Here is a 114,850-nt window from a genome sequence, read left to right on the forward strand (position 1 = left end):
ATCTGTCGGGATTGCCGTGGCGCCGCACGATGGGCTTAATCGCGAGGCAATTGTCAGGTCAGCTGATCTGGCGCTTTATGCGGCCAAGAATGGTGGGCGTGGTCAATATCGCTTCTACTCCGGTGACCTCGAGAACGAAGCTATTTTCCGCCGACGTCTCGAAGAAAGCCTGCAGGAGGCGATCCGGGACGAGCAGCTGTTCCTGACTTATCAACCGATGGTTTCCGCTGAGTCGCAGAGGGTAATTGCGTTAGAGGCGCAGACACGCTGGCAGCATCCGCAGAGAGGCGAAATTGACAATGATGAATTCCAGTCGATCGTCGAGAACTCGGCCCATGTAATCGAAGTAGGCAATTGGGCGATTCGGCAAGCTTGCCGGGAAGCAAGTCAGTGGCCTGACCCGCTGCGCGTGACAGTCAATGTACCTAGCAAGCAGTTTGCTTCGGAGGGCTTTGTCGAGAGTGTTGCTCAAGCCCTGAACGATACCGAACTCGCACCTGACCGGTTGGAACTGGAAGTCAAGGAATCGGTATTTGTTGGTGACAGCAATGTCGTCGACAAGGTTCTTGGCCAGTTATTCAAGCTAGGCGTGCGGTTGACCCTCGATGAATTTGGTACGGGGTATTCTTCGCTCGGATACCTGCGCCGCGCGCCATTTGACTCGATCAAGATTGGCGAGAGCTTTTGTCCTTCACATCTCGACAGCCACTCTCAGGAGCTGGGATTAGTAAAAGCGGTGGTGGCGCTGGCAAAGGCGCTGGACATGTCGACCATCGCCAGCGAGATCGAAACGATCTCCCAGCAACAGGCATTGGCAAGCGTGGGGGTCAGCTTGTTGCAAGGGGCAGTGTATGCTGACGCCGTTTCGGGCGAAGAGGTGCATGAACAGTTGGCGACCGGTGGCTGGATGATTGAGCCCTCAGCTGGCCGCGGGTCACGTGCAAAACGGCGCACGCTTCTGCGCAAGATCCACGTTATTCATGACGATCACTCTTACGAGGTCACACTCCGCAATCTCTCCAAAACAGGCGCATTGTTGCAGGGGCTGGAAAATGTGCCGCTGGATACGCAGTTTGTCGTTGATCTGGGCGGCGGACAGCTTGCGGTTGCGACAGTGATCCGTTCGAACCGCGACACACAAGGGGTCGAGTTTGAGACGCCGCTGATCGGCGACGGCGCGGGCGGACTGTGCACTCGTCACCGCGTTTCACCGTATGAATTGGCGTCCGCAGGTGCACCTTTGGCGGCATTGTCAAAAGGCAATTACAATTCGATGCAGGGAAGCATGCTGGGCGATGGCACCAGCGTGCCGAAGTTCGCATACGCCCCGGTCGGCTCTTCCGAAGCAGCCTGAATCGACAATAGAATTCGCCACGATGCAATCGGCGGGCTGACAGGCGCGGCGAGGGCGGCTAAAGGGCGTCGCAAAGCGCTATTTTGCGCAATCAATTAGCGACACCTGATGACTGACCTCTCCAAGATCCGCAATTTCTCCATTATCGCCCATATCGATCACGGCAAGTCCACGCTGGCTGACCGGCTGATCCAGTATTGCGGCGGCCTGACCGAGCGTGAAATGTCCGAGCAAGTGCTCGATAACATGGACATTGAGCGTGAACGCGGCATCACCATCAAGGCGCAGACCGTGCGGCTCAACTACACCGCCAAGGATGGCGAGACCTATGAGCTGAACCTGATGGACACGCCCGGCCACGTGGATTTCGCTTACGAGGTCAGCCGCTCACTCGCCGCATGCGAAGGCGCACTGCTGATTGTGGACGCCGCGCAGGGCGTAGAGGCGCAAACGCTCGCCAATGTCTACCAATCGATCGAGCATGACCACGAAATCGTGCCTGTCATCAACAAGATTGACCTGCCCGCGGCAGAGCCGGACAAGGTCCGCGCAGAGATCGAGGACATCATTGGCCTCGACGCATCCGAAGCCGTGCTGACCAGCGCTAAATCGGGCATCGGCATCGAAGATGTGCTGGAGGCGGTCGTCGCCAAAATCCCCGCACCATCAGGCGACCGCGACGCGCCGCTGAAGGCCTCGCTGGTTGACAGCTGGTACGACCCCTACCTCGGCGTTGTCATCCTCGTCCGCGTGATCGACGGCGTCATCACCAAGGGGCTGAACGTCAAATTCATGCAGGGCGGGACGCAGCACCTGATTGACCGCGTCGGCTGCTTCACCCCCAAACGCACGGACCTGCCTGAAATCGGCCCCGGCGAAATCGGCTTCATCACCGCGCAGATCAAAGAGGTTGAGCAAGCCCGCGTGGGTGACACGATCACCACGGTCAAGAACGGCGCGCCCGAACCGCTGAAGGGCTATAAGGAAGTGCAGCCGGTGGTTTTCTGCGGGCTTTTCCCGGTCGACGCGGCAGACTTCGAGAAACTGCGTGAGAGCATCGGCAAGCTGCGCCTCAATGACGCCAGCTTCAGCTACGAGATGGAGAGCTCCGCCGCGCTCGGTTTCGGCTTCCGCGCGGGCTTCCTTGGCCTGTTGCACCTTGAGATCATTCAAGAGCGGCTGAGCCGCGAATACGATCTCGATCTCATCACCACCGCGCCTTCGGTGGTGTACCGCGTGCACCTCAGCAAGTCGAAGAATGAAGACGCCAAGGTCATCGACATTCACAACCCCGCCGATTGGCCCGATGTGAACCGAATCGACGTGATCGAGGAGCCGTGGATCAAGGCGGTGATCTACACGCCGGACGAGTATCTGGGCGCGATCCTGAAACTGTGTCAGGACCGGCGCGGCATTCAGACCGATCTGACTTATGTCGGCGGTCGCGCGCAGGTCACTTACGAGTTGCCGCTGAATGAAGTGGTGTTCGATTTTTATGACCGGCTGAAGAGCATCTCCAGAGGCTATGCCAGCTTTGACTATGAACAGATTGGCCTGCGCGAAGGCGATCTGGTGAAAATGAACATTCTGGTGAATGCGGAGCCCGTCGATGCGCTATCGCTGATCGTGCACCGCTCCGTTGCGGAAGAGCGCGGGCGCGGCATGTGCGAACGGCTGAAAGACCTGATCCCGCGCCACCTGTTCAAGATCCCAATCCAGGCGGCGATTGGCGGCAAGATCATCGCGCGCGAGACGATCGCCGCGCTGCGCAAGGATGTGACCGCGAAATGCTATGGCGGCGACATTACCCGCAAGAAGAAACTGCTGGAGAAGCAGAAAAAGGGTAAGGCAAGGATGCGCGAATACGGGAATGTTAGTATTCCGCAGGAAGCCTTTATTGCGGCGCTCAGGATGGGAGAGGAGTAGGGGTGAAGCCCCGCGCCTAGCGCAGACGTTTGCGCCGCAAACGACAAGCTAGAAGCGAGTGGCTGCAACTCCGGCTAGCGGGTCTGCGAAGCAGAACCAGATTGACGTCACGCGGCGCATGAAGCGATTGCAACTGCAATCGTGGAACGGCGGGTTACGGACTTGCTCCATTTTTGGTCGCTTTGACTTGATGCGTGTTCCTGCTTTGTTTAATATGCCTATTCGTATGAAGCAGTGGATAGCTCTAGCGCTCGTCTGGGTTGAATGCCTTTCATCAACAAACTCGCATCAACTTCACTTGGCGTTCAGCAGACGGCTGGTTATAGGCCCAGACACGATGACAAGAGAGACGCGCGTGAATCTTAAGCCTGTACTTGCCGCCACTGTCGCTGGCGCCACTTTGCTGACCGCAGCCTGCGCCGGATCTGGTGGGTCGACCAACGAAGACGTCGCCTATGTCGCGCGCGATGTGGAAACGCTTTATTCCGAAGCGAAGTCGCGGCTCGACAGCGGGAACACCCGGCTCGCAGCGGCGCTGTTTGACGAGACTGAACGGCAGCACCCCTATTCCCCATGGGCACGCCGCGCGCAGTTGATGAGTGCGTTCAGCTATTACGTGGCGCAGGACTACAACGCGGCGATCTCGAGCGCGCAGCGATTCCTTTCGATCCACCCGGGCAACAAGGATGCGCCATACGCCTATTATCTCATCGCGCTGAGCTATTACGAGCAGATCAGTGACGTGTCGCGCGACCAGTCAATCACGGAACAGGCGCGGGTTGCGCTGCGCGAAGTGGACCGCCGTTTCCCGACCAGCGAGTACGCCGCCGATGCCCGGCTGAAGCTGGATCTGGTGAATGACCACCTTGCCGGCAAGGATATGGCGATTGGCCGCCATTACCAGCGCAACGGGCAATGGCTCGCAGCGACTCTTCGGTTTCAGAATGTGGTCGACGATTTCGAAACAACAAGCCACGTTCCTGAAGCGCTCTATCGTCTGACAGAGAGCAGTCTGGCGTTAGGCGTGCCGAGCGAAGCTGTGAAATATGCCGCGGTGCTGGGCGCGAACTATCCAGGTAACGAATGGTACGAAAAGGCCTACGACCTAGTGCAAAAGCATGCGCCGAGCGTCTCTGCCAGCTAAATTCCCAATCGAATTGCAAAATTCGACCAGAACCGGCTGATTTTCGGAAACCCTTTTCGCTGTCCTGCATTTATTGGATGCGGGCCGGGCCCCTCTGGCAAGATCACCCAATTGGTCTTGTGATGTCGGACCGCATCGGATTGCCGGTGCAGCGCGATTGGGCCCCTTTGACCCTCCCTTTCCGCCCAATGCCTGACCGGCAGTCCGATCCCCCTCGAACGAAATTTCGACAGAGCGAGATTAGACATGGTTTCCCAGATTGCGCCGATGTTGCGCGAATTCATGCAGAAGGAGAGCGCCGGCGGTATCACGCTGATTTTCGCCGCTTTCGCTGCGCTGATTGTTGCCAATAGCCCGCTGCTCGGCGCCTATCGAGCATGGCTGGACATTCCGATCGTGGCCGGATTTGGTGGATTCGTGATCGACAAGCCCCTGCTGCTGTGGGTCAATGACGGTTTGATGGCAGTGTTCTTCTTCCTCATCGGCTTGGAAGTGAAACGCGAAGTTCTGGACGGCCAGTTGTCCAGCTGGGATAAGGCTTCGCTGCCTTTGGTTGCGGCGATCGGGGGTATGGCGATCCCGGCTATTGTCTACCTTGCCATCAATTCCGGAACGCCGGAAAACACCGCCGGCTGGGCGATTCCGGCGGCCACCGACATTGCCTTTGCGCTAGGAATCCTGGCACTGCTAGGTCCGCGGGTGCCGGTGGCATTGAAAGCATTGCTGCTCGCGATTGCAGTGATCGACGATATCGGCGCGATCACCATCATCGCGCTGTTCTATACCGGAGAGATCGACACGACCTATCTGATGATGGGCGGTGTCGTGTTCCTGTTGATGCTGGCTATCGGCCGCATGCGCGTGGCATCAGCCATCCCATATGTGCTGCTCGCCATTTTGATGTGGGCGTTTATCCTGAAATCTGGCGTCCATGCGACACTGGCTGGCGTAGCGGCAGCGCTCACCGTGCCAATGGTTGCACGCAATGGTGAGCGTCCTCTAGAGCATATGGAGCATGCCCTGCATCCTTGGGCGGCATTTTTGGTAATCCCTATCTTCGGCTTTGCCAATGCCGGCGTCACTTTGCTCGCTCTTGACCCGATGGACGCGCTCGCACCACTTCCCTTAGGGATCGCACTGGGTCTGTTGATTGGCAAGCAAGTGGGTATTCTTGGCTTTGCGTGGCTAGCGGTGAAAACCAGGATCGCAAGCCTCCCGCAGGGCGTGAGCTGGCGCCAGATTCATGGTCTCTCGCTGTTCGCGGCGATTGGTTTTACCATGAGCCTGTTTATCGGGAACCTTGCCTTCGTAAGCGCTGAGCAAGTTGATGCGGTGAAACTGGGCGTGCTCTCCGGATCGACCATCGCAGCGATCACAGGATTTTTCCTATTGCGGTCAGCTCTGCCCACGGCTGAGGAGGCGCAGGCTATGACGGATCCGGAAGCGAAAGCCGTACCCGCCGAATAACTAGCATCTGCGGCTTGGAGAAAAATCCACAAGAGGGGCGCGTTGCAAGCGGTGACGTGCCCCTTTTGCTGCGCTAACACGTGCGGCGATGCTAACCCGCCTTTGGATCAGGAATATCGTTCTTATTGAAGCGCTCGATCTGGATTTCGGGCGCGGGCTCGGCGTGCTCACAGGCGAGACCGGCGCGGGTAAATCGATCCTGCTTGATGCGTTGGGCCTGGTACTGGGGGATCGCGCAGATAGCGGCCTGGTGCGCGCAGGTACAGACAAAGCCAGCGCCACGGCCAGCTTTGAATTCGCCAAATTGCCCGCAGCGATCTCAGAAACGCTCGACGATGCCGATATAGATATCGAGCCGGGCGAACCGCTGATTATTCGGAGACAATTGAAAGCCGACGGCGGCTCGAAGGCCTTTATCAATGATCAGCCTGTCGGTGTAGCGCTGTTGCGCGAGATCGCAGGGACACTGGTGGAGCTGCACGGGCAGCATGATGATCGCGGGCTGGTTAATCCTCGCGGGCATAGGGCCCTGCTTGATCGCTATGCCGGAGCCGACGTGGAAGGGCTTGCAAATGCCTGGCGCGAATGGCGCGCGGCGGAAGAGAGACTGGAGGCTGCGCGCAGCGAAGTCGAGCAGGCGAAGTTGGATCAGGATTTGCTGATCGCGCATCTGGCCGAGCTGACATCGCTCGAGCCACAAGCGGGCGAAGAAGTGCGGCTGGCGGAGGCGCGGGCGACGATGCAGAAAGGCGAAAAGCTCTCCGGTGAATTGGAAGAGCTACGGCATATCTGGGAAGGTTCGGAATCGCCATTGGCATCGTTGCGCGTGGCGGCACGCAAGCTCGACCGGATTGGCGGAGAACACCCCTTGCTGGCCGAAGCCTTGGCCGCGCTTGATCGGGCGGTCATCGAAGCGGGCGAGGCTGAAGACAAACTGGCTGCGGCAGCTGAGGCACTGGTTCACGATCCGGCGGCGCTCGACGAAGCTGAAACGCGGCTGTTTGATCTGCGTGCGCTTGCCCGCAAGCACCGCTGCGAGGTCGATGAATTGCCTGCCAAGATGCGCGAGATGCGCCGGGCGCTTGATGCCATAGAAGGAGGTGAGGCAGAGCTGGATGCGCTGGAAGATGCCGCGCATAAAGCAGGTGAGGCCTACGCGAAGAAAGCTGAGAGCGTGCACAAGGCGCGACTGGCGGCGGCGAAGAAGCTCGACAAGGCGGTGGCGGCGGAGCTCGCACCCCTGAAGCTCGACGCCGCTCGCTTCCTAACGGCGGTGGGCAAATTGCCGGAAGAGAAATGGGGTGCGGGCGGGATCGACAGCGTCGAATTCCTGATCGCGACCAATCCGGGGGCGGACTTCGCGCCGTTGAACAAGATCGCGTCCGGTGGTGAGCTATCTCGCTTCATCCTGGCTTTGAAAGTTGCGCTGGCAGAGCAGGGCGGGGCCGCGACGGTAATCTTCGACGAGATCGATCGCGGAGTTGGCGGTGCGGTGGCCAGTGCGATTGGGGAGCGGCTGGCGCGGTTGGCGGACGGTGGGCAACTGCTTGCGGTAACGCACAGCCCGCAAGTCGCGGCGCGTGGGGGCACGCATTACCTGATCGCGAAGTCTTCCAGCGGCACAGTCACCAAGACGAGCGTTGCGTTGCTTGATGAGGCTGGTCGACAGGAAGAAATCGCGCGGATGCTCAGCGGGGCGGAAGTTACGCCCGAAGCGCGCGCGCAGGCGGATCGCTTGCTTGAGGGGGTTTAGCCTTCCTTCTGCCCTAGGTATATCAGCACCATCATCGCCATTCCGCCGTAGACCCACGAACCATCAAACGGTCCTTGCCCTAGCGGCATCTGCCACAGTTGATATCCAGCTATGGCTACACCCTGAAACAGGCCCCACCAGACAACAACGGCGCTGCCCATAGCGATTTTTGCCCATTTTTTGCCGGCTTCGAACTCGACGGGTGTTGCGCCGCGCAGGCTCCACAGTTTCCAAGCGCCGAACAACCCGCCCAGGCCCGCCACGAATTCCAACGAGAAGACCAGTATCATGCCGACGATGATCAGGGCCGTCGGTGGCACCGGCAGCAACGTAACCGGATATGCTTCCTGATCGACGTGGCTGGTTGTGTAGACAAAGAATTCGAACGCTTGCGGATAGTTCGCGATGTTGTGCAGCACATACAGTAGCGCCATCAGTCCTACGCAAGCAGTCACAGCGGCTTTCAAATAGCGGTCGACCATCGGTTTCTCTCCCCCAAAAGAGATGTGCGACCCGATGTTGCGGGGCTTTCCCCCGCGAATATGGTGAGGCATAGCTTGCGGTATGGGAATCGATCAATCTCCGCCTGTGGACATCAGCGAGGCAGACGCTGCGAATGAGCTGATGCGACTGGCGAAAGCCATCGCGAAGCATGACCGGCTCTATCATGCTGAGGATGATCCGGAGATCAGCGATCAGGAATATGACGCGCTGGTTCGGCGCAATGCCGAGCTGGAGGCGCAATTCCCGCATCTGGTGCGCGACGATTCTCCGTCCAAGAAAGTCGGCCATGCGGTTGGGTCCTCTCCGCTGAGCAAGGTGACGCATGAGGTTCGGATGATGAGCCTCGACAATGGATTCTCCGCCGAAGAAATCCATGAATGGGTTGCGCGGGTGCGGCGCTTCTTGTCTCTGCCTGAAGATGAGCCGGTCGCGATCACGGCTGAAGACAAGATTGACGGGCTGTCGTGTTCGCTGCGTTACGAATCGGGCAAGCTCGTGAGGGCGGCAACGCGCGGAGACGGGCAGGTTGGGGAAGATGTGACCGCGAATGTCGCGCATATCGCCGATATTCCTCAAGACATCGATGGCGACCATGTGCCCGATGTTTTCGAAGTGCGCGGCGAAGTTTACATGTCGAAACAGGACTTTGCTGCGCTCAATGCTGCGCAAGAGCAGGCTGGCGGGAAACTGTTCGCGAACCCCCGCAATGCCGCCGCTGGCTCGCTGCGGCAAAAGGATGCGAGCGTAACAGCGAAGCGGCCCTTGCGCTTCTGGGCCTATGGCTGGGGCGCAGCGAGCGAGGTGCCCGCCAGCACACAGCACGATATGATGCGCCAGATCGAGGCGTGGGGCTTTCCCGTCTCTCCCTTTCTCAAGGTGACGAATACTATCGAGGAAATGTTGGCGCATTATGCAGAACTAGGTCGGCAGAGGCCGGACTTGCCCTACGAGATCGACGGTGTCGTCTACAAGGTTGACCGGCTCGATTGGCAGCAGCGGCTGGGCTTTGTCGCAAAGGCACCGCGTTGGGCGCTTGCGCACAAATTCCCTGCTGAACAGGCTGAGACGACGCTGGAGGCGATTGATATTCAGGTAGGACGTACAGGCAAACTGACCCCGGTCGGGCGGCTTGCGCCGGTGATGGTTGGCGGGGTGACTGTCACCAATGTGACGCTGCACAATCGCGACGAGATCGAACGGCTTGGCGTGCGGCCGGGGGACCGTGTGGTCGTGCAGCGGGCAGGCGATGTGATCCCGCAGGTTGTGCGAAATCTGACGCCTGAGGTTGAGCGAGAGCCTTATCTTTTCCCCGATACATGCCCCGAATGCGGCAGTGAGGCGGTAGCCGAAGAGGGCGAAGTCGATGTGCGGTGCACTGGTGGGCTCATTTGTCCGGCCCAGCGGACCGAGCGGCTGAAGCATTTTGTTAGCCGCAAAGCGCTCGACATCGATGGGTTGGGTGAAAAGACAATCGACCAATTCTTTGGGCTTGGCTGGCTTGAGAGTCCAGCTGATATATTCAGCCTAAGCGACAGAAAAGAAGCGATTTTGGCGCTGGAAGGGTGGCAGGACAAGTCTGTGGACAATCTGTTGGCATCTGTGGAAAGCAAGCGCGAGCCCGATGCTGCCAGATTGCTGTTCGGGCTGGGTATCCGTCATGTCGGCGAAGTCACTGCGCGCGATCTGCTGAAGAATTTTGAGACTTTGCCCGCGCTGCGCGAGGCAGCAGAGCAGGCGCGCTCCGGCGATGAGGACGCGCTCGCTGAAATCACTTCGATTGATGGTGTCGGCGGCGCGGTGGTCGAAGCACTGGGCGATTTCTTCCACGAGCCGCACAATGTCGAGGTGTGGGAAGATCTGCTGAGCCTGGTCAGACCGCCGCCCTATGTCGTCGAAACGCTCGACAGCCCGGTCGCGGGTAAGACTGTGGTGTTCACCGGCAAGCTGGAAACCATGAGCCGCGATGAAGCCAAGGCTCAGGCCGAACGTCTCGGTGCGAAAGCCGCGGGCAGCGTTAGCGCAAAGACTGATATACTGGTCGCAGGACCGGGCGCGGGCAGCAAACTCAAGAAGGCGCAGGAACTTGGCATCAAGGTTATCGATGAGGCTGGTTGGGCAGACATTGTGAAGGAAGCGGGATGAACAAGGGAATGGCATACGGCGTGGGGATCGCGCTTGGCGCGGCGCTGGGCGTGGCATTAGACAATATTGCGCTTGGCTTGGGTGTGGGCATCGCGATTGCTGCGGCAATGCACCTCGCCAACCAGAAAAAGGGTGACGACGAAAATTGAGCCTTCTCACCGAACTGCACCCGCAAGCGGCGCGAATTGCGGCACAACTGCGGGCGCGAGGGGAAAAGATTGCAATCGCTGATGGTGCAACCGGCGGCCTGATCGCGGCCAGCCTTCTCACAATACCGGGCGCGCTCGATTTCTTCGTCGGGGGCGGGGTGGTCTATTCGCTGCGGGCGCGTGAGATACTATTTGACCAGCCCCGTGACGCATACAAAGGCATGCGTGGCGCCAGCGAGGATTATGCGCTGTTACAGGCGCGCTCAATCCGAGATAATTTTCAGGCCGAATGGGGTATAGCGGAGAGCGGATCAGTTGGCGGCTCATCTCACCCCACTGGCGCGCCTGCCGGACAAAGCGTTGCAGCCATCGCGGGACCTGACGGCTTCCTGTTCTCCAAACTGACGCAAACGGGCAGCGATGATCGAATTGCCAATATGGAGGCATTCACGCGGGCGGCACTAAGTGCGCTTGAGGAGGCCCTTGGCAGCAAGTCCTAGCCAAGTCGCTCTAGTCATTGGGCATAAGATAGATTTCGCGCACTGCGCTTGTTTCTGGCTGATCAAGCGCAAACATAACCGCGCCGGCGATATCACTTGGCTGAAGCTTGGTAGGCTTGGGCTCATCGAAGAAGGGCGTGTCGACCATCCCGGGTGCGATTACCGTGCATCTGCCACCCCAATCGCGCATTTCCTCGGCAAGGTTTTCCGCAAAGCCGTGCACAAACCATTTACTGGCGCTGTATACAGAGCCCTTGAAATAGTCGCGCCCAGCCTTCGATCCGGTAACTATGAAGTGGCCTTTTGTCGATTTCAAATGAGGAATGCTTTCGTGAGCGGTGTAAAGGACCGACATCACATTCAGTTCGATCATTTCACGCCATTCGTCCGGATCGCCTTTCTCTACACCAGGCTTGTCGATGCCCCGTCCGGCGTTGGCGAATACCGCATTCATTTCGCCGAAATGTGAAACTCCTTCTTCGATCGCCGCACGTAAAGCAGCACGGTCTGTTACATCGCAAGGTAAGGCCAGAGCCGTATCGCCGATCTCCTGCGCCAGCGCGTCAAGCTTGTCCTTTGAGCGGGCAAGCAGAACAACTCTCCAACCTGCGACTGAAGCTGCGCGCGCGGTCGCTTCATCGATGCCGGTGGAAGCGCCGGTGATGAGAATGGTCTTGGTCATTGTCGGCTCCATTGCATTGTTTGCCGCTTAATAAAGCGCCGGTGACCGCAGTCCCAGTTCTAACATGCGTCGCCGTGTTGGTTAGGAGGTTCGCAAAACTGCGGGCTGAAGTGCTGCAGGCGGACGTTGCATCATGGCTGCCTTGCCGGCGGGTTAAATGGTGATCCATGTCTGCCGAGAATGAGGTTTGCCAGGCACTTTCCCATGAGTAAGTAGTTTGCTTAGCAGTAACTCGAAAATGTGAATCGGGAGAGTATCTTGGCGGGCAAATTTTTCGGAGCAATTGCAACAGGGGCAGCGATTTTTGCCGCATGGGCGCTCCCCGTTCATGCGCAGTCTTTTATCGAAACGCAGACCAATCCCGACATACCTACACTTACTGAAACGGTGGGACACGCGCCGGGTACCCGGATCACATCCCCGAGTGAAATGCTGGCCTATCTCAGCGCGTTGGCTCAAGCTGCTCCAGACCGCGCAAAGTTGGTGCAGTATGCGACGAGTTGGGAAGGGCGTCCGCTGCATTATCTGGTGCTTACTGCGCCGGAAAACATGGCGCGCATCGAAGCGATTAAGGCAGATCTGGCCAATGTCGCCGCGGGTCGGGCAAGTAACGGCGACGCCTTGCCTGTCACGTGGCTTGCCTTTGGTGTGCATGGCAACGAAGTTACTTCCACCGATGCCGCGCTGATGATGGCTTATCATTTGCTTGCGAGCGAAGGTGATGCGAGAGTGGACCAGATCATGCGCGATAGCGTGGTCATCATTGATCCTTCGCAAAACCCCGATGGCCGCGCGCGCTTCGTTCACAATTTTCGCGCGGCGCTGGGCCTTGTGCCGTTCGGCGATCGACAGGCTGCTGAGCATGACGAACCTTGGCCCAGTGGTCGCTTCAATCACTATCTGTTCGATCTTAACCGTGACTGGTTCACATTGAGCCAGCCCGAGACACGCGGGAAAGTCGCGGCGATCCGTGAATGGTCCCCTGTGGTCGTCAAAGACATCCACGAGATGGATGGTGACGACACCTATTTCTTCAGTCCTGCGGCAGATCCGGTGAACCCGAACCTGACGCCCGCGCAGATCCGTCTCTATGAATTGATTGGCCGCAATAACGCGGCCTGGTTTGACCGGATCGGCGAACCCTACTTCACCCGAGAGGTCTATGATCTGTTCTATCCCGGCTATGGCGATACCTGGAACGCACATCAGGGTGCGATTGGCAGTACTTATGAGCAAGGCTCACCGCGCGGCCTGGTCTGGGAGCGACGCGATGGTACCGAGCTGACATATGCAGCCGGTGTGCGAAATCACTTCGTTGCCAGCCTATCCACCGCCGAAGCGGTTGCGCAAAACGCTGATCGTTTCATGAGCGATTATGCGGCCTACCGATCGGAAAATGCGAATGGTGCGGCTGGACGTGGCAGCTATGTCATTGATCTTGGCAAACGGCGCTGGAATGCGGAGGCGCTGGGACGCCGTTTGGCCGCACAAGGCATCACTGTGCTTCGCCGCGACGGCGCTGCGACGGTGTGCGGGAAGAACTATCCCAATGGCTATCTGGCTGTTCCGCGGGCGCAACCTGCGGCTCGACTGGTGCGCAGCCTGCTTGACGCCCACACGCCGTTGCCGCGCGAGTTTGTGATCGAGCAAGAACGTCGCAGGAGCGAAGATCTTCCGCATGAACTCTACGACGTCACGGCATGGTCGGTGGGCATGATGTCGGGTACGGAAGTTGCGCTTTGTGGATCCGCGGTCGGCGGTGCACCGCTTTCTGCGATCTCTCCGATTAATCCTGTGGCGGAAGGTAGCGGCGATTTTGGCGTCGCGGTCCCCTGGACCGATAGTGGACAGGCCCGGCTGGTCGCGCTGGCTTTGCGCGAAGGAATTTCCGGTCGGGCCACCGATGAGGCTTTCAGCAAGGGCTCGCGGACGTTCCCCCGCGGCACCGTTGTTTTTAGTAATGCAGCCAATGGCGCCGACAAGATGGCGCGCCTCGCCGAATTGGCGAGCGAAATCGGAGCGCACACCGTGTCGCTTCAATCGAGCTGGGTCGACGACGGGCCCAACTTTGGCAGCAGTGCTTTTGTGACACTGGAGATCCCCAAAGTTGCGATGGCGTGGGATGATGGCGTTTCGCCGCTGAGTGCAGGCGCGCTGCGATATGTCCTGGAGCAACGCTTGGGCGTGCCGGTCACACCGATACGAACCGCGCGGTTGATCGGCGCTGACTTGTCAGAATACGATGTCTTGTTGATCCCGGATGGTGCGCCTGCCGGCGTGCTGGGCAGCAGCGGAGCGAGCAATGTCCGCGAGTTCGCGCGTGAGGGCGGTGTGGTTATCGCGATTGGCGACAGCCTTGATATGCTGGCGAGCGGAGACAACCCGATGCTGGCGGTCAAGCGTGAAGCCGCGTTGGGTCTTAAGCCTGGTGAGGATGAGGATGATGGCCCTCTGGCAGAAGCTCAGGAGATCACCTCCGAAGCTGAGTATCGCAAAGCGATCCAAGACGAAAACGCGCTTCCTGACATGCTTCCCGGCGCGCTCGTCAACACAGTTGCGGATCGGGAGAACTTCCTCTCAGCCGGTTATGATGATGGCGCGATTGTGAACGCCACTGGTTCGCGAATTTTCACCCCGCTAGATCGCGCAGACGGTATCAATGTGCTGCGCTTTGCTGCCGCCGATGATCTGGTGGCAAGCGGTTATGTGTGGGACGAAAACCGCCGGCAGATGGCGTTCAAGCCCTATCTGATGGCGCAACGCAAAGGCGACGGCTTGGTTATTGGATTCGCGCACGATCCCTCTACTCGTGCTTACCTCGACGGGCTGGACCTGTTGCTTGCCAATGCGGTGATCGTGGCGCCGGCGCGGGTTCGTTAGTCCGTTTCAACTTGCGGTATCCACTTCATCACACCCCCGGCCATCGGAGTCCACCAACCGGTTCTGATACCCGCTGCGGCCAGCGTGTCGCTGGTCCATTGATTGCAAGTCCTGCCCAGGTGATATGTGCCGGGCGCATTGTAGAACACGTCGTAGTCTGAATAGCCTCTATAGCTCTGGCGTTCGGCCTCTGGCAGCACTTCCTTTTCGATCAGCGCGATCAGCTTTGCGTATTCATCATGGCTGATTGTTAGTGGACGATGGTTGCGGGAGAGCGCCGGTCGCACATAGTGTGAGACGTGCAGCAGGCCTTCTCCACCGGTCGCAGCATTGATGGCGACTGGCAGCGAGAGGTCTGACCAGGTTGGCGTATTCAGGAAGACCTCGCGCTCCCCCCAACTCACCGAAACATGAGTGTAGGGGCGGTTAGGTGCGAGCACGTGATCGATCGGAAAGTCTTCGCGCCAGTTCTTTTGCGCTGTGACAGTGGGCACGACAATGGCGGTATGCACGCCGTTGGTTTCGATCATGATCTCGATCCCGGTGGCCGGCTCTTGCCAGCCCGCGTTACGCGGAATCGACGAACCGACCCAGGCGGTGAGTGCGAAGATGACGGCAAACGACGTCAGCGCCGCCAACGGCCACAGCAGCAACCTCTTGGCCCAGATCAGATACGTCGTTTGCGCAACCACAATATCGACCAGTCACCATTCACCATACGCTGAGCGAGTCGGAAACCCGCACGGGAATAAGCGCTGCGCACGCGGGCTTCCTGAGTTTCGAGCAGGCCCGCCAGCAGGACACTGCCACCTGGCGTTATCGATGCTGCAAAATCGGGCGCGAGCTCGACCAATGGGCCTGCCAGAATGTTCGCGATCAGCAGATCATAGGGTCCGCGTGCCTGCAGCAGTTCGTCTTCCATCCCGTCTGCAATCACCATGGTCAGCTCGCCGCGATCAGCGCCCATAGTGACCTTGTTGAGTGTCGCATTGTCCGCGACGACACCGGCGCAAACATCATCGATGTCCGATGCAGTGGCAAATGCGCCCTTCCACAGATGTATCGCGGCAAAGGCGAGCAGGCCGGTACCTGTGCCGATATCCGCGATATTGCGGGCGACCAGACCTGTTCGCTTCATGGTGTCGAGCATGGCCAAACATCCGGCGGTTGTCTCATGTTGGCCGGTGCCGAAGGCCTGACTCGCGGGAATGGCGAAATTGATCGCATCCTCAACGGGAGGATGGTTGGGAGTGTGAACGTAGAAGCGACCTGCACGGATCGGATCGACGCCTTGCTGGCTAAGCGTAAGCCAGTCCTCATCCGGGAGTTTCTCGACTTCGAAGATCGGCGCGACGTTGCCGAACAGGTTTGAGATCACGAGCTTTTGCGCGGCGTCGGGTTCTGATGGATACCAGGCTTCCAGCACCCATTCGTCCGGCCGGTCTTCCGAAATCTCACGCCCGGAAATGACGACCTCTGGGTCCCAATCGTCGATCTCTTCATGCACCAGTAGAGCCGCCTGAATCACTGGCTTTGACGCGTATGCCGACAGCTTCCAGCTTTCGCTCATTCAGTTGCGCTCGCTTCGCGTTCGAGGCGTGCATTGAGGCGGCGTTCGACCGCGTCAGCATAGGCGACGCATGAAACTTCGCCGATCAAACTGCCCGCGCCTGCACGTTTGATCATGTTGCTGGCTGACGGATGAGGGGTCAGCAGCATATCGCATTTGCTTCCGCTGAATTCACGCAGGCGAGCAATGCCTTTGCGGAATGTCGCCACATATTCGGGGTGATCAGTAAATCTGTAGTTGTCGGCGCTGACCGGGCTCAGGCTGTCGGCATAAACGATACTAAGGCAATCATCGGCTTCACAACTTTTCCATTGCCAGCTCATCGCGCCAAGCGTGTGACCCGGCGTGGCGATTGATGTGACCTTGGTATTGCCGACGTTCAGCACCCCACCGTCCGCGACAACGCGAATATCGCCGGTGACCGGCGTCATGGGATCGTGCAACCCGGCTTGTGGATCGCGCGGATTGTCGGCGCCTGTTCGCAAGAATGGCGCGGCCTCGGTGCTTGTATAGACAGTCGCTCGGCTCAGCTTCTGAAGACGGTTGAGACCGCCGACATGGTCGTAATGCTCGTGGCTAGTTAGGATCGCTTGAACGTCGTCGATCGAAAAACCAAGTGCGGCGATATTGTCTTCGACGACTTTCGATCCACCTTCCGTACCGCTGTCGATCAGCACGTGCCCATTTGGGCCCGCGATAAGGATGGCGGCAATCCCGCATGTTCCGACGTAGTACGTATCGCCGTGAATGCGGAACGGGGAGGCCGGCTTCTCCCATTCGTCCCACCTCTCGCACTCCGTCGCAAACCTCGCGTTTTCGCCTGAGATATCGGATGAGTTGGCGACCGCAGCATCAGGCTGCGCAAAGCTTTGCGCGCACGCAGCCATTATCATGCACGATGCGAGAATTGCTCTAACGAACATAACTTGCTCCATTGGCGTCGATAACCGCGCCGGTCATGCTTTCGGGCGCATCAAGCGCGCAAAATTCGATTATCCGTGCAATTTCTTCCGGCTCTGCGACCCGGCCCAGCGGAATATCGCGCAACAGGCCTTCGCCACCTCGGCTTTCCAGATAATCTCCCGCCATCGCCGTATCGGTGAAGCCCGGCGTAATCGCAAAGCTGACGATCCGCTCAGCCGCATAGCCTCGCGCTATGGTCTTGTGCATCGCGAGCATTCCGCCCTTGGCTGCCGCATAGTGCCAATGTGCAGGCGAATCGCCGCGATAGCCTGCGCGGCTCGCGACATGAACGATTCGTCCCGGAACGCCGCGTTCTTGCCAATGACGTAACGCGAAACGTGAAAGCTGGGCAGTCGCGGTCAAATTGATCCTCAGCGTCTCTTCCCACCCGTCGAGCCATTCGATGTCCGACGATTCGAGCGGTGTCGCGTTGAACAGCCCGGCATTGTTGACCAGCACATCCACTTCGCCGCCTGCGCGATTTAGAGCCTCTTCCCACAACATTTGCGGGGCGGACGGCTCTGTAAAGTCAGCCGCAACTGTGTCCGCATCGATTGCACGGGTAGCGTGGCCGATCACTTTAGCGCCGCGTTTTTCCAGCGCTTCGCGCGCAGCAGCTCCGATTCCACGGCTCGATCCAGTTAGGAGAATTGCACTCATTCGAACACCTATCCGAAACTTTGCGGGCCAAGTCGAGTGCTCACCGCTTGCACCACGCTGTCAGCACGCTAAGTGGGGGCGCAACAGGGATAACTGGAAAAGACTCCATGGCGAATAACAGACCGCTTTCACCGCACCTTCAGATATGGAAATGGGGCCCGCATATGCTCGTCTCGATCCTTCATCGCATCAGCGGAGACGGAATGGCGTTGGTCGGGTTGTTTGTGCTGGTATGGTGGCTGGGTGCGCTGGCTAGCGGCCCAGACTACTATGAAACTTTCGCCGGGCTGATGACGAGCGTTCCAGGCTATGTTGTTCTGGTAGGCCTTAGCTGGGCCTTTTTCACGCATCTGATGAGCGGTCTCAGGCACTTCGTGCTGGATATCGGCGCTGGCTACGAACTCAACGCCAACAAGTTTTGGTCGATCGCGTCTCCGCTAATCGCCATTCTCCTGACAGCGGGCTTCTGGGCCCTCATCCTCAACAAATAAGAGATCTGACGCATGGGTAACGGAACCTCACTCGGAAAGGTGCGCGGGCTTGGCTCAGCGCATGAGGGCGCGCATCATTGGCTGGTGCAGCGCTTCACTGCGATTGGCAATCTCGTGCTTAGTATCTGGTTGATTGCCAGCATCATCGGATTGCCCGATCTCAGCTATTCCACGGTCAGCAAATGGCTTGCGCAGCCAGTATCCGCGACGGCCATGATCCTGCTTGTGATCAGCACGTTCTGGCACGCCCGCCTTGGCCTGCAGGTTCTGATTGAAGATTACTTGCACAACTCAGGCACCAAGTTTGCTGCGCTCGCGGCGCTCAACCTTGCCGTGATCGGCGGCGGTGCCTTCGCCATTTTCTCTGTTGCCAGCCTTGCCTTTGGAGGGGCCGCCTGATGGCCGACACCTCGGACTATAAGATTATCGATCATACCTATGACGTTGTGGTTGTGGGGGCGGGCGGTTCTGGCCTGCGCGCAACCATGGGCGCAGCTGAAGCAGGCTTGAAGACCGCGAACATCACCAAGGTGTTCCCGACGCGCAGCCACACTGTGGCGGCGCAAGGCGGCATCGCTGCATCGCTGGGCAACAACACACCGGATCACTGGTCATGGCATATGTATGACACGGTGAAGGGCGCAGACTGGCTGGGTGACCAGGACGCGATTGAATATCTTGCGCGCGAAGCCCCGGCGGCGGTTTACGAGCTGGAGCACGCAGGCGTGCCTTTCAGCCGCAACGAAGATGGCACCATTTACCAGCGTCCGTTTGGCGGCCACATGCAGAATATGGGCGAAGGCCCACCGGTGCAGCGTACTTGTGCCGCGGCTGACCGTACTGGCCACGCCATGCTGCACGCGCTCTATCAGCAGAGCCTGAAGTATGACGCGGACTTCTTCATCGAATATTTCGCGCTCGACCTGATCATGGCGGGCGAGGGCGCTGACCGCAAATGCGTGGGCGTGACTGCGATGTGTCTGGATGATGGCACGATCCACCGCTTCCGCGCGCAATCAGTCGTGCTGGCAACCGGCGGTTATGGCCGCTGCTACTTCACCGCGACTTCTGCGCATACCTGCACCGGCGATGGCGGGGGCATGGTGCTGCGCGCTGGACTGCCGCTGCAGGACATGGAGTTTGTCCAGTTCCACCCGACCGGAATTTACGGCGCGGGCGTACTCATTACAGAGGGTGCACGCGGCGAGGGCGGTTATCTGACCAATAGTGAAGGCGAGCGCTTTATGGAGCGATACGCTCCGAGCGCTAAGGACCTTGCATCGCGCGACGTTGTGTCTCGATCGATGGCGCTGGAAATGCGCGAAGGGCGCGGTGTTGGCGACGACGGTGACCACATCTATCTGCATCTCGATCACATCGATCCGAAGGTGCTGGGCGAACGCCTGCCGGGCATCACGGAAAGCGGCAAGATCTTTGCTGGTGTTGACCTGACGCGTGAACCGCTGCCGGTGACGCCCACGGTGCACTACAACATGGGCGGCATCCCCTGTAACTATCACGGGCAGGTGGTGACACTCGGCCCCGACGGCGATCCCGATCATGTTGTGCCGGGTCTCTATGCCGTTGGCGAAGCGGCCTGTGTGTCGGTTCACGGCGCAAACCGCTTGGGCTCGAACTCGCTGATCGACTTGGTGGTATTTGGACGTGCGACGGGTCTGCACCTGAAGGAAAACACCAAAGCGAATGCGAAGCAGGACGAGCTGCCTGCCGACAGCATGGATATGACGCTGGCTCGCCTCGATCATTTCCGTCATGCTGATGGCGGAACGCCAACTGCTGAACTGCGCCGCGATATGCAGCAGACCATGCAAGCGCATGCCGCTGTGTTCCGCGACAGCAAGCTGATGGCTGAAGGTGTCGAGAAGCTGACTCAGATCAACAAGCGGATGGAGGACGTGAAAGTCCACGACCGCTCGCTTATCTGGAACAGCGATCTCATCGAAACGCTTGAGCTCGACAACTTGATGGCGCAGTCTGTGGTGACCATGGCGTCAGCTGAAAACCGCAAGGAAAGCCGCGGCGCGCACGCGCATGAGGACTTCCCCGATCGCGACGATGCGAACTGGATGAAGCACACCATCGCGTGGTTCGAAGGCTGGGGCGGCAACGGCGGCGGCGTGAAGATCGACTACCGTCCGGTGCACGAATACACGCTCACTGACGATGCCGAATACATCAAGCCGAAGAAGCGGGTGTATTGATGGCTTGACCATATGCGCGTTGCAAGGCAGCTTTCGAGTTGATGAAGCGGGGCGCATTTCTTCTTCTAGGTATGGCAGCAGCGGTGGCGTTTGCTGCGCCCGCCCTCGCGCAGAGCACTCCGCCGCAACCAGACAACACCGCCTCCACCCATAGCGCCGGATGGCCAGGGCTGGGATCAGGTTCCACTCCACAGGAAGTCCAGCAAAGCCTCGAGCAAGGGCCGGAGCTTAATCGCAACTTGTCGGCACGCGAGATGCTTGCACAAAGACGCAGGCTTGATGCCGCGCTCCGCGGCCTCGCGTCCGAGCGGGCAGGCCTAGCCGATGTCTACGTCATTTCGATCGCGCTCGACAGCGATCCGGTGTTCGCCCGCGAGGCACGCGAAGTCGGCAAGGTACTTGAGCGGCGCTACAACGCGCCAGACCGGACGCTGGTTCTCGCTGGGCCGGATGGTGAAGATGACGGTTTACCGCATGGTTCGATTAGCGCGCTTCTGATCGCGCTCGCCAGCGTGGCAGAGAAGATGGACACATCTGAAGATGTGTTGGTGCTCTATTCAACGAGTCACGGTCTGCCGCAGGGCTTGGCCTATCATTACAACGACGATGGCTATGGTATTCTCTCGCCCACGCTGATGAGAGATACGCTCGCTGAACTGGGTATCGAAAAGCGCCTGCTGCTGATTTCGGCTTGTTATTCGGGGATTTTCGTGCCCGCGTTGGCAAGCGACAACACGGCGATCATCACCGCGTCAGCTGAAAATCGCACTTCGTTTGGGTGTCAGCCGGACAATGACTGGACATTTTTTGGAGACGCGCTGATCAATCGTGCAATGCGTAAGCCGCACGCACTGCTGATGGCGCATCGCGAGGCGACACTCTCAATCGCCGATTGGGAATCGCGCATGCGGCTGCCAGCTTCACTTCCGCAAGCGCGGATCGGCAATGCGGCGATGAGCTGGCTGAGCGCAATCGAAGCGAACATCCCGCAAATGGCAACCGCGCCGGTTGGAAAGCCCGCAATGGGGGAATGAGCCCTAGTTTTCCGGGGTCGCTCTTCGCACATTCACGATCTCGATCGGCTTTGCGAGCATCTGACCTTTCAGAAAGCCTTCGCCCTTGTCAGGGTCGGTGTCGCGCGCGTGGATTGCATGCACCACATTCATCCCGTCGATGACGTAGCCAAACACAGCGAAGCCGGGGCGGCGGTCAGGGTCGTCTGAATCGGGAACAGCATCCAGTCCGCTTTGATCACGGATCATGATCGAGAAATCGCCGGTTGCTGTACCCGGCTCGAAGCGAGCCATAGATAGTGCGCCATTCGTATGGCTGAGGCCGGTCTCATTGGTCGGCTCATGCGCGATTCCATCCAAGATCCGGCGAGGATCGTTTTGCGTGCCGCACTGCAGAAAACCACTCGGTTCCTGCCCGAAGGTCACGCGCATTGCCCGATAGCACCTCGTGTTGTCGTACCGGTCCTCGTCCACATAGCGCAGGAAGTTGGCGGCCGTGATCGGCGCGCGTTCAGTCTCCAACGACACGGTGATGTCGCCCATTGTTGTTTCCAGCACTACCACCTCGGTTGCGTAAACCTTCGGCGGGACGCCCGGAGCGGTCGCGGCGCGCTCGCTCACTTCGAACTTCATCAGCAGCGTGCGTTGATCATCGGAAAAATTGTTGTCCGAGATGATATAGAGATACGTCTTGCCGCCTTCCTCGCGCACGGTAATCCCTTCGAAATTATCGATGGTTCGCGATGTGTCCCATTCGGCCAGTGTTTCGGTCAGCCCGTCCGGCCCCATCGCGACAATTGCGGTGGCATTGCCCAATTCGCGCGACCAGCTGCGGAACAGTACGAAGCACACCCCATTGCTGGCGCAATCGGCATCGGTCGGCACACCGCCGCGTTCGGCCAGCAGGGGAGGGGGCTCAAGCTCGAAACTCAAAACCCCTCTGCCGTTGTTAATAACGCAATTGGGTTTCGGTCCTTTCACCCACTCGCCGCAAGCGAGCCATCCATCACTGGTAGCAGCAAGTGTTTCCAAACCACTGTTTGATGGGGCATCCACAACCAAAAGGCCGGGGTCATCTGCGGGTGTGCTCGCCGCTTGATCGAAGGCGGCGTAGCGCCAAACGCGGTGGTCCTGTTCGAAAGCGACCAGCCATGCACCATCGCCTGTTCGGGTAAGCGCTTCGGCATCACCCTCACTTTTTCCGCGCAATCGCTTGCCGCGCTCATCCAGCAACTCGCCCTTGGAAATCTCGATCAGGTCGATCAGTTGATCACCGATCTCGTCGGTTTCGATTGTCAGCCAATGACCATCATCGCTTACCGCATAGAGCAGGCCGTCATGCCAATCGATGCCGGAAACTCCACCAATCTCCAGCTCGCCCGGCTCAATCTCCAACCCTCCACGATAAGACAACTCTCCGAGTGTAGTGTTCTCAGCGTCACTCTCATCTAGTGCGACCGGCAAGGTCTGAGGCATCACTGTTCCGGTGGCGGAAGAGGGCGCATGGATAGCAATCGCTGCCGCTGCAGCGCCAATTCCGAGTGCAAGGCCCAGTCTCCACGTCATTCGTCCATGGTGATCTGTCGCTCGCAGAGTTTCAACCCCTGTCTTGCCTTGTTAATACAGGCTTCATGTTTACATTCGTAGTCGATATGACTACAGGCGTAAACGTAACGCTACGATCGAGTTTTCTGGCACCTTAGGGAGGATGCAAATGGGACGGGGTGATACTGCCAGGCCTGAACGGATTAGCGAAGCGGAGCATGCGGTCATGGAAGTGCTATGGGACAAGAATCCGGCGACCGCGGCAGATGTTTCGAACGCGTTGGCTGACGAGCGCGGTTGGAGCCTGGCTACCGTCAAAACATTGTTGGGGCGCTTGGTTCATAAGAACGCGATATCCGCCAGCCCGGACGGACGGCGTTATCTCTACGCGCCACTGATCGCGCGGTCTGACTACATCGGAACCGAGAGTAAGCGGTTGGTTGACCGGCTGTTTGGAGGTCGCGCTGCCTCATTGGTGGCGCATCTGGCCGACCAGGAGGCGCTGACCGAGGACGATCTCACTGAAATCGAAGCCCTGCTGAAGGAGCTGAAGCGATGATGGACTGGCTGACCGATACATTCATTTGGACCGCCGCGCTGATCGCGCTTGTCCTGCTCATACGTCGCCCTGTCGCGCGGCATTTCGGCCCGCAAGCGGCCTATGCGCTATGGGCTCTTCCGCTGATCAGGTTGGTTCTCCCCCCACTGACCCTGCCGGCCTGGATGGCGCCTGCTGAACCTGTGACTGCTATCGCCAGTAAAGCTGAGCCGCTCGACGTGTTTGCTCTTGTGGCAAAGCGCAGCACTGTTCCAGTCCCGGCCACTGACGTCACATTGAGTGAACCGTTGTTGCCGTTCACCCTCACAGAATTCGTTCTTGCAGTTTGGATGGTGGGTGCCGTGGTATTCCTTTTCCTGCGTTTCCGGGCCTATCGGCGGATGCGACAGGAACTGCTGGCCGAAGGACGCGACGTCGGCCAGGCCGGCAAGGTGCGCCTGATCGAAACTCCTTCGACCAGCGCGCCCCTTGCCTTTGGCGTTATCGACAAGGTTGTAGCTCTGCCACAGGGATTTATGGCGACTTGGGACCGAGATGCGCGAGATTTGGCGCTGGCGCACGAGCTGGCGCACCATAAGGGCCAAGATTTGGCTATCAACATGGCGGTCCAACCGCTGTTCGCTTTGCATTGGTTCAACCCGCTGGGCCATCTGGGCTGGCTCGCTTTGCGGCGTGATCAGGAAGCGGCCTGTGATGCGCGTGTCGTCGCAGAACGGGCCAAGGAAGAGCGCGCCACCTACGCTCAAGTCATTGCAAGTTTTGCTGCCGGGCCCAACGTCGCGCTGGCCGCGCCGATGGCTTGCCCGGTGCTAGGGGATAAATCTATAATTCACCGTTTGAGGAGCCTTAAAATGAACAATCAATCAACCAAGCGGCGCATGGCCGGACGTGGCCTGATCGCGGCGGCGCTGGTGTCGTTGCCGCTGACAGCGACGGTTACATATGCTGACAGCAACACATTTGAAGAAGTATTTGCCGATGTGCCTGCGCCGCCAGCACCACCAGTTCCGCCTTCAGCAGCGGTCGCGCCCGCTGCGCCAACTGCTCCAGCGATGTTGGTTCAGGTGGCGCCTGAAGCACCTGAAGCGCCCGACGCTCCTAAAGTTGAAGAGAACGAATGGGTTGAACAGGGCGAAGACGGTGTCGAGCGCCGATATGTTATCCGCAGGGAAGTGCATGTCGATGGCGAGCACGGTGACCACGAAGCGCATCGCGAAGTGAAGAAGCATCGTATTGTACGCGTTGAACGCGACGGTGAAGGCCTGTCCGAAGAGGAAAAGCGCGAAATCCTGATCGAAGTTCGTGAAGGACTGGAGGAAGCGGATCTTGCTCTGAAAGAAGCCTTCGCAGAGCAGAGCATGGCGTTTGCAGAGCTAGAGAATGCCGAAGGCAATTTCACCGTTGTCGAAGTCAACTGTGACACTGGAGGCAAGGGCAAGAAACTGATGCAAGACGGTGAAGAAGTAACCGTGATCTGCAAAAGCGAGATCATGGCCAGTGCTCTCATGGGTTTGAAAGAGGCACGCAAGGCGATTGCTGAAAACCCTGAAATGCCGGACGACATGCTCTCCGAAGTGCTCAAAGCGCTGGACGAGAAGATTGCAGCTTGGGAAAGCCGCAAGGAGGGTTAAGCCAATTCACCTTTTCATGCTGTCGTAACCAGCGTGGTATCAAAGGGCGGGAGTGGTTCACCACGTCCCGCCTTTTTTATCGCTGCCCTGTTCAGTTGAATTGAAAGTAGCGGTCGCACACGCTGTCATCAGCGCTTTCCAGGCCTGCGCGCAAGGCCTCCATTCTCTGGGCGCTGGTACCATGCGTAAAGCCTTCCGGATTGATCCGCTGGCCTGCATTTCGCTGTAATGTGTCATCACCGATCGAGCTGGCTGCGCGCATGCCTTCTTCCAGATCACCGCGTTCTATGAGGTTGCGGTTCTTGCCTGCCCAAACGCCGGCATAACAATCTGCTTGCAGCTCCATACGGACTTGCAGTTCGTTTGATCGGCGCGGGTTCTGCTGCTGGGCGCTACGCACCTGCGCGGCTAGGCCAGTCAGATTCTGGATATGGTGACCATACTCGTGCGCGATCACGTACAGCCGCGCGAAGTCCCCGCCGGTGCCCGCCATTTGTGCGAGCTGATCGTAGAATCCGGTGTCGATATAGATACCCATGTCTGCAGGACAGTAGAATGGCCCCGCTGCGGACGAAGCACTGCCGCAGCCTTCTGTCGTCACACGACCTCCGGTAAACAGGTCGAGAACGGGTTGTTCAAAGCGGATTCCTGCGCTGCGAAATTCCGGCTCCCAGGTCTCGTTCAAGGACTGCAATGCATTGCAGGCCTCTGTCGCATAGGGGCCGCGCAAGCAAACTTGCTCCTCACTCACCTGTGATCGCTGCTGTGGGCCAGAGGAACCTTCCTGCACTTCCTGCACTGTTCCCAGCGTTTGCATGGGGTCTGCGCCGAACACGAAATAGGCGATGGCTACAATTATCAGTGTGCCGATACCAATACCGCCACCGCGACCGCCAGGAATTCTGCCGCGTCTGCCACTGCCGCTCGAACGCACCTTGATCTTGGACGTGTCAAACCTGCGCAGCTTCATAACAACCCCATTCGAATCACATGTGTGTCCCTTAATTGAGTGTAATAACGCTGGACAGAAGCGCGCGTCACGGCAAAAGCTGCTGCATAATTCTTGGATAGACAGCAGAGGTAAGTGATGGTGCTTGAAGGCAAGCGTGCTTTGGTGACGGGTTCAACTTCGGGAATTGGGCTTGCTGTGGCACGTGCATTGCGCAGCGAAGGAGCCGAGGTGATTCTCAACGGCTTCGGCAACGAGGATGAGATTGCCGAGCTGGTTGAAGAGCTGGGCGCGACGCATTCCAGCGCAAATCTGCTTGATGTCAATGAAATTGAAGCGATGATGGCCGAAGCCGGTGAAATTGACATTCTGGTCAACAATGCGGGCATGCAGCACGTCTCTCCGGTTGAGGAATTTCCGCTCGATAAATGGAATGCAATCATCGGACTCAATCTCAACGCCGTATTTCATACCACCCGGCTTGCGGTTCCGGGCATGAAGGCGCGCGGCTGGGGACGAATCATCAACACCGCGTCCGCTCATTCAAAGACTGCGTCCCCGTTCAAGAGCGCCTATAATGCTTCGAAACACGGGGTGGACGGCTTTACCAAAACAATCGCGCTGGAAATGGCACAGACGGGCGTAACCGCCAATTGCATTTCACCCGGATATGTCTGGACTCCGCTTATCGAAGGGCAAATCCCGGATACCATGAAGGCCCGCGGACTTAGCCGTGATGAAGTGATCAATGATGTTCTGCTCGCAAAGCAGCCAACCAAGAAATTCGTTCAGCCGCATGAAATTGGTGCTTTGGCGGTGTTCCTGTGCCGTGAAGAAGCAGGCAATGTTACCGGCGCGAACTGGAGCATCGATGGCGGTTGGACAGCAGAGTAGGACAAGACTTTGACACGCAGGCACATAACAACATGGTTTCGGAGCGCGTTTGCGCTGAGTTTGGGACTCACTCTGGCGGCGTGCGCCAGCACGGGAATCAATGTCTCGCCTTCCGAATTCGCGCAGATAGAAGGGCGGTTGAGCAGCCACATTGATGTTCTGGCGAGTGAGGAGTTCGCAGGTCGGCGACCGGGCACGATTGGTGAAACCAAGACGCTCGATTATATGCGCGGGCAGCTGGAGCCTGCTGGTTTTGTCTCGGGCACAAATGACCCGGCAAATCCATGGAATGCGCCTGTCCCGCTTGTCAGCATTGTGGGAGACAGCGGCCTCGCCCAGTTCAAGGTTGGCCAGCGCATTATCCCGATCAATTCCGAAGCGATCGCCACTGCAACGGATGCCCGCCGCGCATTAATGGAAGATGCGGAAACGGTCTTCGTTGGATATGCCGATACCGAAGTGGATGAAGAGATTGTGCGCGGGCGTGTTGCGATCATGCTTAGCGATCCGGGCTTAAGCCCGGCACGCCGCGCCGCACTTCATGAATTGGGTCCGGCAGCGGTCGTGACGGTTGTAGAATCCGCGCAGAGCACAGCGCAGATCCGTCAGTTCCAGATGCGTGAGCGTCTGGTTCTCGCTTCGCAAGCAAATGAAAACGTCTCGGTGTTCATGGCTAGGGAAGAGTTGGCCAAGGCAATTGGTGAAAACCGGTGGGGTGAATTGCTCGCCAATGCTGACGCAAGCAAGGGCACCGGTGAGTTCGATCCGGTTCTGCTCAATCTTAAACTGACACTTGATGCGCGTACAGATCGCCGCGACGTATCATCGCGTAATTTCATTGCACGCCTGCCGGGAGCGAAACCTGATGCTGGCGCGGTATTGTTGCTGGGTCATTGGGACCATTTCGGTGAATGTGGTCCGGAAGATGCAGAGGATCGATTGTGCAATGGTGCAGTCGATAATGCCAGCGGAATCGGTTTGATGATCGAGCTTGGCAAGCGATTGGCAAGCGGAAAACCGATGGACCGTGATCTATATATCCTTGGGACTACGGCAGAAGAATGGGGCTTGCTGGGCGCCGTGGCCTTTTCTGACGCGCCGCCGGTTCCGCTGGATGAATTTGTCGCCGCATTTAACTTTGACACGGTCGCCATCTCTCCCGAAGGAAGCCCGGTGGGCTTTATCGGCGAGGGCCGCACTCCGCTTGATGAGATCATCAAACAGACAATTGCGGACGTGGATCGCGAACTTGCACCGCGCGAACTTACCGAACCATTTTTGCAGCGGCAGGATGGTTGGGCGCTGCTTCAGCGTGACGTGCCCGCTGTGCTGTTGTCGAACGCATTCGGGTCTGAGGAAAGGCTGACGGCTTTTCTATCGGGCGACTATCATCAACCCTCGGATGAGCCTGGGGATATCGAACTGGGTGGCGCGGTCGATGATTTACTGCTGCACGAACTGCTGATCCGGCGCGTGGCCGATACCGAAGTTTATCCATAGGTTGATCGTCACCTCCAATGGTGCGGTGCAAAAAAGGCACGCGCTCCCACTAGCGATTTGCACAATGTGCGGTTACATGGGCCGCCACGAATCTGCAGATGATGAAAGTGGCGCATATGGATATCCCCCTCGGCCTGACCTTTGATGACGTGCTTTTGCGCCCGGCCGAAAGCGACATTCTGCCATCCATGGCGAGTACAGCTACAAAGCTGACGCGCGATATCTCGCTGAATATTCCGGTGCTTTCGTCAGCAATGGACACCGTGACAGAGGCAGATATGGCCATCGTTATGGCACAGCTGGGCGGCATTGGTGTTCTTCACCGCAATCTTGACATTGCAGAGCAGTGCGCTGCGGTTCGCGCCGTAAAGCGCTTCGAAAGCGGCATGGTGGTCAATCCGATCACTATCACGCCCGATGCGACGCTTGGCGATGCGCAATTACTGATGACGCAAAACAAGATCAGCGGCATTCCTGTGACTGATGCTGCAGGAAAGCTGGTAGGTATTCTAACCAACCGCGATGTTCGTTTTGCCGAAAACCCGTTGCAGCCGGTGCGCGAATTGATGACGACGGATAATCTTGCAACCGTACCATTGGGCACAGGGCAGGAAGAGGCCCGCCGGCTGCTGCATCAACGGCGGATCGAAAAGCTGCTTGTAGTCGACGATGACGGGCATTGTGTCGGTCTGATCACGGTCAAGGATATCGAGAAGGCCGTAACCTATCCCGATGCAACCAAGGATGAAGCGGGTCGTCTGCGTGTCGCCGCGGCCACCACGGTTGGCGACAAGGGATTTGAGCGAACCGAAGCGCTGATCGACGCTGAAGTGGACGTGGTGGTGATCGATACCGCGCATGGTCATAACAAGGACGTTGCGCGCGCAGTCGAACGTGCAAAGAAGCTATCCAACTCTGTTCAGGTGGTGGCAGGCAATGTTGCCACCGCAGAAGCTACACGCGCGCTGGTCGATGCAGGCGCTGACGCAGTCAAGGTTGGCATTGGACCTGGTTCCATCTGCACCACCCGGGTTGTCGCCGGCGTTGGCGTGCCGCAGCTGACCGCTGTGATGGAAAGCGCAGCTGAGGCAGTCAAATCAGGAGTGCCTGTTATCGCAGACGGCGGTCTGCGCACCTCGGGCGACGCGGCCAAAGCACTCGCAGCGGGTGCATCGACCGTGATGATCGGTTCGATGCTAGCGGGTACAGCTGAAAGCCCGGGCGAGACATTCCTTTATCAGGGGCGCAGCTATAAAGCGTATCGCGGCATGGGCAGTGTAGGCGCGATGGCGCGCGGTAGCGCAGACCGTTACTTCCAGGCTGACGTCTCAGCTCTTAAACTTGTGCCTGAAGGCATAGAAGGGCAGGTACCATTTAAGGGGCCCGCCGCCGATGTAATTCACCAGCTGGTTGGTGGTGTAAAGGCGGCTATGGGCTATACCGGTTCGGCCACGATTGAGGACTTGCAAAAACGTGCAAAGTTCGTGCGGATCACTAATGCTGGTCTGTCGGAAAGCCATGTCCACGATGTCGCGATTACACGCGAAGCGCCTAATTATCCGACGCGTTAAGGCCTTTAGATGACTCCTTCCGCCCGTGTTCAGGCGGCTATCGAGCTGCTCGACGAAATCATCGACGCAGCGAAGACCAAGGGTGCGCCCGCGGACCGATTGATCGCGAACTATTTCAAGCAACGTCGCTACGCCGGATCGAAGGACCGGCGCGCCGTGCGCGAACTGGTCTATTCGGCGATCAGGGCATGTGGACCGGTTCCCAGGAACGGACGCGCGGCAATGTTGCGGTTAGCTGAAATAGATCCGTCGATCTTGCTGCTGTTCAATGGTTCAAACCACGGGCCCGAGCCAGTCCGCGACAATGAGATGGCGGCAGCAGGCGGCATCGCTCCTGAGTGGTTGACCGATGCGTTAGCAGCCTCTGGCGTCTCGACTGAGGCAATGGAGGCGCTGTTGGACCGGGCATCGCTGGATGTTCGAGTGAATACGCTGAAGACGGATCGCGGCAGAATCGACCTACCCCAAGCCGGGGAAATACTGACTGCGCCTCATGCTTTGCGTTTTCCTACCGGCACTTTGGTTGAGCAGTGGCCGCAATACCGCGACGGGCAAATCGAGGTTCAGGATCACGGTAGTCAGCTGATCTGTGAAGCAATTCATGTCGCCCAAGGCGATACGGTGATCGATCTGTGTGCAGGGGCCGGCGGCAAAACGCTCGCACTGGCTGCTCGTCTGTCGAATGAAGGAACTCTCGTCGCGTGCGATACCGACAAGCGACGGCTTGGAAACCTTGCCCCGCGTGCGCAAAGGGCGGGGGCCTACATCGACCACACTGTCCTGCTTGATCCTAATCGGGAATTAGAGGCGCTTGCCCAATGGGTTGGACAAGCCAACGTCGTGTTGGTGGACGCTCCGTGCTCCGGAACGGGGACGTGGCGGCGCAATCCCGAGGCTCGCTGGAGGATAGACCAAGGTGAACTGGATCGGCTTACGAAGTTGCAGGACCAAGTGCTCGATATTGCTGCTCAGCTGGTTCATCCAACGGGTCATATTGTCTTTGTCACCTGTTCCTTACTTGATGCAGAGGGGGCTGACCGGATCGAAGCTTTTCTAACGCGCCACGGCGGCTGGGAAGCACCCCCAATCGGACTTCCAGCAGGATCGAAGCGCGGAAAGGGTATGCGCTTGGATCCTTACCACGCGGGTACTGACGGCTTTTTTGTCGCCATGTTGCGCCCCGGGTGTTAGCCTTTGTGGCATCATGACTGAAGCATCAGTCCTCCGCTCTGACACTGCTGCGCGCCGGGTTTTTCGATGGGTGCCCGCCGCTGCAGCGCTTGCTCTTGTGGTTTTCGTCACGGGAAGCGTCGGTACGATGATCTCGCCGGCTGACCCCCGTGCGGTTGCCATGGTGGAGCTTGGACGAGACGCTTTTAACCGAGGCGACAAAAATGCTGCGATCGACGCATTTGAGGCCGCGCTGGCGCTTGACCCGGGTTACAACGACGCGTTTATTGCGTTAGCCGATGCAACTCGGGCGCAAGGTTTGACGGCCAAATCAATCGACTACTATCGCAGTGTTCTTGATCGGGATCCAATCAACTTCGCGGCACTGGCAGGAGAAGGGCAAGCGCTAACCGAAAAGGGAGCGATCGAGAAAGCGCGACGCAATCTGGCTGTTCTTCGCAGCATGTGCGGCACGAACTGTCCGGAAACAATTGAGTTAGAGGCGGCGATTGTTGCCGACTCAACTGCATCATTGGCGGCGGACAATCCAGAGGCGGGCCCCGCCAGCAATTAGACGAAAGGTTTTGGCGATGTTGACACTTCACCATCTCGAATATTCGCAGAGTTTTCGCATTCTGTGGCTGCTGGAAGCCTTGCACGCCGATTACGAGCTGAAATTGTATAATCGCGACCCGGAAACCAATCTTGCGCCAGATGACTACAAGGCGCTGTCGCCACTTGGTACGGCGCCGGTTATAACTGACGGAGACGTGGTCCTGGCAGAGAGCAATGCGATCATTGACTACATCCTTGATTCCTATCCCAACAACGATCTGAACCCCAAGGCGGGCCATAAAGATCGCGCTAGACACCTTTTTTGGTACCATACTTCGCCCGGGTCATTGATGCCGCTGCAAAGCATCGCGATGGTGCTTGGCTTACTGGAAACCCGTTCGCCTTGGCCAATCAGTGCGCTCTTGAAGGCGGTCTTCGGTCAAGTTCGCAAGATGTTTCTAAACCCGCGTATGGAGACATTGCTTGGTGAGATGGAAAAGGACCTTGGGGCTCAGCCATTCTTTGGCGGAGACAATTTGACGGTCGCCGACATCACACTGGTCTATCCGATGTATGCTGCGCGCGACAAAGGCATTTTTGACAACGGCTTCCCAAATATCAATGCATGGTTTGACCGGATTGAGGATTTGGATTCGTTCAAATCTGCAAGGGCCAAGGACAATCGCGACCGGATAGCATTCCGCTTTCAAAACTAAATCAGCGCATAAAACTCGCGCACAACAGCGCGATATACGTCCCGTTTGAATGGTACGATCAGATCGGGCAACTGCTCGGGCTCGACCCATTGCCATGTTGCAAACTCTGGCGGATCGTGGGCTTCAAGATCGACATCGTCATCCGAGCCGGTGAAGCGGCCCAGGAACCAGTGCTGCTCCTGCCCGCGATATTTCCCGCCCCATAGTTTGCCGATCAGCTCTTCAGGCAGATCATAGCGCAGGGGTTCTCTCGTTTGCGCGATGATATCGACCAGATGCGCAGCGATGCCGGTTTCCTCATGCAATTCTCGCAGCGCAGCTTCGCGTGTGTCTTCGCCGGGATCAATCCCGCCCTGCGGCATTTGCCACGCGCCCAGATGTTGAGAGTCTATGCGTTGGCCGACGAAAACATGGCCGATACGGTTTGCCAGCATGAACCCGGCGCAGGGGCGATAGGCAAGCTCACTCATTGCGCGTGCTCCAACATCAACTTCATCGCGGTAAAGACACGTTCCAGATCTGTCTGATAGCTTGGAACCGCTTGACGCAGATTGGTGAAGCTGTGCGTTCCGCCGTTTACCTCAAGGTGGACGTGATCAATGCCCGCTTGGGAAAGCGCAGCGCCATAGTCGCGGCCCGAATCCCTGATTGGGTCCAGGCTGGCAGTGACCAGCACCGTCGGTGGTGCAGTTGAATGATCGCCGAGAATGGGCATCGCGCGTGGATCGTTTGGATCTGGAGCATAGGCTGCTCCAAAGAATTCAACAGCAGCCTTGGTTAGTACAAAACCATCAGCGAATTCTTCAAGGCTACGAGAGCCGGCGGAATCGCTAGCGAGTGGGAAAATCGGCACCTGCAAAACGATCGGCACATCGGCAGGGCTGGTCGCCAATTGCTGGCTCACTACGATCGTCGCGTTGCCGCCCGCGCTATCGCCGATCGGAATAAGCCCAATTGCTTTGCGCCCCAAGGCCTCTGGTGAACTTGCAATCCAGCGTGTTGCCGCGACGCAATCTTCGATCGGCGCAGGGAAGGGGTGTTCTGGTGCACGGCGATAATCGACTGCGACCACAGGAAGATCCATCTGATAGGCGATCTCCGTGCAAAGATTGTGATGCGTGTCGAGATCTCCGATCACAAATCCGCCGCCGTGATAAAATACGATGACCGGGCCGGGATCGCGAGTCTCGCGTGCATCGTAAAGTCTAAGCCCAATTTCGCCCTCGGGCCCCGGGAAACTAAGGTTCCTGATCACGGCCAACTCGCGCGCTGGAGCATCCGCCATACCGTGGAGCGCAATATAGCTTTGTCGCGCTTCTTCCAATGTCATTTCGGAAATCGGGACCCCGCCCATTGAGGCCAATGCATCCAGAAATACTTTCACATCCGGGCGGATAAAAGGTGGTTCGGCGGCCATTTCGGGCTCTCTCCTGCTGTGCTTTTTGTCAGGTTAGAGGGGACAAACGCGCTTTTCCACTCGACATTTGTCCCCATAGCAGAAAAACTTCATTGTGAGAGGCGGAGGCACATCATAGGTGGTCTCCATTGCAGGAGAAGCGCCGTATCATTCGGCGTACGACAAGGATAGCAGATGGCAACGAAAGCCGCTGAAAAGCCGACTTCACCCAACCAGCAACCCGATGCCGTGGTCGTCCGCTTCGCGGGCGACAGCGGCGACGGGATGCAGCTGACTGGCGGGCAGTTTACACTTTCAACCGCGCTGGCAGGCAATGACCTCGCCACATTCCCCGATTTCCCGGCAGAAATACGCGCGCCGCAAGGCACGCTGTTCGGCGTGTCAGCGTTCCAGATCAACTTTGGCGCGCGTGAGATCGACACGGCGGGCGACGAGCCCGATGTGCTGGTGGCGATGAACCCCGCGGCGCTGAAGGTGAACCTGCCTTCGCTTAAGCCCGGCGGTTTGGTGATCGTTGACGAGGGCGAGTTTACCAAACGCAATCTCGACAAAGCGAAATATGATGTCAGCCCTTTGGAGGATGACACCCTCGCCAAATACGACGTGCTCAAGCTCGATATCTCGGCGATGACCGTGGAGGCGGTGAAGCCGTTCGGGCTGGGCAACAAGGATGCCTTGCGCTGCAAGAACATGTGGACGCTGGGTCTGGCGCTGTGGATGTTCGACCGTCCGCGCGCACCACTGCACGAATGGCTCAATAGCAAGTTCGCCAAGAAGCCAGACATTGCGAAGGCTAACATCGCCGCACTGGACGCCGGGCATGCCTATGGCGAAACGGCGGAACTCGCCGGACCGCTCAAACAGGTGCATCTGGACCCTGTCCCGACGCAGCCGGGGCTTTATCGCACAGTCACCGGCGCGGAGGCGGTCTCGCTTGGCCTTGTGGCGGGCGCGCGCTTGCTGCGCCTGCCAATGTTCTTCGGCGGTTATCCGATCACCCCGGCGTCAGCGATTTTGCACCATCTGGCGCAGATGAAGGAATTCAACGTCACCACCTTCCAGGCGGAAGACGAAATTGCCGCGATCTGCGCGGCAATTGGCGCGAGCTATGCCGGTTCGCTGGGTGTGACCAGCTCGTCTGGCCCGGGTATCGCGCTCAAGACCGAGGCGATGGGCCTTGGCATCATGACCGAACTACCGCTGGTGATCGTCAATTCGCAGCGCGGCGGACCGTCAACAGGCCTGCCAACAAAGACCGAGCAGAGCGACCTCTATCAGGCGGTTTATGGCCGCAATGGCGATGCGCCGATCCCGGTTATCGCCGCGCGCAGCCCTGGCGATGCGTTTGAATGCGCGATCGAGGCATGCCGGATCGCGGTACAATATATGACGCCCACGATCCTGCTGACAGATGGCTATATCGCCAATGCGTCTGAGCCATGGAAAGTACCAAACCCTGACGCGTTTGAGCGCTTTCCGGCAGAATTCCTGACCAAGCCCAACGGTCCTGACGGGCAGCTGCTGCCGTACAAGCGTAACGAGCTTGGCGCGCGGCCTTGGATCAAGCCTGGCACACCGGGCCTGATGCACCGCATCGGCGGGATCGAGAAGGCGAAGGACACCGGCCATATCGATTATTCGCCCGCCAACCACCAGGCGATGACTGATGCACGCATGGGCAAGATCGCGGGTATCAAGGTGCGCGATCAACAGATCGAACTGGGTGAAGCAGGCGGCAAACTTGCGATTGTCGGCTGGGGCAGCACATATGGTCCGATCCATCAGGCGGTGCTGCGTGCTAGGCGCGAAGGGCTGGATGTCAGCCATATCCACGTTCGCCATATCTGGCCGATGCCTGCAAACCTTGGTGAGTTGTTGAAGAGCTATGATCAGGTGATCGTCCCAGAGATGAACACCGGCCAATTCAAGACACTGCTGCGCGATCAGTTCCTGATCGATGCCAAACCGTTGACCAAGACCAGCGGGCAGCCCTTTACGATTTCAGAGATCACGCGCGCGATCAAAGGAGCGCTGTCATGAACGAGATGACCAAGATCGAAACCACATTGAAGGATTGGGAAACCGATCAGGAAGTCCGCTGGTGCCCGGGTTGCGGGGACTATGCGATCCTGAAGGCGGTGCAGCGCACACTGCCGCAATTGGGCAGCGACCCGTCCAACACCTGCTTCATCAGCGGAATCGGCTGCTCGAGCCGTTTTCCCTATTACATCGAGAGCTATGGCTTCCACACCATCCACGGCCGCGCGCCGGCGGTGGCAACGGGCGTAAAGCTGGCCAATCCCGATCTCGATGTGTGGCTGGTGACCGGCGACGGCGATGGCCTTTCGATCGGCGGCAACCATCTGATGCATGCGCTGCGGCGCAATGTGAATATGCAGATCCTGTTGTTCAATAACGAGATTTATGGCCTGACCAAGGGGCAGGCATCGCCTACCAGCCGGGTCGGTACGCGCAGCCCGTCGACGCCGACCGGCTCGGTTGATGCACCGACCCGCGTTTCGGCTTTCGCGCTGGGCGTGGGCGCGCGATTTGTGGCGCGCGGGTTCGACGTGTCGAAGAAGCTGCCCGATGTGCTAAAGGCCGCGCATGCGCACCAGGGTGCGGCGATTGTAGAGATTTACCAGAACTGCATCGTTTACAATAAAGACGTGTTCGATGGCTTTGCCGCGCCAAAGGGGGCGGAGGACAGCCAGCTATGGCTTGAAGATGGCGAGCCGATGCTTTTCGCAAATGGCACCAAGGGTATCGCGCTCGATCACGACAAGCTGGCGTTGAAAGTGGTCGATGTGATTGATGGCGATTGGAAGTCAGCCGGTGTGATCGTGCACGACGTGAAGAACCGTTCGATTGCGCACATGCTGGTCGAACTGCCCTTCGGTCCGTTCCCGAAAGCGTTGGGTGTACTTTACGATGACCCCGCACCGACATTCGAAGTGCTGGTTGCTGAGGAGCGTCAGCGCGCAAGTGAAGGTAAGGAGCCGAACTTGGCTGCACTGCTTGCCAAGGGGCAGACTTGGACGGTTGAGGAGTAAGCTCCTCACCGGGTCGCACCGATGGACAATCTAACGCATTCACTGGTCGGTGCGCTGCTGGGGCAGGCCGGGCTCAAGAAGAAAACGGGCCTCGCGATGCCCGCGCTGGTGATCGGTGCGAACCTGCCCGATGTCGATGCGGCGTGCTTCTTCTGGCTTGAAGGGCAAGAGCATCTGGGTTTCCGCCGCGGGATTACACATGGCCCGCCCGCGATGGTGCTTTTGCCACTTTTATTGGCGGGGCTGCTGTGGGGCTATGACCGCTGGCAGACGAAGCGTGGCAAACGGCCTGAATGTCGGCTGCCGGTGCATTTTGGCTGGCTTTATGCACTGAGCCTGCTCGGATGCCTGACGCACCCCGCGCTCGACTGGCTCAATGTCTATGGTGTGCGCTTCCTAGAGCCGTTCTCGAGCCAGTGGTTCTACGGCGATACGCTGTTCATCATCGATGTGTGGCTGTGGGCGCTAATGGGGTTTGCGACATGGTTCTCGCTGCGGCGAGAGAACAAGGGCGGGGAGTGGATGAAGCCCGCGCGCGCAGCAATAGCTGTGAGCCTTGCGTATATCGGGCTGAATGGAGTGATTTCTGAGCAGGCTCTGGGCCAGACCGCTCAAGAATCGGCACCGTATGAAAGCAAGATGATCGCGAGCCCAGTGCCATTCAACTTTTGGGAACGCGAAATAATTCTCCAAAAGCCACTCATTGAGGAGAACGAGCTTAGAGTCGCATTCGCCTACGATGTTGGCAATTGGTCAATTGCTGATGACACGCCAAAGCTGCAGGCGATCTCGAAAGGCGCTTGTTTTTGGCCAACTAGAGAGGTTTGGCGAACAAATGATAGGGAGGTGCAGGCCTTCCTGTTCTGGACCCGTGCGCCCTTTGCCGAACGCGCCGAGGATGGCTCGGTCTTGCTGCGCGATGCGCGCTTCTATGATCCGCGTGCACGGGATCGCTTCACTGTCGCTTTGCCGGATGTGCGGTGTGAGCCATTGAGCCGGGAACCTCCCGGCGGGTAATTCGCTTGGGAGAAATGGCGAGTCCCCAAATCGTATGGCTGCGGCGCGATCTGCGTATGGTAGACAATCCCGCGCTCTATCACGCGGCGCAGGCTGGTCCAGTGATCGCGGTCTATGTGCTCGATGACGAACGCGCGGGTTCGCACAAATACGGCGGTGCTTCGCGCTGGTGGCTGCACCATTCGCTAACGAGCTTGCAAAACAGCTTCGCCCAGCGCCACGCGCGCATCATTCTGCGCAAGGGCGATGCGGTGGAGGAACTGTGCAAGATCGCGGAGGAAACCGGTTCAGAAACCGTCCACGCAAACCGCCATTACGAGCCGTGGTGGCGCAAGGCGCAGGGTGAGCTCAAGGACAAGCTCGACCTAGAGCTTTACGATGCAAATTTCCTGCTGCCTCCCGGCGCGGTAACGACGGGTTCGGGCACGCCGTACAAGATCTACACGCCGTTTGCGAAAGCGACGCTGGAGATGCTTCCGCCGCGTGACGAACTGCCAGAGCCGGAGACGCTCTCTTCTCCCGACACATGGCCCGCCAGCGATGCGCTGGATGACTGGCAATTGCTGCCCACGCGCCCTGATTGGGCAGGCGGCATGCGAGGCTTTTGGGAAGTGGGCGAGAAGGCCGCACACGAACGCCTCGACTGGTGGGAAGACCACACCGATGACTATGACGATGCGCGCAATCTGCCGTCGGTCGACAAAACCAGTCAGCTCTCGCCCTACCTCCATTTCGGCGAGGTCAGCCCGGTGCAGATCTGGCATGCGCTCAAGAACAAGCGCTCGCATGGCTGGAAGACCTATGAGAAAGAGCTGATCTGGCGCGATTATGCGCAAAACGCGATTTGCCAGTTCCCACGCTATGCGCTTGACAATTACCGCGAGGATTTTGACCAAATCGCATGGCGCGATCCGGAGAATGACGAAGCCGCTGCGCGCGATCTGAAAGCCTGGCAGCAGGGGCAAACCGGCTACCCCATTGTCGATGCCGGTATGCGGCAGCTTTGGCAGACCGGCTGGATGCACAACCGCGTGCGGATGATCGCGGCAAGCTTCCTGATCAAGCATCTGCTGATCGACTGGCGCGTCGGCGAACAGTGGTTCTGGGATACGCTGGTCGATGCCGATTACGCCAGCAATGCCACCAATTGGCAGTGGGTGGCGGGTACAGGTGTCGACAGCAATATGTTCGTGCGGATAATGGCGCCGCTATCGCAGTCAGAGAAGTTCGACGCTGCGGGCTATATCCGGGAGTACGTGCCCGAATTGGCCGATCTCAGCGAGCCTTACATCCACGATCCCGAAGAGCACGGAGTGAGACCGTCCGACTATCCGCGCAAGATCATCGCGCATCGGGAAGGGCGGGAGCGCGCATTATCAGCGTATCGCGATATGAAAGCACAAAGCTAAGCTTGCTCCCTCGCATCGCACTCCATAGGGTGCGCTCGTTTCTATTTAGGGAGATAATAATGCGGGTTTGGATCAGCAGCGCGGCACTCACGCTGGCACTGACAGGATGCGTAGCGAGCTATAGCGTCCCGATTGAAACTGCGCCGGTGCAAGAAAATCCGGTCACTTTCGTCACGCCGCCAGAGCGCGAGCCCGCTGATCTTCAGGTTCTGTTCTGGAGCGATGAACAGCGAGAACAGCGTTTCCGGGAGATGGAAAACTGGTTTGAGGGGCACGAGGTGAAGGGCGCGGTTGAGCCGCGCGCATTGCCGGATGGTGCACCGCTAAATGATACACTCGCGGCTGAAATCCGCAGCTTGATGGAATCGACCAATGCCGCCGGGGTGATGGTGCTGCAAGATGGCGAAAAACGGTTTGAATCCTATCGGCTTGGCTTTGGTCCGGAGCAGCGCTGGACAAGTTTCTCCGTAGCCAAGAGCTTCACCTCGACGTTGCTTGGTGCTGCGATCCAGGACGGTTTTATAGGCAGCCTGCAAGATCCGGTAACCCAATACATCCCTGAGCTCGCAGGCTCCGCTTATGAAGGGGTCACTGTAGAACAGTTGGCCACGATGACGTCAGGTGTTGCGTGGAACGAGGACTATACCGACCCCGAAAGCGATGTCGCCAAGATGGCCAGTTTCGTGCTGGAATATGGCGAAGATGCGATGGTGGCTCAGATGAAGGAACTCCCGCGTGAGGCGCCTCCGGGTGAGAAATGGGTCTACAAGACGGGTGAGACCAATCTGATCGGTTTGCTCGTTGAGAATGCGGTAGGGTTGCCACTGGCAGCGTATGCCAAGCAAAAGATCATCGACCCGGCTGGCTTTGAAGGCGACCTGTTCTGGATGAGCGATCCGCGCGGCGGCAGCATTGGTGGTTGTTGCCTATCGATCCGGCTGGCCGACTATGCCCGCATGGGTCAGTTTGCGCTCGAAGGCGGGAATGGCGTAGTGCCAGATGGCTGGTTTGCCGAAGCGGGTGATCGCAAGGTCGATTTCGCCAATGGCGGTTTCGGCTATGGCTACCAATGGTGGAGCTATCCGGGGATAAACTACGGTGCGCAGGGCATTTTCGGTCAGTCTATCACCATCATGCCAGAAGAGGGAATCGTGGTTGCGGTCGTTAGCAACTGGCCCACGGCCACCAGCGATGCTCGTGGGCAATGGTATAGGCTCGTACAAAAAATCGCCGCGGCTGAATAACTCAGCGGCGGCGATATTTTCTGCGGCTCACAAGCGGGTCAGATGCTGCGATTGGCAGTCATTTGTGCATAGCGCTGGATGATATTGTCGTGCACAATCGGGCTGAGTAGTTCTGTGAATGCGCAGCCAACAATGCAATTGTCCCACCACACAACTTGCGCCTGAAGCGATTCCAGACCCGGTAGTGTCAGCCAGCAGACCTGGCCTTCATGCATGCGGTTGATCGCAGCGGCAGAGAATCCAGAAATTGAAAGATCGTGCACCACGCTTTGGAAAGCGCGGCCACCAGATGCACGCAGCGAAGCCGGAATTGTCAGCTTAGTGCGCGGTGCGCAGCGATCTTCCTGCGCGGCGATTTCGTAACGGTCTTGCGTTCTGTGCATGCCCGAATTCCTTAAGTATCAGCGTATCTGGCTCTCAGCTACGCAAATCGCGGATCACGCGCACGAAGCCTTAAGCTTCACACACGTTGACTCGATGCGGTTTCCGGCATGTAACCTAAATTGGTTAGCGGTGATTTAACTAGGCGATTCTGCGTGAAGGCTAGCTGTCGACACGTTCACGATGTCCGGTAGTGAAGTCTTCTCCCAACAAGCCAACCAGTCGTTCTGCCACGACGTCTGGCTGTTTTACCGTTTCAGGGTCCTCACCCGGGTAAGCTTTTGCGCGCATGTCTGTGCGAGTGGCACCCGGATCAATGATCGCAACACGAATATTACCAATCTTTTCAACTTCCTGTGCGTAACAGCTCAGAATATTGTCGAAGGCCGCTTTGGATGACCCGTACGCGCTCCAATAGGCGCGTGGGCCAGCGCCAACGCTGCTGGTAAGCCCAATCACTCTTGCTGCATCTGACCGCTTCAGCATCGGATCGAACGCTGCAAGCAGCGCCTGCGTTGCTAATACATTGAGGTTCAAAGCCTGATTGAATTGCTTGGCGTCGATCTGCGTGACTGGAGTCAATGTCGGCAGATACGCCGCCGAAAGAACCAGAATATCTAGTACATCCCAGCGTCCGGATACCGCCTGTGCCAAACGTGCGATTGATTCGGGTTCGGTCAAATCAAGCGGGGCAATGGTTGCCGCACCGCCGGCTGCATGAATTTCATCCTCGACCAACTCCAAGGCTTTAACATCACGCGCGACTAGCACGACTTGTGCACCCCGTGCGGCAAGCGCCTTTGCAGTTGCTGCGCCGATGCCTTTGCTTGCCCCCGTGACAAGCGCAAGTTTGCCCTCAAGTGGTTTAATGCCGTCTGTCATGGCTCAAGCTGCCTTGTGATCTGCGAATGAAAGCTGTGCGTCGTCGCTGTCTTTGGCGTTCAGGTCAGTCAGCGAGGTAGGATAGTCGCCGGTGAAACATGCATCGCAGAATTGCGGACAGCTGTTGTCACGGTGGTCAGCGCCAACTGCGCGATAGAGTCCATCTATGGAGACGAATGCCAAACTGTCAGCCTTGATGTAGTCACGCATTGGCTCGACATCCATGCGCGCGGCGAGCAATTTTTCACGTTCGGGCGTATCTACACCATAGAAACAGCTATGCGCCGTTGGCGGACTGGCAACGCGGAAATGCACTTCTCTTGCGCCTGCTTCGCGCATCATCTCGACAATCTTCATAGAGGTGGTGCCACGAACGATGGAATCGTCGATCAATACGATCCGCTTGCCTTCAACCAAACCTCGATTGGCATTGTGCTTGCGCTTCACACCGGAGTGACGAGCGGTGTCTGATGGTTGGATGAAGGTTCGTCCGACGTAATGTGAACGGATTATACCGAGTTCAAACGGTACACCCGATTGCTGTGCATAGCCAATCGCAGCAGGTACGCCGCTGTCCGGTACTGGTACCACAAGATCGGCATCGACCGGGCTCTCGATCGCTAGTTGCTGGCCAATCGCTTTGCGGGCTTCGTAGACCGTATGGCCAGCAAACATCGAGTCAGGGCGACTGAAATAGACATGCTCAAAGATGCATGGTCGAGCGCTGTGATTGCCGAACGGCCGCAGCGTCTCAACCTTGCCGTCGAAATCCACTCGGATCAGCTCACCAGGTTCCACTTCACGAGTGAACTCGGCGCCGACCACATCGAATGCAACAGTTTCGCTGGCAAAGACAATCGCATCGCCCATCTTGCCCATGACCAGCGGGCGAATTCCCAGAGGATCACGACAGGCGATCATGCCTTCCGGCGTCATCACAACTAGAGCATAGGCGCCTTCGACCAGTCGAAGAGCATCGACCAGACGGTCAACCATCGTCGGGTAGCGGCTCGTCGCCACAAGATGGATGATCACTTCAGTGTCTGAAGTCGATTGGAAAATGGCACCGTGCTGAACCAGTTCGTTCCGCAACTTCTGTGCGTTCGAGATATTGCCATTGTGCGCAACTGCGAAACCGCCACTAGCAAGGTCGGCGTAAAGCGGCTGCACATTGCGCAAGCCAGCACCGCCGGTGGTGGAATAACGTACATGCCCTGCTGCCATATGTCCGGGCAGTTCAGCTATCGCTTCCTGAGAAGAAAAGTTTTCAGCGACGTGCCCAAGGCCACGGCGTGAGTAGAATTCTGTGCCGTCATAACTTGTGATGCCGGCCGCTTCTTGACCGCGATGCTGCAAAGCATGCAGCCCCAAAGCGGTCGCCGCAGAAGCGTCAGATGCATTGATCGCGCCAAACACGCCGCATTCCTCGCGCAGTTTGTCGCCAAATTCGTCGAGGAATGGATTAGTCCAGTTCATGCTGAGCCTGCCCGCTAGCGCCGCGTGTTACCGTCGCCGCGTCAATGGCGATGTTACAGCCGGATTACAAGGGCCATCACCGCGGTGTCACAAGCTTTTGATCGGGATAGGGCAAGGATGCGCCATTGCGCGACCCGAAAGCCTCGCCTAATCCTGCGTTCACATGAGGCTGGCCAAACCGGCCCGGTCATTTTCTTGAGGGCCTTTATATACCGTGATCCTCTCTCCGTTCGAATGGATGATCGCCAAGCGCTACCTTTTGCCAGGCAAAGGGGAGGCGTTCATCGCATTGGTCGCCAGTATTTCCATCGGCGTTGTGATGCTCAGCGTTGCCATGCTGGTGGTGGTGATGAGCGTGATGAACGGATTTCGGGCGGAACTGCTCGACAAGATCGTCGGGCTTAACGGCCATGCTGTGGTACAAGCCTACGGCGGGCGGCTCAACAGTTGGGAGGAAGTGCTGCGCGACGTGCAATCCACGCCAGAGGTGGTCGAGGCCAATCCGCTGATAGAGCAGCCCTTGTTAACGACTTTCAACGGGCGTGTGGAAGGTATTTTCGTGCGTGGCCAAACGCAAAACGATCTTGCCAGCATGGCTGACAAGGTCCTGCTCGGGAATGTTGGCGAACTGCAGCCAGATGCTGGCAAGGTCGCAATCGGGTCTCGACTTGCGCAGAACATCGGCGCGCGTGTGGGTGACACCATCACGATTATCAATCCGCAGGGGCGCTCGACCCCGTTTGGCACAACCATGCGACAGGTTGGTTATGAGATCTCAGCAATTTTCGAGGTCGGGATTTATGACTTCGACGAAAAGTTCGTAATGATGCCGATGGCAGACGCGCAAACCTTGCTTTTGATGGGTGATGCGGTGGGTCAGATCGAAATCAAGGTGACCGATCCGGACCGAGTTGGCGAAATCCTTGCACCCGTTCAGGAGCGGCTGGCTGGGCGGGCTGTAATTGCCGATTGGAAAACCATGAATTCGACACTGTTTGAAGCGCTACAGGTAGAGCGAGTTGCAATGTTTTTTGCATTGAGTTTCATGGTTTTGGTGGCAGCGTTTAATATTCTGTCGAGTCTCGTGATGTTGGTGCGTGCAAAGACCCGCGATATTGCGATCATGCGAACAATGGGCGCGACGCGTAGAAGCCTCACCAAGATCTTCGTGACCACGGGTTTCACTGTTGGTGCAATAGGGACGGTTGCGGGTCTAGGACTCGGGGCCATAGTGCTGTATTTCCGTGAAAGTATTGTTTCCTTCATAGCGTTGGTGACAGGCCAGGAAATCTGGGATCCCGAGGTGCGGTTTCTTTCGACGCTTCCGTCACGGGTAGACCCGGTTGAGGTAGCCGGAATTGTAGCGCTGGCCCTAATCCTAAGCTTCCTTGCAACCCTTTACCCCGCGTTGAAAGCGGCGAGTACCGATCCGGTCGAGGTGTTGCGCTATGAATGATGTTGTTGAGCCGGTCGTTAAACTGCGCGGATTAAAGCGCAGCTTCACTCAAGGTGACACCCTGATCGAGGTACTGCGCGGCGCGGATCTCGATATCATGCCGGGTGAAATCGTTGCCTTGCTCGGTCCATCTGGCACAGGCAAGTCGACCATGTTGCAAGCAGTCGGCCTTCTGGAAGGCGGGTTTGAGGGTTCGATCCAGATCGCAGGCAAGGAGGCTGCGACCATGGCCAGTGATGAGCGGACGAAGTTGCGCCGCGAACATCTGGGGTTCGTTTACCAGTTCCATCACCTGCTGCCTGATTTCAATGCGCGCGAAAATGTAGTGATGCCCCAGATGATTGCAGGGGTGGATGAACGCGATGCAGAGGATCGCGCCATTGAGTTGCTGACTGCACTTGGACTTGGTCACCGGATGGATCACCGGCCTAGCCAGCTGTCCGGCGGCGAACAGCAACGAGTGGCGGTTGCGCGGGCGCTCGCAAATCGGCCAATGCTCGTCCTCGCAGACGAACCCACAGGGAATCTTGACGAAAACACGTCGGAGCGTGTGCTTAGCGAGTTCCTTTCACTGGTACGCGGAGAGGGAAGCGCGGCGCTCGTTGCCACGCATAATGAGCGGCTGGCTAGCAAGATGGACCGCGTTGTCCGGCTGCACGATGGAATTCTGACCTGACATTGGCAGAGGTGCGTTCGCATCTGATGGATGCCGCTTTGACTTCGATCGCGGGCTGACTCACTCCTCTGCAAACTGAAGAGGGGAATACCATGTTCACGTCCTATGTCGCGCTTTTGCTGCTTCAAGCCGCGTCGGTTGCGGTGACTCCTGCACCACCGCCACAAGCTTGTGATAGCGATGGGCATGCAGGGTTCGACTTCTGGCTGGGCGAGTGGGATGTCTATCCCACCGGTGGCGATACCAAGGTCGCGGACAGCAGGATCGAGCGCAAGCACACTGGCTGCGCCGTGATCGAGAACTGGATGCCGCTGCGCGGTGGTGGCGGGACCAGCCTGAACCATTTCGATGTGGCAACAGGGCAATGGAACCAGAGATGGGTTGGATCATCGCCCGGCGCGGTCGAATTCACCGGCGGTGTTACAGGTGGCAAGATGGTGCTAACCGGCAATTGGCCATCACCAGGCGCCCCGCACACGCTGGTTCGGATGACCTATACGACAAATGAAGATGGATCGGTGCGCCAGTTCGGAGAATCCTCGACGGACCATGGTGTTTCGTGGCAAAGCGCTTTCGATTTCACTTACCGCTCGAAAGAGGACGTACCCAAATGACCACTATTGCCGATTTTACCGTCACTACCAACCGCGGCGAAGAACTCGACCTTGCAACCAAAAAGGGCAAAGTGCTGTTGGTTGTGAATACAGCCAGCAAGTGTGGTTTCACACCGCAGTATGACGGGTTGGAGAAGGTGTTTCAGCAGTACAAGGACCGCGGCTTCGAAGTACTAGGATTTCCCTGTAACCAATTCGGCGCGCAGGAGCCCGGCAACGCAAACGAGATCCAGGAGTTCTGCAAGGTGAACTTTGGCGTCACTTTTCCGCTGATGCAGAAAATTGACGTCAACGGTCCAGATGCTTCGCCGCTCTACGATTGGATGAAGTCAGAGGCGAAGGGCCTGATGGGCTCTACCGGCATCAAATGGAACTTCACCAAATTCCTGATCGACCGCGAAGGCAATGTGGTGCGCCGCTACGCGCCAACCGACAAGCCGGAGCGGATCGCGAAGGATATCGAAAAGCTGCTCTAATACGCCTGTCCACTTGTGGAGAATTTGCGCGCGTTTGCGCTTCCGAATCGCGCGGCAATTCCTAAAGTAGGCGGATGGCTTTCGCTCCGTTCGTCCCGCTGCGCGTGCAATCATCCTACTCGATGCTCGAAGGGGCGATCGAGCCCAAGGCGATTGCCAAGCTGGCGAAAGAGCGCGGCTTCCCCGCGATCGCGATTTGTGATCGCAATGGGCTGTATGGAACGGTTGCATTTGCGGGAGCGTGCCTGTCCGAAGGAATTCAGCCGATTATCGGCGCGATGGTGGGCATTGCGCGGGACGAGGAGGGGCGTCAGGTCGATTACCTGCCCCTCTTCGCGCAGGACCCGGCTGGCTATGATAATCTTTGCTATCTGGTGTCGAAGGCGCATCTGGATCGTCCCGTCGAATTCGATCCGCATGTTCAGCTTAGCGAGTTGAAAGGGCATACTGACGGTCTGATCGCGCTGACCGGTGCGGGCGAGGGCGCATTGACCCATTTGCTGGCAGAGGGTCAGAAAGATCACGCGGACGCGCTGATTGGGAAGCTGCAGGCGCTTTTCCCTGAGCGACTGTATATTGAAATCGCACGGCACGGCGACCCTGTTTGTGAGGCCGCGGAGGAAGCGCTGATCGACATGGCATACGCGCGCGATTTGCCGCTGGTTGCCAGCAATCCTGCGCAATATGCGGAGCCGCACTTCTACAAAGCGCATGACGCGATGCTTTGCATTGCCAATTCCTCGCACATCGACGCGGAGGATCGCCCGCACGCCAATCGCGAGGCATGGGTCAAATCCGCACCGATGATGGAAGATCTGTTCGCGGACCTGCCGGAAGCTATCGCGAACACGCTGGTGATTGCTCAGCGTTGCGCAACCATACCGCCCGACCGTAAGCCCATTCTGCCCAGCTTGGCTGGCGATCTGGAGGGCGAAGCCAAGATGCTCGCCGAGGATGCGCGCAAGGGCCTTGAGGCGCGGCTGGAGCCCTATGGCGAAATGTCAGCTGAAGAGCGCAAGGTCTATTTCGACCGGCTTGATTACGAGGTTGATATCATCGTCGGGATGGGTTTTCCCGGCTATTTCCTGATCGTTGCGGACTTCATCAAATGGGCCAAAGATAACGACATTCCGGTAGGGCCGGGGCGTGGTTCGGGCGCAGGCTCGCTGGTGGCTTGGGCGCTAACCATTACCGATCTCGATCCGATCAAGCTGGGTCTGCTGTTCGAGCGCTTCCTCAATCCCGAACGCGTTTCGATGCCGGACTTCGATATCGACTTCTGTGAAACGCGGCGCGGTGAAGTGATCCGCTATGTGCAGCAAAAGTATGGCCACGATCACGTCGCGCAAATCATTACCTTCGGCAAGATGAAAGCGCGTGCGGTGCTGCGCGATTGCGGGCGTATTCTGCAGATGCCGTATGGTCAGGTGGATCGCCTGTGCAAAATGGTGCCCAACCATCCGACAGATCCCTGGACATTGCCACGCGCACTCAATGGCGCAGCGGATTTCAAGCGCGAGTATGACAACGACAATGAGGTGAAAACGCTGGTCGATCTGGCGCTGGAGCTGGAAGGGTTGCCGCGCAACAGCTCAACCCACGCGGCGGGCGTAGTGATCGGCGACAGGCCGCTGGCACAATTGGTTCCGCTGTACCGCGATCCGCGTTCGGACATGCCGGTGACACAGCTCGACATGAAATTTGTCGAGAGCTCTGGCTTGGTGAAGTTCGACTTCCTTGGGCTCAAGACGCTGTCGGTATTGCGTAAGGCGGTCGATCTGCTGGAGAAACGCGGGGTTGAGATCGATCTCGGCGCCTTGAAGTGGGATGATCCGGCGGTCTACGACCTGCTTCAGTCAGGCAACACCGTGGGCGTGTTCCAGCTGGAATCGGAGGGAATGCGGCGCACGCTGGCGGCGGTGAAACCCACCAATTTCGGCGACATTATCGCGCTCGTATCGCTCTACCGTCCGGGCCCGATGGACAACATCCCGCTGTTCGGGAAGCGTAAGAATGGCGAAGCGGAGATCGAGTATCCGCACCCCAAGCTCGAAGGTATTCTTGCCGAAACCTACGGTATCTTCGTCTACCAGGAACAGGTGATGCAGGCGGCGCAGATTCTGGCGGGATACTCGCTAGGTGATGCAGACTTGCTGCGCCGTGCGATGGGCAAGAAGAAACAGTCCGAGATGGATGCGCAGCGCCAGCGTTTCATCGATGGCTGTAAGGAAGTCTCCGGAATTGAGAAGCAGCAGGCGAACGAGCTGTTCGACTTGATCGACAAGTTCGCTGGCTATGGCTTCAACAAATCGCACGCCGCCGCATACGCGCTGCTCGCCTATCAGACGGCGTGGTTGAAGGCGCATTATCCGGAAGAATTCTATGCCGCGTCCATGTGCTTCGACATGCACCATTCGGAAAAGCTGGCTGTTTTTGTCGATGATGCGCGCCGCTATCCGGGCAGCGATGGCGGGATTGAAGTATTGGCTCCGTGCATCAACCATTCGGAAGCGCGATTCACTGTCGAGCAGACCGACAATGGTTATGCAGTGCGCTATGCGCTGGCAGGGATCCGGAATGTCGGTGACAAGGCTATGGATGCGATCGTTGCGGAGAGAGAAGGATCAGGCCCGTTCACCAGCCTCAAGGATTTCTTCGAGCGGATACCCAAGGGGTCGATGAACTCGCGCCAATTGGAGGGGTTGGTCGCGGCAGGCGCGCTCGATTGCCTGGACGACAAACGCGGCAAGCTTTTTGCCAATATCGACATGCTGCTGGCTGTAGCCGACGCTGCGGAGCGAGAGCGCGCCAGCGGGCAGGGCGGTTTGTTTGGCGGCGAAGACGCTGCCGATGAAGATTTACGTCTTGTGGAGGCAGAGGCATGGTCGCGTACGGAGCAGATGGCGAAAGAGCGTGAAAACTTCGGTTTCTATTTCTCTGCCCATCCGGTGCAGCAATATTGGCATCTCGCCTCAGCCAATGGCGCGCGCAGTTACCAATCGATCATGGAGGCAGGCGCTCCCACCGGTGGCCGTGCCCCCGCTGTCATGGCGGCCATGGTTGAGGGATACAGCAAGGGCAGAACCAAGCGCGGTGCAGAGTTCATCCGAGGGGATTTCTCTGACGCGTCGGGACAGTTCAGCGCCGCATGTTTTGAAGAAAGTCTTGTGCCTCAGTTCGAGAAATGGGCTGCGGAGGGCACATGTCTGCTGCTGAACGTTGAGCTCGATTCGCCCAACCCCAGCGAGCCGCCGCGTGTCACAGTGCGCGGTGCACGTCCTTTGGACGAGGTTCGAGGTGGTACACGAATGCTCTTGATGCTGGATGTACTGAGCTTGGAGGCGCTGGCTGACTTGCGTCTTGAGCTCGTGCCGGCCGCTGAAGGCAGCAACACCTCCATGGGCGGAGAAGTGTTGGTACGTGTCGCACTGGACGCTGGGGAATACGCCACCATCCGTTTGGGCCGAGACTTTGCTCTCGATGGTGAACTGGCTGAGCGGCTCGGCGCGGTTGAAGGGCTTGCCAATGTCCAGCTGCAACCGCTTCGCGGGCGCGCCAATCTTCGATTGGTTGCTTGACGCGGCAGATTTGAATGATTGCCAAGCGCGACTGCACTCGGCATGACAATTAGCAAAACGTCATTCGGTTAGAGGAGAGAAACCCAATGCTGGGAGCCATGCAAGACTGGACTATGCGCATCACTCACGTGATCGACCACGCAGCACGCGAGGCAGGTGAGCGGGAGATTGTGACGCGTTGGGCCGATGGCAGCGAAACACGCACCAATTGGGCTGGAATTCGCAGCGATGCGTTGAAGATGGCACAAGCACTTAAGGCGTTGGGCCTAAAGAAGGGAGACAAGGTTGCCAGCCTGGCGATGAACCACTCGCGCCATTTGGTCAGCTGGTATGGCGTCGCAGGCATGGGCGGGGTTTTGCATACGGTGAACCCGCGCTTGTTTGATGATCAGTTGGAATACATCGTCAATCACGCCGAAGACAAAGTGCTATGCTACGATGCGGCGTTCCAACCCATTGTTGACCGGATGAAGTCCCGCTGGACCACGGTTGAGCACTACATCTGCTACGATAGCGGTGATCATGCACCAGCGTTTGAAGACTGGATCGGTGAGCAGGATGGTGACTTCGAATGGGTTACTGGTGCAGAGACCGACCCCTGCATGATCTGCTACACTTCTGGGACTACCGGCAATCCCAAAGGTGTTCAGTATGAGCATCGGTCTACCTTGATGCATGCGTTGGCCGGGCTTCAGCCAGCAGCATTCAATTTCAGCGCGTCTTCTGTGATGTTGCCGGTTGTGCCGATGTTCCACGCGGCGAGCTGGGGACTTCCTTATGCGGGGGCGATGGCAGGCATCAAATTCGTGTTCAGTGCGGTCAATGATCCTGCGGTTCTGCATGAGTTGATGATCCGCGAGAAGGTTACGGACAGTGCCGGCGTGCCGACGGTGTGGCTCGCGCATTTCCAATATTGCGACAAGGAAGGCATAGACCTGCCACCTTTGAAGGCCGCGACCATCGGCGGTTCGGCGTGCCCGCGTTTCATGATTGAGCGACTGATGAAAAACGGCACCCGCGTACAGCACGCCTGGGGCATGACCGAAACATCACCCATCGGAACTGTAGGCGGGCCGACTTGGGATTGGGATAATCTCAGCTTTGAAGAAAAGGTCGACAAAACCGCCATGCAGGGCCGACCAATCTTCGGAGTAGAACTGCGCACGGTTGATCTTGATGATATGATGACTGAGCTGCCGCGCGACGGAAAAACATCGGGCGCACTGCAAATTCGCGGTCCGTGGATTATCAAGCGCTACCTCAAGGCCGAACAGGATGCTGTTAACAATGAGGGTTGGTTCGACACCGGCGACGTAGGTATCATTCATCCTGATGGCACTCTTCAACTGACAGACCGCACAAAGGACGTGATCAAGTCTGGTGGCGAATGGATCAGCTCTGTCGAGTTGGAGAATGCCGCTGTGGGGCATCCAGCTGTGGCAGAGGCCGCCGCCGTGGGTATGTACCACCCCAAATGGGACGAGCGCCCGGTTCTTTTCGTGGTCAAGAAGGGGGGCGAAGAGGTCACGGGTGACGAAGTTATCGAGTTCTTGACCGACAAGGTCGCCAAATGGTGGTTGCCTGATGCTGTCGAATTCATTGACGAAATCCCGCATACTGCAACTGGCAAAATTTCGAAGAAGGACCTGCGCGACCAATTTGCCGATTACAAATTGGAGGGGTGAGCAGGATGAGCGAAGTCTATATCGATCCGTCACCCGCCAATTTTCAGGCGTTCAAAGACCTGCCTCGCGACGAGCCGATCCATATGCTCAACCTGCTTCGCTATCGCGATCTGGCCGAATATCCTGAGGGGCACGAGCACCATGGTAACGGCTGGTCAGGCAGGCGCGCCTATCAGGAATATGGCAAAACCAGCGGGCCGATCTTCAGCCGCGTAGGCGGCTCGATCGTGTGGCGCGGCGCATTCCAGACCATGGTGACGGGTCCGGAAGACAAGAGCTGGGATGATGGCTTTGTCGCACAATATCCGAACAGCGGAGCCTTCTTCGAGATGATCAAGGATCCGAATTATCAGCTAGCCGTTGTAAATCGCACGGCTGCGCTCACAGACAGCCGTTTGATACGCTTCAAACCGAGCGAGTCCGGTGAGGGATTTGGATAATCGCGGTTTACCCCCGGTCGAAGGGTATCTTAGTCGTTAGACAGCACAAGCAGGGTGAAACCCACTGCTTTGACCGAGGTCGACTGAATTTGCTTGAGTCGCTTTTGAAGCGCTGTCATGCGCTGAAAATGGCGCACTGGACTGAAAATAAAATCCATTTCTGTTATGCTCCCCGCTGCGCCTGCATTTTTCTGCAGGTCACATTGTTGCGTTAAGCATAACCGTAAAGATTTGTCGAATCCATACAATTTTCTAGATATCTGTGATCGAGACCCCACCGCGTTTCTGAGGTGCGTAGCCTCCACATTCTGGCAGGGAGCATTTCTCGATTGATCAACTCTCCCGGGGCGCAAAGTGTCATTACGGAGCCAGAGGACCGATCGAGCTTCAGAGCATTCAGAATAGACGCAATTGCCCACCTGTTTCAGGTCGCCGGAATTTTGAGCAATCGAGCTCTATTCCGGCAGGACCAATACCGGCGCGCTTGCGGGCCAAGCGAAAGCGCGTGCGAAACAGGTCGGCCCAAACACCCATGGGGTTCATGCGGCTGAAGAATTCAGGATCGTTGTCGCGACCATTCCTGATTGAACGAACAATGCTCATCACCTTCCCAGCGCGATCCGGGAAATAGACATCCAGCCATTCGCGGAAAAGCGGTGCAACTTCGTGTGGCAAGCGCAGGGGTATCCATCCTGCCGATCGAACACCCAGCTCACCCGCTTGTGCTACTATTTTTTCCATGAATTCGTCAGTGATTGCGGGGATCACCGGGGAAACCGAGCAATGGGTGGGCACACCGGCGGCGGCAAGCTTTCCGAGCGCAGCCAGCCGCTTTGCCGGCGAGGCTGCACGCGGTTCAAGCTTGCGAGAGAGTCTTGCGTCAAGGCTGGTCACCGAAACCGCCACTGCTACGAGATTGCGTTCGGCCATTTTCGCCAGGAGATCGAGATCATCGTTAACGCGGTCAGACTTAGTTGTGATCGTCACTGGATGGCGCGCTTCGAGGCATACTTCCAGAATGCTCCGCGTGATGCGATATCGCCGCTCAATCGGCTGATAGGGGTCTGTGTTGGTACCCAAGGCAATGGGGGCAGGGCGGTATCTGGGTTTGGCCAGCGATTCCCGTAGGATCTCTGCTGCATTGGGTTTAGCCCACAACTGCGTCTCGAAATCGAGCCCTGGTGACAAATCGTGATAGGCATGAGTCGGCCGTGCATAACAATAGACGCAGCCATGCTCGCATCCGCGATAAGCATTGATCGAACGATCGAAAGGGATGTCGGGCGACGTGTTGAAGCTCAGAATTGTACGGGGAGTCTCTTCCCTAACGCAGGTGCGTAGTTTTGGCGGCGAGCCATCCAGCCGTTCTACATGATCACGCCAGTCGCCATCCGTTTCGCGCAATGCCAAACCGAAGCGTGTTGGGACTTCCGCGGATTGGGCTCCGCGGCCGATTGCTTTCGAATGAGCAGGCGATGTTCCCATGATGAGAACATATAAAGAACAAAATCAGCTCGCGAAAGCCTATTTCTCTTTGAGTCGAGGCATAAGCTCAACGAAATTGCAGGGGCGGTTTCGGCTGTCGAGTTGTTCGGCCAGAATGCCGTCCCAGCCATCTTTTACCGCACCGTTTGAGCCAGGCAGGGCGAAGATATAGGTGCCGCGCGCCACAACTGCACAAGCACGGGATTGCACGGTGCTGGTGCCGATTGTTTTGTAGCTGAGCCAACGAAATAGCTCGCCAAAGCCGGGAATATCACGCGCACCGTCCAGCTGGCCGAGCGCTTCGGGGGTTACGTCTCGACCAGTCAACCCCGTTCCTCCGGTCGTCACAATTGCATCGATATTGGGGTCATCAATCCAGTCATTGAATTTGCTTGCCAGTAGGCGTGCGTCATCCTTCACAATCGTGCGCGCCGCCAAGTGGTGACCCGCAACCTTCACCCGCGAAGCCAGAATGTCACCCGAGGTATCGTCTGCCGCCGTTCGGGTGTCGGATACAGTCAGAACAGCAATATTGATCGGTTTGAATTCTCTTTCCAGATCAATCGCCATTTATGTCCTCTCTAGTTGCGCCCGCTCAACCGAACCGCGCTTGGGCCGCGGCTTTCAGGGAACTTTGGCCAGAGCCCTTGTGCCAGAGCCTTGCGGCTTTCCGATGGTGCACCCGATTGTCGCTCATACATCCAGTAATTGCGCATAACGACATTCACGTATCCGCGCGTTTCCCAGTATGGGATACTCTCCATATAGAGCAACGGATCCCCGAGATCGCGAACTTCGCCATTCCAGCGAGTTATAGGCGAAAGGCCTGCGTTATAGGCGGCCATGATTTTGGGCAGCAGGCCCTGTGTAGCACTACTGTCTCGCAGCATCTCCAGATTGCGTTGACCGAATGCCAGATTCGTTTCGGGGTCGTTCAGATTCACATAGTTGGCGCTCATGTTCATGCGCGAGGCGTGCTGCCTTACTGTGATCGGCGTGATCTGCATCAGTCCGCGCGCGTTCGCAGGGCTTACAGCATCAGCGCGAAAAACCGATTCTTGCAGCGCCAGTGCGAAGGCGAGCGCCGGATCGACTTGCCATCCGGTGGTCGGTTTCCAGCGAGCAGTGGGATAGCGCAGTGCGGGAACAGGGTCAGTTCCACGCGGCGTATTGTGCGCCATCCAGAGCTGTGCTTGCGGCAGACCCAACTCGCGGGCAAGGCGCGAAAGAGCGGCGAAGTCCGACGGTTTCCCGATTCGTGCCTGATGTCGAATAACCTCATCAGCCAGATCGCTTCGACCGACCTCGATCAGCGCCACGGCAATCCGAACATTCTGGTTATCACGCAGCCGCTGCCAGTCAGCCGGAGCGAAATCCGCGCCAGCATATTGCGTCGGGATATTCTGGCCAAGTTGCTCGAGCGCGAGCATGCCATACAGGGTTTCGTCAAAACGGGCGGCTGCGCGAAGATGTTCCGTCGCTTCGGCTGGTGCGCGGCAGCGAGTCATCGCGCGTGCTGCCCAGAAATGGCCGGCGGTCCTGAGCTCGACATTGCCGGCGAGTTCGGCGGCGCGAGCAAATCCGCGTCCGGCTGTGTCGCAATCGCCCATGCGCCATGCGGCAAGACCCGTAACCCATTCACCTTCAGCCAACCAGGCCCCCGAACCTTCAGTGACGGTTTGCGCCATCGCAAGGGCCATCGGGTCGTTATTCTCGATGTAGTAGCTCCAAGCGACGCGTTGACGCCACTCGGCCCGTGCCTCGGAGCTAAGCTGATCATCTATTTCATCAAGCAAAAGCCGAGCATTATCGGGATCATCATTCTTGACATGCTCAAGAATCTGGCTGCGGATGTCGGTCGGCATGGTACCGTCGTCGATTGTGCGCGGGCGAAGGCGTTTGGACGCATAAGACTGCCGACTAAAGCTATTTGCCTGCGGCAATGTGGGTATGTAGTCCAGCCCGCGCTTCTCTCCCAATCGGCCAAGTTGCTCTGCCTGAGGAAGTGCGGTGCCCATTTTGAACCAATTCGCAATCTGCTCAGCCGAGACAGTAGGGCTGTTGGCGTGAGTGTAGTATTCGGCGAGTGCGACCTGGCGCAGAAGGCCGGGCTCTTCTTTCTCAAGTAGTTCCTCAACACGCTGCCAATCTTCCAATGCGATCGCAGTAAATATGTCGCGATAGCGCTCTTTCTCCGCTTCGCCCAGCAACTGCGGAACGTTGCTTGTTTCGGCACGCTCACGGAAATATTTGGCTGCGCTGGTGGCTGCTAGAGCAGGGGTTGAGGCAAGCGCGGCAATGCTCCCCAATAGGCCGATTGCCAATGCTTTTACGCTGGATCTTGTCATCGCTTATTACGTGCCTGTCCATTCAAGCCATCGACGCCAGAACCGGGCTTTGAGCTGTGGCATTGCCATCATGCTCTCGAGCCCTTCTGCCGCCATGGCAGCTACGCTGAACCCTTCATGGTTAATATTTTCCAAAGAAGCAGGCTCTTGCGCCGCATTGTGCGCTAAAAGCGGCAAAATGTTTGATCCGAACGCGAGCACGCGCTGGGGAGAGACCAATTTAATATGATGCTGTAATACTTCGCGGAATCCCGCCTGAAGCAACGCCGCGCCATCGGACAGAGGCGTGTGCCGGGGTAGCGCAGAAGCGAAATAGACCTCTTGTTCCGAAATCTGCATTGCTTCGAGCATACGTTGCACAAGCCGCCCCTGAGGTCCGGACAGCAACTGATCGCGATCTTCGGTTTCCGGATCGGGCACTATTAACATCAGTTTCGCATTCGCTGGCCCTCGCGGAGCGATCCTGCCGCGAGGCCCAATGCTGTCAAGCATGGGCTCACTGAGCCACCATTCACGAAATTCACCAAGGCTGGCTGGTGGATTGGGGCCAAGAAGATCGTTTTTCTTTACAGTGGGTTCTTCAACTTGAGCGCCAGCGGCTTGCGTCTTGGTTGCTGGCTTGGGTGCCTCTTCGGGCAGCTCAGGCTCGGCTAGCCAATCCGTAGCGTCATCGGCAAAGTCGTAATCCACACCCGCATCGCGCCACCACTCGAAAGCGGCGATCAATTCGCGCGAATTAAATGCATCGGGATGGGCCATACTCACAAATGCAGGTCTTGACCTTGGAAGGCGCAGCAATCAAGGCTTTGCGCAAGGTTGAACACTGGAAATTTAAGGACACGAAACCTCATGAGCGCTGAGACTATCGAACGCGAATCCATGCCTTGCGATGTTGTGATCGTCGGCGGCGGGCCAGCTGGCCTGTCAGCAGCAATCAAGCTGAAGCAGATCAATGAGGAACTGGAAGTCGTTGTCCTGGAAAAAGGGTCCGAGATTGGCGCCCACATTCTGTCAGGTGCAGTGGTTGACCCCAAGGCTCTTGACGACTTGTTCCCTGATTGGCGTGATATGGATTGTCCGATGGCACAGACTCCCGTCACGGATAACTGGCATTGGGCACTGACCAAAAATGGGAAGTGGGACATGCCGCATCTGATGATGCCGCCGCTCATGAGCAATCACGGATGCTACACTGGTTCGCTAGGCAATCTGACCCGTTGGCTAGGCGAACAGGCAGAAGCTTTGGGCGTGATGGTGTTTCCGGGATTTCCTGCGGCAGAGGTTATGTTCAATGATGCTGGCGCGGTCACTGGTGTGATCACTCAGGATATGGGCGTTGCCGAAGATGGCAGCCACAAGGGTGATTTCCAACCAGGTATGGAAATCGAAGCGAAGTACACCCTGTTTGCTGAAGGCGCGCGTGGCCATCTGACCAAGCAACTGAAAGCGAAGTACGATCTTGAAGCCAACTGCCAGCCACAGGTTTATGGCCTGGGCATCAAGGAATTGTGGGACATTGACCCTGATAAGCATGAACCGGGACGTGTGATCCACACGCAGGGCTGGCCCCTGAGTGAAAGCGATAGCTGGGGCGGGGGCTTCCTCTACCACCAGGCAAATGGTCAAGTTGCCTTGGGCTTTGTGACGGCTCTGGATTACGCAAACCCTTGGGTTTCGCCTTATCAAGAGTTCCAGCGTTGGAAGCAGCACCCGGCAATCCGCGAGTATCTGGAGGGCGGTACACGCGTCGCCTACGGCGCCCGCGCCATCAATGAAGGCGGGTGGCAATCGGTTCCAAAGCTCGCATTTCCGGGAGGTGCGCTGATTGGCTGTGCGGCTGGCTTCGTTAACGTGCCGCGTATTAAAGGCAGCCATACGGCCATGAAGAGCGGCATGTTGGCCGCCGAAAGCCTTGCGGCAGCGATCGCCGCCGGCAGTGAGCATGACGAGCGCATGGATTATGACGCCGCGGTTCGTTCAAGCTGGATCGCGACCGAACTGAAGCTGGTTCAGAATGCGCAGCCTGCGGTCGCCAAGTTTGGCGGCGATATCGGCACGGTGCTCGCGGGCGCGGACATGTGGATGCGTACGCTCAAGATCGGCCTTCCGATTTCGATGAAGCACACCCCTGATCACACGCATACAGGCCGCGCGGACCTCTACCCCAAGATCGACTATCCCAAGCCAGACGGGAAGATCAGCTTTGATCGCCTGACCAATGTCGCGTTCAGCTTCACGAACCATGCGGAGGACCAACCGGTTCACTTGCAGCTGCAGGACCGTGATCTGCAGAAGGCCAGCGAGTACGATGTCTTTGGTGGCCCGTCAGCGCGCTATTGCCCGGCAGGTGTCTACGAGTGGATCGAAGAAGAGGGGCAAGAGCCGCGCTTCCAGATCAATTCGCAAAACTGCGTCCACTGTAAAACCTGCGACATCAAGGATCCAAACCAGAACATCAATTGGGTAACACCAGAGGGCGGCGGCGGACCGAACTATCCCAATATGTGATGGGGTTTCTTGTGCGGCTTAACGGGCTTGGTAGGCCAGTTGGACCTGCCGTGCAGATTCGGAAAAAATCGAGAATGTATCGCGCGCACTGATGATGGCTTCCTCCCGCGCAGACCGACAATGCACCTCGGTGTTGCACCACCTTAGAAACGCTCGCCAACATTCGATCCCTTTGTGCTCTGACATAAAGCCAAGCGCTAAACTGGGAACTTGTGCCCGCAACTTTGACGCAAATTGCTTGTGCAGGTGCGCAATGCCTAGGCGAGATCCAAGGATGACGTAAGTCACCCCAGCCTGTTCATATCGTGTGGCTGTTCTCGGCACAGGTTTGAATTCGACTTCGATCTCATTGCCACCTGCGTCATTCAAATCGGCCCGCAAGATCGCAGGATAATCGGGCAAAGAGCAACCAAGAATATCCGCGCAGAAGCCGGACACCAGATCTTGATACTGCAGTGCCGACAGCAGATGCGCTTGTAGAAAGAGGCGGTAACCCGTCAAAAGGGTAAGATCGAACTCCTCAAACTGGCGATCAAGCTTGTTATGCAGTTCAACTGTTGCCGTCTGCAATGTGCGCCGCAGTTCGATACTGCGGTCGAGAATTTCAATCTGAGACTTTAACGCATCCACTTGCGTAAACTTCCGAAGACATTGCTTTTTGTCAACTCAACTATACAAAGCTTCATTGCGTATGTGGTAATGCAGGGCAATCCGGTAGCGATACGTGGTCACACCGCTTTTGGGAGAGGAGGAAGCCAAGGTGAACAAACACGTGCCGCTAGATAAACTTAGCGTTGAAAATTGTGACCGCGAGCCGATCCATATTCCCGGCTGTATTCAACCCTTTGGTACCCTTATAGCTGGCCCAGCCTCGCTGACCAGCATCGACTATGCAGCGGCAAATCTGTCTGAGCTGTTGGGGGTTAGTTCGCAAGATGCGTTGGGCCGCAAGTTCTCCGAATTGCTTCCAGGCGAAGTTTTGCATGATGTGCGCAACATCTTGGCCTACTCGACTTCACGCAGCCAGCGCGAGCGGGTTGGCGCTTATGCAATAAATGATCGAGACCTTGAAGTTTTTGCGCACCTGACTGATGGTGACAAAGCAATCGTTGAAATCGAGGATCGCGGCATACCCGTCGACACCCATGAACGCGCTCCGGTTGAGAAGGCGCGCCTGTATCTGGCACAGGCCTCCTCCCAACCAACATTCGAGAAGTTCCTGCGTATTGCAGTCATGGGGCTGCGCGAGCTGACCGGTTTCGACCGCGTAAAGGCCTATCGGTATGCGCCCGATGGTAGTGGGGAGGTTGTGGCTGAGTCTCGCAGCCGGGAAGTCCCGAGCTACTTGGGGTTGAGATATCCGGCTTGGGACGTTCCGACTCAGGCGCGTGCGTTGCAGGTGCGCAACCCCGTACGCATGATCTCGGATACGCAACAGAAACCGATCGCAGTTGAGGCTCGGAATACACAAATGCCTGAGCTTGATATGTCACTAGCTCATTTGCGCGGCATTTCCCCGATCCATGTCGAGTATCTGCAGAACATGGGGGTTCGCGCAACGTTGACGATTGGATTGATCGTTGAAGGCAAACTATGGGGTATGTTTTCCTGCCATCATATGACGCCTCGTATCGTCTCATCAGATTCGCGGATCGCGGCCGAATTGTTTGGACAAATGGTATCGTTGCTGATTGCTGAAAGGCTGGCAAACGAGGAGGCTCATGCACGCAGCGAAGCTGCGAATGCGCGGCAACAGATTCTGGCTGAAACTGACGCTGCCGTTGACTTGCTCCACGCTTTTCCGGCCGTCAGCGATATCTTGCGCGGTCTGGTAGATTGCGATGGTATTGCCGTACTGCGTGACGACAAGCTTCAGACCGATGGGTCTGTACCCAGTCCGGAAGTTATTCGCGCCATCGGCAGGCGGTCTGAGGGTGATGAAAATCTGATCGAAGGTACAGATAGTCTTGTTGAATCAGAATGGCATCACACGATTGCGGGGCCAGTCGGTGATCTCAATGAGACGGCCGGTTGCATGATCGTCCGCTCAACTGCCGCCTATCCTTTGCAGCTGATGTTCTTCCGCGATCAAATACTAAAATCGGTAACCTGGGCTGGAAAGCCGGAGAAGGAAATTGGTCAGGGTGAGTTCGGACCTCGGATCACACCAAGAGCCTCCTTCGAAGCTTATGTCGAAGAACAGAAGGATAAAGCAGAAATCTGGAGCAAGTTTGATTTTGCATGTGCCCGCGAAATCCAGATCATGCTGACTCAGATTACCGCCAAGAGCGAGCGCGAACAGCTGTCACGCCACAAGGAACTTGTTAGCCACCAGCGCCAACAAGATTTGTTGATTGCCGAGCTAAATCATCGCGTAAAGAACATACTCGCTCTGATTAGATCGCTGTCACGCCAGGCCAAGGATTCCTCGGCATCGCTTGAGAGCTATGCCTTGGCACTGGAGCAAAGGATTGCGGCGCTGGCAGCAGCCCACGATCTTGCGGTTTCGGATTCAATGCGGGGTGTCTCCTTGCGCGGCATTCTCGAAACAGAACTTGGGCCGTATATTAGGGAGGATGAAGCACAGGCGATCCTGTCCGGACCGGTTGTGGGACTGCGCGCGGATGTGGCGCCCATGATCGCACTGGTCATCCACGAGATCGTCAGCAACGCAGCGAAATATGGTGCGCTTTCGACGCCAGAAGGCATCGTGCAGGCACGATGGGAGCAGTTTGATCAAGGCCTTTCATTCCATTGGCGAGAATTGGGCGGCCCCCCTGTGAAAGAGCCGACGCGGCATGGTTTCGGTCGTTCCCTGATCGAGAAAGCTATTCCTTACGAATTCGAAGGCTCCGCAAAGCTTAGCTACGATCCTGATGGATTGAAGTTCGCGTTTTCGATCCCCGCTGAAACTTTGGTTGATATTGAGTCCGAAAGCGAACCGAAGCTCACCTCCAAGGTGAGCGAGATTAGGCGCGCGGCCACCGGAAAGACTGTCCTGTTGCTGGAAGATAATGTCATTCTGGCGATGGATATGGTTGAGAGCCTGACGCGGTTGGGCGCTGAGAAAATCGAGACTGCGTCTTCAATCAAAGGTGGCTTGCATGAGCTGCGCCAAAAGAATCCTGACTTTGCGGTTCTTGACATGAATCTACGCGGAGAGGTCGCGTTTGATTTGGCGCTTGAAATGCTTCGTTGCAAAGTGCCATTCATCTTTGTCACGGGATATGGTTCCAAGATTGATATCCCGATTGAACTGCGACACGTTCCCATACTGACAAAGCCAGTCGATGACGCAACATTGTCCCGTGGGGTCGAGAATATTCTGCGCTGAAAATCTCCTGTTAGATTGCAGACAGAAGCGATTTTTCTGTCTAGTGCTCTGCCCGTGAAAATCACTGAAATTGCATATGCGAAGATCAATCTAGCTCTGCACGTCCGCGAACGGCGTGAGGATGGCTATCACGAGATCGAAACGCTGTTCGCCTTTGTTGATAACGGCGATAGGCTGACGGCTCGATCTGCCGAAACTGATCGCTTCGAAGTTGTCGGCGAATTTGCCGACGTGTTGGATAATCCATTCGGCAATCTTGTGTCGCGTGCGCTGTCGGCGCTGCCGCGACCGCAAGGGCTGCACGTGACTCTGGAAAAGAATTTACCTGTCGCCGCAGGGCTGGGGGGCGGTTCGGCTGACGCTGGCGCGCTGTTTCGCATGGTCGAGAATGTTCATGGTCTGCCTGAAGGCTGGGAGGATGCCGCCATCCGCCTTGGGGCCGATGTGCCAGCTTGCGTGCGAAGCGAAATGGCAATTGGGCGTGGCACCGGCACGGAGCTTGAGCCTGTCGAGAATGATATGGCGGGCATGGCGGTATTACTAGTGAATCCGCGCATTCCTCTCCCAACAGGGCCCGTTTTCAAGGCTTGGGACGGCAAGGATCTTGGCGCTCTGCCCAGTGGTTCAGCTAGAGAGGTTGCCCGCAATGGTCGCAATGCCCTACGCCTGCCGGCGGTCGAATTGTGCCCGCCAATCGCGGATGTGCTCGACAGCCTGAACCAGACCGACCCCTGGATATGCGAAATGTCTGGCTCAGGCGCGACATGCTTCGCGCTATATGAAAGCGCTGAACATCGTGATCGTGCTTCACGCGTACTCGCGGAATTGGAACCTCATTGGTGGCAAATGGTAGGTTTATTGAGATGATGATAGACGATTTGCCCTTTCGCCAGGTGGGCGAACCTAAAACTGGCGGGATTGTATGTGTGGTGGACCACGCGTCCAATTTCGTGCCGGAGGATATCGAACTCGGTATTCCAGCAGATCTGCTAGAACAGCATATTGCTCTCGATATTGGTGTCGAGGGTATCGCCGGCCGTATGGCACGGCGTCATGGCATTCCCGCGCACCTGGCAACTGTGAGCAGGCTGGTCTGCGATATGCATCGCGAAGAAGACCACAAGAATGTCGTGCCGATTGAAAGCGACGGACACTTGATCCCGGGAAATATTGGAGCCGACGTCGAAGCGCGGTTAAACCGCTTTCACAGGCCCTATCACAAGGCGCTTGGCGAATGGCTTGACGCTGCCCAACCTGAGTTGATAATCTCGCTCCATTCCTTCACGCCTTCGCTCGAAACGAGCGATGAGGAGCGTCCGTGGGAAGTTGCACTGCTCTACAACGAGGATGACCGCGCCGCTCGACACGCGATCCGCCTGTTTGGCGAGCAGGGCCTGAATGTAGGCGACAACCAGCCTTACTCGGGAAGAGAGCTGAACGCGACGATGAATCGCCATGCTGAGGCATACGGGCGCCCGTATCTTGCGCTGGAAGTGCGGCAGGACCTGATCGCGACCCGCGCAGAGCAATCGCGCTGGGCGGTAATGATCACTGATGTAGCAAACAGGGTTGCGCTGGCGCTGGAGTAAAGGCACTGCCCGTTTCGCAATCCAAGTGAATCGGGAAAGAAAATGTCTGATAAGCGCTTCGACAAATCGAAACTGCCTAGCCGCCATGTTTCGGTTGGCCCTGAACGGGCGCCGCACCGTTCCTACTACTATGCGATGGGGCTGACAGAAGAAGAGATTGCGCGTCCGTTTGTGGCTGTCGCCTCCGCAGGAAATGATTCCGCGCCTTGCAACACGACCCTCGATGCTCAAGCGGACATTTGCCGCACAGGGGTAGAGCAGGGCGGCGGCATGCCGCGCCGATTCAACACGATTACGGTGACTGATGGCATCGCTATGGGCCACCAGGGCATGAAAAGCTCGCTCGTCAGCCGCGAAGTGATTGCAGATTCGGTTGAATTGTCCGTGCGTGGGCACTGCTACGACGCGTTGGTCGGTTTTGCGGGATGCGACAAGAGCCTGCCTGGCATGATGATGGCGATGCTGCGGCTCAATGTCCCTTCGATCTTCGTCTATGGCGGTTCAATCTTGCCGGGTGTTTTTCATGGCAAGGATGTGACCGTGAAGGACGTGTTCGAAGCCGTAGGGCAGCACGCTGCGGGCAACTGCCCCTTGCAAGAGCTGATCGCGCTAGAAAAAGTCGCATGTCCAGGTCACGGAGCTTGCGGAGGCCAGTTCACCGCGAACACTATGGCCTGTGTGGGTGAGGCGATCGGATTGTCCCTTCCAAACAGTAACATGGCGCCAGCACCTTATAAATCGCGCGAGGAAGTGGCGATTGCCGCAGGCGAGCAAGTGATGGAGCTGCTCGCGCGCAATTTGCGCCCGCGCGACATCTGCACCCGTGCTGCTTTCGAGAATGCTGCGCGCGTTGTCGCAGCAACTGGCGGTTCGACCAATGCCGCGTTGCATTTGCCAGCGATGGCGAGCGAGGCAGGGATCGAGTTTGACCTGTTCGACGTTGCGCAGATCTTCAAATCGACCCCTTATATCGCAGACCTGCAACCCGGCGGGCAGTATGTTGCAAAGGACATGCATGAAGCGGGCGGTGTTTACATGGTGATGAAGACACTCATGGATGGCGGCTTCATCGATCCCGAACCGATGACGGTTTCCGGCAAGACGATTGGCGAGAATATTGAAGAGATCGCCTGGAATCCCGATCAGAAGGTGATTTACCCAGTTTCCAATCCGATTACTCCGACCGGAGGAGTGGTCGGCCTGAAAGGATCGCTCGCCCCTGAAGGCGCAATTGTGAAGGTAGCGGGCATGAGCAAGCTGCAATTTTCCGGCCCTGCTCAGTGCTTTGACTGCGAGGAGGATGCCTTTGCGGCCGTCGAAAACCGTGAAATTCGCGAAGGAAGCGTGATCGTGATCCGCTACGAAGGACCAAAGGGAGGCCCCGGGATGCGCGAAATGCTTGCGACCACGGCTGCTCTATATGGGCAGGGGATGGGCGAAAGCGTTGCACTGATCACAGATGGGCGTTTCTCTGGCGCGACGCGGGGCTTCTGTATCGGTCACGTGGGTCCAGAAGCAGCGGAATGCGGCCCTATCGCGCTGGTTGAGGATGGCGATGTCATCAGTATCGACGCAGTCGCGGGAACAATCGATCTGGAGGTTGATGCAGCTGTTCTCGAAGACCGGCGCAAGGAATGGCAACCGCGCACCAATGACTACCAGTCAGGAGCGCTGTGGCGATATGCGCAGAATGTCGGCCCGGCGGTAAGAGGCGCGCTGACACACCCGGGAGCTAAATCCGAACGCCACGTTTTCGCAGATATCTGATAAGGATGCGCGGATGAGCGCAAATCAGGTCCTTACAGTCGCGCAAATGCAAGCCGCCGAACAGACGCTGATTGATGCTGGCACCAGCGTCGACGAGCTGATGCAAATTGCGGGCAAGGGCGTGGCTGAATGGGTCTGGCGCGTTGCCGGTGAACGCTCTGTTACTGTATTGTGCGGTCCGGGCAATAATGGCGGCGACGGCTATGTTATCGCCGAAACTCTTCGCCAGCGCGGGCTAGAGGTGTGCGTAGTTGCACCAATTGCTCCGAAGACCGATGCAGCGAAGAATGCGCGGCGTGAATACAAGGGTGTGTGCCTGAGTTCCGGCAAGGATGCCAAGGGATCGGTGCTGGTAGATTGCTTGTTTGGCTCCGGCCTTGCCAGGGCTTTGAGCGCCGAACACTTGCTGCTGCTCCGCGATCTGGCAGAGCGGCATCCGATCCGGATTGCAGTGGACCTGCCCTCTGGCGTCGAGAGCGACAGCGGGGCTTTGCTCAATGAGCGTTTGCCGGATTATCGCCTGACCGTTGCGCTGGGGGCCTGGAAATTCGCTCACCACCGTTTGCCTGCGCGGGAGAAGATGGGTGATCTGCGGCTTGTCCCTATTGGCGTGGATGCGGTGAAAGGCGCCGCGCACCTCATCGGTAAGCCAAATATCGCTGCGCCTGCGAGCGACGCACACAAATATACGCGCGGACTTTGCGCAGTGGTGGGCGGAGCAATGCCAGGAGCGAGCCTGTTGGCAAGCCACTCCGCCATGCGAGCTGGAGCAGGTTACGTGAAGTTGTTTGCGCATCATGCGCCGAACTCAGCCCCGGCAGGCTTGGTCGTTGACGAGTCCTCGCTTGAGGAAGCTCTCGCAGACGAACGAATCGCGGCTTTGTTGGTTGGTCCGGGCTTGAGGCGCGATCGGGAGGCAGATGAGCGCTTGCGAGCCGTTCTGGCGACCAAGAAGCCGGCCGTGCTCGATGCAGATGCCCTGGTTCTGCTGAAGCGTGACATGCTGCAAGAGGGAGCGGCCTATCTCGCAACACCGCATGACGGTGAGCTCGAGGCGCTGTGCAGGACCTTTGCGGTGGTCGCGCCTGACAGGCAGTCGCGTGCGCTCGCAATAGCCAAGGCCAGCGGCATGGTGGTCTTGGCCAAGGGCCCCAATACGCTGGTGGCAACGCCAACCGGTCGATTTGCCGTAGCGCCACCTGCGCCCAGCTGGTTGTCAGTTGCTGGTACGGGTGACGTTCTTGCTGGCATTGCGGTAAGCCGGATGGCAACAGGCCGCGATCCGTTCGATGCCGCCTGCGAAGCGGTGTGGCTGCACGGTGAAGCCGCGCGTCAGTGCGGCGCCGCTTTTTCAGCGGATGAGCTTGCACTGGCGGTTTCCGGCGCTATCGCCGCCGCTCAATGAGCCAAGCTTCTCAAATCATCCGCATCGCTGCGCGCGGCGATGGCGTCACTGCCGATGGTCAGCACGTCGCAAGAGGCGTGCCGGGCGATGTCTTGCTTGCTGACGGTTCGCTCGAGCATGGCCCACACCACATAGCGCCGCCTTGCCCGCATTTTGGCAAATGCGGTGGATGCCAGCTGCAGCACGCTGATGAAGAGGCTCTGCGGCAATTCGTCACGGAGCGCGTCACGTTTCAGGCTGAAAAGCATGGCATTGCGATAGGGGAGCTGCTGCCGACGCATCTATCGCCACCCAAGTCGCGTCGGCGCACAACTTTGCATGCTCTGAGTACAGCCAAGGGAGCGGTCCTTGGTTTTCGCGAAGGCAATTCGCACCTGATCGTCGATTTGAAGGAATGCCATATCCTGCGTCCTGAGCTGATGGAGCTGCTCCAACCGCTCAAGCAGTTTGTCGCTCGATACGGAAGCAAACGCCCGGTTGATGTCGAATTGACGCTGGCCGATCAGGGTGTCGATTGCAGCATCAAGCATTTGGAGTTGGAAGGTCTGGAGGCGACAGAGGCCGCCTTGGAATTCGCGCAATCAAACGGTCTGGCGCGCCTTACACTCGATCAGGGTTATGGCCCTGAGACACAATGGGAGCCGCAGCCGGTCACCATCACGCTTTCGGGCAGACCTGTGGGGATGCCTCCGGGTAGCTTTCTGCAGGCAACGCAAGACGGCGAGGATGCCTTGGTTGCAGATGCGAAGGCTTGGATTGGCGATGCCGCGAGCCTAGCAGACCTGTTTTCGGGGTTAGGCACCTTTGCATTTGCATTGGCAAACCCTGCAAAGGTTCTTGCCGCCGAAGCATCGCGCGACGCGCATCTGGCGTGCAAAGCGGCGGGGGCGGGGCTGCCCATGGCGGCAATGCATCGCGACCTATTCCGCAATCCATTGCAGCCAGAAGAACTGAACCGATTTGAGGCCGTGCTGCTCGATCCGCCGCGCGCGGGCGCGAAGGAGCAAATTGGACAGATTGGGGCCAGCAGCTTCAACCGCGTGGTCTATATCAGTTGTAATCCTGTTAGTTGGGCGCGAGATTGCACCAAACTTGTCGAGGCCGGATTTAGGTTGGAAAAGCTGCGACCGGTGGGCCAATTCCGCTGGTCAACCCATGTGGAACTGGCGAGCTACTGGACGCGTGGGTGATCGAGATCGATTAACCTTCGATCAGCTTCATTTCGACAAATGCCAACAACCCGCCATAGGTTTCGAGCATCTCTGCATCGACGTCATCATCCTCGATCAGCATGTCGAAGCGGTCTTCGATCTCGGTAAAGAGGCCCGCGACAGCCATGGAATCGAGTTCGGGTAGATGGCCAAACAGTCCCGTTTCGCTGTCGAATTGGTCAACATCTTCAGCCTCAAGGCCAAGCACATCAACCAGAATGGCCTTAAGCTCGTTATCAATCGCCGAGCGGCTCGGCGGCAGGCCGGGCTTCTTTGCTTGCTCGTCAGTTGTTTCGACCGTCACTGGCGACTATCCCCCATTAGGAAAAGGCCGCTCGCCTTAGCGGTGCGTTGCGTCCTGTGCAAGCTGGCGAATAAGCAAGATAATCCGATTGACCAAGCGGACTTCTGCAGGTTTGGTATCTGGCAATGAATACAGCGCTCGACCCAGTACCGCGTCCATTAGACCATCTCGCCGAGCACGGCGCAGATGAGGATCCGGCGCTGATCCTGAAGTCAGAGAAGCTAAGCTTTGCTGATTTGCGTGAACGTGTGGCGCGATTGGCTGCGTGGCTGGCGCAAGAATTGCCAGAGAAGGGCGCCCGGGTTGCGACATGGGCTGCAAAGGGAGAGCTGACCTGCCTCATGCCATTGGCTGCTGCGCGCGCGGGGTTGGTGCACGTCCCCATCAATCCGCTGCTAAAACATGCGCAGGCCGCGCATATCCTCAGCGACAGCGGCGCGGCGATGCTGATCGGAACGCAAGCACGATTGAAGTCGTTGGAAGAAGGCGATGTCCCGCCGGCTTGTCGCCTGATTAACGAACAAGACGCGCTCGATGCAGCTACCACTCTGGGCGGGCAGTTGCCGCCTTCAGATTCCGATCCCGATGATCTGACGGCGATCCTGTATACCAGCGGCTCAACAGGCAGACCCAAGGGCGTGATGCTGAGCCACGCAAACCTGTGGCTCGGTGCGGTTAGCGTGGCCGACTATCTTGGCATGGGCCCGGACGACGTGACACTCGCTGTGCTGCCGCTGTCGTTCGACTATGGTCAGAACCAGTTACTCAGCACTTGGTGCGCGGGCGGAGCGGTCGCGCCGCTCGACTACCTATTCCCGAAAGACGTAATGAAAGCCTGTGCCAAGCATCAGGTGACGACGCTGGCTGCGGTTCCACCTTTGTGGGTGCAGCTAGCTGAGCTTGAATGGGGGGAAGACGCGGTCACCCCCATGCGTCGGCTGACGAATAGCGGTGGTGCATTGACAACAGATCTTGTCCGTGAGCTGCGCGAGACCTTTCCCGATGCCCGGTTATTCCCGATGTACGGTCTGACAGAGGCATTCCGCTCCACTTTTCTTTATCCTGACCTCGTCGATACGCATCCAACCTCGATGGGCAAAGCAATTCCCTTTGCGGAGATTTTGGTGATCAACGATGCGGGCGAGTTGGCAAAGCCTGGCGAGGAAGGCGAGCTTGTCCATTGCGGGCCACTGGTGGCGCAAGGATATTGGCAGGACGCCGCGCGCACGGCCGAGCGTTTCAAGCCAGCGCCCGACATGTCGAGCTATGGCGGCACCGCGGTATGGTCAGGAGATCGCGTTAAGCGCGATGCGGAAGGCTTGCTCTACTTTGTCGGCCGCCGGGATGCGATGATCAAGAGCCAAGGAAACCGCATCAGCCCGCAGGAAGTCGAAGAGGCGGCGCTTGCGACAGGACTGGTTGCAGAAGCGGTCGCTTTGGGAATTGCTGATGAACGGCTAGGGCAGGCAGTGCATTTGGTCGCTCGCGCTGAGCCGCGGGCGGTCGATGCCGAAGAACAATTGCCGAAGTTGCTCGCCAAGGAGTTACCCAATTTCATGCAGCCGCAAGTCATCCATTGGCGCGACGCGATGCCTCTCAATCCCAATGGCAAGATTGATCGTACCGCGCTGAAGCAGGAGCTTTCCTCATGAAGCCGATGGGGCCGCTTCCTGCTGGCTATGAAACACGTGACGGAGAGCTCGTGATCGGGGGCAAAACTGCGAGTGAACTGGCCGATAAAGCCGGACGCACCCCCTGTTTTGTTTACTCCAAGGCGCAACTCGATCAGCGGGTCTCTGATCTGCGCGCCGCCATGCCTGCGCGGTTGGGCATCAATTACGCGGTCAAGGCCAACCCATTCGCACCCGTCATTGAACACATGGATGGGCTGGTCGACGGCTTTGACATCGCGTCTGCTGGCGAACTTGAGATGGTCAAGGCTGCCGGTATCGATCCTGCGCGGGTCAGTTTCGCAGGACCGGGCAAGCGCGACGAGGAACTGGAAGCCGCCGTTTCTGCTGGCGTGACCCTCAATTGCGAAAGCGAAGGTGAAGTTCGGCGTGCATTGGTCATAGGCGAACGGATCGGTGTTCCGCCGCGCATCGCCATTCGCGTGAATCCCGATTTCGAGCTCAAGGGCTCAGGAATGAAGATGGGGGGAGGGGCGAAGCCCTTTGGTGTCGATGCCGAACGAGTGCCCGCATTGGCGCGCGAAGTTATCGCAGCTGGCGCAGAATGGCGCGGACTACACATCTTTACCGGCAGCCAGGCCCTGAATGCAGAGGCGATCATCGAAGCGCAGGCCAATGTTCTGGAATGTGCGGACCGCCTTGCTGGTGAAATTGGGGCTCCATTGCCGAAACTCAACATGGGCGGCGGCTTTGGTATCCCGTACTTCTCTGGCGACGAGCAGCTCGACATTGGCGCGATTGGCGCGGCCTTGGACGAACGCTTTGCAAGTCTACCGGATAACCTAATTGATACTGACCTGTGCATCGAGCTTGGCCGCTATCTCGTCGGGGAAGCGGGCGTCTATCTAGCGCGCATCGTTGATCGCAAGGATAGCCATGGCGTCACTTACCTTATCACGGACGGCGGTTTGCACCACCAGCTTGCAGCCTCAGGCAACTTCGGTACCGTCGTACGTCGCAACTATCCCGTGGCAATCGCCACGCGCTTTGGCGTTGAGCCTGAAGAGGAGGCCAATGTTGTAGGTTGCCTGTGCACGCCGTTAGACCGTCTCGCGGATGCTGCACATTTGCCTCGGGCAGATGTGGGTGATTTGGTCGCAGTATTTTGCGCCGGCGCCTATGGCGCGAGCGCGTCACCAGTCAATTTTCTGGGGCATGGTCCGGCAGCGGAAATGCTGATCTGAGTCTAATAGAACATTTACCAAATTCGCCTATCCCTGTGATTGAACAGGGAGTTTTGACATGTCCGAAGAGCAAAAGGCTGAACAGGTCGAGACAGCGCTCGCAGACATCAAGCGGCAACTCAGCGCGCGCGATGATCGCATTGCCGAGCTAGAGAAACGTTTGGAGAATCAGGAATATTCTGTTCGCAGCGTGCTCGATATGTTGATCGACTGGCTAGAAACAGACACTCAAGCCAGCCCCACTTCCTCTCGCGATGCGGCTTGAATGAGCTTCTGCAAAGATGCTGCCTACGCCTGAAAAATACTTTGAGGGTGTGGCCAATTTGACTCAGGTGCGTTTGCCACACTCCGCGAGACGGCAGATTTCCGCGGTTTTCGATGGGCCGCGATTGTGCTCACGTGTCTTTCCACTGCCCCGATTTGGGACCTGCCAATCAATCAGATGGTAAATTTACGTTTGCCAAGCGACTCCTTGCTTGATTAGTTTGTCATCGGGTCGAAGAATTACAGGAACTTTTACAAAGAGTTTCCGGTAATACTTGCGTCTTCGGCGGAATAGGGCGCGCAGTTATGGATGGTGGAGTTTCGCAGGCAATACCTTTGGTCGATGAGCAGGAATTGCTTGTCGAGAGCAAACGTAATTTGTCGATATCTGACGATCTCTTCAATCTCTCGGAGCTGGATTTACTCTATGAGGATCGCAGCGCGACCTTATGGACCTTCATGAAGCCTGAAGGGCGTCCAAGTTTCACTCCGCCAATGCTGCAGGATTTTGAACGATGGCAGCAGTTGATCCCGCAAAGTTTTGGCGCAGGCAAGGTTCCGCTACGCTATCTGGTGCTTGGCAGTCGTTCGCCCGATGTGTTCTGTTTTGGTGGCGATCTGGCTCTATTTGAGCAGTTGATCCGCAATCGCGATCGCGAAGGCTTGGTGAGCTACGGCCATCGTTGCTGTGCCATTCTCGACCGCAACATTCGCGCGCTTGATTTGCCGATGCTAACGATCGGATTGGTGCAAGGGGCTGCGCTGGGCGGAGGATTTGAAGCGCTACTTTCTTTTGATTTCATTGTTGCCGAGCGTACAGCCACTTTCGGTTTGCCAGAGATTATGTTTGGTTTGTTTCCAGGTATGGGGGCACATGCACTCCTATACCGCAAACTGGGCAGCGCAAAAGCCGAACAGATCATTCTCTCAAATGAGACATATACAGCCGAGCAAATGTACGAGCTGGGCATAGTTCATGAATTGGCCGAGCCGGGCGATGGTATCAACGCATGCAAGCAGTTCATCAAGAAGTCTGAACGTCGCCATGCTGGCTTGGTTGGCGCACGTAAGGCAATGAAGCATGCTTGGAATTTGAAACTAGGCGAGCTCAACAAGATTACGGAAATGTGGGCAGACACCGCTCTCGAATTGCGTGAGCAGGACTTGAAGGTAATGAATCGCCTTGTCGTTGCTCAAGCTCGTTTGGCGGAGCGAATAGCCGTCGCTTAATCGTTGGCGGCGTCTTGAGCGCCATGGCCCAAAGCCATATATTCATCACTGCGCATTTCCATCAACCGGCTCGCAGTGCGCTCGAACTCGAAGGCCCCGTCCCCAGAGACGTAGAGATCTTTGGGCTCCGCAGCAGCAGTCGCGAAGAATTTCACACGATGTTCGTATAGCGCGTCGATCAACGTCACAAAGCGCGCGGCCTCATTCCGCATATCTTTGCCCATCTGCGGAATTCCGACAAGAATAACAGTGTGATAGGCGCGCGCGATGGCAAGATAGTCCGGCGCGCCTCTCGCTTCGCCACATAGCTTCTTGAAGCTGAATACGCCCACGCCCTTAAGGCTTTTGGGAACGTGCAGCATTCGTCCACCGCCAACGTCCAGTTCTGCCGAGGGAACATGTTCGGCGTCTTCCGGCTTATAGTCAGTCAGACGGAAAAATACCTCGCGCACTTGCGCCGTCGCTTCGTCTCCCAACGGAGTGTGCCAACTCTCCATTCCTCCTAATCGATCCAGGCGATAGTCGATGGGACCATTGAGCGAGATTACATCTAATCGCTCATCGATGAGATCTATGAATGGTAGGAAGTGTTCGCGATTGAGTCCGTCTTTATACAGATCGTGCGGCGGACGATTGCTGGTGGTCACTACGGTCACGTTCTCATCGACAATCAGCGCACGGAAAAGCCGGCTCATAATCATCGCGTCAGCGGAATTGTTCACGACCATTTCATCAAAGGCGAGACAGCGGACGTTCTCGGCAATTCTAGCTGCGACGGGTGGAATGGGATCACCGCTCTTCCCTTTGCGAGCTTCGCGCAGCAGCGCATGAACCTGCTGCATGAATGCATGAAAATGCACCCGGCGTTTGCGGTCGATTCCCAGGGTTTCGATGAAAAGATCCATCAGCATGGACTTGCCTCGGCCCACGCCGCCCCACATGTAAACGCCCTCTATGGCTTCCGGCTTGCGGCTGAGAGCGCGCCACAGCACGGATCCGCGTTTGGGAATCGCTTCCAAATCTTCTTGAAGTTTTGCCAGTTGTTTAGCTGCTGCGCGTTGGTCAGGATCGGCTTTGAGTTCGCCAGCCTGGATCAACGCATCATAGCGGGCCAGGATGCCACTCACGGCATTAACTACGCGGCGCAAATTTGCGCACGATTCCGCTATAAGCAGCGACGCAATCGTCCTCTTGGACGACTTCGCCGCGTACGAACACAAGCTTGCCAGTCTCGCGCATGATCTCTGTCACTGCGTCAAGGGGGCGAGCAGGATCACCGCCACCGATGAATTGAGTCGAAAGCTCAAGCGTAACAGACGGTCCTGCATTGCCGCTGCCGACGACATGCATCGTGGTGAACATCGAAATGTCGATCAGGCCAAGTGTAACAGCGCCATGGATGATCCCTTGCAGGTTTTCGTGCTTGCGTTCCGGGAACATGCGAAGGCGGCATTTGTCGCCTTCCTTGCGGGTAATGAGCTTCCCCATTACCGCGCCGTTGAACAGCGTATCGTCTTTCAGATTCCAGTGATGCCAGCCCGGATTTTCCGGGTCGGGCCCATGTTCGAATACATCCTTGCTTGGCATGGCCAAATCAGATCGCGCGCTCTGCCATCATCTTCTTGGTTTCAGCGATAGCTTTCGCGGGCGAAAGCCCCTTGGGGCATACGTTCGCACAGTTCATGATCGTGTGGCAGCGATAAAGGCGGAACGGATCTTCAAGTTGGTCGAGCCGCTCGCCAGTCATCTCGTCACGGCTGTCTGCCAGCCAACGATAAGCTTGGAGTAGTATCGCCGGTCCCAAGAACTTGTCCGAATTCCACCAATAACTAGGGCAACTGGTCGAACAGCAGGCGCAAAGAATGCACTCGTAAAGGCCATCCAGCTTCTCGCGCTGCTCGGGAGACTGCAGGCGCTCCTTACCGCTTGGTGTAGGCGATACGGTTTGCAACCACGGACGGATGCTGGCGTATTGCGCGTAGAAGTGGGTGAAGTCCGGCACCAGATCCTTGATCACTTCCATGTGAGGCAGCGGTGTGATGCGGATTTCGCCCGGAAGGTCTTCGATTGCGGTTGTGCAGGCAAGGCCGTTCTTGCCGTTCATGTTCATAGCGCAAGAGCCGCAAATCCCTTCGCGGCAACTACGGCGGAAGGTCAGCGTGGGATCGGTTTCGTTCTTGATCTTGAACAGGGCATCAAGAACCATCGGACCGCATTCGCCCAGATCAATTTCGAACTTGTCATAGCGCGGGTTCTCACCGCTGTCGGGATTGTAGCGATAAATCTTGAAGCTTTTCACCCGCTTGCCGCCATCAGCTTTGTGGGTCTTGCCCTTACCAGTGATCTTGGAGTTCTTTGGGAGGGTGAAAGTTGCCATGTCTGTCGTGAATCCTGTTGATTTGCGAACCCTATCTAGCGGCTCGTGCGACAAGGGCAAGGGATGTGCTGTTGAGACTTTTGATGAGGGAGTTGAGGCCTATCGAACACCGGCGATCTCGGAACCGAACTCCACTCCCTTTCGTCTGATATGGCATGGACAGTACAGAAATTGAACGATGGCCTGCAACGGCTGCGGTATTCGGCGCATCAGGCGGGATTGGCGCGGCTTTGGTGCGTAGATTGGCCGAAAGTGGCACTCGCAAAATCTTTGCCGGGTCACGAAGTGGCAAGGTGCCAAACGTGGATGGCGCAATTCCCTTCAAGTTTGATCTGACTGACGAAGAGAGCATCGCTAGCGCGGCCTCGATAATGCGCGCTGAGCCGCCGCAGTTGGTGATCGTAGCGACCGGCGTACTGACATTGGCTGATGGTACCGGGCCGGAACGCACTTACAAGCGTCTGGATGCGCGGGCGATGGGCGAAGTGCTTGCGCTCAACACCATCGGCCCCGCGCTGATTGCCAAGCATATGTTGCCTTTGCTTCAGCGTGATCACCGAGCCGTGTTTTCTTCGCTATCGGCAAGGGTCGGGTCGATTGCGGACAACGGGCTGGGCGGGTGGCATAGCTACCGTGCCAGTAAGGCTGCTCTCAACATGTTGTTGAAGAACTTCGCCATAGAGCTAGGGCGGACTCATGATCAGGCCGTGGTGGTAGGCCTGCATCCAGGCACTGTTGATACCGCGCTCTCCGAACCGTTCCAGTCGGATTTGCCCAATGGGCAGCTTACCGGACCCACCGATGCAGCGGCGAACTTGCTCCGTGTGATCGAAGGGTTGAAACCTAGCCAATCGGGTAAGGTATTTGATTGGAAAGGTGAGGAAATTCCGGCCTAGAGAGCAATGTCCGTTAAAGTCCGAACTCTTGGCCAATCCGAAGGGCCACGGCTTTGTGGACTTCGGGCCTAGAAGATGCTCCCGTGCGCAACCAATCTTCCGATTGCGGCCACCGTTAAGATCGAGATTAGATCAAAAAACAGGAGCAGTCGGATAGAGGGTTTCGGCTCTAGACGACCAGCTTTTGCAGCGTTCCTGATGATTGGTTTGGAAAGAACAACTGCCAGGGATGCTGCGGTATACAATCCGACCTTTATCCAATAGCTCGGATCTGAGGTGTAGACTTCGGTTGGTTTTGCGGCCCACAAGGTCAGTATCAGACCAGAAATCAGAATGACCAGCGCTGATGCACCTGACATCCGATCTAGAGCGAGTAGACGAGTGAGTGCCGTTCCCTCAATCACCGTTGATCGCAGCTGGTTGTTCTTCAAGAAGCTCGCGAAGAGGCACCCCAGAAAACCCAGATAATGAAACGTCTTTGTGACCAGCTCACCTTCCAAGAGCGCCTCTCAACTAGAATTTAGTGGTGATTGACCTACTAGCAGATACTGCCTTGTCCGCAGTTGGGTTGGAAGCGGAAGGTGAGCTTTCTTCAACCATTCAGTCTACAGCTGAACTAACTTAGCCCTCAACCCATCAATCCGTGCCTGCGCAGGCTTTCAGCCAGAATAGATTCAATCAGTTGTTCTTGGGTCCATCCGGCCAGCCGGGCTGAACGACCGAAGACCTTCTGGGACCACAAATTGCAGTTCAGATTGAGCTCCAGGAAGGTCACTTCGCCGGTGTCTTCGTTGACACGGAATTCCCAGCGACCGTAATCGAAGGGGCGGTACTCCTGCATCGCTTTCTTCGTCAAATCAGTGATCTGCGCAATCATGTCTTTGTTCTCGAAAGGGTCGAGCGAATACTTCTGACTGCGGTCCACCAGATCGCGCTTTTCCTGATAGGTGCGCAGGTGTGAAGGATCCGCCTGACGGAAGATCATCATCGGCATGATCACAGGTTCGCCGTTGATCGTGACCACTGGTACTTCGACATCGCTGCCATCGATGAATGGCTCAACCAGCGCATCATGGCCTAGGTCATGCACGCTATCTATTGCCGCCCTCACAGTCGGCCAGTCAGTGGCGTCATTTACGCCCCAGCTTGCCGAGGAATTATTGGGCTTGACGACGAAACGGGCGCCTTCCGGGCACCGCGCCGGATCGATTGGAGCGCCGCGACGATAGAGCGCCCATGGGGCAGTGGGCACGCCTGCATTCTCGACAGAACGCTTGGCGAGGTGCTTGTCATCGGACAGTCCGCGCAGAATCGGGCTTGCGCCCAAATAGGGAATGCCAGCCCGCTCGCAAAGCAATGGACACAACATCTCCGAATTGAAAAATCCGGCGCGGTTCAAAAGCGGGAAAACAAAGTCCACGTCGGGCTTTTCGAAGAGCACTTCGAAGCGGTTCTCGACCCGCAAGTTCAAACCAAGCCGCGTCAGAATCTTACGCATTTCAACGTGATAGCTAGCGTGATTGCCATCTTCAGCGCTGCCGGAGCCATCCCACAGCGCATTCTTGGCAATGAACATGATGCGGCAATCGCGCTTGGTTGCCTCATCGATTGTCAGGGGTGCATGGTGGAATGACATGCAAGCGGGCCTTTCTTTTGTGCGCCGCGCCCAATAAGGCGGGTTTGGGTTATAGCCAAGCTGAATCGGGACAGAAATGGGTCATAACGGGATCAAAACCCCCGACATCCTGCATGATATTGCGGATGATGAGCTGACAAGTGAATTGATTTCGTTGTTGTCTTCTGGCGGTGACGCCCGGATCACCCTGAATCCCGAGACAGGCCTCAACAAATACTATTCCGCGCCTTACCCACGTCAGACACTGGCCTATGCCTCCTCGACTGCCAACGACTTGTCACCAGAGGCGTTTGGTCATCTTAGAGACTTATTGACCGCAGGCCTCCCTGACTATGCGGTGCATCTCGATCGGTTGCGGACCCGTATCCGCGCAACCTATCAACTGGGCGAAGATGTGGATATAATCTTTGCTCCTTCAGGCACTGATCTGGAGTACGTCGCTTTGGCTGCAATGATCGGTAAGGCAAGCGGCGGCATTCACAATATCTTGCTGGGTGCCGATGAAGTGGGCAGCGGTTGTATCTATTCAGCACATGGCTGCTTCTTTGCCGAAGAGACGGCGCTGGGAATTGCGACAGAAAAGGGTAGGCCGGTCGCTGGTTTCGGCGATGTTAGCATGGCCGACGTGCTTGTGCGCTGTACAGCAGGAGAGGCGCGGTGCAGCGAAACGATTTCGCAGGCGATTGAGCAGGAGATCGTACTCGCTCAGGCTTCAGACAAACACGCGCTAGTGCATGTTGTGCACGGCTCCAAGACAGGATTGATCCTGCCCGAACTGTCCGAAATCGATGCGCTGAAGGCAAAGTTTGGCGATGACGTTTCTTTTGTGGTCGATGCTTGTCAGGCACGGATCACCATCCCGGCTTTGCATGAGTATCTTGTGCGCGGAGCAATGGTATTTCTGACCGGATCCAAATTCATGGGAGGCGCGCCGTTCAATGGCTGGGCAATCGCACCCAGGGATATCGTCGAAGGGGCAGCCACCTTGCCTTCGGGTCTGAACAAAGTTTTTCGCCGTGCAGAGTTTTCTAAAGGCTGGGCAGGACAAAATACCCTCTCGAAAGGGGAGAATCCCGGGCTTGCCTTGCGCTACGAAGCCAGCATCTTTGAGCTTGAGCGCTTCCAGAATCTGGAGGTCGAGCGGATCGCACAAGTGCTCGACTCATTCGAGACCGCGGTCATTGGCAAGCTGGTGGAACCCATGGGCATCAAGCTTGTTCGACCATACGCCCAAGGACAAGAAAATGAACTGCGCGAGCACCCGATAGAGATGCGCACGCTAGAAACGCTTGACGTCAGTTCGCTGGAGATCGCGCGGACTTTTGACGATGCCCAAGCGGTGCACAGGAAGCTGGCGTTGTCAGGAGTCAGGTTGGGCCAGCCCGTGAAATGTGTACGCCGCAACGACGCTTGGGGCGGAACGCTAAGGATCGGACTTTCCATGCCGCAGCTTACGCGGTTGTGCGCGTTGCCCGTTCGCGAGGTGGAAGAGGCCCTGCAACAGGACATGCAGTTGATCGCGGAGTCAATTGCAAAGGTCGCGGATGAGGAAAACCACCCCACACAACACATTGCTTGCTAAACGGTGAGTGGCGGAATAGCCTGACACCAATTGTTTCGTCGGTCTTTTGGAGGGATGCCGATGGGATTGCAGCAATGGTATGACGCTCATCTGATGCCCAAGCTGGTAACCTTTGCTTGTGGGCAGGGGCAAGTGATGAAGCGCCGCTCACAGCTTGTACCTTTGGCGACAGGCGATGTCTTTGAATTGGGCTGCGGCGGCGGCCTCAATCAAGAGTTCTATCAGACCAGCCTCGTATCCAGCTTCTCTGGCATCGACCCGCATGCGGGGCTGTTGGAAAACGCTAGAGCCCGTGCCACCGCGCGAGGATGGGATCACAACATCCGCGAAGGAGTTGGCGAGCAGATCCCGTTTCGCGATTCCTCATTCGATACTGTGGTTTGCACCTTCACTTTATGTTCAGTCGATGATCCAGGCCAGGTGATGTCCGAGATGCGGCGGATATTACGACCGGGTGGAAGGCTTCTGTTCCTTGAGCATGGACGAGCACCAGATTCGGATGTTGCGCGTTGGCAAGATCGGATCGAACCAGTCTGGAAAAGAATTGCCGGGGGGTGCCACCTGACGAGGCCGATCGGCGCGGCATTGCGCGGAGCAGGCTTTGAAGTCGAGCCCATGGGGCAAGGCTATTTACCCAAAGCGCCGCGTTTTGCCGCTTGGAATGAATGGGGTATCGCGCGCAAAGCAGGTGTGTGACTCTGCTGGAGAGATAACGGGTGTGATTATCACCACACCCGCCGGTTCACTTATTCTTCGCCAAAGGTCCGCTGCCACCAACCCCGTTTAGGTTTGGCGTCCTCGTCAGAGGAGTCAGAGGACTTTGCCGGCTTGCTTGCCTCCGCGCTCTTGGTCTCGGCTGCATCTGATGCTGCCTTAGCCTTGCGAGGTGCGCGTTTCTTCTTGGGCTTTTCCTCCGGCTCGGGAGTTGCACCCTCGGCACCAACCTTTTCCTCGGTATCAGCCTTCTTCTTGCGAGGTGCCCGTTTCTTCTTGGGCTTTTCCTCTGGCTCGGGTGTCGCATCCTCCGCGTCAGCCTTTGCATCGGTATCAGGCTTCTTCTTTCGAGGCGAACGCTTCTTCTTGGGCTTTTCTGCAGCCGGTTCCGGCGCATCTTCTGGAGTGCCAACAACCGTTACATCTTCAGAAAGCTGATCGGATACGTCCGACAGCTTTTCAGCATCAGCCTCAGCGACGGAAGCCTCGTCGGCCTTTCCTTTGCCGCGGCGACCGCGACCTCCCCGACGACGGCGCTTCTTGGGCTTCTCTTCGCCATCCTCGTCGGCAATCGCCTCCGGATTATCGTCGTCCGAGTCGTTTTCTGCGGTGTCAGCCTGTTCTTCGCGACGTTTCTTGTTTCGACCACGGCCACCTCTGCGACGGCGGCGCTTCTTTTTCTTCGGCGCGTCGTCATCTTCATCGCCGAAATCCTCTTCCGGGAGATCATCCTCGTCATCGTCCTCGTCGATAATCGGCTCAAACTTAGGCGCTTCGGTAGGGCGCGGACCTGCGCTCGAAACAGTCATTTTCGCGCCTTCTTCCTCACCTTCCGGAGTGACTTCGACGCGAACGCCATAGCGTTGTTCGATCTCGACAAGATCATCACGCTTTGAGTTCAAGAGGTAGACCGCCGCCTCGGTGCTTGCGGCCAGGCGAATTACGGTCCCTTTGCCCTTGGCTGCTTCGTCTTCGATAAGGCGAAGTGCCGAAAGGCCAGCGCTGGAGGCCGTACGGACCAGTCCGGTGCCGTCGCAATGCGGGCAATCACGAGTTGTCGCCTCCAGAACACCTGTGCGTAGACGCTGACGGCTCATTTCCATCAAGCCAAAGCCTGAAATGCGGCCAACCTGGATCCGTGCCCTATCGTTCTTGAGCGCTTCCTTCATCGCCTTCTCGACCTTACGGACATTGGAATTGTATTCCATGTCAATGAAGTCGATCACGACGAGGCCAGCCATGTCTCTTAGTCGTAGCTGACGAGCGATCTCGCGCGCGGCTTCAACGTTGGTTGCAACTGCGGTTTGCTCGATTCCGTGTTCTTTGGTCGATCGGCCCGAGTTGATATCAATGGAAACCAAGGCCTCTGTCGGGTTGATAACCAAATAGCCACCTGACTTGAGCTGCACGACCGGGTCATACATCGCCCGCAGCTGATCTTCTGCACCATAGCGCTGGAACAGCGGAACGGGGTCCGAGTACGCCTTCACTCTCCGTGCATGGCTCGGCATAAGCAGTTTCATGAATGCCTTGGCCGATTTGTAGCCGTCTTCGCCCTCTACCACGACTTCTTCGATCTCACGATTGTAGATGTCGCGAATAGCGCGCTTGATAAGGTCCGAATCTGAGTGGATCAGTGACGGCGCCGTCGAGGACAAGGTTTTTTGACGGATTTCATCCCAAAGCCGAGCAAGATAGTCAAAGTCACGTTTGATCTCGGTCTTTGTGCGCGACAACCCGGCTGTGCGTACGATAAGGCCCATTGTCTTGGGTAGTTTGAGATCAGCGACAACTTGCTTCAGTCGCTTGCGGTCATTGGCTGAATTGATCTTGCGACTGATGCCGCCACCATGACTGCTGTTGGGCATCAAGACTGTGTATCGGCCAGCGAGGCTGAGATAAGTGGTTAGTGCCGCACCCTTGTTTCCGCGCTCTTCCTTGACGACCTGGACCAGCAAGACCTGGCGCCGTTGGATAACGTCTTGGATCTTGTAGCGGCGACGCAATGCCTGCCGGCGCGCGCGCACTTCATCGACTTCTTTGGCTCGGGTCTTGCCTTTGCCCTTACCCTGACGGCGGCGTCCACGACCGCCACGACCGCGGCGTGATCTTTTCTTGTCGCTGCCATCATCGTCAGAGGAATCGCCGCCTTCGTTTTCGTCGGAATCATCATCATCTTCGTCGTCACCGTCACCGTCGACATGACCTTCTTCGATGGTCGCGACCTTGTCTTTCTCCGACGTGTCTATCTCTTCTACACCATCTTCGGCGAGATCTTCGGCGAGCGCTTCGCCAGACTCCTCATCCTCAGCATCGTACTCGTCGCCGGGCAATTCGCCGCGTTCTTCCTCTTCAGCGCGCAGGCGAGCTTCTTCTTCAGCTGCCTCGGCCTCTTCTGCCAGCAGCTTTTCGCGATCCTCTTGCGGGATCTGGTAATAATCAGGATGAATTTCGCTGAAGGCGAGGAAACCGTGACGGTTGCCGCCGAAGTCGACGAAAGCTGCCTGCAACGATGGTTCGACCCGGGTTACCTTGGCGAGGTAAATGTTGCCTTTGATCTGCTTGTGTTCAGCAGATTCGAAATCAAATTCTTCGATCCGGTTGCTTTTGACTACCGCCACCCGAGTCTCCTCGTGGTGGCGCGCGTCGATGAGCATGCGCGTTGCCATTAGTAATTCTCCAGGCGCGGGGGCTGCGGGCTATTGCTCCGGCCGCTGCGCGCCTTTGATTGTATGATGTTTGGAATTTGCCAGCAGCGCCTGATGGGCGAGTGGCGATAGGGTTTTGACCCGCTGCATGTACACGCAGGGGTGAAAATTCTGTCGTCTCAATTGCGAGCGCAAGATTGCCGCTTTGTGCGGCTGCGCGGCCAACATCATCCATCGCGCGTGAAGCACGCGACTGCGGGAAATGCTGGAAGGGCTGTCTTGTCACTGCATCAACCTGTTGTGGAGCCTTGCAAAATGCTTTGCCAGGCAGCGGTGTTTCCATTTCGGGTCGGGGCGGAGATGCCGCAGCCGGAATGTAAACCGCTTGTGCGCTTGCTAGCACCGTGGGTTTCAACCCGCAACCATATTGCGTTGAACCGGCGCAACAACGTAACACGCATGGTTAATGAGCTTGCGCGTCCATCTTGCCCTTATTGTTCTGCTGCCAATCGCGCTTATCGGCGGGATGATGGCTGCGGATATCAAACTGCCTGTGCCGCAGTGGGGGCGCGAATATGTGCTCAAGTTCTTTTTGCCCGAGGCAAGCGCGCAAGTTGATCTGCCAACCACATATGGATCGGATAACCCATCGGACCCGCTTGTTGTGATCGATGCCGGGCACGGAGGTCGGGATCTGGGCGCGGTAGGCGCAGGCGTACGTGAGAAGGATGTAACACTCGCATTGGCGCTGGCTCTCCGCGATCAATTGGTCGAGCAAGGCGACATTCGCGTTGCGCTCACCCGCGAAGAGGACCGTTTGCTGGCTTTGGAGGAGCGACCCGATATTGCCCGGCGCATGGAAGCCGATCTCTTCCTGTCGATCCATGCCGACTCTGCAGGCGACAATGAGGCAGTGAGTGGCGCCAGTATTTATACGTTGTCGAATCGTGCTTCGAGCGCGGCAGCGGCGCGCTTTGCGCGGCGCGAGAATGATGCTGATCGGATCAATGGTGTATCGATAGGTGGAGAAAGCGACGAAGTGAGCACTATACTTGTCGAACTCTCCCAACGCAGATCACAAATGGCATCGGTCGAATTCGCGGGCCTTGTTACCCGCGAAGGCGAAGGGGAACTGGCATTCCACTCGCAGGCTCAGCGCTCGGCCGATCTGGTGGTCTTGCGCACGCCCGATATGGCGTCCGCACTTTTCGAGTCCGGCTTTGTTACAAATCAAGATGATGCTGCGCGCCTCATGTCGCCAGAGGGGCAAGCAAAATTTGCCGAAGTCATGGCGCGGGCGATTCGCGTGTTCTTTATTCGGCAAGGAGCTCTCTGATTTGCGTGCTGATAGCCCATTTCTCCAAGATTCATCTTTTAGAATGTAGCCTAGCGTGAATTCCGCGTGCTAAGCGGCGAACAAATGGTGGCAACTGGCTGACAATGAGCGAATCTCTGACATTTGACATCGGATATATCCGGGATCGTTTAAAGGGCGACAGCGTTGCGGCCTGGGCGTGGTTTGTGGCCGGTTGGCGCGGCCACAAGCTCTTTCGATGGGCTGCAGCATTGGCTGGTCTGGCCGTCATCGTTTTGATCGCGATCTGGTTGTTTCTTGCGCGAGGATTGCCAGAGGCCGAAAGCCTGGTGGACTATGAAACCCCGCTGCCTACAGTGGTTCGAGGAATTGACGGAGAAATCGTCCATTCCTACGCGCGCGATCGCCGAATTCAGTTGCAGTATGCGGACTTTCCGCAGAAGCTGATCGAGGCGTATCTCGCCGCAGAAGACAAGACCTTCTTCAGCCACGGCGGTGTTGATGTCACCGGTACATTAGGCGCGGTGATCGACTATGCGCGAAAGTACGGCTCTGACGAAAGGGCGGTTGGGGGTTCCACCATTACACAGCAGGTCGCGAAGAACCTGCTGTTGGGGGACGAGTACTCAGTTACCCGCAAGCTGAAGGAAATGATCCTTGCGACACGCATCGAGAGCGTGCTCACCAAGCAAGAAATTCTGGAGCTCTACCTCAATGAAATACCGCTTGGTCGTCGCAGCTTTGGTGTTCAAGCCGCTGCGCAAGCCTACTTTGACAAGGATGTTGATCAGCTTGATTTGCACCAAATGGCATTTCTGGCGATCTTGCCTAAAGCGCCAGAGCGTTATGGCCGCGCTCGGAATGCCGACTTGGCAATGGAAAGGCGCAACTTTGTTCTCAGCCAAATGGAGGACAACGGGTTTATCACCGATGAAGAAATGCGCGCTGCGCAAGCCATGCCGCTGGGGCTTGTCACCCAACGAAGCCGACGTTCGGTTGATGCTGGTTACTTTCTTGAGGAAGTACGTCGTCAACTGCTAGCTGAATTTGGCGAGACGGCTGAAGACGGTGCCAATAGTGTTTATGCTGGCGGTTTGTGGGTGCGAACCTCGCTTGACCCTCAGTTGCAGTCGGCTGCGCGAGATGCGCTGCGTGCGGGGCTGATGCGTTACCATGGCAGCCGCGGATGGGCTGGTTCCATCGCAACGATTGACGTGAGTGAGGGCGACTGGGCGCGCCAATTACAAAGTTCTTTCCTTGGCATCAATTACGAGGACTGGCGGATCGGAGTCATTACTGCGCGCGGCGGCAGCTCAGCGACGGTCGGCTTTTCAGATGGAAGCGAAGAGCCCCTGCTTGGGCCGCCCTCTAACCTAAAGTTGGGCGATGTTCTTGCTGTTCAGCCATCGGGAGCCGGCTATCGGATAGCGGTCGTTCCCGAAGTGTCTGGAGGTTTTCTGGCGCAATCGGTTCAAACCGGTCGCGTGCTCGCCATGCAGGGCGGCTTTGATTTCCGTCTTAGCGACTTTAATCGCGCAACACAGGCACAGCGTCAGCCTGGTTCTACCATCAAGCCGTTCGTCTATGCGACGGGGCTGGAAAACGGGATGACTCCTGCCAGCGAAGTGCCCGACCAGACATTCTGTTATTATCAAGGCGCTAATCTGGGAGAGAAATGCTTTCGCAACTTTGGGGGTGAAGAAGGTGGCCTGCACACCATGCGCTGGGGGCTTGAGCAGTCTCGAAACCTGATGACTGTCCACATCGCGATGGAATCCGGGATGGAGCAGGTCAATAATACTTTCGAGCGGATGGGTATCGGTTCATATGAACCATATCCCGCGTTTGCTTTGGGTGCCGGCGACACGACTGTAATGAAGCTTGTCAACGCCTATGCGGCGATTGCCAATCATGGCAGACTCAACACTCCCACAGTGATCGATTATGTCCAGGATCGCCACGGTAAAGTTATCTGGCGCGCAGACAACCGGCGCTGCGATCGTTGCAATATGGCCGATTGGGACGGCCAGGCTATGCCGCGCTTCGGTCTTAAGGGCGAGCAGGCAATGGATGCACGCACTGCTTTTCAGATGGTACACATGTTGGAAGGCGTCGTGACGCGCGGCACAGCAACTCGCCTTCGCGATCTGGGCTTGCCCATGTTTGGTAAAACCGGGACGACTTCTGGTCCCACCAATGCATGGTTTGTTGGCGGAACGCCAGAAATCGTGGCAGGGGTTTATGTCGGCCATGACCAGCCGCGCAATCTGGGTGGCTGGGTCCAGGGCGGGAATACCGCTGCACCGATATTCAAGCAGTTCGTTCAGGAAACACGTGACCGTTGGAGTGAGCAGCCAGCTGTTGCGCCCGCAGGAATCCGCATGGTTCGCATCGATCGCAAGACCGGCAAGCGCGTATTCGAAGGAGAGCCCACCGACGATCCACAAGCTGCCGTCATCTGGGAAGCGTTCAAGCCGGATACTGAGCCGCCGCGCGTGACCCGGCAAGACAGGATCGCCGATCTGCGAGAGGAGCTGCTCTCGCTTATCCGGCGCGGAACTGACGGCAGCTTGTCGTCGAACGATGGGCAGCCCAGCGATTTTGTCGAGGAACAAGGCGGCATCTACTGAGTTTGATAAGTCGTAAACCTTGCGGGATCGCAAGCGCGTTAGATACGCTGCGGTTTCAACAAACGGATTAGGAATTCATCATGCGCAAATTGGCTTTCGCTGCGGCTTTGACTCTCGGACTGAGCGTTCCAGCTTCAGCAGACCTTCCCGAAGGTGCGAAGGCACCGCTGTTCTCAACACAGGCCGCACTGGCTGGAAAAGAGTACGGATTTAACTTGCGCAGCGCACTCGCAAAGGGACCGGTGGTGCTGTATTTCTATCCCAAGGCATTTACTAAGGGGTGCACGCTCGAAGCGAACGCCTTTGCCGAGGCCATGCCTGAATTCAAAGCATTGGGAGCGAGCGTGGTGGGCATGTCAAACGATGATATCGAGACCTTGAAGCGCTTCTCAGTTGAAGAATGTCGGGACGCATTTGCTGTTGGCGTTGCAAGCCGCAAGATCATCGATGCATATGATGTTGCGCTGGTACGTGATGGGAAGGACACCGGCGTAACTTCGCGCACGAGTTATGTCATTTCCCAAAGCGGTGAGATCGTGATGGTGCACTCCGACATGGATTACCGCGATCATGTTCGCATGACATTGCAAGCTGTGCGCAACCTCACCAACTAAGTATCGCGACTGATGGCGGGAAAACTCCCGTGTTCATCGCGGCGCAACCGCTTTACAATCACACTCTGATCGCTAAGCGCGTGCATTCATTTGTGCGAAGGGATTGCTATGCGTGCCGAAGGGCAGGCCTTTGTTGACCGAATAGAAGCTGCGCTGGCGCTGGTGCGTCAGTCGCTGGATTGGGACGTTGCGCTTCGTCGGCTCGACGAACTCAACGCTCGCGTTCAAGATCCCACCCTCTGGGACAATCCCAAGGAAGCGCAGGCCGTTAGCCGCGAACAGAAGCTGCTCGAGAACGCGGTCAATACCGTTAACGAAATCTCATCAGAGATGGCAGATGCGATCGAGTTCATCGAAATGGGTGAGGCCGAGGGCGAGGAAGAAGTCATCAGTGATGGCTTAAGTAGTCTAGAGCGGCTCGCTGATCGTGCGGATGCGGACAAGGTTCAGGCGCTGTTATCCGGCGAGGCCGACGGCAATGACACCTATCTCGAAATCCATGCAGGCGCTGGCGGCACCGAAAGCCAAGACTGGGCGGAGATGCTGTTCCGCATGTATAGCCGCTGGGCCGAACGGCGCGGGTTCAAGGTCGAGACGGTTGAATATCAGGCGGGTGACCAGGCAGGTATCAAGTCCGCGACTCTATTGCTGAAAGGAGAAAACGCTTTCGGCTACGCGAAGACTGAAAGCGGCGTACACCGTCTAGTGCGCATTAGCCCCTATGACAGCAGCGCGCGCCGCCATACGTCGTTCAGTTCAGTGTGGGTCTATCCCGTGATCGATGACGACATCGATATCGAGATCAATGAGAGCGACCTGAAGATCGATACATACCGCGCTTCAGGCGCGGGCGGCCAACACGTTAACACGACCGACTCTGCGGTGCGGATCACGCACCAACCGACCGGTATTGTGGTGGCTAGCCAGAACGACCGCAGCCAGCACAAGAACCGTGCAACCGCGATGAATATGCTCAAGGCGCGCTTGTTCGAACGCGAAATGGCTGAGCGTGAAGCAGCGGCAAGCGGTGAATATCAGGAAAAGAGCGAGATTGGCTGGGGCCATCAAATTCGATCATACGTCCTGCAGCCGTACCAAATGGTCAAGGATTTGCGCACCGGCGTAACATCGACTTCGCCCGACAATGTTCTTGATGGAGATCTTGATCAGTTCATTTCCGCTGCGCTTGCGCAGCGGGTAACGGGCGAAACAGTTGACGTGGAAGACGTGGAATAATGCGCTCTGCGCTCCTTTCTCTGGTATTGACCGGACTTGCGTTGTCCGGATGCGAGCAGCTTGCGAGCGATCGACCAGATAGCGCGCGTGAATTTCCGACAGCAGACAGGCCGGTATCCGGGCTTGGTTCGACTGAGTTTTCAACTGAGGATGCGCGCGACGAGCGCGGTGAAGCGCAAAAAGTGATGGATCTGGCCGAAGTCACTTCGGGCATGACAGTGGCCGATATCGGAGCAGGTGAGGGCTACTACACGGTCCGCTTGGCAGAACGCGTGGGCGAGGACGGCCGGGTTCTGGCTCAGGATATTGACCGCGACGCTCTTGATCGTCTGGGTGAACGGGTTGAGCGTGATCGGTTTGATAATGTCTCGATCAAGCTCGGGCGCGAAGACGATCCGCAGTTGCCTCCAGACAGTTTTGACCGCGTGTTCCTGGTTCATATGTATCACGAGGTCAGCGAACCCTACGCGTTTCTCTGGCGGCTTTGGCCTGCATTGGCAGACGGCGGTCAGGTTATTGTAGTTGATACGGACCGGCCAACGGATCAGCACGGTATTCCACCACTGCTCCTAACCTGTGAATTCGAAGCTGTCGGGTATGAGCTCGTTGAATTTATCGAGAAGCCAGACATTAGAGGCTATTTTGCTCGGTTCGAGCGTGCTGCAAAGCGCCCTCTATTGGACGAGATTTCAGGTTGCGCGCTCAAGTGATGAGCGATCAATCACCAATCAGAAAGCCAAGCTCCCTTTTCGTAGTCGATGTGGGCTGCTAGGCGCGGCCTGAATACAACATATAAGCGGTGAGGAGTTGCTCCGGGGATGACTGATTTCCCAAACAGTTTTAACAAAGACGATCTTTTGAAGTGCGCACGCGGCGAATTGTTCGGCCCGGGAAATGCCCAATTGCCTGCTCCGCCGATGCTCATGATGGATCGGATCACCGATATTTCGAGTGATGGTGGCGAACACGGCAAAGGCCATGTGGTGGCGGAATATGACATCTCACCAGACCTTTGGTTCTTTGATTGTCATTTTCCGGGCAACCCGATCATGCCTGGCTGTCTTGGCCTTGATGGGTTGTGGCAGTTGACCGGTTTCAACCTTGGTTGGCGCGGCTGGCAAGGACGCGGCTATGCTTTGGGTGTGGGTGAGGTCAAACTGACTGGAATGGTGCGGCCTGATCGCAAGATGCTCACTTATTACGTCGACTTCACCAAGGCGGTACAAACCCGCCGATTGACGATGGGTGTAGCTGACGGCCGGGTCGAAGCCGATGGCGAAACCATTTACCAGGTCAAAGATATGAAAGTGGCACTCTCTGAAGCCTGATCGGCCAGAGGTGTATTCGAAGAGTTTTTAAAGAGGGACAGCATGCGTCGCGTCGTCATAACCGGACTGGGGATCTTATCCTCGATTGGGAACAATGCATCTGAGGTGCTTGCCTCTCTCAAGGCGGGCAAATCAGGCATTTCCTTCAATGAGGATATGGCTGAACACGGGTTTCGCTCGCAAATTGCGGGTGCCGTCGATCTCGATGTCAAAGAGCATGTCGACAAGCGCACCTTGCGGTTTATGGGCCCTGGTGCTGCCTATGCCTACATTGCAATGGAACAGGCCATTGCAGACGCTGGGCTAGAGGAAAAAGACGTCATCAATCCAATGACAGGAGTGATCGCCGGATCGGGTGGTCCCTCAACATCGGCCATGCTTGCGGCGCATCAGACTGTGCTGAAGACTGGCGCGACCAAGCGGATCGGGCCGCTTGCGGTTCCCAAATGCATGTCCTCCACTGTAAGCGCAAATCTGGCGACCGCGTACCAGATCAAAGGCATGAATTTTTCGATCACTTCGGCTTGTTCCACCTCGCTGCACTGTATCGGGATGGCGGCGCAACAGATCGCGCTAGGCAATCAGGATGTGATGTTCGGTGGTGGAGGTGAAGAGCTCGATTGGACGCTCTCGTGCCTGTTCGACGCCATGGGCGCGATGTCGAGCAAGTATAACGACACTCCAGAGCGGGCGAGCCGGGCATTTGATGCCGACCGCGACGGCTTTGTCATCGGCGGCGGCGGCGCGATGGTAGTGCTGGAAAGCCTCGAGCACGCGCAAGCTCGCGGAGCCAAGATCTATGCTGAAGTAACCGGCTTTGGCGCCACATCCGATGGTGTCGACATGGTTGCGCCATCAGGTGAAGGTGGCGAACGCGCCATGCGCGGTGGGCTGCGTACATTGAGCGAAGATCGCAAAGTCAGCTATATCAACGCTCATGGCACATCGACTCCGGTAGGTGATGTTGGCGAAATCGAAGCCGTGCGCCGTGTCTTTGGCGAAGGGTCAACACCTCCGGTCAGCTCCACCAAATCGATGACCGGTCACAGTCAGGGTGCGACTGGTGCGCAGGAGGCGGTTTATTGCCTGCTGGCGCTGGAGCATGACTTCATAATTCCATCGATCAATGTCGAGAATCTCGATCCTGCGTTGAAGCCGGAAGAGATTGCTACAGAGATCGTCGAGAATGCCGGGCTTGATACCGTGATGACCAATTCATTTGGATTTGGCGGAACAAATGGTTCAATGCTGCTGTCCAAGTTTCATGGATGAGATTGCGGCACGAGGTTGATTGCCGATAGGGCGGGGAGTTGAATATGGGCGTCCTTGCTGGAAAACGTGGCTTGATCATGGGCGTGGCCAATGATCGCTCGATCGCTTGGGGTATCGCCAAGTCATGTGCTGACGCAGGAGCAGAGCTGGCGTTTACATATCAAGGTGAAGCATTCGGCCAGCGCTTGGAGCCGCTGGCGCAAAGCGTCGGTTCAAACCTCATGATTGACGTTGATGTGACCGACGACGCTTCGCTAGACGCCGCATTTGATGTTTTGAAACAAAATTGGGGTACGCTGGATTTCGTGATCCATGCGATTGCTTACTCAGATAAAGCAGAATTGACCGGTCGTTTCCTCGACACATCGCGGGCCAATTTCAAGAATTGCCTGGATATTTCTGCGTACAGCCTGATCGAAGTGGCGCGCCGCGCACATCCGATGATGGTTGAAGGCGGTGGAACGATTCTGACGCTGAGTTATCTCGGTTCCATGCGTGTTACCCCCAATTATAACGTGATGGGGGTCGCCAAGGCAGCATTGGAAGCATCGGTGCGGTATCTTGCGAATGATCTCGGGCCAGAGGGTATTCGCGTAAACGCTGTAAGTCCGGGGCCGATGAAAACGCTGGCGGCCAGCGCGATTGGCGGAGTGCGCCGTACCTATAGACATACAGAGAGTAATGCTCCGCTGCGGAGCAATGCCACGCTGGAAGCAGTCGGCGGTACAGCGGTTTATCTGTGTTCGGATGCAGGGTCATGCATCACTGGCGAAGTGATCCATGTCGACGGGGGTTTTCACGTTTTGGGAATGCCGCAACTCGAAAACTTATAGCCTGTCTGCGCCGATTACTCTGAGCTTGGCAGTTAACGCCAAAGCTGCATTTCCTTGATTAGGCCGGGGAAAGCGGCGTTTGTATCCGGCCGTGACATGTTGCGTTCAACGAGCTTCCACTTGTGGCGTATTCGGCCACGCTGCCAAAGATCCGTGATCCATACGTCGCCTTCAAGCTGTTCAGTTCCGATGCGTGCTTCGATGGACATGCGGGCGGCAAATACTGCCATTTTCTTGTGTTGGCGGACGTAGAGATCCTTGAACCGATAAGCGGACAATTGGAACCGCGTGGTGGAGGCCTCAAGCCAGCTCGGGCGATCGAGCATGGCCGATGTTTGCGCACCAAGCAGGAACACAAAATCACTAGCAGCAAGTGATTTCATGGCGTTGCGGTCACGGTTCATCCAGCTGCGCATGAACTGGTGCTCAAGGGCTTCTATCTTCGCGGTAAATTCGTCCATGGGGCGTGCCTTAATACGCTAACACGCTAGTGCAAGCGGGAAACGTGTTACGGGTCGCTAAAGGCCGATCAACACCTGATCAGGGGGACGGTGACCATCCATCCAGAAACGAATGTTGGCGATTACTTTCTCTCCTGAGGCTTCGCGACCTTCTGCAGTAGCACTACCGATATGCGGCAATGTCATAACATTGGGGATCTTCAGCAGTCGCCGGTCCACGTTCGGCTCGTCAGGGTAAACGTCCAGGCCAGCACCCGCCAGGTGACCACTTTCGAGGGCTTCGATTAGTGCCTCCTGGTCGATCAACTCGCCCCGCGCGGTGTTAATGATCGCAGAGCCGGGCTTCATTAGGGCAATCCGCCGGGCATCAATCATCCCGCGGGTCTCGTCGGTCATCGGGCAATGCAAGGTCAAGACATCCGCCTCGCCAACTAGAGAGTCCAGATCAGCTACAAATCTCACGGCCAGCATCCGTTCAACCGCTTCGGGCAGACGCTTTCGGTTGAAATAAGCGATTTCCATACCGAACGCACGAGCGCGATGGGCCACAGCCTGACCGATGCGGCCCATACCGACGATGCCAAGTACCTTGCCGCCCAACTTGCGCCCAAGCATTCCAGACGGAGCCCAACCTGTCCATTTGCCGCTACGGACCAGCCCCACGCCTTCACGGATGCGGCGGGGTACACCGATAATTCCTGCCATCGCAATATCTGCCGTGTCATCGGTGAAAACGCCAGGCGTATTCGTGACGATGATCTTGGCGTCGCGCGCGGCCGCCAGATCGATGTGATCAGTACCGGAGCCGAAACTTGCAATCAGCTTGAGTTGATTACCCGCTTGGCCGATCATCTCCGCATCGATGGTATCGGTCACCGTTGGCACCAATACATCGGCGCTTTGCATCGCTCTGATCAAATCACCGCGTGAAAACGGCGCATCGCTCGGGTTGAGTTCGACATCGAACAATTCTTCCATTCGCGCCTCTACCGATGGCATGAGCTGGCGCGTCACAATCACGCGAGGCTTGTGGTCAATTGGCTTCGAGATTTCGCTGGCGTTGATGGACATGGAGAACGCGCTAATGCGGGCGGGGGCAAACGGTCAAGCGATCATGCGCAGCATCTTGATGCCGGACCAAAAAAAGCTGTATGCGTTTCGCATGCGCATTCCAACATTACTTATCGCTCTAGCACTAGGAATGAATGGTCTTGCGCCGGCCCTCGCTCAGGACCGCGAAGTGCCATATTGGGCCTCTATTTCTTCACCTGAGGTGCGCATGCGGGTTGGGCCGAGCCGCGATTTTCCCATTGAATGGGTCTATAAGCGGGATGGACTTCCCGTGAAGATTGTGCGTGTGCAAGAAAGTTGGCGCTTGGTTCAGGATCCCGAGGGCGCACAGGGTTGGATGGCAGCCAGCCTGCTGAGCCTTGAACGAACGGCGATTGTTGTCGGTGAGGGCGTCACACCCATCCGGACCTCACCATCGGACACTTCCGACCTCAAATGGAATGTCGAGCCGGGCGTGGTTGGAAAGCTTGGGAAGTGTACGGCTGGATGGTGCGAGTTCGACGCCTCTGGCCGCGCGGGTTGGGTGCTTAAAGAAAGACTATGGGGCGCTGGTGAGCCCTGAACTGGTCATTCAGCTGCCAGATCGTCCTCGGATTTCTCTTCTTCGGCAATAGGCGTCACAAGATAGCTTTGCGAGCCATCTACCCGTGTTGTGACGAAGCTGCCGTCTTCTCCAGCCGGTTCGTTGGTCCAGCAACGTTCCTGTTCCTCTTCACCGTCCCCCTCAGGGTCAAAGCAAAGTTCATCATCGGCAGTGCGCCAGGTACCGCCGCCGACCACTTCCTCATTCTCGCCGTAGTCAACATAGGTCCCGTCTTCGTTGAGACGAGTAGTGCCGTAGACAGTGGTTTCGTCACCAACCGAGTAAAGTCCGGGCTGCATCACTGCCGGCGCGGCTTCTTCTATCGCGGCAGATTCTGGGGCGGGCGGTTCAGCCTGTTCACAAGCGGCAAGCGCCGCGACAGCAATGATAGAGACTGCAATCCTCATCGTGACTTCCCCTGATCACATATTGTGAGCGAGGGGATATCACAGATATCGGCTGGAGCAAATTTGGCCGGTTATGCGAGTTCGACTGCGATTGCCGTGGCTTCTCCGCCGCCGATGCAAAGAGAGGCCACGCCCCGCTTCTTACCCTGCTTCTTTAGCGCATTGAGCAACGTGACGATGATGCGTGTTCCCGATGCACCGATTGGGTGACCAAGCGCAGTTGCGCCGCCGTTCACATTGATTTTCTCATGCGGGATGCCGATGTCACGCATTGCGAACATGGCCACGCAAGCGAACGCTTCGTTGACTTCCCACAGATCAACTTCGTCGGTTGACCAGCCAGCGCGCTCAAGCACCTTGGTGATCGCGCCAACTGGAGCGACGGTGAAGTCCTTCGGCTCTTGCGCGTGGGCGGCAAGCGCAACAATCTTTGCCACCGGCTCCTGCCCGTTTTCTTTGGCTACGCTTTCACGAGTAAGGACAACCGCCGCCGCGCCATCTGAAATGGAGCTAGACGTTGCCGCTGTGATTGTCCCATCCTTCGCGAATGCTGGGCGCAGCTGAGGAATCTTGTCCGGCATGCCCCGACCCGGCTGCTCGTCAGTGTCCACCGTGACTTCACCTTTGCGAGTGGCAAAGGTAACGGGCACGACTTCGTCAGCAAATGCGCCGCTGGAAATAGCCTCGTTAGCGCGTCGGAGCGACTCAATTGAGTAGCCGTCCATGTCTTCGCGGGTAAGCTGGTATTCGTCTGCAGTATCCTGAGCAAAGGTGCCCATTGCGCGGCCCGCGTCATAGGCATCTTCCAGGCCATCCAGGAACATGTGATCATAAGCAGTGTCATGGCCGATGCGCGCGCCAGAACGGTGCTTTTGCAGCAAGTATGGCGCGTTGGTCATGCTCTCCATGCCGCCTGCGATGACATAGTCGATTGTACCACTGGCCAGCGCCTCTGCGCCCATGATCACGGTTTGCATGCCGCTGCCGCAAACCTTGTTTACAGTGGTTGCTTGCACGGACTTAGGAAGGCCAGCTTTCAATGTCGCTTGGCGGGCAGGGGCCTGGCCTAGGCCAGCTGGCAAGACGCAGCCCATGTAGGAACGGTCAAACTTGTCCGGCGCAACGCCGGAACGCTCGACTGCCGCCTTCACAGCTGTCGCGCCAAGATCGGTCGCCGAAACATCGGCCAAGGCGCCTTGCATGCCGCCCATCGGCGTGCGGGCATAGCTCAAGATGACGACGGGATCGGCGGCGGAAAACTGTGACATGTCTTTGTTCCTCGTTCGAGAGAGGGGAAGAATCGCTTCGCGATCTAATGCTGCAATGCGGCAAAGGCAAACCGTTCGCTATCGGAAATACGTATTAGCTTGCCTTGGCGCGCAGCCTAGGCGAGAAAGATAGCAATTCAAAACGCATTGGCCCAGATGGGTCATGAGAATAGCCGGGAGAGAACAATGGCTGACGATCTTCGCCAGGAACAGGAACGCATCCTCAAGCTGCAGCGATCTGCATTCACTCAGTCGCGCCCAGAGCCGATGAGCATGCGTAAGGATCGGATCAAGCGTGCGATGGCTCTGATCAAGGAAAATGGCGAAGACTTGGCCAAAACCATGAGCGCTGATTTCGGTAGCCGCAGCATGCAGCAGTCGATGATCACGGACATCGCTGCGACAGTTGGCGCGGGCAAGCATGCGCTAAAGAGCATGGACAAGTGGGCGCGGTCAGAGAAACGCCCGGTGCAGTTTCCATTGGGCTTGCTCGGCGCGAAAGCTGAAGTTCGCTATGAGCCCAAAGGTGTAATCGGCATTCTCAGCCCGTGGAATTTCCCCGTCAATCTGGCTTTCGCTCCGCTGATGCAGATCTTCGCAGCCGGCAACCGGGCAATGATCAAGCCGAGCGAGTTTACCGAACGCACCTCGCTGCTGATGAAGGAATTGGTGAAAGAGTATTTTACCGAGGATGAGCTGGCAGTGATTACAGGCGGGCCGGAAGTGGCCGCCGCTTTCTCCTCGCTACCATTTGATCATCTGGTCTTTACCGGTTCGACGCCAACTGGGCGCCGGGTGATGGAGGCCGCTTCCGCAAACCTTGTGCCAGTCACGCTAGAGCTAGGTGGCAAATCACCTGTATTCATGGGACGCAGCGCAGACTACGCCAAGGCTGGCGAGCGCATTGCTCTGGGCAAGATGATGAACGCAGGGCAGATCTGCCTCTCGCCAGACTATATGTATGTGCCGCAGGACAAGGAAGACGAGGCCATCGCAGGCGTCAGCCAAGGCGTGCACAACATGTACCCAACGCTGCTGGAGAATGACGACTACGCCTCGATCGTCAGCGACCGCCATTTTGAGCGACTGCAAGGACTTGTCGAAGATGCCCGAGGCAAGGGTGCGGAAGTGATTGAAGTCAATCCGGGCGGGGAGGATTTCTCCAACGCCAACCAGCGCAAGATGCCGCTTAACATCATCCGCAATGTCACCGACGAAATGGCGGTGATGCAGGAAGAGATTTTCGGTCCGCTATTGCCGGTGAAGACCTACAGCCAGATCGACGAAGCGGTCGATTATGTGAACGAGCATGATCGCCCGCTGGGCCTCTACTACTTTGGTGAGGACAAGGCCGAGCAGGAACGCGTGCTGACCAAAACGATCTCTGGCGGCGTGACGACCAACGATGTGATCTTCCATGTCTCGATGGAAGACCTGCCATTTGGCGGGGTAGGGCCGTCAGGAATGGGCAGCTACCACGCGATTGAAGGCTTCCGCGAGTTCAGCCACGCGCGCGCGGTATATCATCAACCAAAGATCGACATCGCAAAACTGGGCGGGTTCAAGCCGCCGTATGGCAAGGCAACCGATAAGGCTATCGCTCAGATGATGAAGTGATGCTGCGAGCTTTCGCAGCAGGCTTCGCGCTCGTTCTAGCCTCGCCCGCATGGGCGGAGGAAGTTCCGGTATGGCGCGCGGTTGACGCTTCGACTGGCCAAATCCGCGATGTCGGGGGATTGGAACAGCTCGCGCTAGACTTTCCCGATAGTGGGACCGTGCGCCTGCGCATGCTTCAGCCCTTGCTGGAGGCCGACGAGGTCGAAAAGGTCATGCAGACGCTCGAGTGGCTGTATGACCGCGGTTACGTGTTCAGCGATGTCGCGAAGGAGCAAATCCCGCGATTGCTCGAAGGGGTTGATCCCGGGCGCATCGCGGAACGCCTACGCGCGGACGCCGAGGTGATTGAGGTGAGCGAGGTTGTGGCGACCGTTCCGGCCGAGGCGGGTTTGGCGGAAGATGTCATGCCCCTTGCAAATGGCGAGGGTGTAGTGGTGACTTCGGTAAGTGAGAATGCTCTTTTTGGCCCTGGACCGGGGGGAAATTGGATCGCCCTGACCTTGCCAGAGGCAAACGATTTGTCGGGTTTTGCAACAGGGACTGGCCAGAATGTTGGCTGGGTCGCCTCGGGAAACATCGATGGTTCGTCAGACGATAAAGAACTGTTCTCTGGCCTTATCGGGCTAACAGGGGACCTCGACACCACAATTTATATTCGAGCTCCGAATGGCGCCACCGTGTCAGATATCCATGTGGCCAATGGCGGGAGACTGTTCGCGAGTGATCCGATATCCGGCGGTGTTTATACCGCGAATGCCGACGATGATGTGCTCGCGCCGTTATTGGCACCCGGCACCTTCCGTTCTCCGCAAGGGCTCGCGACCAATGCGGACGATACGAAGCTCTACGTCAGCGACTATCGCTATGCCATCGCTGTTATCGATCTTGAAACGCGGGAAGTGTCCCGCCTTGCCAGCGACATTCCGGTAATCCTCGACGGTGTCGACGGGCTTTGGCGCAATGGGAATGAATTGATCGCCGTCCAGAACGGAACGTCGCCCATGCGCATTTCCGCATTCAAGCTTTCCAAAGATGGCATGCGCGTGATCGGCCATCGCATCTTGGAACAAGCGCATTCGGAGTGGACCGAGCCCCTGTCAGGCAGCATCGACGGTGACGCGCTGATTTATATCGGCAATGGTCAGTGGGATCGCTATTTCGAAGGCGAGCTTAAGCCCGGAATGGAAGCACTTCCGACCGAGATTCGCCGACTGCCGATTGCCCGATCTGCCGGGTAATCCCCGCAGATTTACCTATGCGCAACGCAAGTGCTATGAATTACACGATTCCCGCCCTTGCACCTTCGCTTGGAGGGGCTTAGAGGCGGGCGCGACTTTGCAGCGACGGGAATCATTGTGGTCGATCTTTCACAGTATCTACCGATACTGATATTCATATTTATCGCGCTCGGGCTCTCCGTGGCGTTTGTGTTCCTGCCTATGGGTGTTTCGCGCCTGACGGGTGCTCACAATCCCGATGCGGAAAAGCTCAGCGAGTACGAGTGCGGCTTTCCGGCATTTGATGACGCACGCAGCCAGTTTGACGTTCGCTTTTACCTCGTCGCGATCAGCTTCATCATCTTCGATCTCGAGGCAGCCTTCCTGTTCCCATGGGCGGTGAGCCTAGGTGAGACTGGCTGGGTCGGCTGGATCGGTATGATGGTGTTCCTTGGCATCCTTGCCATTGGGCTTGCTTATGAATGGAAGAAGGGAGCTCTGGACTGGGAATGAGCACTTCTAACAACAATAGCACAATTATCACTCCGCCGACCGCGCCGATCAGCGCGGCTGAAGCTGCTGCTATGATGCCAACGGCCAAAGGCGGCGAAGTTCGCACGCCTGACGCAGACTACTTTGAGGCGCTGCAGACAGAGGTCAATGATAAGGGCTTTCTGGTCACCTCGACCGAGGATGTTTTCCAATGGGCGCGCACAGGCTCGCTGTGGTGGATGACCTTTGGCCTCGCATGCTGCGCGGTTGAAATGATCCACGCCAACATGCCGCGCTATGACATGGAGCGGTTTGGCGCTGCGCCGCGTGCATCCCCGCGCCAGTCAGACTTGATGATCGTTGCTGGTACGCTGTGCAACAAGATGGCCCCGGCGCTACGCAAGGTTTACGATCAGATGTCTGACCCGAAGTACGTGATCAGCATGGGCAGCTGCGCCAATGGCGGCGGTTATTACCACTATTCCTACAGCGTCGTTCGCGGCTGCGATCGGATCGTGCCGGTCGATATCTATGTACCAGGTTGCCCACCAACCGCAGAAGCGCTGCTCTACGGCGTGATGCAGTTGCAGCGGAAGATCCGCCGCGCTGGGACGATTGAGCGCTAAGATGGCTGTTCTTCACTCCGCTCCGAAGATTTCGTCCAATGAAGGTGTGCGCGACGCACTTGTCGCAGCGCTTGGTGATATGGTGGTGTCTTCGAAAGAAGAGCACGGCGAGATCGTTATCACCGTCAAGCGTGACGAAATCGAGAATGCTCTGAAGCTGCTGCGTGACGATCACGAATATCAGCAGATGATGGAAATTGCAGGCGTTGACTATCCCGAGCGGGCGGAGCGGTTCGAAGTCGTCTACATGCTGCAGTCGCTGACGAATAACCATCGTGTGATGGTAAAGGTCAGCACGGACGAAGCAACGCCTGTTCCTACGATCACAACGTTGTGGCCCAATGCGGGCTGGCTGGAACGCGAGGTGTTCGATCTGTACGGCGTGACATTCGCGGGCAATCCTGACCTGCGCCGTATCCTCACCGATTACGGCTTCGAAGGGCATCCCTTCCGCAAGGATTTCCCGCTGACAGGCTATCACGAGCTGCGCTATTCCGAAGAGGAAAAGCGCGTGGTGTACGAACCGGTCGAGCTGGCACAGGACCTGCGCCAGTTTGATTTCCTCTCACCTTGGGAAGGCTCTGACTACGTGCTTCCGGGTGACGAGAAAGCGCAAGAGGGGGACAAGAAATGAGCAATATTCAGCTCGAACAGTCCCCCACCACCGGTGATGAAGTCATCACCAATTACACGATCAATTTCGGGCCTCAGCACCCCGCGGCGCACGGCGTGCTGCGCATGGTGATGGAGCTGGACGGCGAAGTGATCGAGCGGATCGATCCGCATGTCGGCCTGCTTCACCGAGGCACCGAGAAGCTGATCGAGCACAAGACTTACTTGCAGGCGTTGCCCTATTTCGACCGGCTCGATTACTGCTCTCCGCTGGCGCAGGAATACAGCTACGTTCTCGCGATCGAGAAGTTGCTCAATCTCGAAGTGCCAGAGCGTGCGCAATATCTGCGCGTGCTGTTCGCCGAGCTGACCCGCATCTGCAATCACATGCTCAATATGGGCGCGCATATCCTCGACGTGGGTGCATTCACACCGAACCTGTGGATCATGGACCTGCGCGAAGATTGCATGAACTTCTTCGAGCGTGCCTCTGGCGCGCGCATGCACAGCGCCTGGTTCCGCCCCGGCGGCGTGCATCAGGATGTGCCGGAAAAGCTGCTGGTCGATATCGGCGAATGGCTAGACGGGCGTTTCTTCCCACTGTTCGAAGACGCGATGAGCCTGGTAATGGACAACCGCATCTTCAAACAGCGCAATGTCGATATCGCCGTGGTCAACCGCGATGATGCGATTGCATGGGGCTTCAGTGGTCCGATGATCCGCGCAGCGGGCATTCCGTGGGATCTGCGCAAGGCCCAGCCTTACGATGTCTATGACCGGATGGAGTTCGACATTCCTGTCGGCACCAATTCGGACTGCTATGACCGCTTCATGGTACGCGTGAAGGAAATTTACGAGAGCGCCAAGATTATGCGTCAGTGCCTGCGTGATATGCCCGACGGGCCGGTCGCGAGCACCGACGGCAAGGTTTCACCGCCGAAGCGCGGCGAGATGAAGCAATCGATGGAAGCGCTGATCCACCACTTCAAGCTCTACACAGAGGGCTTCCATGTGCCTGCAGGCGAAGTCTACGTTGCTACTGAGAGCCCCAAGGGCGAGTTCGGCGTCTATCTGGTCAGCGACGGCACGAACAAGCCATATCGCTGCAAGATCCGCCCGACCGCGTTTAGCCACCTTCAAGCGATGGATATGATGAGCAAAGGACACATGCTGCCCGACGCGACCGCTATTCTGGGCGCGATCGACGTCGTATTCGGGGAGTGCGACCGGTGAATCGCTCAACGGCTCTGGTCGGGATCGCTTTGTGCGCGATTCTCCTTTTTTTGGACTCAAGCGGCATCGTTGATCTTGGTTATTTCGCATACGGCTTGATGTTCATCATCTTGGGATTGGGGACTTCGGTTCTTGTTTCAGTTAGATCCGTGAAGGACGACGCAAATGGCTGACCGTACGCCCGCACCCGACACGCCTGAACTGCGCGAGCGCTGGGGCTCTTTCGAATGGACGAAAGAGAACCGCAAGAAGGCTGATTATCATATCGCCAAGTACCCTGAGGGCCGTCAGAAATCGGCGGTGATGCCGCTGCTCGATCTGGCTCAGCGTCAGGTTGGCGCCGAGACCGATACACAGGGTTGGCTGCCTCTTCCGGTGATCGAATATGTCGCGGACTATCTCGACATGCCGGTGATCCGCGTGCTCGAGGTTGCAACCTTCTATTTCATGTACAACATGAAGCCGGTCGGGAAGTATCACGTGCAGGTATGCGGCACGACGCCGTGCATGCTGCGCGGATCGGATGGTCTGTTCGAAACCTGCAAGAAGCGAGGCATGAAGAAAGGCGAAGTGTCCCAGGATGGCCTTTGGACGCTGACCGAAGTCGAATGCATGGGCAATTGTGCGACTGCGCCGATGGTCCAGATCAATGATGACAATTACGAAGACCTGACGCCAGAGCGCTTGGACGCTGTGCTTGATGCGCTGGCCAAGGGCGAGCAGCCCAAGACCGGCACGCAAGAGCCGGGACGCCATACGTCAGAACCTGCGAACGCCCTGAGCAATCTGAAAGAGATGGTCACCGAGAACCACGACTACCGGGGAGATTGGTGATGACCGGCGGCGTTCTCGCATTGATGATTGCCGGGCTCATCGGTTTCGGCGCTGGCGCCTATCTCGCCGCGACGGGTGAACGTCCGATAGGGATCATGTTCATGGGATTTGGTCTCATGTTCCAGGTGCTGACACTACGTCAACTTCGCGCGGCAAAGAAGGATGGCAACGATGCTGGCTGATAAGGATCGCATCTTTACCAATGTCTACGGGTTCCAGCCGTGGAACCTCCCCGCTGCGCAGGCGCGCGGCGATTGGGACAACACCAAGAAGCTGCTCGAGCGCGGGCAGGAAGCGATCATCGAAGAGATCAAGGACTCCGGCCTTCGCGGGCGGGGCGGGGCAGGCTTCCCGACCGGCCTGAAGTGGTCGTTCATGCCGAAAGAAAGCAAGGATGGTCGTCCGAGCTTCCTCGTCATCAATGCCGACGAATCCGAGCCGGGTTCGTGCAAGGACCGCGAGATTATCCGCCACGATCCGCACAAGCTGATCGAAGGCGCGCTCTGCGCCGGTTTCGCGATGCGCGCGCGTGCCGCCTATATCTACATTCGCGGCGAATATATCCGCGAGGCGGAAACTCTTCAGTCGGCTATCGACGAAGCGTACGATGTGGGGCTGATTGGCAAAAACGCCAGCGGTTCCGGCTATGACTTCGATGTCTTCATGCACCGCGGTGCTGGCGCTTATATCTGCGGCGAAGAAACCGCGATGATCGAGAGCCTGGAGGGCAAGAAAGGCCAACCGCGCCTCAAGCCACCATTCCCGGCGGGTGCGGGCCTTTATGGCTGCCCGACCACGGTCAACAATGTCGAGTCTATCGCGGTTGTGCCTACGATCCTGCGGCGTGGCGCATCATGGTTCAACAGCTTCGGGCGTGAGAATAACCACGGGACCAAGCTGTTCCAGATCAGCGGGCATGTTGAAAAGCCCTGCGTGGTCGAGGAAGCGATGAGCATCCCGTTCCGCGAGCTGATTGAAAAGCATTGCGGCGGTATCACCGGCGGGTGGGATAATCTGCTGGCGGTTATTCCGGGTGGTTCTTCGGTTCCATTGGTTCCTGCGAAGGAAATCATGGACGCACCGATGGATTTTGACGGGCTGCGCGAACTTGGCTCTGGCCTCGGTACGGCCGCCGTCATCGTGATGGACAAATCCACCGATATCATCCGGGCAATTTCGCGCCTTTCGTATTTCTACAAGCACGAAAGCTGCGGCCAGTGCACGCCGTGCCGTGAAGGCACAGGCTGGATGTGGCGCATGATGGAGCGACTGCGCACCGGCGATGCGGCAATCGAGGAGATCGACATGCTGCAGCAGGTTACCAAGCAGGTCGAAGGTCACACGATCTGCGCACTCGGCGATGCGGCGGCTTGGCCGATCCAGGGCCTGATCCGCCATTTCCGCCCCGAGCTGGAGCGCCGGATTGAAGAGCACAATGCGAAGTTCCAGGAGGCCGCTGAGTAATGCCTAAGGTCACCGTAGACGGACAGGAAATCGAAGTCCCTGAAGGCGCGACAGTCCTTCAGGCGGCGGAGCTTGCGGGCAAGGAAATCCCGCGTTTCTGTTACCACGAGCGCTTAAGTATCGCCGGTAACTGCCGGATGTGTCTGGTAGAAGTGAAGCCGGGGCCGCCGAAGCCGCAGGCCAGCTGCGCCCTGCCGACCAGCGAAGGTCAGGAAATCCGCACTGACACCGAAATGGTGAAGAAAGCACGCGAAGGCGTGATGGAATTCCTCCTGATCAACCACCCGCTCGATTGCCCGATTTGCGACCAGGGCGGCGAATGCGATTTGCAGGACCAGGCGGTTGCTTATGGCCGTGGCGGTTCGCGCTATGAAGAGAACAAACGCGCCGTAACCGAGAAATACATGGGCCCGCTGATCAAGACGATCATGACCCGCTGCATTCATTGCACCCGCTGTGTTCGTTTCAGCGAGGAAATCGCGGGCGTGGACGAGATCGGCGCGCTCTATCGCGGCGAAGATATGCAGATCACCACCTATCTGGAACAGGCGGCGGCGCATGAAATGAGCGCCAATGTGATCGACCTGTGCCCGGTTGGTGCTTTAACCTCACGCCCCTATGCGTTCGAAGCGCGTCCATGGGAGCTGAAGAAGACGCTCAGCATTGATGTTTCGGACGCGGTTGGCGCGAATATCCGGCTCGACAGCCGTGGCCGCGAAGTCATGCGCGCGCTTCCGCGCATCAATGATGACGTCAATGAAGAATGGATCTCTGATAAGGCGCGGTATCAGGTTGACGGCCTGACCAAGCGGCGCCTGGACAAGGTGTTCATGCGCAAGCGTGGCGGATTGAAGCCCGCGACGTGGGAAGAAGCGTTCAAGGCAATCGCCAAGCAGCTGAAATCTGACAAGTCGTCGGTCGCGGCAGTTGCCGGCGACATGGTCGATTGCGAGACCATGTTTGCCGCCAAATCGCTGCTCAAGGCTTGCGGATCGACTCTGATCGAGGGCCGCCAGACCGGCATGGATTACGACGTTTCGAGCTTGGCCGCGGTGAATTTCAATTCAACGCTGGCAGGTATCGAAACGGCCGATGCCATCCTGATCGTGGGCAGTCATGTGCGCTGGGAAGCGCCATCGGTGAATGTCCGCTTGCGCAAGGCCGTGAAGAACGGCGCGAGGGTCTATGTGATTGGCCCTGAGTGGGAGACCACTTTCCACGCGACCTTCCTGGGCGCGGATCTTTCGGTGTTGTCGAATCTGCCTAGCGATCTGGTCGAGCACTTCCACGAGGCAGAGCGTCCCGCGATCATCATGGGCGGCGCCGCGCTGGCGAAGGGCGCGCTCCATGCGGGTCTCGCGGCGGCAGAGCAGTTGAAGGTTGTCCGCGATGGCTGGAACGGCTTCAACGTCCTCCATTTTTCGGCCGCACGTATGGGCGGGCTGATGCTCGGCTTCGCGCAAAAAGGCGGCATGAAAGATATCGCGGCGGCTTCGCCCAAAGTGGTCCTCAGCCTCGGCGCGGACGAGATGGACTTCGAGCCCTACGCCGACAGCCTTAAGGTCTACATCGGCCACCACGGTGACAAGGGTGCGCATGCAGCAGATATTATTTTGCCCGCAGCCACCTATGCCGAGAAGGACGGAACCTACGTCAACACTGAGGGCCGCGTGCAATTCGCGGAGAAAGCCGTGTTTGCCCCGGGCGATGCGCGCGAAGACTGGACGATCCTGCGGGCACTAGCAGATGCATTGGGCGTGAATGTCGCGTTTGACAGCTTTGGCGAGCTGCAGGCGGCGATGATTGCCGAAGTACCTGCACTGGGCGAAGAGGGCCTCGCGGATTACGGCGCGCTACCGGCTGCTCCTGCGGGCGCGAAGGCAGAAGGCGTGATAGAAGCTTATCCGATCAAGGACTTCTACCTCACCAACCCGATCGCCCGCGCCAGCGCGGTGATGCAGCGCTGCTCGGCAGAATTGCTCCACGGCGATGAGCTGAAGGAGGCGGCAGAATGACCGAATTTTTCCAATCCCTTGGCATGACATACGAATGGGCGTGGTTCGCAGCTACGATCAGTGGCATTTTGCTGATCGCCTTCCCGGTGATGCTCGCGGTCGCGATGATCATCTATATGGACCGCAAGGTGCTTGGCGCGGTGATGCTGCGGCGCGGGCCCAATGTGGTTGGCCCCTTTGGCCTGCTTCAAAGCTTTGCCGATGGCCTGAAGGTCTTCCTGCAGGAAACGATCATCCCCTCTGCCGCGAACAAGGGCATCTTCCTGCTCGCGCCGATTGTGACTTTCACCGTCGCACTCGCGGCATGGGCTGTGATCCCGTTCGATGCGCATATGGTACTGGCAGACATCAATGTCGGCCTGCTCTACATTCTGGCGATTAGCAGCCTCGGCGTTTACGGCGTGGTGATGGCGGGCTGGGCGTCGAACTCGAAATACCCGTTCTTCTCCGCGATGCGCGCCGCCGCGCAAATGATCAGCTACGAAGTCTCGATCGGCTTCATCCTGGTTTGCGTGGTGCTGTGGGCGGGCACGTTCAATTTGAACGGCATTATCGAGGCGCAGCGCGGGCACGGGCTTGGTTTCGTCAACGGGTTCTTCTTCAACCCGCTGCTGTTCCCGATGTTCGTCGTGTTCTTCATCAGCTGTTTGGCGGAAACCGCGCGCGCGCCGTTTGACCTGACCGAGGCGGAATCCGAACTCGTCGCCGGTTTCCAAACTGAATACAGCTCGATGAGCTTCGCGCTGTTCTGGCTGGGTGAATACGCCAACATCCTGCTGATGTGCATGCTGTGCGCGATCCTGTTTGTCGGGGGCTGGTTGCCGCCGGTGGAGTGGGAGCCGCTTTACTCGGTGCCGGGCATCATCTGGCTGCTGGGCAAGACGCTGTTCTTCTTCTTCCTGTTCAGCTGGATATGGGCGACCGTGCCGCGCTTCCGGTATGACCAGCTGATGCGGCTTGGCTGGAAGGTGTTCCTTCCGATGAGCCTGATCTTCGTCGCCGCTATCTCTGGCTATCTCATGGCTACGGGTCACTTCTCATGAGCACCGTCACTCACTTCATCAAATCTTTCACGCTTTGGGAATTCCTGAAGGCGCATGCACTGACGCTGAAGTATCTCTTCAAGCCCAAGCTGACGGTGAACTATCCGTTCGAGAAGAACGCGCTCAGCCCGCGTTTCCGTGGTGAGCATGCGCTGCGCCGCTATCCCAACGGCGAAGAACGCTGCATCGCCTGCAAACTGTGCGAAGCGGTGTGCCCGGCGCAAGCGATCACGATCGAAAGCGAACCGCGCGATGACGGCAGCCGCCGCACCACGCGCTATGACATCGACATGACGAAATGCATCTATTGCGGCTTCTGTCAGGAAGCCTGCCCGGTGGATGCGATCGTCGAAGGTCCGAACTTCGAATACGCCACCGAAACACGCGAGGAGCTGCTCTACGACAAGGCGAAATTGCTGGCCAACGGGGACAAGTGGGAGCGGGCAATTGCCGCGAACCTTGAAGCCGATGCGCCGTATCGCTAACGGGCGCCGTGGGGTGAGACAGGGGTCATGATACAAACCTTATCCTTCTATCTGTTCGCAGGTCTGATGATCGGCAGCGCGCTGCTGGTTATCACTGCGCGCAACCCGGTGCATTCGGTGCTCTGGCTGATCCTCGCTTTCTTCAACGGCGCAGGCCTGATGGTGTTGGTTGGGGCAGAGTTCATCGCGATGCTGCTGGTGATCGTCTATGTCGGCGCAGTTGCGGTGCTGTTCCTGTTCGTGGTCATGATGCTGAACATCGATTTCGCCGCCATGCGCGCGGGTTTCATCAAGAATTTCCCGCTTGGACTGCTGGTTGCGCTGATCCTGTTTGCAGAGCTGTTTATTGGCATCGTTGCCTACAATTCTGGTGGCTTGGAGCTGGGCACACCCAGTGGCACCGCTGCGCAGCCGCTGGGCATGAGCAATATCGAAGCCATCGGCGCGCTGCTTTACGGCCGTTATATCTTCCTGTTCGAAGTGGCGGGCATCATCCTGCTGGTGGCAATGATCGGCGCGATTGTGCTGACGCACCGCAAACGTCCGGACAACACCCGTTCACGGCAGGATATAGGCAAGCAGATCCGTCGCCGTCCCGAAGATGCAACAGTCATGAAGAACCCGGAGAGCGGGCAGGGGGTCGAGCTGTGATTGGCATCGAACACTATATCACCGTCAGTGCGATCCTGTTCGTGCTCGGTGTGATGGGCATCTTCATCAACCGCAAGAATGTGATCGTCATCCTGATGTCGGTCGAGCTGATCCTGCTTGCAGTGAATATCAACCTTGTTGGCTTCAGCGCATTCATGAATGACCTGGTGGGTCAGGTGTTTGCGATGATGGTTTTGACTGTCGCAGCGGCAGAAGCGGCAATCGGACTTGCCATTTTGGTCATCTATTTCCGTAACCGCGGCACCATCGCGGTCGACGATGCGACGCAGATGAAGGGATAAGACCAAGTGCATCCGATCCTTTTCATCGTATTCCTGCCTTTGCTCGCGGCGATTATCGCGGGGCTGGGCAATCGTATGCTGGGCAATACAATTGCCAAGTCGATCACGACCGGCGCGCTGTTCATCAGTTGTATCCTGAGTTGGCCGATCTTTGTTGGTTTCCTGACAGGAAGCATGGAAGCAAGCGTTGTTCCCGTCCTGAAGTGGGTGGAGAGCGGCACGCTGAGCTTTGACTGGGCGCTACGCGTCGACGCGCTCACAGCAGTGATGCTGGTGGTGATCACCACCGTATCCGCGCTCGTCCACCTTTATAGCTGGGGCTATATGGAGGAAGACCCGGATCAGCCGCGTTTCTTCGCCTACCTTTCTCTGTTCACCTTCGCGATGTTGATGCTGGTGACGGCCGACAACCTCGTTCAGATGTTCTTCGGTTGGGAAGGGGTGGGACTTGCTTCGTACCTCTTGATCGGTTTCTGGTTCAAGAAACCCACTGCCAATGCCGCCGCGATCAAGGCGTTTGTGGTCAACCGCGTTGGCGATCTGGGCTTCATGCTGGGTATCTTTGGTACATGGCTGGTGTTCCAGACCACCTCGATCCCGGAAATTCTCGAAGCAGCCCCCGGAATGACTGGTTCCACCATCGGGTTCTTGGGCTACCGGATGCACACAATGGATATCCTGTGCGTGCTGTTGTTCATCGGCGCGATGGGCAAGTCTGCTCAATTGGGTCTCCACACCTGGCTGCCTGACGCGATGGAGGGTCCAACGCCGGTTTCCGCGCTGATCCACGCGGCTACCATGGTGACCGCTGGCGTGTTCATGGTTTGCCGCCTGTCACCGATGTTTGAAGCTGCTCCGGTGGCGCTCAGCATCGTTATTTTCGTCGGCGCTGCGACGTGTTTCTTCGCCGCCACGATCGGCACTACGCAGTGGGACATCAAACGCGTGATCGCGTACTCAACCTGCTCTCAGCTGGGCTACATGTTCTTTGCAGCGGGTGTAGGTGCATATGGCGCGGCGATGTTCCACCTGTTCACGCACGCGTTCTTCAAGGCGCTGCTGTTCCTGGGCGCGGGCTCGGTGATCCACGCGATGCACCATGAGCAGGACATGCGCTATTACGGCGGCCTGCGTAAGAAGATTCCACTCACCTTCTACGCGATGATAGCGGGCACGCTCGCGATCACTGGCGTGGGTGTTTTGGGCATCTTTGGTTTTGCAGGCTTCTATTCGAAGGACGCGATCCTGGAGGCTGCCTTTGCCCGCGGAACGGACATGGCAATGTTCGCCTTCTGGGCGGGCGCGGTCGCAGCATTGCTAACCAGCTTCTACAGCTGGCGCCTTGTGTTCCTCACGTTCTACGGCAAACCCCGCTGGATCGAGAGTGAGCATATTCAGCACTCAGTACACAAGACACCCGAAGAGGCAGGTGAAGACACGACTGGCGGTTATCAGCCGCACGAAAGCCCGATCTCGATGCTGATCCCGCTGGGTGTGCTGACCGTGGGAGCGATCCTTGCCGGCTACGTGTTTAAATATCCGTTCATCGATGGGTCTGCCGAAGCTGTGAATGGCGCATTCTGGGGCGGGTCGATCTACTTCAACGAGAACCTGATTCATGCATTGCATGCAGTGCCGCTGTGGGTGAAGCTGACCGCGACCTTCGTGATGATCATCGGTTTCATCACCGCTTGGTTCGCGTACATCAAAGACACATCAATCCCGGGCAAGTTCGTGGAGCAGTTCCGCGTCATCCATCGCTTCGTTTACAACAAGTGGTATTTCGACGAGCTCTATAACATTGTCTTCGTCAAACCCGCTTTCTGGCTGGGCAGCATCTTCTGGAAGAAAGGCGATGAAGGCACGATCGACCGCTTTGGTCCGAACGGTGCCGCATGGCTGGTCCAGCGCGGTGCACTCGTCGCGAAGAAGGTGCAGTCCGGTTATCTCAACAGCTACGCGCTGATCATGCTTCTCGGCCTGGTCGCTGCAATCACATGGGTCCTGTTTTGATGGAAGGCTTTCCAATCCTTTCCGCTATGCTGCTGGTCCCGTTGATTGCGGGTATCGCGTGCTTTTTCCTCGAGGCGCAGGCCGCGCGTATGACTGCGCTGATTGCGACACTGTCCAATCTGGCGCTCGGCATTGTGCTGTGGGCGAATTACGAGATTGGCGGACCGCAGTGGCAGTTTACTGAGACTGCGCCGCTGTTCGCTGGTTTCGAATATGCGTTGGGTATCGACGGCATCGCACTGATGCTGATCATGCTGAGCGTCTTCCTGATGCCGATCTGTATCCTTGCCAGTTGGGAAGCCATCCAGAAACGCGTCGGCGAATACATGGCCGCTTTCCTGATCATGGAAGTCTTGATGATCGGTGTTTTCGCCGCGCAGGACCTGTTCCTGTTCTACATCTTCTTCGAAGCTGGCCTGATCCCGATGTACCTGATCATCGGTGTGTGGGGCGGAGATAATCGCATCTACGCGAGCTATAAATTCTTCCTCTACACGCTGCTTGGTTCGGTCTTGATGCTTATAGCGATGTTCTGGATGGTGAACACCGCGGGTACTTCCGACATCCCGACGCTGATGCAGTATGACTTCGATCCGGATGCGCAGTTCTGGCTGTTCCTGGCCTTCTTCGCCAGCTTCGCCGTGAAGATGCCGATGTGGCCGGTGCACACCTGGTTGCCCGACGCGCACGTTCAGGCGCCGACTGCGGGCTCTGTTATTCTGGCAGGTGTGCTGTTGAAGCTGGGCGGATACGGTTTCATCCGTTTCAGCCTGCCGATGTTCCCGGAAGCGAGCGCGCAACTGGCATGGCTGGTCTTCGCATTGTCGATGATCGCAGTAGTAGCCACCAGTCTGATTGCATTGGTTCAGCACGATATGAAAAAACTGATTGCCTATTCATCGGTCGCGCACATGGCGATCGTGACGGCAGGACTTTTCGCTTTCAACGTGCAAGGCCTCGAAGGCGCGATGATGATCATGCTCGGCCACGGGCTTGTGTCGGGCGCGCTGTTCCTCTGCGTCGGCGTAATCTACGACCGTCTCCACACGCGCGAAATCTCGCGCTACGGTGGCCTCAGCATCAACATGCCGTACTACGCGCTGTTTTTCCTATTGTTCACCATGGCCAGCATCGGCTTGCCGGGCACGAGCAACTTCATCGGCGAATTCCTGGCGTTGGCAGGTATCTACGAAGCCTCGACTTGGGTCGCGCTGATCTGCACCACGGGCATTATTCTGGGCGCTGGCTATATGCTTTACCTCTACCGCCGAGTGGCCTTTGGTGACCAGAAACACGCCGATGCTGCTGCCATGCTTGATCTGGATAAGCGTGAATGGATCATGCTTGCGCCGATCGCGGCCGCTGTGCTTTGGATGGGTGTGTATCCGGAAAGCTTCCTCGCCCCGATGAGGCAGGATATTGCCGCGCTTGAGGCGCGACTTGCCCGTGCGGCCCCTGAAGGAGATAGCCAGCTTGTGATTGGCCAGCCGACCGGCGTGATTGCCAATGAAATGTCGCATGCAGGCGATGATCACGGAGAGGGAGCCCACTAATGGACTTTTCAACCTCCTTTGCGCTGATCGCGCCTGAGCTTGTGCTGACCGGAACGGGTATGCTTCTGCTGCTGATCGCAGCATGGGGCGGTGACGCGCGTGCGCAGCTTAACACATATCTCGCCAGCATCGGTTTGTTCGTGGCTGGTATCCTGCTGGTTCCGACCTTGCATGACGGCTTAGTGGGCGCAGTCACGTCGGCATTTGGCGATCTGATGCGCGCGGATGCGTTTTCAGCCTTTGCCAAGTCGCTGATTTATCTCGGCGCAATCGGTTGTTTGCTAGTGGCTCCAAGCTACTTCAACCGTTTGAACGCTATGCGTGCTGAGTATCCTGTCCTGATCGTGTTCGCGTCATTGGGCATGAGCATCATGGTCTCTGCAGGTGATTTCCTGACGCTGTATCTGGGGCTAGAGCTCAACAGCCTTGCCGCATATGTCCTCGCATCGATCTTGCGCACCGACGATAAGTCGGCCGAAGCGGGTCTGAAGTATTTTGTTCTTGGCGCACTTGCTTCCGGCATTCTGCTCTACGGCATGAGCCTGGTCTATGGCTTCACAGGCAGCACCAGCTTTGTAGGCGTATCCACTGCACTGTCAGGCGAGCTATCGACTGGCGCGCTTTTCGGAATCGTATTTGTACTGGTGGGCCTTGCGTTCAAGATTTCCGCAGTGCCGTTCCACATGTGGACACCCGATGTTTACGAGGGCGCCCCAACACCGGTGACGACTTTCTTTGCCACAGCGCCCAAGGTGGCAGCTGTCGCATTAACAGCACGTGTTGCGCTGGAAGTTTTCGGCAGCCAGTCAGACGCATGGCAGCAGATCGTCATCTTCATCGCGCTGGCATCAATTGTGGTCGGCGCGCTGGGCGCAATCGGCCAAGAAAACATCAAGCGTCTGCTTGCATTCTCGTCGATCAACAACGTCGGTTTCATCCTGATCGGTCTAGCAGCCGTAACGCAGCAGGGTGCGAGTGCGATGATGGTCTATCTGTGGATCTACATGGCGATGTCACTGGGCAGCTTTGTCGCGGTGCTGATGCTGAAGGACGCAGATGGCACGCCAGTTGAGAACATCTCAAGCATGGCGGGCATGGTGCGCGAACAGCCATTGTTGGCATGGTGCATCTTCTTCCTGATGCTGAGCCTGGCGGGCATTCCGCCGCTTTTCGGCTTCTGGGGCAAGTTTGTAGTGTTCCAGGCGGCAGTTGAAGCGGATATGATCATCCTCGCCGCCCTTGGTATCGCCGCCAGCGTGATTGGCGCGTTCTACTACCTTAAGGTCTGCAAGATCATCATGTTCGATGACCCTGCCGGTGTGGTAACTGGCAAGAGCAACGCCAGCCATTGGGCGGTGCTTGGCATTACGACGCTGATCATTTCGCCTTTGGGATACTTGCTTACACCGTCACTGGGTGACTTGGCAGACAAGGCCGCAACCGCGCTGTTCCTAGCCTCTTGATCCGCTTCGTAGACGAGACCGGTTCCACAAACGCAGACTTGCTCTCGCAGCTAAGCGCTGGCGAGCCGCTGCGCGAAGGTGATTGGCTGATCGCAAGGCGCCAGGTTTCCGGGCGAGGGCGCCAGGGCCGGGAATGGTTCGACGGTGCGGGCAACTTCATGGGTTCTACCATCGTGTGGCCTGCATCGAGCGATGCTTCGCCAGCCACACTTGCCTTGATGAGCGGGCTCGCAGTCTACGAGGCGTTGTTGCCGCATTGCCCCGACCCGTCCGCGCTGATGCTGAAGTGGCCAAATGACGTCTTGCTAGGTGGCGCCAAACTGGTTGGCATTCTTCTCGAATCGTCCAGCGGCGCGGTTGTGGTAGGCATTGGGGTGAATCTTCGCGCAGCACCAGACCTGCCTGACCGTGCTACGGTTGCACTTTCCAATGTGACAAGACCGCCGTCGGTTGAGGACTTCGCAGATCGCTTGGCAGTCAGCTTTGACACGGAGTTAGAGCGTTGGCGCAATCATGGCCTCGATTTGTTGCTACGTCGCTGGCAAGCAGCGGCGCACCCGCTCGGTTCGCCATTAACTGTACATGATCCCTCTGGAGAGAAACTGTCAGGAACTTTCGCCGGTCTTGATGTGAACGGTTCCTTGCTGTTGCGCGACAGCGATGGCAAGACGCGCACCGTCCACGCGGGTGACGTGGATCTGGATTAGGAGTTCGCAATGCTGCTCGCCGCCGATGTCGGAAACACCAACGTAGTCTTTGCGCTTTTTGATGGGCGAGAAATCAAGGCGCGCTGGCGCATTGCAACCGATCCGCGCCGAACAGGCGATGAATATGCGGTATGGTTGCTGCAACTGTTGGCGATCGAAGGTGTAAAGCGCGAAGATGTCACGCAGATAATCTATGCCTCTGTCGTTCCGCGGGCGAACCACAACCTTAATGTACTTTCCGAAAAGTATTTCGGGATAACGCCATTGGTGGCGGGGCAAGGCGCGGCAGAGTGGCCGTTTGCCATCGACGTAGAGCAGCCAAGCTCTTTGGGGGCGGATCGCGCTCTCAATATTCTCGCGGCGCACGACAAGTATGGCGGCGATCTGATTGTGGTCGATTTCGGCACCGCTACCAAGTTCGAAGCGATTGATTTCAACGGCACTTATAAAGGCGGGATCATCGCGCCCGGCATCAATCTCTCGCTCGACGCATTGGTTGGCAAGACTGCCAAACTGCCGCGTATCGCTATCCGTGCACCTGACAATAACAGCGTTATCGGCCGCAATACAGAGGATCAGATGCTGATCGGCATCTTTTGGGCGCATGTAGCCATGATGGAAGGGCTTATAGCGCGGATGCGTGCCGAGATAGGCCGTCCAGCTAAAGTTGTAGCCACCGGGGGGCTGGCTATTCTGTTTGACGAGAAGACCGACATCTTCGACCACGTCGATGCTGATCTGACTATTCAGGGTCTCGCGATTCTGGCGGAGCACGCCACCTCGTGAAGAAGGACTTCACTCCAGAGAAAGAGCTGCTCTTTCTTGCGCTAGGCGGCTCGGGAGAGATTGGCATGAACGTCAATCTCTACGGCTGCAATGGCAAGTGGTTGATGGTCGACCTGGGCATGACATTCTCAGGCGATGTCTATCCTGGCGTAGATCTGGTTTTCGCCGATCTGGAGTTTATTGAGGATCGCCGGAAAGACTTGCTCGGCATTGTCCTGACGCACGGTCACGA

104 protein-coding genes and 1 pseudogene (2 of these 105 cut by a window edge) are annotated in these 114,850 nt (G+C 57.3%); 76 read left to right on the top strand and 29 right to left on the bottom strand.

The features are described from left to right. The 5 genes from A6F69_RS07290 to recN form a co-directional block, all read left to right on the top strand. Window positions 1-1,354, top strand: partial view of a sensor domain-containing protein gene (locus A6F69_RS07290; protein ID WP_245638207.1) — the 3' portion only. 851 nt of this gene lie to the left of the window's left edge; only the last 1,354 of its 2,205 coding nucleotides appear in the window; the start codon falls outside the window, past its left edge; the stop codon is at window positions 1,352-1,354. Window positions 1,355-1,462: 108 nt separating this feature from the next. Next, entirely contained in the window at window positions 1,463-3,280 is a 1,818-nt protein-coding gene (lepA, locus tag A6F69_RS07295; RefSeq protein ID WP_067599273.1) for a translation elongation factor 4, read from the top strand. Between the two features lie 337 nt (window positions 3,281-3,617). Next, window positions 3,618-4,424: an outer membrane protein assembly factor BamD gene (locus A6F69_RS07300; RefSeq protein WP_067599276.1), complete on the top strand. Its 807-nt coding sequence runs from the start codon at window positions 3,618-3,620 to the stop codon at window positions 4,422-4,424. Window positions 4,425-4,670: 246 nt separating this feature from the next. Next, window positions 4,671-5,891 (top strand): Na+/H+ antiporter NhaA, encoded by a 1,221-nt coding sequence (gene nhaA / locus A6F69_RS07305; protein ID WP_067599279.1) that lies wholly within the window; start codon window positions 4,671-4,673, stop codon window positions 5,889-5,891. An 88-nt stretch (window positions 5,892-5,979) separates the two neighbouring features. Next, entirely contained in the window at window positions 5,980-7,644 is a 1,665-nt protein-coding gene (gene recN, locus A6F69_RS07310; RefSeq protein WP_067599282.1) for a DNA repair protein RecN, read from the top strand. Here recN and A6F69_RS07315 read toward each other — a convergent pair. Beyond that, window positions 7,641-8,126 (bottom strand): DUF2165 family protein, encoded by a 486-nt coding sequence (locus A6F69_RS07315; RefSeq protein ID WP_067599285.1) that lies wholly within the window; start codon window positions 8,124-8,126, stop codon window positions 7,641-7,643. The two genes, recN and A6F69_RS07315, sit on opposite strands and share 4 nt — an antisense overlap. 82 nt (window positions 8,127-8,208) lie before the next feature. On the opposite strand from A6F69_RS07315, the gene ligA reads away from it, so the two are divergent. The 3 genes from ligA to A6F69_RS07325 are packed head-to-tail and all read left to right on the top strand — an operon-like array spanning window position 8,209 to window position 10,939. Then, window positions 8,209-10,290 (top strand): NAD-dependent DNA ligase LigA, encoded by a 2,082-nt coding sequence (gene ligA, locus A6F69_RS07320; RefSeq protein WP_067599288.1) that lies wholly within the window; start codon window positions 8,209-8,211, stop codon window positions 10,288-10,290. Continuing rightward, window positions 10,287-10,439, top strand: coding sequence for a glycine zipper domain-containing protein (locus A6F69_RS13135; protein WP_169816558.1), 153 nt, complete (start codon window positions 10,287-10,289; stop codon window positions 10,437-10,439). The genes ligA and A6F69_RS13135 overlap by 4 nt, the downstream gene beginning before the upstream one ends. Beyond that, window positions 10,436-10,939: a CinA family protein gene (locus A6F69_RS07325; protein WP_067599291.1), complete on the top strand. Its 504-nt coding sequence runs from the start codon at window positions 10,436-10,438 to the stop codon at window positions 10,937-10,939. The genes A6F69_RS13135 and A6F69_RS07325 overlap by 4 nt, the downstream gene beginning before the upstream one ends. Window positions 10,940-10,949: 10 nt before the next feature. On the opposite strand, the gene A6F69_RS07330 is transcribed toward A6F69_RS07325, so the two are convergent. Further along, window positions 10,950-11,621, bottom strand: a complete 672-nt coding sequence (locus tag A6F69_RS07330) for an SDR family oxidoreductase (protein ID WP_067602745.1) — start codon at window positions 11,619-11,621, stop codon at window positions 10,950-10,952. Between the two features lie 258 nt (window positions 11,622-11,879). Here A6F69_RS07330 and A6F69_RS07335 point away from each other — a divergent pair, with 258 nt between their 5' ends. Continuing rightward, window positions 11,880-14,501, top strand: a complete 2,622-nt coding sequence (locus tag A6F69_RS07335; RefSeq protein ID WP_067602748.1) for a M14 family metallopeptidase — start codon at window positions 11,880-11,882, stop codon at window positions 14,499-14,501. Here A6F69_RS07335 and A6F69_RS07340 read toward each other — a convergent pair. From A6F69_RS07340 to A6F69_RS07355, 4 genes are read right to left on the bottom strand one after another with little or no spacing between them, the layout of a single operon-like run. Further along, on the bottom strand, window positions 14,498-15,154 hold the full coding sequence (locus tag A6F69_RS07340) for a DUF2459 domain-containing protein (RefSeq protein WP_245638208.1): 657 nt from the start codon (window positions 15,152-15,154) through the stop codon (window positions 14,498-14,500). The two genes, A6F69_RS07335 and A6F69_RS07340, sit on opposite strands and share 4 nt — an antisense overlap. A gap of 14 nt (window positions 15,155-15,168) precedes the next feature. Then, window positions 15,169-16,071 (bottom strand): 50S ribosomal protein L11 methyltransferase, encoded by a 903-nt coding sequence (locus A6F69_RS07345; RefSeq protein ID WP_067599293.1) that lies wholly within the window; start codon window positions 16,069-16,071, stop codon window positions 15,169-15,171. Further along, window positions 16,068-16,994 (bottom strand): subclass B3 metallo-beta-lactamase, encoded by a 927-nt coding sequence (gene bla, locus A6F69_RS07350; RefSeq protein ID WP_067599296.1) that lies wholly within the window; start codon window positions 16,992-16,994, stop codon window positions 16,068-16,070. The genes A6F69_RS07345 and bla overlap by 4 nt, the downstream gene beginning before the upstream one ends. Beyond that, the gene (locus tag A6F69_RS07355) at window positions 16,984-17,694 is read right to left on the bottom strand and encodes an SDR family NAD(P)-dependent oxidoreductase (RefSeq protein ID WP_067599299.1); all 711 of its coding nucleotides are present in this window, start codon (window positions 17,692-17,694) and stop codon (window positions 16,984-16,986) included. Before A6F69_RS07355 ends, bla begins: the two co-directional genes overlap by 11 nt. Before the next feature lie 107 nt (window positions 17,695-17,801). Here A6F69_RS07355 and sdhC point away from each other — a divergent pair, with 107 nt between their 5' ends. From sdhC to A6F69_RS07375, 4 genes are read left to right on the top strand one after another with little or no spacing between them, the layout of a single operon-like run. After that, window positions 17,802-18,185 (top strand): succinate dehydrogenase, cytochrome b556 subunit, encoded by a 384-nt coding sequence (sdhC, locus tag A6F69_RS07360; RefSeq protein WP_067599302.1) that lies wholly within the window; start codon window positions 17,802-17,804, stop codon window positions 18,183-18,185. 12 nt (window positions 18,186-18,197) lie between these two features. Beyond that, entirely contained in the window at window positions 18,198-18,584 is a 387-nt protein-coding gene (sdhD, locus tag A6F69_RS07365; RefSeq protein WP_067599305.1) for a succinate dehydrogenase, hydrophobic membrane anchor protein, read from the top strand. Continuing rightward, on the top strand, window positions 18,584-20,407 hold the full coding sequence (gene sdhA / locus A6F69_RS07370) for a succinate dehydrogenase flavoprotein subunit (RefSeq protein ID WP_067599308.1): 1,824 nt from the start codon (window positions 18,584-18,586) through the stop codon (window positions 20,405-20,407). The genes sdhD and sdhA overlap by 1 nt, the downstream gene beginning before the upstream one ends. Before the next feature lie 41 nt (window positions 20,408-20,448). After that, entirely contained in the window at window positions 20,449-21,441 is a 993-nt protein-coding gene (locus A6F69_RS07375) for a C13 family peptidase (RefSeq protein ID WP_067599311.1), read from the top strand. Between the two features lie 3 nt (window positions 21,442-21,444). Here the strand turns inward: A6F69_RS07375 and A6F69_RS12960 are convergent, their stop codons facing one another. Further along, window positions 21,445-22,986, bottom strand: coding sequence for an esterase-like activity of phytase family protein (locus A6F69_RS12960; RefSeq protein WP_083984736.1), 1,542 nt, complete (start codon window positions 22,984-22,986; stop codon window positions 21,445-21,447). A 148-nt stretch (window positions 22,987-23,134) separates the two neighbouring features. On the opposite strand from A6F69_RS12960, the gene A6F69_RS07385 reads away from it, so the two are divergent. After that, a complete protein-coding gene (locus A6F69_RS07385; RefSeq protein ID WP_169816559.1) occupies window positions 23,135-23,524 on the top strand; it encodes a BlaI/MecI/CopY family transcriptional regulator in 390 nt (129 codons plus the stop codon). Continuing rightward, a complete protein-coding gene (locus A6F69_RS07390) occupies window positions 23,521-25,155 on the top strand; it encodes a M56 family metallopeptidase (protein ID WP_067599317.1) in 1,635 nt (544 codons plus the stop codon). Before A6F69_RS07385 ends, A6F69_RS07390 begins: the two co-directional genes overlap by 4 nt. Before the next feature lie 91 nt (window positions 25,156-25,246). Here the strand turns inward: A6F69_RS07390 and ypfJ are convergent, their stop codons facing one another. Beyond that, complete coding sequence (gene ypfJ / locus A6F69_RS07395; protein WP_067599320.1) at window positions 25,247-26,125, bottom strand: KPN_02809 family neutral zinc metallopeptidase; 879 nt, start codon at window positions 26,123-26,125, stop codon at window positions 25,247-25,249. Window positions 26,126-26,242: 117 nt separating this feature from the next. Here ypfJ and A6F69_RS07400 point away from each other — a divergent pair, with 117 nt between their 5' ends. From A6F69_RS07400 to A6F69_RS07425, 6 genes are all read left to right on the top strand, one after another. Continuing rightward, window positions 26,243-26,998, top strand: a complete 756-nt coding sequence (locus A6F69_RS07400) for a 3-hydroxybutyrate dehydrogenase (RefSeq protein ID WP_067599322.1) — start codon at window positions 26,243-26,245, stop codon at window positions 26,996-26,998. A 138-nt stretch (window positions 26,999-27,136) separates the two neighbouring features. Further along, window positions 27,137-28,498, top strand: coding sequence for a M28 family peptidase (locus A6F69_RS07405; RefSeq protein WP_144573642.1), 1,362 nt, complete (start codon window positions 27,137-27,139; stop codon window positions 28,496-28,498). 116 nt (window positions 28,499-28,614) lie between these two features. Beyond that, window positions 28,615-30,069: an IMP dehydrogenase gene (guaB, locus tag A6F69_RS07410; protein ID WP_067602760.1), complete on the top strand. Its 1,455-nt coding sequence runs from the start codon at window positions 28,615-28,617 to the stop codon at window positions 30,067-30,069. Between the two features lie 9 nt (window positions 30,070-30,078). Then, a complete protein-coding gene (locus A6F69_RS07415; RefSeq protein WP_067599325.1) occupies window positions 30,079-31,260 on the top strand; it encodes an RsmB/NOP family class I SAM-dependent RNA methyltransferase in 1,182 nt (393 codons plus the stop codon). Between the two features lie 13 nt (window positions 31,261-31,273). Next, the gene (locus A6F69_RS07420) at window positions 31,274-31,813 is read left to right on the top strand and encodes a tetratricopeptide repeat protein (protein ID WP_067599330.1); all 540 of its coding nucleotides are present in this window, start codon (window positions 31,274-31,276) and stop codon (window positions 31,811-31,813) included. Window positions 31,814-31,829: 16 nt separating this feature from the next. Then, complete coding sequence (locus A6F69_RS07425; RefSeq protein WP_067599335.1) at window positions 31,830-32,510, top strand: glutathione S-transferase family protein; 681 nt, start codon at window positions 31,830-31,832, stop codon at window positions 32,508-32,510. On the opposite strand, the gene A6F69_RS07430 is transcribed toward A6F69_RS07425, so the two are convergent. Further along, window positions 32,507-32,980: an RNA pyrophosphohydrolase gene (locus A6F69_RS07430; protein ID WP_067599339.1), complete on the bottom strand. Its 474-nt coding sequence runs from the start codon at window positions 32,978-32,980 to the stop codon at window positions 32,507-32,509. The two genes, A6F69_RS07425 and A6F69_RS07430, sit on opposite strands and share 4 nt — an antisense overlap. Continuing rightward, a complete protein-coding gene (locus A6F69_RS07435; protein ID WP_067599342.1) occupies window positions 32,977-33,927 on the bottom strand; it encodes an alpha/beta hydrolase in 951 nt (316 codons plus the stop codon). The genes A6F69_RS07430 and A6F69_RS07435 overlap by 4 nt, the downstream gene beginning before the upstream one ends. Window positions 33,928-34,101: 174 nt before the next feature. Between A6F69_RS07435 and A6F69_RS07440 the strand changes: the two genes are divergently transcribed. From A6F69_RS07440 to A6F69_RS07460, 5 genes are read left to right on the top strand one after another with little or no spacing between them, the layout of a single operon-like run. Beyond that, window positions 34,102-35,967 (top strand): 2-oxoacid:acceptor oxidoreductase subunit alpha, encoded by a 1,866-nt coding sequence (locus A6F69_RS07440; protein ID WP_067599345.1) that lies wholly within the window; start codon window positions 34,102-34,104, stop codon window positions 35,965-35,967. After that, entirely contained in the window at window positions 35,964-36,980 is a 1,017-nt protein-coding gene (locus A6F69_RS07445) for a 2-oxoacid:ferredoxin oxidoreductase subunit beta (RefSeq protein ID WP_067599348.1), read from the top strand. Before A6F69_RS07440 ends, A6F69_RS07445 begins: the two co-directional genes overlap by 4 nt. A gap of 21 nt (window positions 36,981-37,001) precedes the next feature. Then, entirely contained in the window at window positions 37,002-37,997 is a 996-nt protein-coding gene (locus A6F69_RS07450) for a metal-dependent hydrolase (protein ID WP_067599350.1), read from the top strand. Window positions 37,998-38,011: 14 nt separating this feature from the next. Continuing rightward, on the top strand, window positions 38,012-39,406 hold the full coding sequence (locus tag A6F69_RS07455) for a cryptochrome/photolyase family protein (protein WP_067599352.1): 1,395 nt from the start codon (window positions 38,012-38,014) through the stop codon (window positions 39,404-39,406). 59 nt (window positions 39,407-39,465) lie between these two features. Beyond that, window positions 39,466-40,650, top strand: coding sequence for a serine hydrolase domain-containing protein (locus A6F69_RS07460; protein ID WP_067599356.1), 1,185 nt, complete (start codon window positions 39,466-39,468; stop codon window positions 40,648-40,650). A gap of 38 nt (window positions 40,651-40,688) precedes the next feature. Here A6F69_RS07460 and A6F69_RS07465 read toward each other — a convergent pair whose 3' ends face one another. The 3 genes from A6F69_RS07465 to purF all read right to left on the bottom strand — a co-directional run bounded on the left by A6F69_RS07465 (window position 40,689) and on the right by purF (window position 43,389). Beyond that, window positions 40,689-41,033: a PilZ domain-containing protein gene (locus tag A6F69_RS07465; protein WP_067599362.1), complete on the bottom strand. Its 345-nt coding sequence runs from the start codon at window positions 41,031-41,033 to the stop codon at window positions 40,689-40,691. 160 nt (window positions 41,034-41,193) lie between these two features. Then, the gene (locus A6F69_RS07470; RefSeq protein ID WP_067599365.1) at window positions 41,194-41,913 is read right to left on the bottom strand and encodes an SDR family NAD(P)-dependent oxidoreductase; all 720 of its coding nucleotides are present in this window, start codon (window positions 41,911-41,913) and stop codon (window positions 41,194-41,196) included. A 3-nt stretch (window positions 41,914-41,916) separates the two neighbouring features. Continuing rightward, complete coding sequence (gene purF / locus A6F69_RS07475; protein ID WP_067599368.1) at window positions 41,917-43,389, bottom strand: amidophosphoribosyltransferase; 1,473 nt, start codon at window positions 43,387-43,389, stop codon at window positions 41,917-41,919. Between the two features lie 214 nt (window positions 43,390-43,603). On the opposite strand from purF, the gene A6F69_RS07480 reads away from it, so the two are divergent. The 7 genes from A6F69_RS07480 (at window position 43,604) to A6F69_RS07510 (ending at window position 52,314) form a co-directional block, all read left to right on the top strand. Next, window positions 43,604-44,845: a lipoprotein-releasing ABC transporter permease subunit gene (locus A6F69_RS07480; RefSeq protein WP_067599371.1), complete on the top strand. Its 1,242-nt coding sequence runs from the start codon at window positions 43,604-43,606 to the stop codon at window positions 44,843-44,845. Then, window positions 44,838-45,521 carry an ABC transporter ATP-binding protein gene (locus A6F69_RS07485; protein WP_067599373.1) on the top strand — a complete coding sequence of 228 codons (684 nt, stop codon included), beginning with the start codon at window positions 44,838-44,840 and terminating at the stop codon, window positions 45,519-45,521. The genes A6F69_RS07480 and A6F69_RS07485 overlap by 8 nt, the downstream gene beginning before the upstream one ends. A gap of 92 nt (window positions 45,522-45,613) precedes the next feature. Next, window positions 45,614-46,135, top strand: a complete 522-nt coding sequence (locus A6F69_RS07490; protein WP_067599377.1) for a hypothetical protein — start codon at window positions 45,614-45,616, stop codon at window positions 46,133-46,135. Continuing rightward, on the top strand, window positions 46,132-46,611 hold the full coding sequence (locus A6F69_RS07495) for a glutathione peroxidase (RefSeq protein ID WP_067599379.1): 480 nt from the start codon (window positions 46,132-46,134) through the stop codon (window positions 46,609-46,611). Before A6F69_RS07490 ends, A6F69_RS07495 begins: the two co-directional genes overlap by 4 nt. Window positions 46,612-46,685: 74 nt before the next feature. After that, a complete protein-coding gene (gene dnaE / locus A6F69_RS07500; RefSeq protein WP_067599382.1) occupies window positions 46,686-50,189 on the top strand; it encodes a DNA polymerase III subunit alpha in 3,504 nt (1,167 codons plus the stop codon). Window positions 50,190-50,275: 86 nt separating this feature from the next. Next, window positions 50,276-51,874, top strand: coding sequence for a long-chain fatty acid--CoA ligase (locus A6F69_RS07505; protein ID WP_067599385.1), 1,599 nt, complete (start codon window positions 50,276-50,278; stop codon window positions 51,872-51,874). Window positions 51,875-51,879: 5 nt separating this feature from the next. Then, on the top strand, window positions 51,880-52,314 hold the full coding sequence (locus tag A6F69_RS07510; protein WP_067599387.1) for a DUF1330 domain-containing protein: 435 nt from the start codon (window positions 51,880-51,882) through the stop codon (window positions 52,312-52,314). Between the two features lie 396 nt (window positions 52,315-52,710). Here A6F69_RS07510 and A6F69_RS07515 read toward each other — a convergent pair whose 3' ends face one another. From A6F69_RS07515 to A6F69_RS07530, 4 genes are read right to left on the bottom strand one after another with little or no spacing between them, the layout of a single operon-like run. Continuing rightward, window positions 52,711-53,799 (bottom strand): PA0069 family radical SAM protein, encoded by a 1,089-nt coding sequence (locus A6F69_RS07515; RefSeq protein ID WP_067599391.1) that lies wholly within the window; start codon window positions 53,797-53,799, stop codon window positions 52,711-52,713. A 39-nt stretch (window positions 53,800-53,838) separates the two neighbouring features. After that, window positions 53,839-54,369, bottom strand: a complete 531-nt coding sequence (moaB, locus tag A6F69_RS07520) for a molybdenum cofactor biosynthesis protein B (RefSeq protein ID WP_067599394.1) — start codon at window positions 54,367-54,369, stop codon at window positions 53,839-53,841. A gap of 11 nt (window positions 54,370-54,380) precedes the next feature. Continuing rightward, on the bottom strand, window positions 54,381-56,147 hold the full coding sequence (locus A6F69_RS07525) for a lytic transglycosylase domain-containing protein (protein WP_067599397.1): 1,767 nt from the start codon (window positions 56,145-56,147) through the stop codon (window positions 54,381-54,383). Between the two features lie 6 nt (window positions 56,148-56,153). Further along, window positions 56,154-56,906: a uracil-DNA glycosylase family protein gene (locus tag A6F69_RS07530; protein WP_067599400.1), complete on the bottom strand. Its 753-nt coding sequence runs from the start codon at window positions 56,904-56,906 to the stop codon at window positions 56,154-56,156. 90 nt (window positions 56,907-56,996) lie between these two features. On the opposite strand from A6F69_RS07530, the gene A6F69_RS07535 reads away from it, so the two are divergent. Further along, window positions 56,997-58,655 carry an electron transfer flavoprotein-ubiquinone oxidoreductase gene (locus tag A6F69_RS07535; RefSeq protein WP_245638209.1) on the top strand — a complete coding sequence of 553 codons (1,659 nt, stop codon included), beginning with the start codon at window positions 56,997-56,999 and terminating at the stop codon, window positions 58,653-58,655. Window positions 58,656-58,673: 18 nt separating this feature from the next. On the opposite strand, the gene A6F69_RS07540 is transcribed toward A6F69_RS07535, so the two are convergent. Further along, entirely contained in the window at window positions 58,674-59,285 is a 612-nt protein-coding gene (locus tag A6F69_RS07540) for a biliverdin-producing heme oxygenase (RefSeq protein WP_067599403.1), read from the bottom strand. A 94-nt stretch (window positions 59,286-59,379) separates the two neighbouring features. Between A6F69_RS07540 and A6F69_RS07545 the strand changes: the two genes are divergently transcribed. Genes A6F69_RS07545 through A6F69_RS07570 form a run of 6 tightly spaced genes read left to right on the top strand, consistent with a single transcriptional unit; the run spans window position 59,380 to window position 67,940 of the window. Further along, window positions 59,380-61,989: an HWE histidine kinase domain-containing protein gene (locus tag A6F69_RS07545; protein ID WP_083984738.1), complete on the top strand. Its 2,610-nt coding sequence runs from the start codon at window positions 59,380-59,382 to the stop codon at window positions 61,987-61,989. Window positions 61,990-62,043: 54 nt separating this feature from the next. After that, the gene (locus A6F69_RS07550; RefSeq protein ID WP_067599407.1) at window positions 62,044-62,856 is read left to right on the top strand and encodes a 4-(cytidine 5'-diphospho)-2-C-methyl-D-erythritol kinase; all 813 of its coding nucleotides are present in this window, start codon (window positions 62,044-62,046) and stop codon (window positions 62,854-62,856) included. After that, on the top strand, window positions 62,856-63,578 hold the full coding sequence (locus tag A6F69_RS07555; protein ID WP_067602771.1) for an N-formylglutamate amidohydrolase: 723 nt from the start codon (window positions 62,856-62,858) through the stop codon (window positions 63,576-63,578). Before A6F69_RS07550 ends, A6F69_RS07555 begins: the two co-directional genes overlap by 1 nt. A 42-nt stretch (window positions 63,579-63,620) precedes the next feature. Beyond that, entirely contained in the window at window positions 63,621-65,345 is a 1,725-nt protein-coding gene (gene ilvD / locus A6F69_RS07560) for a dihydroxy-acid dehydratase (protein WP_067599410.1), read from the top strand. A gap of 13 nt (window positions 65,346-65,358) precedes the next feature. Further along, a complete protein-coding gene (locus A6F69_RS07565) occupies window positions 65,359-66,750 on the top strand; it encodes a bifunctional ADP-dependent NAD(P)H-hydrate dehydratase/NAD(P)H-hydrate epimerase (RefSeq protein WP_067599413.1) in 1,392 nt (463 codons plus the stop codon). Beyond that, window positions 66,747-67,940 carry a class I SAM-dependent RNA methyltransferase gene (locus A6F69_RS07570; protein ID WP_067599416.1) on the top strand — a complete coding sequence of 398 codons (1,194 nt, stop codon included), beginning with the start codon at window positions 66,747-66,749 and terminating at the stop codon, window positions 67,938-67,940. The genes A6F69_RS07565 and A6F69_RS07570 overlap by 4 nt, the downstream gene beginning before the upstream one ends. A 10-nt stretch (window positions 67,941-67,950) precedes the next feature. On the opposite strand, the gene A6F69_RS07575 is transcribed toward A6F69_RS07570, so the two are convergent. Continuing rightward, window positions 67,951-68,223: an acyl carrier protein gene (locus A6F69_RS07575; protein ID WP_179946178.1), complete on the bottom strand. Its 273-nt coding sequence runs from the start codon at window positions 68,221-68,223 to the stop codon at window positions 67,951-67,953. 167 nt (window positions 68,224-68,390) lie between these two features. Here A6F69_RS07575 and A6F69_RS07580 point away from each other — a divergent pair, with 167 nt between their 5' ends. The 4 genes from A6F69_RS07580 to A6F69_RS07595 all read left to right on the top strand — a co-directional run bounded on the left by A6F69_RS07580 (window position 68,391) and on the right by A6F69_RS07595 (window position 72,634). Further along, window positions 68,391-69,917, top strand: coding sequence for an acyl-CoA ligase (AMP-forming), exosortase A system-associated (locus tag A6F69_RS07580; protein WP_067599419.1), 1,527 nt, complete (start codon window positions 68,391-68,393; stop codon window positions 69,915-69,917). Beyond that, entirely contained in the window at window positions 69,914-71,140 is a 1,227-nt protein-coding gene (locus tag A6F69_RS07585; RefSeq protein ID WP_067599421.1) for a pyridoxal-dependent decarboxylase, exosortase A system-associated, read from the top strand. Before A6F69_RS07580 ends, A6F69_RS07585 begins: the two co-directional genes overlap by 4 nt. A gap of 58 nt (window positions 71,141-71,198) precedes the next feature. Beyond that, complete coding sequence (locus A6F69_RS07590) at window positions 71,199-71,405, top strand: hypothetical protein (RefSeq protein ID WP_067599423.1); 207 nt, start codon at window positions 71,199-71,201, stop codon at window positions 71,403-71,405. 305 nt (window positions 71,406-71,710) lie between these two features. Further along, window positions 71,711-72,634: a crotonase/enoyl-CoA hydratase family protein gene (locus A6F69_RS07595; RefSeq protein WP_067599425.1), complete on the top strand. Its 924-nt coding sequence runs from the start codon at window positions 71,711-71,713 to the stop codon at window positions 72,632-72,634. Here A6F69_RS07595 and zapE read toward each other — a convergent pair. The 3 genes from zapE to A6F69_RS07610 are packed head-to-tail and all read right to left on the bottom strand — an operon-like array spanning window position 72,631 to window position 75,011. Continuing rightward, window positions 72,631-73,761: a cell division protein ZapE gene (gene zapE, locus A6F69_RS07600; protein ID WP_067602777.1), complete on the bottom strand. Its 1,131-nt coding sequence runs from the start codon at window positions 73,759-73,761 to the stop codon at window positions 72,631-72,633. The two genes, A6F69_RS07595 and zapE, sit on opposite strands and share 4 nt — an antisense overlap. Before the next feature lie 4 nt (window positions 73,762-73,765). Beyond that, on the bottom strand, window positions 73,766-74,221 hold the full coding sequence (locus A6F69_RS07605) for a PaaI family thioesterase (protein ID WP_067599430.1): 456 nt from the start codon (window positions 74,219-74,221) through the stop codon (window positions 73,766-73,768). A gap of 7 nt (window positions 74,222-74,228) precedes the next feature. Further along, window positions 74,229-75,011, bottom strand: a complete 783-nt coding sequence (locus A6F69_RS07610) for a succinate dehydrogenase iron-sulfur subunit (protein WP_067599433.1) — start codon at window positions 75,009-75,011, stop codon at window positions 74,229-74,231. Window positions 75,012-75,166: 155 nt separating this feature from the next. On the opposite strand from A6F69_RS07610, the gene A6F69_RS07615 reads away from it, so the two are divergent. After that, window positions 75,167-75,907 carry an SDR family NAD(P)-dependent oxidoreductase gene (locus A6F69_RS07615; RefSeq protein WP_067599436.1) on the top strand — a complete coding sequence of 247 codons (741 nt, stop codon included), beginning with the start codon at window positions 75,167-75,169 and terminating at the stop codon, window positions 75,905-75,907. Window positions 75,908-75,975: 68 nt separating this feature from the next. Here the strand turns inward: A6F69_RS07615 and A6F69_RS13315 are convergent, their stop codons facing one another. After that, on the bottom strand, window positions 75,976-76,407 hold the full coding sequence (locus A6F69_RS13315; protein WP_067599439.1) for a DUF2214 family protein: 432 nt from the start codon (window positions 76,405-76,407) through the stop codon (window positions 75,976-75,978). A 128-nt stretch (window positions 76,408-76,535) separates the two neighbouring features. Continuing rightward, entirely contained in the window at window positions 76,536-77,543 is a 1,008-nt protein-coding gene (locus A6F69_RS07625) for a D-alanine--D-alanine ligase family protein (protein WP_067599441.1), read from the bottom strand. A gap of 76 nt (window positions 77,544-77,619) precedes the next feature. On the opposite strand from A6F69_RS07625, the gene A6F69_RS07630 reads away from it, so the two are divergent. Together A6F69_RS07630 and A6F69_RS07635 are read left to right on the top strand one after the other, a co-directional pair. Continuing rightward, entirely contained in the window at window positions 77,620-79,125 is a 1,506-nt protein-coding gene (locus A6F69_RS07630; protein ID WP_067599443.1) for a hypothetical protein, read from the top strand. A 60-nt stretch (window positions 79,126-79,185) separates the two neighbouring features. Continuing rightward, window positions 79,186-79,821 carry a class I SAM-dependent methyltransferase gene (locus tag A6F69_RS07635; protein WP_067602780.1) on the top strand — a complete coding sequence of 212 codons (636 nt, stop codon included), beginning with the start codon at window positions 79,186-79,188 and terminating at the stop codon, window positions 79,819-79,821. 50 nt (window positions 79,822-79,871) lie between these two features. Here the strand turns inward: A6F69_RS07635 and A6F69_RS07640 are convergent, their stop codons facing one another. Next, window positions 79,872-82,508 carry an Rne/Rng family ribonuclease gene (locus A6F69_RS07640; protein WP_067599447.1) on the bottom strand — a complete coding sequence of 879 codons (2,637 nt, stop codon included), beginning with the start codon at window positions 82,506-82,508 and terminating at the stop codon, window positions 79,872-79,874. 445 nt (window positions 82,509-82,953) lie between these two features. Between A6F69_RS07640 and A6F69_RS07650 the strand changes: the two genes are divergently transcribed. The 8 genes from A6F69_RS07650 (at window position 82,954) to A6F69_RS07685 (ending at window position 91,715) form a co-directional block, all read left to right on the top strand. Next, window positions 82,954-83,823: an N-acetylmuramoyl-L-alanine amidase family protein gene (locus tag A6F69_RS07650; protein ID WP_067599453.1), complete on the top strand. Its 870-nt coding sequence runs from the start codon at window positions 82,954-82,956 to the stop codon at window positions 83,821-83,823. Window positions 83,824-83,927: 104 nt separating this feature from the next. Then, complete coding sequence (locus A6F69_RS07655) at window positions 83,928-86,432, top strand: penicillin-binding protein 1A (RefSeq protein ID WP_067599456.1); 2,505 nt, start codon at window positions 83,928-83,930, stop codon at window positions 86,430-86,432. Between the two features lie 80 nt (window positions 86,433-86,512). Next, window positions 86,513-87,046, top strand: coding sequence for a peroxiredoxin (locus A6F69_RS07660; protein WP_067599457.1), 534 nt, complete (start codon window positions 86,513-86,515; stop codon window positions 87,044-87,046). A gap of 108 nt (window positions 87,047-87,154) precedes the next feature. Then, entirely contained in the window at window positions 87,155-88,282 is a 1,128-nt protein-coding gene (gene prfB / locus A6F69_RS07665) for a peptide chain release factor 2 (RefSeq protein ID WP_067599460.1), read from the top strand. Next, window positions 88,282-88,992, top strand: a complete 711-nt coding sequence (locus A6F69_RS07670; protein ID WP_067599463.1) for a class I SAM-dependent methyltransferase — start codon at window positions 88,282-88,284, stop codon at window positions 88,990-88,992. The genes prfB and A6F69_RS07670 overlap by 1 nt, the downstream gene beginning before the upstream one ends. A 108-nt stretch (window positions 88,993-89,100) precedes the next feature. After that, window positions 89,101-89,610, top strand: a complete 510-nt coding sequence (gene fabA, locus A6F69_RS07675; protein ID WP_067599465.1) for a bifunctional 3-hydroxydecanoyl-ACP dehydratase/trans-2-decenoyl-ACP isomerase — start codon at window positions 89,101-89,103, stop codon at window positions 89,608-89,610. A gap of 42 nt (window positions 89,611-89,652) precedes the next feature. Then, window positions 89,653-90,882 (top strand): beta-ketoacyl-ACP synthase II, encoded by a 1,230-nt coding sequence (locus A6F69_RS07680; RefSeq protein ID WP_067599467.1) that lies wholly within the window; start codon window positions 89,653-89,655, stop codon window positions 90,880-90,882. A gap of 44 nt (window positions 90,883-90,926) precedes the next feature. Then, window positions 90,927-91,715, top strand: coding sequence for an enoyl-ACP reductase FabI (locus A6F69_RS07685; protein WP_067599470.1), 789 nt, complete (start codon window positions 90,927-90,929; stop codon window positions 91,713-91,715). A gap of 32 nt (window positions 91,716-91,747) precedes the next feature. On the opposite strand, the gene A6F69_RS07690 is transcribed toward A6F69_RS07685, so the two are convergent. Then, window positions 91,748-92,176 (bottom strand): nuclear transport factor 2 family protein, encoded by a 429-nt coding sequence (locus tag A6F69_RS07690; protein WP_067599473.1) that lies wholly within the window; start codon window positions 92,174-92,176, stop codon window positions 91,748-91,750. Between the two features lie 57 nt (window positions 92,177-92,233). Next, a complete protein-coding gene (locus A6F69_RS07695; RefSeq protein WP_067599476.1) occupies window positions 92,234-93,247 on the bottom strand; it encodes a 2-hydroxyacid dehydrogenase in 1,014 nt (337 codons plus the stop codon). Between A6F69_RS07695 and A6F69_RS07700 the strand changes: the two genes are divergently transcribed. Further along, window positions 93,174-93,809 carry an SH3 domain-containing protein gene (locus A6F69_RS07700; protein WP_342669848.1) on the top strand — a complete coding sequence of 212 codons (636 nt, stop codon included), beginning with the start codon at window positions 93,174-93,176 and terminating at the stop codon, window positions 93,807-93,809. The genes A6F69_RS07695 and A6F69_RS07700 overlap by 74 nt on opposite strands. A gap of 5 nt (window positions 93,810-93,814) precedes the next feature. Here the strand turns inward: A6F69_RS07700 and A6F69_RS07705 are convergent, their stop codons facing one another. Beyond that, window positions 93,815-94,237: a hypothetical protein gene (locus tag A6F69_RS07705; protein ID WP_067599478.1), complete on the bottom strand. Its 423-nt coding sequence runs from the start codon at window positions 94,235-94,237 to the stop codon at window positions 93,815-93,817. A gap of 71 nt (window positions 94,238-94,308) precedes the next feature. Then, complete coding sequence (locus tag A6F69_RS07710; protein WP_067599482.1) at window positions 94,309-95,505, bottom strand: thiolase family protein; 1,197 nt, start codon at window positions 95,503-95,505, stop codon at window positions 94,309-94,311. 186 nt (window positions 95,506-95,691) lie between these two features. Here A6F69_RS07710 and A6F69_RS07715 point away from each other — a divergent pair, with 186 nt between their 5' ends. The 20 genes and pseudogenes from A6F69_RS07715 to A6F69_RS07810 form a co-directional block, all read left to right on the top strand. Next, a complete protein-coding gene (locus A6F69_RS07715; RefSeq protein ID WP_067599490.1) occupies window positions 95,692-97,122 on the top strand; it encodes a coniferyl aldehyde dehydrogenase in 1,431 nt (476 codons plus the stop codon). Further along, the gene (locus tag A6F69_RS07720; RefSeq protein ID WP_067599492.1) at window positions 97,122-98,360 is read left to right on the top strand and encodes a YncE family protein; all 1,239 of its coding nucleotides are present in this window, start codon (window positions 97,122-97,124) and stop codon (window positions 98,358-98,360) included. The genes A6F69_RS07715 and A6F69_RS07720 overlap by 1 nt, the downstream gene beginning before the upstream one ends. A 117-nt stretch (window positions 98,361-98,477) precedes the next feature. Further along, window positions 98,478-98,852: an NADH-quinone oxidoreductase subunit A gene (locus A6F69_RS07725; protein WP_067602784.1), complete on the top strand. Its 375-nt coding sequence runs from the start codon at window positions 98,478-98,480 to the stop codon at window positions 98,850-98,852. Between the two features lie 71 nt (window positions 98,853-98,923). Next, window positions 98,924-99,457, top strand: a complete 534-nt coding sequence (locus A6F69_RS07730; RefSeq protein WP_067602787.1) for a NuoB/complex I 20 kDa subunit family protein — start codon at window positions 98,924-98,926, stop codon at window positions 99,455-99,457. Window position 99,458: 1 nt separating this feature from the next. Further along, a pseudogene (locus tag A6F69_RS07735) lies at window positions 99,459-100,070 on the top strand (NADH-quinone oxidoreductase subunit C); the annotation flags it as partial. Window positions 100,071-100,087: 17 nt separating this feature from the next. Further along, window positions 100,088-101,302, top strand: a complete 1,215-nt coding sequence (locus tag A6F69_RS07740) for an NADH-quinone oxidoreductase subunit D (protein ID WP_067599497.1) — start codon at window positions 100,088-100,090, stop codon at window positions 101,300-101,302. A gap of 165 nt (window positions 101,303-101,467) precedes the next feature. Further along, window positions 101,468-102,136, top strand: coding sequence for a complex I 24 kDa subunit family protein (locus A6F69_RS07745; protein WP_067599499.1), 669 nt, complete (start codon window positions 101,468-101,470; stop codon window positions 102,134-102,136). Then, the gene (locus tag A6F69_RS07750) at window positions 102,136-102,318 is read left to right on the top strand and encodes a hypothetical protein (RefSeq protein ID WP_067599503.1); all 183 of its coding nucleotides are present in this window, start codon (window positions 102,136-102,138) and stop codon (window positions 102,316-102,318) included. Before A6F69_RS07745 ends, A6F69_RS07750 begins: the two co-directional genes overlap by 1 nt. After that, complete coding sequence (gene nuoF, locus A6F69_RS07755) at window positions 102,308-103,600, top strand: NADH-quinone oxidoreductase subunit NuoF (RefSeq protein ID WP_067602790.1); 1,293 nt, start codon at window positions 102,308-102,310, stop codon at window positions 103,598-103,600. Before A6F69_RS07750 ends, nuoF begins: the two co-directional genes overlap by 11 nt. Beyond that, window positions 103,600-105,615: an NADH-quinone oxidoreductase subunit NuoG gene (nuoG, locus tag A6F69_RS07760; RefSeq protein WP_067599506.1), complete on the top strand. Its 2,016-nt coding sequence runs from the start codon at window positions 103,600-103,602 to the stop codon at window positions 105,613-105,615. The genes nuoF and nuoG overlap by 1 nt, the downstream gene beginning before the upstream one ends. Beyond that, on the top strand, window positions 105,612-106,658 hold the full coding sequence (gene nuoH, locus A6F69_RS07765) for an NADH-quinone oxidoreductase subunit NuoH (RefSeq protein WP_067599508.1): 1,047 nt from the start codon (window positions 105,612-105,614) through the stop codon (window positions 106,656-106,658). The genes nuoG and nuoH overlap by 4 nt, the downstream gene beginning before the upstream one ends. Beyond that, complete coding sequence (gene nuoI, locus A6F69_RS07770; RefSeq protein ID WP_067599510.1) at window positions 106,655-107,143, top strand: NADH-quinone oxidoreductase subunit NuoI; 489 nt, start codon at window positions 106,655-106,657, stop codon at window positions 107,141-107,143. The genes nuoH and nuoI overlap by 4 nt, the downstream gene beginning before the upstream one ends. A gap of 27 nt (window positions 107,144-107,170) precedes the next feature. After that, window positions 107,171-107,794, top strand: coding sequence for an NADH-quinone oxidoreductase subunit J (locus A6F69_RS07775; RefSeq protein ID WP_067599512.1), 624 nt, complete (start codon window positions 107,171-107,173; stop codon window positions 107,792-107,794). Window positions 107,795-107,847: 53 nt separating this feature from the next. Then, window positions 107,848-108,096, top strand: a complete 249-nt coding sequence (gene nuoK / locus A6F69_RS07780; RefSeq protein ID WP_425388080.1) for an NADH-quinone oxidoreductase subunit NuoK — start codon at window positions 107,848-107,850, stop codon at window positions 108,094-108,096. Between the two features lie 6 nt (window positions 108,097-108,102). Beyond that, window positions 108,103-110,109 carry an NADH-quinone oxidoreductase subunit L gene (nuoL, locus tag A6F69_RS07785; protein ID WP_067599516.1) on the top strand — a complete coding sequence of 669 codons (2,007 nt, stop codon included), beginning with the start codon at window positions 108,103-108,105 and terminating at the stop codon, window positions 110,107-110,109. Further along, on the top strand, window positions 110,109-111,662 hold the full coding sequence (locus A6F69_RS07790) for an NADH-quinone oxidoreductase subunit M (protein WP_067602793.1): 1,554 nt from the start codon (window positions 110,109-110,111) through the stop codon (window positions 111,660-111,662). The genes nuoL and A6F69_RS07790 overlap by 1 nt, the downstream gene beginning before the upstream one ends. Beyond that, window positions 111,662-113,125: an NADH-quinone oxidoreductase subunit NuoN gene (nuoN, locus tag A6F69_RS07795; protein ID WP_067599518.1), complete on the top strand. Its 1,464-nt coding sequence runs from the start codon at window positions 111,662-111,664 to the stop codon at window positions 113,123-113,125. The genes A6F69_RS07790 and nuoN overlap by 1 nt, the downstream gene beginning before the upstream one ends. After that, complete coding sequence (locus tag A6F69_RS07800; RefSeq protein WP_067599520.1) at window positions 113,122-113,832, top strand: biotin--[acetyl-CoA-carboxylase] ligase; 711 nt, start codon at window positions 113,122-113,124, stop codon at window positions 113,830-113,832. Before nuoN ends, A6F69_RS07800 begins: the two co-directional genes overlap by 4 nt. A gap of 9 nt (window positions 113,833-113,841) precedes the next feature. Further along, window positions 113,842-114,618, top strand: a complete 777-nt coding sequence (locus A6F69_RS07805) for a type III pantothenate kinase (RefSeq protein ID WP_067599522.1) — start codon at window positions 113,842-113,844, stop codon at window positions 114,616-114,618. Next, a protein-coding gene (locus tag A6F69_RS07810; protein ID WP_245638210.1) for a ribonuclease J crosses the window boundary here: on the top strand, window positions 114,615-114,850 show its beginning. 1,417 nt of this gene lie beyond the right edge of the window; the window shows 236 of its 1,653 coding nt (coding positions 1-236); its start codon is at window positions 114,615-114,617; the stop codon falls past the right edge of the window. Before A6F69_RS07805 ends, A6F69_RS07810 begins: the two co-directional genes overlap by 4 nt.

This window comes from Altererythrobacter ishigakiensis, assembly GCF_001663155.1.
GTDB lineage: Bacteria > Pseudomonadota > Alphaproteobacteria > Sphingomonadales > Sphingomonadaceae > Erythrobacter > Erythrobacter ishigakiensis.

Excerpts from the sequence above, each read along its gene's own strand:
- lepA (WP_067599273.1), top strand. The coding sequence starts at position 1,463 with ATGACTGACCTCTCCAAGATCCGCAATTTCTCCATTATCGCCCATATC.
- A6F69_RS07300 (WP_067599276.1), top strand. The coding sequence starts at position 3,618 with ATGACAAGAGAGACGCGCGTGAATCTTAAGCCTGTACTTGCCGCCACT.
- nhaA (WP_067599279.1), top strand. The coding sequence starts at position 4,671 with ATGGTTTCCCAGATTGCGCCGATGTTGCGCGAATTCATGCAGAAGGAG.
- recN (WP_067599282.1), top strand. The coding sequence starts at position 5,980 with ATGCTAACCCGCCTTTGGATCAGGAATATCGTTCTTATTGAAGCGCTC.
- A6F69_RS07315 (WP_067599285.1), bottom strand. The coding sequence starts at position 8,126 with ATGGTCGACCGCTATTTGAAAGCCGCTGTGACTGCTTGCGTAGGACTG.
- ligA (WP_067599288.1), top strand. The coding sequence starts at position 8,209 with ATGGGAATCGATCAATCTCCGCCTGTGGACATCAGCGAGGCAGACGCT.
- A6F69_RS13135 (WP_169816558.1), top strand. The coding sequence starts at position 10,287 with ATGAACAAGGGAATGGCATACGGCGTGGGGATCGCGCTTGGCGCGGCG.
- A6F69_RS07330 (WP_067602745.1), bottom strand. The coding sequence starts at position 11,621 with ATGACCAAGACCATTCTCATCACCGGCGCTTCCACCGGCATCGATGAA.
- A6F69_RS07345 (WP_067599293.1), bottom strand. The coding sequence starts at position 16,071 with ATGAGCGAAAGCTGGAAGCTGTCGGCATACGCGTCAAAGCCAGTGATT.
- bla (WP_067599296.1), bottom strand. The coding sequence starts at position 16,994 with ATGTTCGTTAGAGCAATTCTCGCATCGTGCATGATAATGGCTGCGTGC.
- A6F69_RS07355 (WP_067599299.1), bottom strand. The coding sequence starts at position 17,694 with ATGAGTGCAATTCTCCTAACTGGATCGAGCCGTGGAATCGGAGCTGCT.
- sdhC (WP_067599302.1), top strand. The coding sequence starts at position 17,802 with ATGGCGAATAACAGACCGCTTTCACCGCACCTTCAGATATGGAAATGG.
- sdhD (WP_067599305.1), top strand. The coding sequence starts at position 18,198 with ATGGGTAACGGAACCTCACTCGGAAAGGTGCGCGGGCTTGGCTCAGCG.
- sdhA (WP_067599308.1), top strand. The coding sequence starts at position 18,584 with ATGGCCGACACCTCGGACTATAAGATTATCGATCATACCTATGACGTT.
- A6F69_RS07375 (WP_067599311.1), top strand. The coding sequence starts at position 20,449 with ATGAAGCGGGGCGCATTTCTTCTTCTAGGTATGGCAGCAGCGGTGGCG.
- A6F69_RS12960 (WP_083984736.1), bottom strand. The coding sequence starts at position 22,986 with ATGACGTGGAGACTGGGCCTTGCACTCGGAATTGGCGCTGCAGCGGCA.
- A6F69_RS07385 (WP_169816559.1), top strand. The coding sequence starts at position 23,135 with ATGGGACGGGGTGATACTGCCAGGCCTGAACGGATTAGCGAAGCGGAG.
- A6F69_RS07390 (WP_067599317.1), top strand. The coding sequence starts at position 23,521 with ATGATGGACTGGCTGACCGATACATTCATTTGGACCGCCGCGCTGATC.
- ypfJ (WP_067599320.1), bottom strand. The coding sequence starts at position 26,125 with ATGAAGCTGCGCAGGTTTGACACGTCCAAGATCAAGGTGCGTTCGAGC.
- A6F69_RS07400 (WP_067599322.1), top strand. The coding sequence starts at position 26,243 with ATGGTGCTTGAAGGCAAGCGTGCTTTGGTGACGGGTTCAACTTCGGGA.
- guaB (WP_067602760.1), top strand. The coding sequence starts at position 28,615 with ATGGATATCCCCCTCGGCCTGACCTTTGATGACGTGCTTTTGCGCCCG.
- A6F69_RS07415 (WP_067599325.1), top strand. The coding sequence starts at position 30,079 with ATGACTCCTTCCGCCCGTGTTCAGGCGGCTATCGAGCTGCTCGACGAA.
- A6F69_RS07420 (WP_067599330.1), top strand. The coding sequence starts at position 31,274 with ATGACTGAAGCATCAGTCCTCCGCTCTGACACTGCTGCGCGCCGGGTT.
- A6F69_RS07425 (WP_067599335.1), top strand. The coding sequence starts at position 31,830 with ATGTTGACACTTCACCATCTCGAATATTCGCAGAGTTTTCGCATTCTG.
- A6F69_RS07430 (WP_067599339.1), bottom strand. The coding sequence starts at position 32,980 with ATGAGTGAGCTTGCCTATCGCCCCTGCGCCGGGTTCATGCTGGCAAAC.
- A6F69_RS07435 (WP_067599342.1), bottom strand. The coding sequence starts at position 33,927 with ATGGCCGCCGAACCACCTTTTATCCGCCCGGATGTGAAAGTATTTCTG.
- A6F69_RS07440 (WP_067599345.1), top strand. The coding sequence starts at position 34,102 with ATGGCAACGAAAGCCGCTGAAAAGCCGACTTCACCCAACCAGCAACCC.
- A6F69_RS07445 (WP_067599348.1), top strand. The coding sequence starts at position 35,964 with ATGAACGAGATGACCAAGATCGAAACCACATTGAAGGATTGGGAAACC.
- A6F69_RS07450 (WP_067599350.1), top strand. The coding sequence starts at position 37,002 with ATGGACAATCTAACGCATTCACTGGTCGGTGCGCTGCTGGGGCAGGCC.
- A6F69_RS07455 (WP_067599352.1), top strand. The coding sequence starts at position 38,012 with ATGGCGAGTCCCCAAATCGTATGGCTGCGGCGCGATCTGCGTATGGTA.
- A6F69_RS07460 (WP_067599356.1), top strand. The coding sequence starts at position 39,466 with ATGCGGGTTTGGATCAGCAGCGCGGCACTCACGCTGGCACTGACAGGA.
- A6F69_RS07465 (WP_067599362.1), bottom strand. The coding sequence starts at position 41,033 with ATGCACAGAACGCAAGACCGTTACGAAATCGCCGCGCAGGAAGATCGC.
- A6F69_RS07470 (WP_067599365.1), bottom strand. The coding sequence starts at position 41,913 with ATGACAGACGGCATTAAACCACTTGAGGGCAAACTTGCGCTTGTCACG.
- purF (WP_067599368.1), bottom strand. The coding sequence starts at position 43,389 with ATGAACTGGACTAATCCATTCCTCGACGAATTTGGCGACAAACTGCGC.
- A6F69_RS07485 (WP_067599373.1), top strand. The coding sequence starts at position 44,838 with ATGAATGATGTTGTTGAGCCGGTCGTTAAACTGCGCGGATTAAAGCGC.
- A6F69_RS07490 (WP_067599377.1), top strand. The coding sequence starts at position 45,614 with ATGTTCACGTCCTATGTCGCGCTTTTGCTGCTTCAAGCCGCGTCGGTT.
- A6F69_RS07495 (WP_067599379.1), top strand. The coding sequence starts at position 46,132 with ATGACCACTATTGCCGATTTTACCGTCACTACCAACCGCGGCGAAGAA.
- dnaE (WP_067599382.1), top strand. The coding sequence starts at position 46,686 with ATGGCTTTCGCTCCGTTCGTCCCGCTGCGCGTGCAATCATCCTACTCG.
- A6F69_RS07505 (WP_067599385.1), top strand. The coding sequence starts at position 50,276 with ATGCTGGGAGCCATGCAAGACTGGACTATGCGCATCACTCACGTGATC.
- A6F69_RS07510 (WP_067599387.1), top strand. The coding sequence starts at position 51,880 with ATGAGCGAAGTCTATATCGATCCGTCACCCGCCAATTTTCAGGCGTTC.
- A6F69_RS07515 (WP_067599391.1), bottom strand. The coding sequence starts at position 53,799 with ATGGGAACATCGCCTGCTCATTCGAAAGCAATCGGCCGCGGAGCCCAA.
- moaB (WP_067599394.1), bottom strand. The coding sequence starts at position 54,369 with ATGGCGATTGATCTGGAAAGAGAATTCAAACCGATCAATATTGCTGTT.
- A6F69_RS07525 (WP_067599397.1), bottom strand. The coding sequence starts at position 56,147 with ATGACAAGATCCAGCGTAAAAGCATTGGCAATCGGCCTATTGGGGAGC.
- A6F69_RS07530 (WP_067599400.1), bottom strand. The coding sequence starts at position 56,906 with ATGGCCCATCCCGATGCATTTAATTCGCGCGAATTGATCGCCGCTTTC.
- A6F69_RS07535 (WP_245638209.1), top strand. The coding sequence starts at position 56,997 with ATGAGCGCTGAGACTATCGAACGCGAATCCATGCCTTGCGATGTTGTG.
- A6F69_RS07555 (WP_067602771.1), top strand. The coding sequence starts at position 62,856 with ATGATAGACGATTTGCCCTTTCGCCAGGTGGGCGAACCTAAAACTGGC.
- ilvD (WP_067599410.1), top strand. The coding sequence starts at position 63,621 with ATGTCTGATAAGCGCTTCGACAAATCGAAACTGCCTAGCCGCCATGTT.
- A6F69_RS07565 (WP_067599413.1), top strand. The coding sequence starts at position 65,359 with ATGAGCGCAAATCAGGTCCTTACAGTCGCGCAAATGCAAGCCGCCGAA.
- A6F69_RS07570 (WP_067599416.1), top strand. The coding sequence starts at position 66,747 with ATGAGCCAAGCTTCTCAAATCATCCGCATCGCTGCGCGCGGCGATGGC.
- A6F69_RS07580 (WP_067599419.1), top strand. The coding sequence starts at position 68,391 with ATGAATACAGCGCTCGACCCAGTACCGCGTCCATTAGACCATCTCGCC.
- A6F69_RS07585 (WP_067599421.1), top strand. The coding sequence starts at position 69,914 with ATGAAGCCGATGGGGCCGCTTCCTGCTGGCTATGAAACACGTGACGGA.
- A6F69_RS07590 (WP_067599423.1), top strand. The coding sequence starts at position 71,199 with ATGTCCGAAGAGCAAAAGGCTGAACAGGTCGAGACAGCGCTCGCAGAC.
- A6F69_RS07595 (WP_067599425.1), top strand. The coding sequence starts at position 71,711 with ATGGATGGTGGAGTTTCGCAGGCAATACCTTTGGTCGATGAGCAGGAA.
- A6F69_RS07605 (WP_067599430.1), bottom strand. The coding sequence starts at position 74,221 with ATGCCAAGCAAGGATGTATTCGAACATGGGCCCGACCCGGAAAATCCG.
- A6F69_RS07610 (WP_067599433.1), bottom strand. The coding sequence starts at position 75,011 with ATGGCAACTTTCACCCTCCCAAAGAACTCCAAGATCACTGGTAAGGGC.
- A6F69_RS07615 (WP_067599436.1), top strand. The coding sequence starts at position 75,167 with ATGGACAGTACAGAAATTGAACGATGGCCTGCAACGGCTGCGGTATTC.
- A6F69_RS07625 (WP_067599441.1), bottom strand. The coding sequence starts at position 77,543 with ATGTCATTCCACCATGCACCCCTGACAATCGATGAGGCAACCAAGCGC.
- A6F69_RS07630 (WP_067599443.1), top strand. The coding sequence starts at position 77,620 with ATGGGTCATAACGGGATCAAAACCCCCGACATCCTGCATGATATTGCG.
- A6F69_RS07635 (WP_067602780.1), top strand. The coding sequence starts at position 79,186 with ATGGGATTGCAGCAATGGTATGACGCTCATCTGATGCCCAAGCTGGTA.
- A6F69_RS07640 (WP_067599447.1), bottom strand. The coding sequence starts at position 82,508 with ATGGCAACGCGCATGCTCATCGACGCGCGCCACCACGAGGAGACTCGG.
- A6F69_RS07650 (WP_067599453.1), top strand. The coding sequence starts at position 82,954 with ATGAGCTTGCGCGTCCATCTTGCCCTTATTGTTCTGCTGCCAATCGCG.
- A6F69_RS07655 (WP_067599456.1), top strand. The coding sequence starts at position 83,928 with ATGAGCGAATCTCTGACATTTGACATCGGATATATCCGGGATCGTTTA.
- A6F69_RS07660 (WP_067599457.1), top strand. The coding sequence starts at position 86,513 with ATGCGCAAATTGGCTTTCGCTGCGGCTTTGACTCTCGGACTGAGCGTT.
- prfB (WP_067599460.1), top strand. The coding sequence starts at position 87,155 with ATGCGTGCCGAAGGGCAGGCCTTTGTTGACCGAATAGAAGCTGCGCTG.
- A6F69_RS07670 (WP_067599463.1), top strand. The coding sequence starts at position 88,282 with ATGCGCTCTGCGCTCCTTTCTCTGGTATTGACCGGACTTGCGTTGTCC.
- fabA (WP_067599465.1), top strand. The coding sequence starts at position 89,101 with ATGACTGATTTCCCAAACAGTTTTAACAAAGACGATCTTTTGAAGTGC.
- A6F69_RS07680 (WP_067599467.1), top strand. The coding sequence starts at position 89,653 with ATGCGTCGCGTCGTCATAACCGGACTGGGGATCTTATCCTCGATTGGG.
- A6F69_RS07685 (WP_067599470.1), top strand. The coding sequence starts at position 90,927 with ATGGGCGTCCTTGCTGGAAAACGTGGCTTGATCATGGGCGTGGCCAAT.
- A6F69_RS07690 (WP_067599473.1), bottom strand. The coding sequence starts at position 92,176 with ATGGACGAATTTACCGCGAAGATAGAAGCCCTTGAGCACCAGTTCATG.
- A6F69_RS07700 (WP_342669848.1), top strand. The coding sequence starts at position 93,174 with ATGAGCTGGCGCGTCACAATCACGCGAGGCTTGTGGTCAATTGGCTTC.
- A6F69_RS07695 (WP_067599476.1), bottom strand. The coding sequence starts at position 93,247 with ATGTCCATCAACGCCAGCGAAATCTCGAAGCCAATTGACCACAAGCCT.
- A6F69_RS07705 (WP_067599478.1), bottom strand. The coding sequence starts at position 94,237 with ATGAGGATTGCAGTCTCTATCATTGCTGTCGCGGCGCTTGCCGCTTGT.
- A6F69_RS07710 (WP_067599482.1), bottom strand. The coding sequence starts at position 95,505 with ATGTCACAGTTTTCCGCCGCCGATCCCGTCGTCATCTTGAGCTATGCC.
- A6F69_RS07715 (WP_067599490.1), top strand. The coding sequence starts at position 95,692 with ATGGCTGACGATCTTCGCCAGGAACAGGAACGCATCCTCAAGCTGCAG.
- A6F69_RS07720 (WP_067599492.1), top strand. The coding sequence starts at position 97,122 with ATGCTGCGAGCTTTCGCAGCAGGCTTCGCGCTCGTTCTAGCCTCGCCC.
- A6F69_RS07730 (WP_067602787.1), top strand. The coding sequence starts at position 98,924 with ATGATGCCAACGGCCAAAGGCGGCGAAGTTCGCACGCCTGACGCAGAC.
- A6F69_RS07740 (WP_067599497.1), top strand. The coding sequence starts at position 100,088 with ATGAGCAATATTCAGCTCGAACAGTCCCCCACCACCGGTGATGAAGTC.
- A6F69_RS07745 (WP_067599499.1), top strand. The coding sequence starts at position 101,468 with ATGGCTGACCGTACGCCCGCACCCGACACGCCTGAACTGCGCGAGCGC.
- A6F69_RS07750 (WP_067599503.1), top strand. The coding sequence starts at position 102,136 with ATGACCGGCGGCGTTCTCGCATTGATGATTGCCGGGCTCATCGGTTTC.
- nuoF (WP_067602790.1), top strand. The coding sequence starts at position 102,308 with ATGCTGGCTGATAAGGATCGCATCTTTACCAATGTCTACGGGTTCCAG.
- nuoG (WP_067599506.1), top strand. The coding sequence starts at position 103,600 with ATGCCTAAGGTCACCGTAGACGGACAGGAAATCGAAGTCCCTGAAGGC.
- nuoH (WP_067599508.1), top strand. The coding sequence starts at position 105,612 with ATGACCGAATTTTTCCAATCCCTTGGCATGACATACGAATGGGCGTGG.
- nuoI (WP_067599510.1), top strand. The coding sequence starts at position 106,655 with ATGAGCACCGTCACTCACTTCATCAAATCTTTCACGCTTTGGGAATTC.
- A6F69_RS07775 (WP_067599512.1), top strand. The coding sequence starts at position 107,171 with ATGATACAAACCTTATCCTTCTATCTGTTCGCAGGTCTGATGATCGGC.
- nuoK (WP_425388080.1), top strand. The coding sequence starts at position 107,848 with ATGGGCATCTTCATCAACCGCAAGAATGTGATCGTCATCCTGATGTCG.
- A6F69_RS07790 (WP_067602793.1), top strand. The coding sequence starts at position 110,109 with ATGGAAGGCTTTCCAATCCTTTCCGCTATGCTGCTGGTCCCGTTGATT.
- nuoN (WP_067599518.1), top strand. The coding sequence starts at position 111,662 with ATGGACTTTTCAACCTCCTTTGCGCTGATCGCGCCTGAGCTTGTGCTG.
- A6F69_RS07805 (WP_067599522.1), top strand. The coding sequence starts at position 113,842 with ATGCTGCTCGCCGCCGATGTCGGAAACACCAACGTAGTCTTTGCGCTT.